At 56.4% G+C, this 115343-nt stretch carries 100 protein-coding genes and 2 pseudogenes (1 of these 102 running past the window's edge); 44 read left to right on the forward strand and 58 right to left on the reverse strand.

All coding sequences use genetic code 11. The annotated features are described in order from the left end of the window. The 3 genes and pseudogenes from GRPL_RS26355 to pdhR all read right to left on the reverse strand — a co-directional run. Window positions 1–659 (reverse strand): annotated as a pseudogene (locus GRPL_RS26355) (biotin/lipoyl-containing protein); the annotation flags it as partial. A gap of 14 nt (window positions 660–673) precedes the next feature. Then, entirely contained in the window at window positions 674–3337 is a 2664-nt protein-coding gene (gene aceE / locus GRPL_RS24930) for a pyruvate dehydrogenase (acetyl-transferring), homodimeric type (protein ID WP_032689465.1), read from the reverse strand. A 241-nt stretch (window positions 3338–3578) separates the two neighbouring features. Next, window positions 3579–4358, reverse strand: a complete 780-nt coding sequence (gene pdhR, locus GRPL_RS24925; RefSeq protein WP_004857919.1) for a pyruvate dehydrogenase complex transcriptional repressor PdhR — start codon at window positions 4356–4358, stop codon at window positions 3579–3581. Window positions 4359–5001: 643 nt separating this feature from the next. Here pdhR and aroP point away from each other — a divergent pair. From aroP to GRPL_RS24910, 3 genes are all read left to right on the forward strand, one after another. After that, window positions 5002–6375 carry an aromatic amino acid transporter AroP gene (aroP, locus tag GRPL_RS24920; RefSeq protein ID WP_162180053.1) on the forward strand — a complete coding sequence of 458 codons (1374 nt, stop codon included), beginning with the start codon at window positions 5002–5004 and terminating at the stop codon, window positions 6373–6375. 172 nt (window positions 6376–6547) lie between these two features. Beyond that, window positions 6548–7954, forward strand: coding sequence for a glycoside-pentoside-hexuronide (GPH):cation symporter (locus GRPL_RS24915; RefSeq protein ID WP_032698149.1), 1407 nt, complete (start codon window positions 6548–6550; stop codon window positions 7952–7954). After that, complete coding sequence (locus GRPL_RS24910) at window positions 7954–8904, forward strand: glycoside hydrolase family 43 protein (protein ID WP_032689467.1); 951 nt, start codon at window positions 7954–7956, stop codon at window positions 8902–8904. Before GRPL_RS24915 ends, GRPL_RS24910 begins: the two co-directional genes overlap by 1 nt. 30 nt (window positions 8905–8934) lie before the next feature. On the opposite strand, the gene ampE is transcribed toward GRPL_RS24910, so the two are convergent. Both ampE and ampD read right to left on the reverse strand, forming a co-directional pair. Then, window positions 8935–9789 carry a beta-lactamase regulator AmpE gene (gene ampE, locus GRPL_RS24905; RefSeq protein WP_032698150.1) on the reverse strand — a complete coding sequence of 285 codons (855 nt, stop codon included), beginning with the start codon at window positions 9787–9789 and terminating at the stop codon, window positions 8935–8937. Further along, on the reverse strand, window positions 9786–10349 hold the full coding sequence (ampD, locus tag GRPL_RS24900) for a 1,6-anhydro-N-acetylmuramyl-L-alanine amidase AmpD (RefSeq protein ID WP_032698151.1): 564 nt from the start codon (window positions 10347–10349) through the stop codon (window positions 9786–9788). Before ampD ends, ampE begins: the two co-directional genes overlap by 4 nt. 233 nt (window positions 10350–10582) lie before the next feature. Here ampD and nadC point away from each other — a divergent pair, with 233 nt between their 5' ends. The 4 genes from nadC to hofC all read left to right on the forward strand — a co-directional run bounded on the left by nadC (window position 10583) and on the right by hofC (window position 14679). Continuing rightward, on the forward strand, window positions 10583–11476 hold the full coding sequence (gene nadC, locus GRPL_RS24895; RefSeq protein WP_004857908.1) for a carboxylating nicotinate-nucleotide diphosphorylase: 894 nt from the start codon (window positions 10583–10585) through the stop codon (window positions 11474–11476). A gap of 180 nt (window positions 11477–11656) precedes the next feature. After that, window positions 11657–12088 (forward strand): prepilin peptidase-dependent pilin, encoded by a 432-nt coding sequence (gene ppdD, locus GRPL_RS24890; protein ID WP_032698152.1) that lies wholly within the window; start codon window positions 11657–11659, stop codon window positions 12086–12088. A gap of 10 nt (window positions 12089–12098) precedes the next feature. Next, complete coding sequence (gspE, locus tag GRPL_RS24885) at window positions 12099–13484, forward strand: type II secretion system protein GspE (RefSeq protein WP_032689471.1); 1386 nt, start codon at window positions 12099–12101, stop codon at window positions 13482–13484. Further along, window positions 13474–14679: a protein transport protein HofC gene (gene hofC, locus GRPL_RS24880; RefSeq protein ID WP_032698154.1), complete on the forward strand. Its 1206-nt coding sequence runs from the start codon at window positions 13474–13476 to the stop codon at window positions 14677–14679. The genes gspE and hofC overlap by 11 nt, the downstream gene beginning before the upstream one ends. Window positions 14680–14710: 31 nt before the next feature. On the opposite strand, the gene GRPL_RS24875 is transcribed toward hofC, so the two are convergent. Then, window positions 14711–15754, reverse strand: coding sequence for a GMP reductase (locus tag GRPL_RS24875; RefSeq protein WP_032689473.1), 1044 nt, complete (start codon window positions 15752–15754; stop codon window positions 14711–14713). 345 nt (window positions 15755–16099) lie between these two features. Between GRPL_RS24875 and coaE the strand changes: the two genes are divergently transcribed. Genes coaE through yacG form a run of 3 tightly spaced genes read left to right on the forward strand, consistent with a single transcriptional unit; the run spans window position 16100 to window position 17670 of the window. Continuing rightward, window positions 16100–16720, forward strand: a complete 621-nt coding sequence (coaE, locus tag GRPL_RS24870) for a dephospho-CoA kinase (protein WP_032698157.1) — start codon at window positions 16100–16102, stop codon at window positions 16718–16720. Further along, a complete protein-coding gene (gene zapD / locus GRPL_RS24865) occupies window positions 16720–17463 on the forward strand; it encodes a cell division protein ZapD (protein WP_032698158.1) in 744 nt (247 codons plus the stop codon). The genes coaE and zapD overlap by 1 nt, the downstream gene beginning before the upstream one ends. A 9-nt stretch (window positions 17464–17472) precedes the next feature. Further along, the gene (gene yacG / locus GRPL_RS24860) at window positions 17473–17670 is read left to right on the forward strand and encodes a DNA gyrase inhibitor YacG (RefSeq protein ID WP_032689477.1); all 198 of its coding nucleotides are present in this window, start codon (window positions 17473–17475) and stop codon (window positions 17668–17670) included. Between the two features lie 47 nt (window positions 17671–17717). Here the strand turns inward: yacG and mutT are convergent, their stop codons facing one another. The 23 genes from mutT to leuO form a co-directional block, all read right to left on the reverse strand. After that, window positions 17718–18113: an 8-oxo-dGTP diphosphatase MutT gene (mutT, locus tag GRPL_RS24855; protein ID WP_032689478.1), complete on the reverse strand. Its 396-nt coding sequence runs from the start codon at window positions 18111–18113 to the stop codon at window positions 17718–17720. Window positions 18114–18171: 58 nt separating this feature from the next. Further along, window positions 18172–20877 carry a preprotein translocase subunit SecA gene (gene secA, locus GRPL_RS24850; protein WP_032689479.1) on the reverse strand — a complete coding sequence of 902 codons (2706 nt, stop codon included), beginning with the start codon at window positions 20875–20877 and terminating at the stop codon, window positions 18172–18174. A 59-nt stretch (window positions 20878–20936) separates the two neighbouring features. Further along, a complete protein-coding gene (secM, locus tag GRPL_RS24845; RefSeq protein WP_032698160.1) occupies window positions 20937–21431 on the reverse strand; it encodes a secA translation cis-regulator SecM in 495 nt (164 codons plus the stop codon). A gap of 252 nt (window positions 21432–21683) precedes the next feature. Next, on the reverse strand, window positions 21684–22601 hold the full coding sequence (lpxC, locus tag GRPL_RS24840; protein WP_004857886.1) for a UDP-3-O-acyl-N-acetylglucosamine deacetylase: 918 nt from the start codon (window positions 22599–22601) through the stop codon (window positions 21684–21686). A gap of 100 nt (window positions 22602–22701) precedes the next feature. Continuing rightward, window positions 22702–23853: a cell division protein FtsZ gene (gene ftsZ / locus GRPL_RS24835; RefSeq protein WP_004857884.1), complete on the reverse strand. Its 1152-nt coding sequence runs from the start codon at window positions 23851–23853 to the stop codon at window positions 22702–22704. Window positions 23854–23915: 62 nt separating this feature from the next. Then, a complete protein-coding gene (gene ftsA / locus GRPL_RS24830) occupies window positions 23916–25178 on the reverse strand; it encodes a cell division protein FtsA (protein WP_004857881.1) in 1263 nt (420 codons plus the stop codon). After that, entirely contained in the window at window positions 25175–26008 is an 834-nt protein-coding gene (gene ftsQ, locus GRPL_RS24825; RefSeq protein WP_004857878.1) for a cell division protein FtsQ, read from the reverse strand. Before ftsQ ends, ftsA begins: the two co-directional genes overlap by 4 nt. A 1-nt stretch (window position 26009) precedes the next feature. Next, complete coding sequence (locus GRPL_RS24820) at window positions 26010–26930, reverse strand: D-alanine--D-alanine ligase (protein ID WP_032698162.1); 921 nt, start codon at window positions 26928–26930, stop codon at window positions 26010–26012. Further along, window positions 26923–28398 (reverse strand): UDP-N-acetylmuramate--L-alanine ligase, encoded by a 1476-nt coding sequence (murC, locus tag GRPL_RS24815; protein ID WP_032689482.1) that lies wholly within the window; start codon window positions 28396–28398, stop codon window positions 26923–26925. Before murC ends, GRPL_RS24820 begins: the two co-directional genes overlap by 8 nt. Window positions 28399–28445: 47 nt before the next feature. Next, window positions 28446–29516, reverse strand: a complete 1071-nt coding sequence (gene murG / locus GRPL_RS24810) for an undecaprenyldiphospho-muramoylpentapeptide beta-N-acetylglucosaminyltransferase (RefSeq protein WP_032689483.1) — start codon at window positions 29514–29516, stop codon at window positions 28446–28448. Further along, window positions 29513–30772, reverse strand: coding sequence for a cell division protein FtsW (ftsW, locus tag GRPL_RS24805; RefSeq protein WP_032698163.1), 1260 nt, complete (start codon window positions 30770–30772; stop codon window positions 29513–29515). Before ftsW ends, murG begins: the two co-directional genes overlap by 4 nt. Continuing rightward, on the reverse strand, window positions 30772–32088 hold the full coding sequence (gene murD / locus GRPL_RS24800) for a UDP-N-acetylmuramoyl-L-alanine--D-glutamate ligase (RefSeq protein ID WP_032698164.1): 1317 nt from the start codon (window positions 32086–32088) through the stop codon (window positions 30772–30774). Before murD ends, ftsW begins: the two co-directional genes overlap by 1 nt. 2 nt (window positions 32089–32090) lie before the next feature. Then, window positions 32091–33173 (reverse strand): phospho-N-acetylmuramoyl-pentapeptide-transferase, encoded by a 1083-nt coding sequence (mraY, locus tag GRPL_RS24795; RefSeq protein ID WP_004857865.1) that lies wholly within the window; start codon window positions 33171–33173, stop codon window positions 32091–32093. Continuing rightward, a complete protein-coding gene (murF, locus tag GRPL_RS24790) occupies window positions 33167–34525 on the reverse strand; it encodes a UDP-N-acetylmuramoyl-tripeptide--D-alanyl-D-alanine ligase (protein WP_032689485.1) in 1359 nt (452 codons plus the stop codon). The genes mraY and murF overlap by 7 nt, the downstream gene beginning before the upstream one ends. Continuing rightward, window positions 34522–36009, reverse strand: a complete 1488-nt coding sequence (gene murE, locus GRPL_RS24785) for a UDP-N-acetylmuramoyl-L-alanyl-D-glutamate--2,6-diaminopimelate ligase (protein WP_072010658.1) — start codon at window positions 36007–36009, stop codon at window positions 34522–34524. The genes murF and murE overlap by 4 nt, the downstream gene beginning before the upstream one ends. After that, window positions 35996–37762, reverse strand: a complete 1767-nt coding sequence (locus tag GRPL_RS24780) for a peptidoglycan glycosyltransferase FtsI (RefSeq protein WP_032689487.1) — start codon at window positions 37760–37762, stop codon at window positions 35996–35998. Before GRPL_RS24780 ends, murE begins: the two co-directional genes overlap by 14 nt. A 15-nt stretch (window positions 37763–37777) precedes the next feature. After that, window positions 37778–38143 (reverse strand): cell division protein FtsL, encoded by a 366-nt coding sequence (gene ftsL / locus GRPL_RS24775; protein ID WP_004857854.1) that lies wholly within the window; start codon window positions 38141–38143, stop codon window positions 37778–37780. Then, window positions 38140–39081: a 16S rRNA (cytosine(1402)-N(4))-methyltransferase RsmH gene (rsmH, locus tag GRPL_RS24770; protein WP_004857852.1), complete on the reverse strand. Its 942-nt coding sequence runs from the start codon at window positions 39079–39081 to the stop codon at window positions 38140–38142. Before rsmH ends, ftsL begins: the two co-directional genes overlap by 4 nt. 1 nt (window position 39082) lies before the next feature. Beyond that, window positions 39083–39541 (reverse strand): division/cell wall cluster transcriptional repressor MraZ, encoded by a 459-nt coding sequence (mraZ, locus tag GRPL_RS24765; RefSeq protein ID WP_004857850.1) that lies wholly within the window; start codon window positions 39539–39541, stop codon window positions 39083–39085. A gap of 660 nt (window positions 39542–40201) precedes the next feature. Continuing rightward, a complete protein-coding gene (gene cra / locus GRPL_RS24760) occupies window positions 40202–41206 on the reverse strand; it encodes a catabolite repressor/activator (RefSeq protein WP_032689488.1) in 1005 nt (334 codons plus the stop codon). Between the two features lie 180 nt (window positions 41207–41386). After that, window positions 41387–41878, reverse strand: a complete 492-nt coding sequence (gene ilvN / locus GRPL_RS24755; protein WP_004857843.1) for an acetolactate synthase small subunit — start codon at window positions 41876–41878, stop codon at window positions 41387–41389. 2 nt (window positions 41879–41880) lie between these two features. Then, the gene (gene ilvI / locus GRPL_RS24750) at window positions 41881–43605 is read right to left on the reverse strand and encodes an acetolactate synthase 3 large subunit (RefSeq protein ID WP_032689489.1); all 1725 of its coding nucleotides are present in this window, start codon (window positions 43603–43605) and stop codon (window positions 41881–41883) included. 394 nt (window positions 43606–43999) lie between these two features. Continuing rightward, window positions 44000–44968 carry a transcriptional regulator LeuO gene (gene leuO, locus GRPL_RS24745; RefSeq protein WP_099973374.1) on the reverse strand — a complete coding sequence of 323 codons (969 nt, stop codon included), beginning with the start codon at window positions 44966–44968 and terminating at the stop codon, window positions 44000–44002. Between the two features lie 605 nt (window positions 44969–45573). Here leuO and leuL point away from each other — a divergent pair. The 6 genes from leuL to aroD all read left to right on the forward strand — a co-directional run bounded on the left by leuL (window position 45574) and on the right by aroD (window position 51305). Beyond that, the gene (gene leuL / locus GRPL_RS27660) at window positions 45574–45660 is read left to right on the forward strand and encodes a leu operon leader peptide (protein ID WP_049267590.1); all 87 of its coding nucleotides are present in this window, start codon (window positions 45574–45576) and stop codon (window positions 45658–45660) included. A 96-nt stretch (window positions 45661–45756) separates the two neighbouring features. After that, entirely contained in the window at window positions 45757–47328 is a 1572-nt protein-coding gene (gene leuA, locus GRPL_RS24740) for a 2-isopropylmalate synthase (protein ID WP_032697254.1), read from the forward strand. Continuing rightward, complete coding sequence (gene leuB / locus GRPL_RS24735) at window positions 47328–48419, forward strand: 3-isopropylmalate dehydrogenase (protein ID WP_032689491.1); 1092 nt, start codon at window positions 47328–47330, stop codon at window positions 48417–48419. Before leuA ends, leuB begins: the two co-directional genes overlap by 1 nt. A 2-nt stretch (window positions 48420–48421) precedes the next feature. Further along, a complete protein-coding gene (gene leuC / locus GRPL_RS24730) occupies window positions 48422–49822 on the forward strand; it encodes a 3-isopropylmalate dehydratase large subunit (RefSeq protein WP_032689492.1) in 1401 nt (466 codons plus the stop codon). 10 nt (window positions 49823–49832) lie between these two features. Beyond that, on the forward strand, window positions 49833–50438 hold the full coding sequence (gene leuD / locus GRPL_RS24725) for a 3-isopropylmalate dehydratase small subunit (protein ID WP_032689493.1): 606 nt from the start codon (window positions 49833–49835) through the stop codon (window positions 50436–50438). Between the two features lie 111 nt (window positions 50439–50549). Further along, window positions 50550–51305: a type I 3-dehydroquinate dehydratase gene (aroD, locus tag GRPL_RS24720; RefSeq protein WP_032689494.1), complete on the forward strand. Its 756-nt coding sequence runs from the start codon at window positions 50550–50552 to the stop codon at window positions 51303–51305. 40 nt (window positions 51306–51345) lie between these two features. Here aroD and GRPL_RS24715 read toward each other — a convergent pair whose 3' ends face one another. After that, window positions 51346–52530 carry a sugar efflux transporter gene (locus GRPL_RS24715; protein WP_032698168.1) on the reverse strand — a complete coding sequence of 395 codons (1185 nt, stop codon included), beginning with the start codon at window positions 52528–52530 and terminating at the stop codon, window positions 51346–51348. 188 nt (window positions 52531–52718) lie between these two features. Next, on the reverse strand, window positions 52719–52871 hold the full coding sequence (sgrT, locus tag GRPL_RS26365; protein ID WP_004857824.1) for a glucose uptake inhibitor SgrT: 153 nt from the start codon (window positions 52869–52871) through the stop codon (window positions 52719–52721). A gap of 87 nt (window positions 52872–52958) precedes the next feature. On the opposite strand from sgrT, the gene sgrR reads away from it, so the two are divergent. The 4 genes from sgrR (at window position 52959) to thiQ (ending at window position 58182) form a co-directional block, all read left to right on the forward strand. Beyond that, window positions 52959–54614, forward strand: coding sequence for an HTH-type transcriptional regulator SgrR (gene sgrR / locus GRPL_RS24710; protein ID WP_032689496.1), 1656 nt, complete (start codon window positions 52959–52961; stop codon window positions 54612–54614). 313 nt (window positions 54615–54927) lie between these two features. Further along, the gene (thiB, locus tag GRPL_RS24705; RefSeq protein ID WP_032697251.1) at window positions 54928–55911 is read left to right on the forward strand and encodes a thiamine ABC transporter substrate binding subunit; all 984 of its coding nucleotides are present in this window, start codon (window positions 54928–54930) and stop codon (window positions 55909–55911) included. Next, the gene (gene thiP / locus GRPL_RS24700) at window positions 55887–57497 is read left to right on the forward strand and encodes a thiamine/thiamine pyrophosphate ABC transporter permease ThiP (protein WP_032698170.1); all 1611 of its coding nucleotides are present in this window, start codon (window positions 55887–55889) and stop codon (window positions 57495–57497) included. The genes thiB and thiP overlap by 25 nt, the downstream gene beginning before the upstream one ends. Next, window positions 57481–58182: a thiamine ABC transporter ATP-binding protein ThiQ gene (thiQ, locus tag GRPL_RS24695; protein WP_032698171.1), complete on the forward strand. Its 702-nt coding sequence runs from the start codon at window positions 57481–57483 to the stop codon at window positions 58180–58182. The genes thiP and thiQ overlap by 17 nt, the downstream gene beginning before the upstream one ends. Here thiQ and GRPL_RS24690 read toward each other — a convergent pair. After that, on the reverse strand, window positions 58169–58933 hold the full coding sequence (locus tag GRPL_RS24690; protein ID WP_032689573.1) for a DedA family protein: 765 nt from the start codon (window positions 58931–58933) through the stop codon (window positions 58169–58171). The two genes, thiQ and GRPL_RS24690, sit on opposite strands and share 14 nt — an antisense overlap. A 128-nt stretch (window positions 58934–59061) precedes the next feature. Then, window positions 59062–59907, reverse strand: coding sequence for an arabinose operon transcriptional regulator AraC (gene araC / locus GRPL_RS24685; RefSeq protein ID WP_004857813.1), 846 nt, complete (start codon window positions 59905–59907; stop codon window positions 59062–59064). A gap of 337 nt (window positions 59908–60244) precedes the next feature. On the opposite strand from araC, the gene araB reads away from it, so the two are divergent. From araB to rluA, 6 genes are all read left to right on the forward strand, one after another. Continuing rightward, window positions 60245–61954: a ribulokinase gene (gene araB, locus GRPL_RS24680; RefSeq protein ID WP_032698173.1), complete on the forward strand. Its 1710-nt coding sequence runs from the start codon at window positions 60245–60247 to the stop codon at window positions 61952–61954. Window positions 61955–61964: 10 nt separating this feature from the next. Beyond that, window positions 61965–63467, forward strand: coding sequence for an L-arabinose isomerase (gene araA, locus GRPL_RS24675; RefSeq protein ID WP_032697249.1), 1503 nt, complete (start codon window positions 61965–61967; stop codon window positions 63465–63467). 99 nt (window positions 63468–63566) lie between these two features. Next, the gene (gene araD, locus GRPL_RS24670) at window positions 63567–64262 is read left to right on the forward strand and encodes an L-ribulose-5-phosphate 4-epimerase (protein WP_032698174.1); all 696 of its coding nucleotides are present in this window, start codon (window positions 63567–63569) and stop codon (window positions 64260–64262) included. A 181-nt stretch (window positions 64263–64443) separates the two neighbouring features. Further along, window positions 64444–66801, forward strand: coding sequence for a DNA polymerase II (gene polB / locus GRPL_RS24665; protein ID WP_032689503.1), 2358 nt, complete (start codon window positions 64444–64446; stop codon window positions 66799–66801). A gap of 188 nt (window positions 66802–66989) precedes the next feature. Then, the gene (gene rapA / locus GRPL_RS24660) at window positions 66990–69896 is read left to right on the forward strand and encodes an RNA polymerase-associated protein RapA (protein ID WP_032698175.1); all 2907 of its coding nucleotides are present in this window, start codon (window positions 66990–66992) and stop codon (window positions 69894–69896) included. Window positions 69897–69908: 12 nt separating this feature from the next. Continuing rightward, a complete protein-coding gene (rluA, locus tag GRPL_RS24655; RefSeq protein WP_032689506.1) occupies window positions 69909–70568 on the forward strand; it encodes a bifunctional tRNA pseudouridine(32) synthase/23S rRNA pseudouridine(746) synthase RluA in 660 nt (219 codons plus the stop codon). A gap of 118 nt (window positions 70569–70686) precedes the next feature. Here rluA and citX read toward each other — a convergent pair whose 3' ends face one another. Both citX and GRPL_RS24645 read right to left on the reverse strand, forming a co-directional pair. Continuing rightward, entirely contained in the window at window positions 70687–71217 is a 531-nt protein-coding gene (gene citX / locus GRPL_RS24650; protein WP_032697244.1) for a citrate lyase holo-[acyl-carrier protein] synthase, read from the reverse strand. 170 nt (window positions 71218–71387) lie between these two features. Further along, window positions 71388–72752, reverse strand: coding sequence for a 2-hydroxycarboxylate transporter family protein (locus GRPL_RS24645; protein WP_032689508.1), 1365 nt, complete (start codon window positions 72750–72752; stop codon window positions 71388–71390). A 451-nt stretch (window positions 72753–73203) separates the two neighbouring features. Here GRPL_RS24645 and GRPL_RS24640 point away from each other — a divergent pair, with 451 nt between their 5' ends. Then, window positions 73204–74829, forward strand: a complete 1626-nt coding sequence (locus GRPL_RS24640; RefSeq protein ID WP_032698178.1) for an ATP-binding protein — start codon at window positions 73204–73206, stop codon at window positions 74827–74829. Beyond that, the gene (locus tag GRPL_RS24635) at window positions 74819–75517 is read left to right on the forward strand and encodes a response regulator (RefSeq protein WP_032689511.1); all 699 of its coding nucleotides are present in this window, start codon (window positions 74819–74821) and stop codon (window positions 75515–75517) included. Before GRPL_RS24640 ends, GRPL_RS24635 begins: the two co-directional genes overlap by 11 nt. Window positions 75518–75547: 30 nt before the next feature. Here GRPL_RS24635 and djlA read toward each other — a convergent pair whose 3' ends face one another. Continuing rightward, window positions 75548–76375 (reverse strand): co-chaperone DjlA, encoded by an 828-nt coding sequence (gene djlA / locus GRPL_RS24630; RefSeq protein ID WP_032698180.1) that lies wholly within the window; start codon window positions 76373–76375, stop codon window positions 75548–75550. Between the two features lie 244 nt (window positions 76376–76619). Here djlA and lptD point away from each other — a divergent pair, with 244 nt between their 5' ends. From lptD to apaH, 6 genes are all read left to right on the forward strand, one after another. Then, window positions 76620–78965 (forward strand): LPS assembly protein LptD, encoded by a 2346-nt coding sequence (gene lptD / locus GRPL_RS24625; protein WP_015585172.1) that lies wholly within the window; start codon window positions 76620–76622, stop codon window positions 78963–78965. 54 nt (window positions 78966–79019) lie between these two features. Next, window positions 79020–80306, forward strand: a complete 1287-nt coding sequence (gene surA / locus GRPL_RS24620; protein ID WP_032698181.1) for a peptidylprolyl isomerase SurA — start codon at window positions 79020–79022, stop codon at window positions 80304–80306. 119 nt (window positions 80307–80425) lie between these two features. Further along, the gene (gene pdxA / locus GRPL_RS24615) at window positions 80426–81415 is read left to right on the forward strand and encodes a 4-hydroxythreonine-4-phosphate dehydrogenase PdxA (RefSeq protein ID WP_015585173.1); all 990 of its coding nucleotides are present in this window, start codon (window positions 80426–80428) and stop codon (window positions 81413–81415) included. Further along, window positions 81412–82233, forward strand: a complete 822-nt coding sequence (rsmA, locus tag GRPL_RS24610) for a 16S rRNA (adenine(1518)-N(6)/adenine(1519)-N(6))-dimethyltransferase RsmA (RefSeq protein WP_004857784.1) — start codon at window positions 81412–81414, stop codon at window positions 82231–82233. The genes pdxA and rsmA overlap by 4 nt, the downstream gene beginning before the upstream one ends. 2 nt (window positions 82234–82235) lie before the next feature. After that, a complete protein-coding gene (gene apaG, locus GRPL_RS24605; RefSeq protein WP_004857782.1) occupies window positions 82236–82613 on the forward strand; it encodes a Co2+/Mg2+ efflux protein ApaG in 378 nt (125 codons plus the stop codon). 4 nt (window positions 82614–82617) lie between these two features. Continuing rightward, window positions 82618–83466 carry a bis(5'-nucleosyl)-tetraphosphatase (symmetrical) ApaH gene (apaH, locus tag GRPL_RS24600; protein WP_032689513.1) on the forward strand — a complete coding sequence of 283 codons (849 nt, stop codon included), beginning with the start codon at window positions 82618–82620 and terminating at the stop codon, window positions 83464–83466. Window positions 83467–83548: 82 nt separating this feature from the next. Here the strand turns inward: apaH and folA are convergent, their stop codons facing one another. The 6 genes from folA to GRPL_RS24570 all read right to left on the reverse strand — a co-directional run bounded on the left by folA (window position 83549) and on the right by GRPL_RS24570 (window position 90240). Then, window positions 83549–84028: a type 3 dihydrofolate reductase gene (gene folA / locus GRPL_RS24595; RefSeq protein ID WP_004857778.1), complete on the reverse strand. Its 480-nt coding sequence runs from the start codon at window positions 84026–84028 to the stop codon at window positions 83549–83551. Window positions 84029–84225: 197 nt separating this feature from the next. Continuing rightward, the gene (gene kefC / locus GRPL_RS24590; protein ID WP_032689514.1) at window positions 84226–86091 is read right to left on the reverse strand and encodes a glutathione-regulated potassium-efflux system protein KefC; all 1866 of its coding nucleotides are present in this window, start codon (window positions 86089–86091) and stop codon (window positions 84226–84228) included. Then, window positions 86084–86614, reverse strand: a complete 531-nt coding sequence (gene kefF, locus GRPL_RS24585; protein ID WP_032697241.1) for a glutathione-regulated potassium-efflux system oxidoreductase KefF — start codon at window positions 86612–86614, stop codon at window positions 86084–86086. The genes kefC and kefF overlap by 8 nt, the downstream gene beginning before the upstream one ends. A gap of 95 nt (window positions 86615–86709) precedes the next feature. Further along, a complete protein-coding gene (locus GRPL_RS24580) occupies window positions 86710–88014 on the reverse strand; it encodes an MFS transporter (RefSeq protein WP_032689516.1) in 1305 nt (434 codons plus the stop codon). A 72-nt stretch (window positions 88015–88086) separates the two neighbouring features. After that, window positions 88087–89037, reverse strand: coding sequence for a 2-hydroxyacid dehydrogenase (locus tag GRPL_RS24575; protein WP_080718618.1), 951 nt, complete (start codon window positions 89035–89037; stop codon window positions 88087–88089). 210 nt (window positions 89038–89247) lie between these two features. Beyond that, on the reverse strand, window positions 89248–90240 hold the full coding sequence (locus tag GRPL_RS24570) for a LacI family DNA-binding transcriptional regulator (protein WP_032689518.1): 993 nt from the start codon (window positions 90238–90240) through the stop codon (window positions 89248–89250). A gap of 287 nt (window positions 90241–90527) precedes the next feature. On the opposite strand from GRPL_RS24570, the gene idnO reads away from it, so the two are divergent. From idnO to GRPL_RS24555, 3 genes are read left to right on the forward strand one after another with little or no spacing between them, the layout of a single operon-like run. Then, on the forward strand, window positions 90528–91292 hold the full coding sequence (gene idnO / locus GRPL_RS24565; RefSeq protein ID WP_032689519.1) for a gluconate 5-dehydrogenase: 765 nt from the start codon (window positions 90528–90530) through the stop codon (window positions 91290–91292). 14 nt (window positions 91293–91306) lie between these two features. Next, on the forward strand, window positions 91307–91837 hold the full coding sequence (locus GRPL_RS24560) for a gluconokinase (RefSeq protein ID WP_032698183.1): 531 nt from the start codon (window positions 91307–91309) through the stop codon (window positions 91835–91837). Continuing rightward, complete coding sequence (locus GRPL_RS24555; RefSeq protein WP_032698185.1) at window positions 91834–92301, forward strand: NanQ anomerase/TabA/YiaL family protein; 468 nt, start codon at window positions 91834–91836, stop codon at window positions 92299–92301. The genes GRPL_RS24560 and GRPL_RS24555 overlap by 4 nt, the downstream gene beginning before the upstream one ends. Before the next feature lie 53 nt (window positions 92302–92354). On the opposite strand, the gene GRPL_RS24550 is transcribed toward GRPL_RS24555, so the two are convergent. From GRPL_RS24550 to GRPL_RS24530, 5 genes are all read right to left on the reverse strand, one after another. Continuing rightward, window positions 92355–92588: a YgdI/YgdR family lipoprotein gene (locus tag GRPL_RS24550; protein WP_032689522.1), complete on the reverse strand. Its 234-nt coding sequence runs from the start codon at window positions 92586–92588 to the stop codon at window positions 92355–92357. A gap of 170 nt (window positions 92589–92758) precedes the next feature. Then, a complete protein-coding gene (gene carB, locus GRPL_RS24545) occupies window positions 92759–95983 on the reverse strand; it encodes a carbamoyl-phosphate synthase large subunit (protein WP_032698186.1) in 3225 nt (1074 codons plus the stop codon). 16 nt (window positions 95984–95999) lie between these two features. Beyond that, entirely contained in the window at window positions 96000–97148 is a 1149-nt protein-coding gene (gene carA, locus GRPL_RS24540; protein WP_032689524.1) for a glutamine-hydrolyzing carbamoyl-phosphate synthase small subunit, read from the reverse strand. Between the two features lie 458 nt (window positions 97149–97606). Beyond that, window positions 97607–98428, reverse strand: coding sequence for a 4-hydroxy-tetrahydrodipicolinate reductase (dapB, locus tag GRPL_RS24535; RefSeq protein WP_032698187.1), 822 nt, complete (start codon window positions 98426–98428; stop codon window positions 97607–97609). 144 nt (window positions 98429–98572) lie between these two features. Then, entirely contained in the window at window positions 98573–99604 is a 1032-nt protein-coding gene (locus tag GRPL_RS24530) for a LacI family DNA-binding transcriptional regulator (RefSeq protein WP_032689526.1), read from the reverse strand. 189 nt (window positions 99605–99793) lie between these two features. Between GRPL_RS24530 and GRPL_RS24525 the strand changes: the two genes are divergently transcribed. From GRPL_RS24525 to GRPL_RS24505, 5 genes are read left to right on the forward strand one after another with little or no spacing between them, the layout of a single operon-like run. Next, on the forward strand, window positions 99794–101539 hold the full coding sequence (locus GRPL_RS24525; RefSeq protein WP_032698188.1) for a class I mannose-6-phosphate isomerase: 1746 nt from the start codon (window positions 99794–99796) through the stop codon (window positions 101537–101539). Window positions 101540–101543: 4 nt separating this feature from the next. Beyond that, on the forward strand, window positions 101544–101972 hold the full coding sequence (locus GRPL_RS24520) for a PTS sugar transporter subunit IIA (protein ID WP_032698190.1): 429 nt from the start codon (window positions 101544–101546) through the stop codon (window positions 101970–101972). 11 nt (window positions 101973–101983) lie between these two features. Beyond that, entirely contained in the window at window positions 101984–102478 is a 495-nt protein-coding gene (locus GRPL_RS24515) for a PTS sugar transporter subunit IIB (RefSeq protein ID WP_032698192.1), read from the forward strand. 10 nt (window positions 102479–102488) lie between these two features. Next, window positions 102489–103286 (forward strand): PTS mannose/fructose/sorbose/N-acetylgalactosamine transporter subunit IIC, encoded by a 798-nt coding sequence (locus GRPL_RS24510; RefSeq protein ID WP_004857742.1) that lies wholly within the window; start codon window positions 102489–102491, stop codon window positions 103284–103286. Further along, entirely contained in the window at window positions 103286–104104 is an 819-nt protein-coding gene (locus GRPL_RS24505) for a PTS system mannose/fructose/sorbose family transporter subunit IID (RefSeq protein WP_032697237.1), read from the forward strand. Before GRPL_RS24510 ends, GRPL_RS24505 begins: the two co-directional genes overlap by 1 nt. Before the next feature lie 115 nt (window positions 104105–104219). Here GRPL_RS24505 and GRPL_RS24500 read toward each other — a convergent pair whose 3' ends face one another. The 3 genes from GRPL_RS24500 to GRPL_RS24490 all read right to left on the reverse strand — a co-directional run bounded on the left by GRPL_RS24500 (window position 104220) and on the right by GRPL_RS24490 (window position 106305). After that, window positions 104220–105002 carry a glucose-6-phosphate isomerase family protein gene (locus tag GRPL_RS24500; RefSeq protein ID WP_032689534.1) on the reverse strand — a complete coding sequence of 261 codons (783 nt, stop codon included), beginning with the start codon at window positions 105000–105002 and terminating at the stop codon, window positions 104220–104222. Next, the gene (locus GRPL_RS24495) at window positions 104989–105558 is read right to left on the reverse strand and encodes a glucose-6-phosphate isomerase family protein (protein ID WP_032689535.1); all 570 of its coding nucleotides are present in this window, start codon (window positions 105556–105558) and stop codon (window positions 104989–104991) included. Before GRPL_RS24495 ends, GRPL_RS24500 begins: the two co-directional genes overlap by 14 nt. A 117-nt stretch (window positions 105559–105675) precedes the next feature. After that, window positions 105676–106305, reverse strand: a complete 630-nt coding sequence (locus GRPL_RS24490) for a serine-tRNA(Ala) deacylase AlaX (protein ID WP_032689536.1) — start codon at window positions 106303–106305, stop codon at window positions 105676–105678. Between the two features lie 94 nt (window positions 106306–106399). Between GRPL_RS24490 and GRPL_RS24485 the strand changes: the two genes are divergently transcribed. Beyond that, on the forward strand, window positions 106400–107347 hold the full coding sequence (locus GRPL_RS24485; RefSeq protein WP_032697302.1) for a LysR family transcriptional regulator: 948 nt from the start codon (window positions 106400–106402) through the stop codon (window positions 107345–107347). Here GRPL_RS24485 and rihC read toward each other — a convergent pair. From rihC to GRPL_RS28180, 7 genes and pseudogenes are all read right to left on the reverse strand, one after another. After that, window positions 107308–108222, reverse strand: coding sequence for a ribonucleoside hydrolase RihC (rihC, locus tag GRPL_RS24480; RefSeq protein ID WP_032689537.1), 915 nt, complete (start codon window positions 108220–108222; stop codon window positions 107308–107310). The genes GRPL_RS24485 and rihC overlap by 40 nt on opposite strands. A 66-nt stretch (window positions 108223–108288) precedes the next feature. Beyond that, window positions 108289–109239 carry a 4-hydroxy-3-methylbut-2-enyl diphosphate reductase gene (gene ispH, locus GRPL_RS24475; protein ID WP_032689538.1) on the reverse strand — a complete coding sequence of 317 codons (951 nt, stop codon included), beginning with the start codon at window positions 109237–109239 and terminating at the stop codon, window positions 108289–108291. A 1-nt stretch (window position 109240) separates the two neighbouring features. After that, complete coding sequence (gene fkpB / locus GRPL_RS24470; RefSeq protein WP_032689539.1) at window positions 109241–109690, reverse strand: FKBP-type peptidyl-prolyl cis-trans isomerase; 450 nt, start codon at window positions 109688–109690, stop codon at window positions 109241–109243. Window positions 109691–109808: 118 nt separating this feature from the next. Continuing rightward, the gene (lspA, locus tag GRPL_RS24465; RefSeq protein ID WP_032689540.1) at window positions 109809–110309 is read right to left on the reverse strand and encodes a signal peptidase II; all 501 of its coding nucleotides are present in this window, start codon (window positions 110307–110309) and stop codon (window positions 109809–109811) included. Next, window positions 110309–113125 (reverse strand): isoleucine--tRNA ligase, encoded by a 2817-nt coding sequence (gene ileS, locus GRPL_RS24460; protein ID WP_032697301.1) that lies wholly within the window; start codon window positions 113123–113125, stop codon window positions 110309–110311. The genes lspA and ileS overlap by 1 nt, the downstream gene beginning before the upstream one ends. A gap of 44 nt (window positions 113126–113169) precedes the next feature. Then, complete coding sequence (ribF, locus tag GRPL_RS24455) at window positions 113170–114108, reverse strand: bifunctional riboflavin kinase/FAD synthetase (protein WP_004857719.1); 939 nt, start codon at window positions 114106–114108, stop codon at window positions 113170–113172. A gap of 7 nt (window positions 114109–114115) precedes the next feature. Further along, window positions 114116–114319 (reverse strand): annotated as a pseudogene (locus GRPL_RS28180) (DUF2575 domain-containing protein); the annotation flags it as partial. Between the two features lie 119 nt (window positions 114320–114438). Here GRPL_RS28180 and rpsT point away from each other — a divergent pair. Beyond that, the gene (rpsT, locus tag GRPL_RS24450) at window positions 114439–114702 is read left to right on the forward strand and encodes a 30S ribosomal protein S20 (RefSeq protein WP_003018940.1); all 264 of its coding nucleotides are present in this window, start codon (window positions 114439–114441) and stop codon (window positions 114700–114702) included. Between the two features lie 62 nt (window positions 114703–114764). On the opposite strand, the gene nhaR is transcribed toward rpsT, so the two are convergent. Then, on the reverse strand, window positions 114765–115343 hold the 3' portion of the coding sequence (nhaR, locus tag GRPL_RS24445; protein ID WP_032689541.1) for a transcriptional activator NhaR. Its footprint extends 321 nt past the window's final position; the window shows 579 of its 900 coding nt (coding positions 322–900); its start codon lies off the right edge, out of view; the stop codon is at window positions 114765–114767.

The following is a 115343-nucleotide window of genomic DNA, read 5'->3' on the forward strand; positions in this document are numbered from 1 at the left end:
CGACTTCATCACCGCCGATGTCCGGTACGTGAACGTCTTTCGCGCCAGCTGCTGCCGCCGGTGCCGCGGCAGCGGCCGGAGCGGCTGCCTGTGCCGGGGCCGCAGCAGGTGCTGCACCAGCCACTTCGAAGACCATGATCAGCGAGCCGGTAGACACTTTGTCGCCGGTGTTGATTTTGATCTCTTTCACGGTACCCGCGAACGGCGCCGGAACTTCCATAGAGGCTTTATCGCCTTCTACGGTGATCAGGGACTGTTCAGCCGCAACGGTATCGCCCACTTTAACCTATGATCTCAGTGACTTCAACTTCGTCGCCGCCGATATCCGGTACGTGAACGTCTTTTGCCGCCGCTGCAGCAGGTGCTGCTGCCGGGGCCGCTTCTTTCTTCTCTTCTGCCTTGGCAGGTGCAGCATCAGCTGCACCGTCGGCGGAATCGAAAATCATGATCAGTTTGCCGGTCTCAGTTTTGTCGCCGACAGAGACTTTGATCTCTTTTACGACGCCAGCCTGCGGAGACGGGACTTCCATAGAAGCTTTATCGCCTTCTACAGTGATCAGCGACTGTTCGGCTTCAACTTTATCGCCTACTTTGACCAGGATCTCGGTGATTTCAACTTCATCAGCCCCGATGTCCGGTACATTGATTTCGATAGCCATTATTCTTTTACCTCTTACGCCAGACGCGGGTTAACTTTTTCTGCATCGATGTTGAATTTGATGATGGCATCTGCCACCACTTTCTTATCGATTTCGCCACGTTTAGCCAGTTCGCCCAGTGCCGCTACCACCACATAAGAAGCATCAACTTCGAAGTGGTGACGCAGGTTCTCACGGCTGTCGGAACGTCCGAAGCCATCAGTACCCAGCACGCGGTAGTCGTCAGCCGGTACATAAGTACGGACCTGCTCGGCGAACAGTTTCATATAGTCGGTTGATGCTACAGCCGGAGCGTCGTTCATCACCTGAGCGATGTACGGAACGCGCGGAGTTTCCAGCGGGTGCAGCATGTTCCAGCGCTCACAGTCCTGACCATCACGGGCCAGTTCGGTGAAGGAGGTGACGGAGTACACGTCAGAGCCCACGCCGTAGTCTTTCGCCAGGATCTGCGCTGCTTCACGAACGTGACGCAGGATAGAACCGGAGCCCAGCAGCTGAACTTTACCTTTGCTACCTTCAACGGTTTCGAGTTTATAGATACCTTTACGGATACCTTCCTCGGCACCTGCTGGCATCGCCGGCATGTGGTAGTTTTCGTTCAGCGTGGTGATGTAGTAGTAAACGTTCTCTTGTTTCTCACCGTACATACGCTCCAGACCATCGTGCATGATGACTGCAACTTCGTACGCGTAAGACGGATCGTAAGAGATACAGTTCGGAATAGTCAGAGACTGAATATGGCTGTGGCCATCTTCGTGCTGCAGACCTTCACCGTTCAGCGTGGTACGACCGGAAGTCCCGCCGACCAGGAAGCCGCGAGCCTGCTGATCGCCAGCCTGCCAGCACAGGTCGCCGATACGCTGGAACCCGAACATGGAGTAGTAGATGTAGAACGGGATCATCGGCAGGTTGTTGGTGCTGTAAGACGTTGCCGCCGCCAGCCAGGATGCGCCTGCGCCCAGTTCGTTGATCCCTTCCTGCAGGATCTGACCTTTTTCGTCTTCTTTGTAGTAAGCAACCTGCTCACGGTCCTGCGGGGTGTACTGCTGGCCGTTCGGGCTGTAGATACCAATCTGACGGAACAGGCCTTCCATACCAAAGGTACGCGCTTCATCGGCGATGATCGGCACGAGGCGGTCTTTGATGGACTTGTTCTTCAGCATCACGTTCAGGGCACGAACGAACGCGATAGTGGTAGAAATTTCTTTGTTCTGCTCTTCCAGCAGCGGAGCAAAATCTTCCAGGGTCGGCAGCTCCAGCTTCTCATCGAAGTTCGGCTGACGGCTCGGCAGATAGCCGTGCAGTTTCTGACGCTGAGCGTGCAGATAGGTATGCTCTTCGGAGCCTTCCGGGAAGGTCACGTACGGCAGTTTTTCGATATCCGCATCGGCAACCGGAACATTGAAACGATCGCGAACATAGCGAACGCCGTCCATGTTCATTTTCTTCACCTGGTGAGCGATGTTTTTACCTTCAGCGGTATCGCCCATGCCATACCCTTTAATGGTATGTGCCAGGATAACGGTCGCTTTGCCTTTGGTCTCCTGCGCTTTTTTCAGTGCAGCAAAGACTTTCTTCGGATCGTGACCACCGCGGTTCAGAGCCCAGATCTGCTCGTCAGTCCAGTCGGCAACCAGCGCGGCGGTTTCCGGATATTTACCGAAGAAGTGCTCGCGAACGTACGCGCCATCTTTGGATTTGAAGGTCTGGTAGTCACCGTCAACGGTTTCGTTCATCAGCTGAATCAGCTTACCGCTGGTGTCTTTACGCAGCAGCTCATCCCAACGACCGCCCCAGATAACCTTGATAACGTTCCAGCCGGCACCGGCGAAGATACCTTCCAGCTCGTTAATGATTTTGCCGTTACCGGTGACCGGGCCGTCCAGACGCTGCAGGTTGCAGTTGATGACGAAGACCAGGTTATCCAGTTTTTCACGGGTCGCGATGGTGATAGCGCCTTTAGATTCCGGCTCGTCCATCTCGCCGTCGCCCAGGAAGGCATAAACGGTTTGTTTAGAGGTGTCTTTCAGACCGCGGTGTTCCAGATACTTGAGGAATTTCGCCTGATAGATAGCGCCGATTGGGCCCAGACCCATGGAGACGGTCGGGAACTGCCAGAATTCCGGCATCAGTTTCGGGTGCGGATAAGAGGACAGACCGTTACCGTGAACTTCCTGACGGAAGTTGTTCATCTGCTCTTCGGTCAGACGGCCTTCGAGGAACGCACGTGCGTATACGCCCGGAGAAATGTGGCCCTGGAAGTAAACCAGGTCGCCGCCATCCTGCTCGTTGCGCGCACGGAAGAAGTGGTTAAAGCACACTTCATAGAACGTTGCGGAGGACTGGAAGGAAGCCATGTGGCCACCCAGTTCCAGATCTTTTTTCGATGCGCGCAGAACGGTCATGATGGCGTTCCAACGAATCGCAGAACGAATTCGACGTTCCAGATCCAGATTCCCCGGATATTCCGGTTCGTCTTCAACGGCAATAGTGTTGACGTAACTGCCTGTAGATGTGCCAGCAGCAACCTTCACCCCGCCTTTGCGGGCTTCAGAAAGGAGTTGGTCAATCAGATACTGAGCACGCTCAACACCTTCTTCACGGATGACCGATTCGATCGCCTGTAGCCAGTCGCGAGTTTCGATCGGATCCACGTCATTTGGTAAACGTTCTGACATGGGGGGTATTCCTTATCTATCTAATCGTTGATTAATCTGGAACCTGTCCCATTGCACTCTTTGTTCTTCATACTTCCGGCTGTATCTTTGTTGGCTGCGCTTCCTCATCCCTGTCACATAGTTCACTATGCTCCAGGGAATTCGCGCGCTTGCCGCCGCGATACATCCAAAATTATTTTGAACAACTAAAAGTGCAATAAGACAGGTTCTGCGTTTAGTTGCCGCGCTCTAAAAATGGCGCTTAAGAACCGGAGTTCTCATCTTTCCGTTGCTGTAAACGACGCAGTGAGCGTTCTCGACGACTCTCCTCACGGCTACGATCCAGCAAAATTTCTTCAATGAACGCCAGGTGTCGATGCGACGCTTCACGCGCCTGCTCCGGCTCTCCGGCGATTATCGCCTCGAAAATACGAGTGCGATGATTGCTGACCTGCGGAAGCATCTCCCGACGGGCATACAACAATTCAAAGTTCTGACGAACGTTTTGCGCGAGCATCGGCTCCATGCAGCGTAGCAGATGGAGCAGCACGACATTGTGCGCCGCTTCGGTGACGGCAATTTGATACTGGACGACGGCGTCAGATTCGGCGTCAAGGTCGCCAGACTGCTGAGCCCGTTCGATAGCCTGATGCAGCTCGCGAATACGTTCGCGGTCAGCATCATTGCTGCGTAGCGCCGCGTAATAAGCCGCGATGCCTTCCAGCGCGTGGCGGGTTTCCAGCAGATCAAATTGGGATTCAGGGTGATCGGACAGTAGCTCGACCAGCGGGTCGCTGAAGCTCTGCCACAGGCTGCTCTGTACAAAAGTTCCACCGCCCTGGCGACGAAGCAACAAGCCCTTGGCTTCGAGGCGTTGAATCGCCTCACGCAGCGAGGGGCGGGAAACGTCGAACTGTTTGGCCAGTTCGCGTTCAGGCGGGAGTTTTTCACCGGGGCGTAAGGTCCCCTCAAGGATTAAAAACTCAAGCTGCTGCTCTATCACATCAGATAGTTTTGGTTGGCGGATTTTGCTGTAGGCCATATTCCCTGTCTCTGCCATTAGCCCGTAGTCAATTGGTCTTACCAATTCGCAGTTCGTAGCGGTAAAGTAACAAAGTATTCACCTTCTGTCCATACAGGTTTTGATTGAAATCAGGAAACCACGCACATTTTAACAACCTTACAGAAATAACATTTCAGAATTGTAACTTCACACAAATGATGTGTTTACCCCATAAGAGGTAGCGTTAACGTTTATGAAACGAAAAATTAGGCTATCTGAACCGATTCAACTCAGCAAAACTCAATTAATTATTCATAAATAGTGAATATCCAGCCACCTCAGGCGAATTGCTTTCACCGGCCTGCTATTTACAAATGGTTTCTTTTTGCTCGCTTCGTCATCATCCCTTCATAAAGCAGGTGCATTCACTCGCGCTTATCACTATTCTCGGTGAGACGAAAGGCCTTTTGGTGTTTTTATGTTTCGCCTTCCGTAAAGAAATCAATACGAAAACGGAATTTCGCAATTACACCACACAACAATATGTAAGCTGAATCAATCAGGACAGAGCTGACCAAAACGCCCGTGAATTTAGATAGCTATGCTATCTGGCAGGGACAGACAACGAAGCAGTAGCCTGAAGGACGACGCGTATAAACATAATAACCACACACGAGGTTTCATGATGGAAGGTCAACAGCATGGCGATCGGCTCAAGCGCGGCCTGAAAAACCGCCATATTCAGCTTATTGCTCTGGGCGGCGCTATCGGCACCGGCCTGTTTCTGGGCAGTGCATCCGTTATTCAGTCCGCCGGCCCCGGGATTATTCTGGGCTATGCGATCGCCGGTTTTATCGCCTTCCTGATCATGCGTCAGCTGGGTGAGATGGTCGTAGAAGAGCCGGTGGCAGGTTCATTCAGTCATTTTGCGTATAAATACTGGGGCGGTTTTGCCGGCTTTGCTTCCGGTTGGAACTACTGGGTACTGTACGTTCTGGTGGCCATGGCCGAGTTGACCGCCGTCGGGAAATATATTCAGTTCTGGTGGCCCGAAATCCCAACCTGGGTGTCCGCTGCGGTGTTCTTTATTGCCATCAATGCTATTAACCTGACCAACGTGAAAGTGTTTGGTGAAATGGAGTTCTGGTTCGCCATTATTAAAGTGGTGGCCGTTGTGGCGATGATTCTGTTTGGCGGCTGGCTGCTGTTCAGCGGCAACGGCGGCCCGCAGGCAACCGTACGCAACCTGTGGGACCAGGGCGGGTTCCTGCCGCATGGCTTCACCGGGCTGGTGATGATGATGGCGATTATCATGTTCTCATTTGGTGGTCTGGAGCTGGTCGGGATCACGGCTGCTGAAGCGGATAATCCGGAACAGAGCATCCCAAAAGCCACCAACCAGGTTATCTACCGTATCCTGATTTTCTATGTGGGCTCGCTGGCCGTTCTGCTTTCACTGCTGCCGTGGACGCGCGTCACCGCAGACACCAGTCCGTTCGTGCTGATCTTCCACGAGCTGGGTGATACCTTTGTGGCCAACGCCCTGAACGTCGTGGTACTGACCGCTGCACTGTCCGTGTATAACAGCTGCGTATACTGCAACAGCCGCATGTTGTTCGGTCTGGCCCAGCAGGGGAACGCCCCGAAAGCGCTGATGAGCGTTGATAAGCGCGGCGTGCCGGTCAATACCATTCTGGTCTCTGCCGTGGTCACCGCGCTGTGCGTCCTGATTAACTACTTCGCACCGGAGTCGGCCTTTGGCCTGCTCATGGCGCTGGTGGTCTCCGCGCTGGTGATTAACTGGGCGATGATTAGCCTGGCGCATATGAAGTTCCGTCGCGCTAAGCAGCAGCAGGGTGTGGTTTCACGCTTCCCGGCGCTGTTTTACCCGGTCGGCAACTGGGTCTGCCTGCTGTTCATGGTGGCGGTGCTGGTGATTATGCTGATGACGCCGGGCATGGCGATTTCCGTTTACCTGATCCCGGTATGGATTGCGATTCTGGGTATCGGCTATCTGTTTAAACAGAAAAGCGCCAGCGCACTAAAAGCACAATAATACATCTCCCTATTCTGTGCCCGTCCCGTCATGGCGGGCACAGAGCATTGTTATCTGGTTCACACTTTCCCTTCCACAGTCGTTTTATCCATATCGTCGACCTGATACTGCAACGCATTTATCGGTGATTGCGCAAATAATTCTCTCCATACCGCAACGGGGAGATCTCCAGATGGCAGGCAATAAACTTTCAGTGAGAGAAAAGATTGGCTATGGGATGGGCGATGCCGGATGCAACATCATATTTGGCGCCATCATGCTGTTTGTTAACTACTTTTACACCGATATTTTTGGCCTCGCGCCAGCGTTAGTGGGCGTTTTGCTACTCTCCGTACGCGTCATCGATGCTGTGACCGACCCGATCATGGGCGCCATGGCCGATCGTACGCGCAGTAAATATGGCCGCTTCCGTCCGTGGCTACTGTGGATGGCCTTCCCCTACGCGCTGTTCAGCGTCCTGATGTTCACCACGCCGGAATGGACCTATCACAGCAAAGTTATCTATGCCTTCGTCACCTACTTCCTGCTCTCGCTGACCTATACCGCGATTAACATTCCCTACTGCTCGTTAGGCAGCGTGATTACTAACGATCCGCAGGAGCGCGTCGCCTGCCAGTCGTATCGTTTTGTTATGGTCGGTATTGCCACGCTGCTGCTGTCGCTGACGCTGCTGCCGATGGCCGACTGGTTCGGTGGCGCTGATAAAGCCAAAGGTTATCAGATGGCGATAACCGTACTGGCTGCAATTGGTATGTGTATGTTTTTATTCTGCTTTTCCACCGTCCGTGAACGTGTGCGCCCGGCTGTGCAGACTCATGATGAACTGAAGCAAGACTTTAAGGACGTCTGGAAAAACGATCAGTGGGTTCGCATCCTGCTGTTAACGCTGTGCAACGTCTGCCCCGGGTTTATCCGCATGGCCGCCACCATGTACTACGTGACCTGGGTCATGCAGCAAAGCACCCACTTTGCGACGCTGTTTATCAGCCTCGGCGTCGTCGGGATGATGATCGGCAGTATGCTGGCAAAAGTGCTGACCGATCGCTGGTGTAAGCTGCAGGTCTTCTTCTGGACCAATATCGCCCTGGCGATTTTCTCCTGCGCGTTCTACTTCTTCGACCCACATGCCACCATGATGATTATGGTGCTCTACTTCCTGCTCAACATCCTGCATCAGATCCCGTCGCCGCTGCACTGGTCCCTGATGGCTGACGTCGATGATTACGGCGAGTGGAAAACCGGCAAACGCATCACCGGGATCAGCTTCTCCGGTAATCTTTTCTTCCTGAAAGTCGGGCTGGCGGTAGCGGGCGCGATGGTCGGTTTCCTGCTCTCCTGGTACGGTTACGATGCCGGTGCTAAAGAGCAGAGCGCCTCGGCGGTAAACGGTATCGTGCTGCTGTTCAGCATCATTCCAGGTATTGGCTACCTGATTACCGCAGGCGTCGTGCGGATGCTGAAGGTCAACCGCGAGTTTATGTGCCAAATCCAGGCGGACCTGGAAAAACGTCGCGCTAACTATGAGGAACTCAATACCTGGCAGGATCTCAAAACCAGTGAACACATAAGGAAAGCTTGATGAGCAACTGGCCTAATCCGTTTATTGAACAACGCGCGGACCCCTATATTCTGCGCCATCAGGATCACTACTATTTTATCGCCTCGGTCCCGGAATATGACCGGCTGGAGATTCGTCGCGCGGCGACGCTGGAAGGCCTGCGCGAAGCGCCGCCGGTGGTGGTCTGGCGTAAACCGGAGAGCGGCCCGATGAGCCAGCTCATCTGGGCACCGGAACTGCATGAAATTGACGGGAAATGGTATATCTATTTTGCCGCCGCTCACACCCACGACCTGGACCAACTCGGGATGTTCCAGCACCGGATGTTTGTCCTCGAATGTGCCGACAGCGACCCGCTCAGCGGCCAGTGGGTTGAAAAAGGTCAGGTAAAAACGCCCTTCGATACCTTTGCGCTGGATGCCACCACCTTTCAGCATCAGGGCAGGCGGTGGTATCTGTGGGCGCAGAAAGCTCCACATATTGCAGGCAATTCCAACCTCTATCTGGCGGAGCTGGCAAACCCGTGGACGCTAAAAGGTGAGCCTGTAATGCTGAGCAAACCGGAGTTTGACTGGGAATGTCGCGGTTTTCGGGTCAATGAAGGCCCGGCGGTTCTGGTTCACGGGGAGCAGCTGTTTGTCAGCTATTCCGCCAGCGCGACCGATGAAAACTACTGCATGGGACTCTTGTGGATAGACCTGCTGGCCGACCCGCTGCGCCCGGAGAACTGGCATAAATCGCCGGAGCCCGTATTTCGCACCAGCGATGAGAATCATCAGTATGGCCCCGGCCACAACGGTTTTACGCAAACGCCGGAAGGGGAAGATGTGCTGGTCTACCATGCGCGGAACTATACCGGGATTGAAGGCGATCCGCTGTACGATCCGAATCGCCATACGCGGCTCAAGCGGGTTCGCTGGCAAGAAAACGGGATGCCTGACTTCGGCATCCCGCCTGCCGATACGTATTGATCCCCTCCCCCGCCCGGCGGCGGGCGGGGCTTAAATCAAGGTACCGTAAATGGTGAGTAGCGCCATGATAACGACCACCACCAGCGACGTTTTTTTGGCCATTGAGACCGCCGCTTTAGGCGTCTCGACCTTATCCACATGCGGTTCGCGCGCCAGCGAAAACTGAGCCAGTCGGGTCAGAACCTGGTACTGCGACGAGTGACGATCGCCCAAAGAAGCAAACCAGGCCGGCAACGCCCTTTCACCGTGCCCCACCAGCGCATAGACCACGCCGACCAGACGCACCGGCAGCCAGTCTACCACGTGCAGAATGGCATCAATCCCCGACTGTAGGCGATGGCGCGGCGTCTGATAACGTGCCAGCCACGTCTGCCAGGCGCGCAGCATACAGTAGCCAATCAGCGTAATGGGCCCCCATGGCCCGCCAACCACAAACCAGAACAGCGGAGCCAGGTAGTAGCGGTAGTTAATCCACAGCAGGGCATTTTGCAGTTCGCTCAGAAACTCGCGGTCGTCACAGCCTGGCGGCACGCCGTGAATCAGCGTCAGCTCGCTGGCCATTGCGTCGCAGGCATGACGATCGTTGCGTGATGCGGCTTTCAGATACGCATGATAGTGCAGCCGTACCCTGCCCGCGCCAATACACAGCAGGCCGAGCAAGATCCAGAAGACCAGCAGCGGGACGTTAAACAGCACCCCGTGCAGCACGCGCTGAATAAGATAGACCACCGCCATGGCCAGCGCCGTCATCAACAGGGTCGCAGGGAGTGAAAAGTGTTTTACCCGGCGAAACAGCACTTCCAGGCGGTGATCGAGCTGCCAGTGCTCACCCAGCTTAAACAGCCGCTCAGCGATGAGAACCAGCAGCGTAGTAAACAACGTCATGGCATCTCCTTTTCTGACGAAGCGGCCAGCAGGCCGCGAAATTTTGCCCAGTCAAAAGCCGGACCGGGATCCGTTTTTCGGACTGGCGCAATATCGCTGTGGCCAGTCATATGGTGTGCGATGGCCGGGTACAAAGCGATTAGCTGCCGCGTCACCGCCACCAGCTGCTGGTACTGCGCATCGGTATAGGCCAGCGTGTCGGTTCCTTCCAGCTCAATGCCGATAGAGAAATCATTGCAGCGTTCACGCCCGTGATAGCTGGATACCCCCGCGTGCCACGCGCGCTTATCAAAGGGAACATACTGCACAATTTCGCCATCGCGACGAATAAGACAATGCGCTGAAACGCGCAGGTGCGCGATTTCCGCAAAGAAAGGATGAGCGTTGGGATCGAGCGTTCCGGTGAATAAAGCATCGATCCACGGGCCGCCAAATTCCCCCGGCGGCAGACTAATATTATGCACCACCAGTAAGGAAGGGGCTTCATCATCCGGGCGGCAATCATGGTGCGGCGAAGGAACCCGACGCGCATCCACCAGCCATCCCCCATTCAACTGCATGCGGAATCTCCTTTCGCTAACTCATGCTCCCGGGCCGCCCGTGGCCCAAAGGATGCTGATTATCATACACAAAATCGTTCAGCCTGCAGCCCAGCGACCCACAAATCATCGCTGAAAAGCAGAGACATAGCCGATACAGCGGTGCCCCGAAGCGCGAAGTCTGTATGGTGTAGAAACGCTGTTCAGGTTAGCATGTTTCCCACTGCTGAATCTTATCTATCTGGAGCTTTATCATGTCGCCTCGTCGCTACAATCCCGACCGCCGCCGTGACGCGCTGCTGGAACGCATTAACCTGGATATCACCGATGCCGTCGCCCAATCCCTGCGGGAAGATCTGGGTGGCGAGGTCAATGCCAACAACGATATTAGCGCCCAATTATTGCCGGAAGACGCACGCTCACATGCGGTCATTATTACGCGCGAAGACGGCGTATTTTGCGGTAAGCGCTGGGTGGAAGAGGTCTTCATTCAACTGGCTGGCGACGATGTCAGCATCACCTGGCACGTTGAAGATGGCGATCTCATCAAAGCGGACCAGCCGCTGTTTGAGCTGGAGGGGCCTTCCCGGCTGCTGCTGACCGGTGAACGTACTGCGCTGAATTTCGTGCAGACCCTGTCCGGGGTCTCCAGCGAAGTACATCGCTACGTGGAACTGCTGGCAGGAACCAAAACCCAGCTGCTCGACACGCGTAAAACGCTGCCAGGCCTGCGCACCGCACTGAAATATGCCGTACTGTGCGGCGGCGGCGCCAACCACCGTCTGGGTTTATTCGACGCCTTCCTGATTAAAGAAAACCACATTATTGCCTCAGGCTCAGTGCGTCAGGCGGTGGAAAAAGCTTTCTGGCTGCACCCGGACGTTCCGGTGGAAGTGGAAGTGGAATCGCTTGATGAACTGGACGAAGCGCTTAAAGCCGGCGCGGATATCATTATGCTCGATAATTTCACCACCGACCTGATGCGTGAAGCAGTGAAGCGGACCAACGGCAAGGCGGCGCTGGAAGTGTCCGGCAACGTCACGTTTAAAACCATCCGCGAATTTGCCGAAACCGGCGTTGATTACATCTCCGTGGGCGCCCTGACCAAGCACGTACACGCCCTGGACCTCTCCATGCGTTTTCGCTGATCGCCCGCCCCGGGGCCGACAATGCGTCGGGGCGTTCTTTTGCGAGACAGCAAGCATCTCTGACTCTCCTGCGTGCAAGAACACCAGAAAATCTGGAAGGTCGTTTCCCACCTCTTCATTTGCCATTCGCCGCTGCCCCTCAAGCGCGTCACAGTGCTTCCTTAACCACAAGGAGCATATATGGACAGACAACGCGGATTTACCCTGATCGAGCTGATGGTGGTCATCAGCATTATCGCCATTCTGAGCGCTATCGGCATTCCGGCTTATCAGAACTACCTGCGCAAAGCGGCCCTGACCGACATGCTGCAAACCTTTGTCCCGTACCGCACGGCCATTGAACTATGCGCGCTCGAACACGGCGGGCTGACAAACTGTGACGCCGGCGCCAACGGCATCCCTTCTCCAGCGACCACGCGCTACGTCGCCACCATGAGCGTCGCGAGAGGTATTGTCACGCTGAACGGACAAGAAAGCCTGAACGGACTGAGCGTCACCCTGACGCCGTCCTGGGACAACGCAAGCGGTATCACCGGCTGGCAGCGCATCTGCAACATAGCCAGCAACAGTGCACTCCAGCAGGCCTGTGAAGATGTGTTCCGCATAAACTGAGGCCGCCACGATGAAAACCGATCGCTTAATCTCCCTTTGCCAGCGCCATCAGGCGCTGCTGTTGAACAGCGATGAGCAAACCATCGCTATCGCGGTTGTCGATGCTCCTACGCCTGAACTGATGGAGGCGCTGCGTTTCGCTACGCAGAAACGAATCGATATCGAATGCTGGAGCCAGGAGCAGATGCATAAGCGTCAGCAGGCGGCAGCCCACGACTCGCCCCCTGCCCACAGCGATACCGCGACCGATGTTATCGGGCAGGTCCAGCAGATCCTTGAGCAAGCGCTACGCCAGCGGGCTTCCGATATTCATTTTGAACCCGAAGAAAATCACCTGCGCATTCGCCTGCGTGTGGATGGCGTGCTCCATGCACTTTCACCCCTTCCTCCTGAACGCGCAGCCCCGGTTGCCGCGCGGCTCAAAGTGCTCGGCAACCTGGACATCGCCGAGCATCGCCTGCCACAGGATGGCCAGTTTACCCTGTCCCTTGCCGGTCGACCGGTCTCTTTCCGTATTGCCACGCTTCCCTGTCGCCACGGGGAGAAAATCGTGCTGCGTTTACTGCATCAGGTCGAGCAGGCACTCGAGCTGGGGGCGCTGGGACTTTCGTCAGACCAGCTTAATGCGTTTCGCTCGGCCCTCGACCAGCCGCAGGGACTGCTGCTGGTTACCGGCCCAACCGGTAGCGGTAAAACCGTTACCCTTTATAGCGCGCTGCAAACCAGAAACCACGATGCGGTCAATATTTGTAGCGTGGAAGATCCGCTGGAGATGCCGATAGCCGGAATGAACCAGACACAAATCAACCCCCGCGCCGGGCTGACCTTTCAAAGCGTTTTGCGCGCGCTGTTACGCCAGGATCCTGACATTGTGATGGTCGGGGAAATTCGCGATGCGGAGACCGCAGAGATTGCGATTAAAGCGGCGCAAACCGGGCATCTGGTCCTCTCGACGCTGCACACCAACTCCACCAGTGAAACCCTCACCCGCCTACAGCAAATGGGCGTTGCCGGCTGGATGCTCTCTTCTGCACTGTCTCTGGTTATCGCTCAACGCCTGGTGCGTAAACTGTGCGTACACTGCCGCCGTGAAACCGGGAAGACGATGGATATACCGCGCCGCCTGTGGCCCCGACCTCTCCCGCGCTGGCAGGCCGTAGGCTGTCAGCATTGCTATCACGGCTACTATGGTCGCCAGGCACTATTTGAGCTATTGCCGGTGAATGCCCCGCTACGTCAAGCGATTGCCCGTGGCCTGAGCGCTCTGGAAATCGAATCTCTGGCACGCGAAGCGGGAATGATGACGTTGTTTGAAAGCGGCTGTCTGGCGGTCGAGCAAGGGCTGACCAACCTTGAAGAAATCATCCGCGTACTGGGGATCCCTCATGACCGCTAACCGTCTCTGGCGCTGGCAAGGCGTGGATATGCAGGGCCAATTTTGTCAGGGGACACAGTGGAACCCTGGCCGACTGGAAGTATTCCAGGCGCTTCAGCATGAACGCATTATTCCACTGGCCATTCGCCGCTGTGCGATCAAAAACACGCTCTGGCATCCGCGCTATGGCAGTCAGGTTGTTCGCCAACTGGCGGTGCTCCTTCAGGCCGGGCTTTCTTTAGCTGAAGGACTCGAGCTGCTGGCGCAGCAGCAACCGAGCGCGCAATGGCAGGCGCTGTTGCGCACACTGGCTCAGGATCTGGCGCAAGGGGTCTCGCTTTCTGCCGCGCTGGAAAAGTGGCCTCAGGCTTTTGCACCGCTTAGTCTGGCGATGATTCGTACCGGCGAACTCACCGGTAAACTGGATTTTTGTTGTCTTCAGCTGGCGCGTCAGCAGCAGGAACAGCAGCAGCTGGCGGACAAAGTGAAAAAAGCGGTGCGCTACCCGGCCGTTATTCTGGGCCTGGCCCTGATGGTGGTGGTGGCGATGCTGTGCTTCGTCCTGCCAGAGTTTGCGGCGATTTACCAAACCTTCAACACACCGCTACCGCTGCTGACGCGCCTGGTTATTCACGCCAGCGAGAGCCTTAGCTATGGCTGGCCAATGCTGATCCTGCCGATTGTGCTACCCGTAGTCCTTAACCTGATAGCCCGTCGCCGCCCGCACTGGCTGCTACAGCGACAAAAAATGCTTCACGCGCTTCCGGTGGTGGGAAAACTAAAACGCGGACAGCGGCTTAGCCAGATCTTTACCGTGCTCGCACTCACCCAGAGTGTAGGTATTAGCTTTCTGCAAGGTCTGGAAAGCGTCGAGGATACGCTGAACTGCCCGCTATGGCGCCAGCGGATCCAGCAGGCGCATCTGCACATTAGCCACGGAGTCCCCATCTGGCAGGCTCTTGAACGAAGCGGCGGTTTTACCACGCTATGCCTGCAGTTGATCCGTACCGGTGAAGCATCCGGATCGCTGGATACGATGCTGGAAAATCTCGCCCGTCATCATAGCGAGCAGACGCATTATCAGGCTGAAAACCTGGCAACGTTACTGGAGCCGGCCCTGCTGTTGATAACCGGAACAATTGTCGGTGTGCTGGTGGTGGCGATGTATTTACCCATCTTTCATCTGGGTGACGCCATTAGCGGAATGGGTGGATAAGTGCTGGCGCGAAACGCGCCAGCATCTGACATTACAGGCTGTTGAACACGCGGTTCTCTTGTTCCTGCACGCGAATGAAGGTCGTGCGCTTGGTCAGCTCTTTCAGGCGAGAGGCACCCACATAGGTGCAGGCAGAACGCAGGCCACCGAGGATATCACGAGCCGTGTTCTCTACCGGTCCACGCAGCGGCAACTTAACGGTTTTGCCTTCCGCAGCGCGATACTGCGCAACGCCGCCAACGTGGCGCGTCATGGCGGATTCGGAGCTCATGCCGTAGAACAGCATGAATTTCTCGCCGTTTTCTTCAACGACGGTACCACCGCTCTCTTCATGGCCGGCCAGCATTCCCCCCAGCATGACAAAATCTGCACCGCCGCCGAAGGCTTTCGCCACGTCACCAGGCATCGTGCAACCGCCGTCGCTGACGATCTGGCCACCCAGGCCATGCGCCGCGTCAGCACACTCGATAACGGCAGACAGCTGCGGATAACCGACGCCGGTCTTCACGCGAGTGGTACATACGGAACCCGGGCCGATGCCCACTTTCACAATATCAGCACCGGACAGAATCAGCTCTTCGCACATTTCGCCCGTAACAACGTTACCCGCAATAATGGTTTTCTGCGGCCAGGCGGCACGCGCTTTAGCGACGAACTGAACAAAATGTTCAGAATAACCATTCGCCACATCGATGCAGACGAAGCTAAGCTGCGGATTCTGAGAAAGGATCTGCTGGGTTTTTTCGAAATCGACATCCGAGGTCCCGGTGGACACCATGACGTATTTCAGCACCTCTGCGGACACCGACTGGACAAACTCCTGCCATTGTTCAACGGTATAGTGCTTGTGAACTGCGGTCAGAATACCGAAAGAGGCCAGCGCTTTCGCCATGCCAAACGTCCCGACGGTATCCATGTTAGCGGCAATGATCGGCACGCCAGACCAGGACAGGCCAGAATGTTTAAAAGTGAATTCACGTTCCAGCTGAACATCAGAACGGCTTTTGAGGGTAGAGCGTTTTGGGCGGATAAGAACGTCTTTAAAACCAAGCTTCAGATCTTCTTCGATACGCATGTACGAATTCCTGGGGTTAATTGCATTATTGTGAGAGCACAACTCCAGTGACGTTATCATACGCACGAATCATGGCTGCGCAAGACTGCGATTTTCACTTTTTTTACGCTACAATCGTATAAATTTACCTGGTGAACAGTGAATGGCGCGCTCGCAATAATTGACGCCCGGCGTATCATTTTTAACCACTTGATTTATATATACAAAACAATCCAGTATATACTGTGATGGCCTTTTATTGGCCTGTAGCCACCTTGATGGATAGCGTTCGCCGGGTCGTGGTGCTTATCAAAACGGGCGCCTCTGAAGAGTAATGTGTATATGGTCAGTTCAGGATCGGAGCGTATGAGGTATACGGTAGCGTTAACAGGCGGCATTGGCAGTGGCAAAAGTACCGTGGCCGATGCATTTTCCCGGCTTGGGATTAACGTTATTGACGCTGACATTATCGCCCGCCAGGTTGTAGAACCCGGAACCACCGCGCTTCAGGCCATCGCCACTCACTTTGGTTCACAGATGCTCAATGATGACGGCACGTTGAACCGCCGCGCTCTGCGTGAAAAAATCTTTGCTCACCCTGAGGATAAAACCTGGCTTAACGGGCTATTGCATCCGCTCATTCAGCAGGAAACTCGCCGGCAGATGCTGGCCGCGAGCTCCCCTTATCTTCTCTGGGTCGTCCCCTTACTGGTAGAAAACCGGCTGGCCGCGAATGCCGATCGCGTGCTGGTCGTTGATGTTCCAAAAGAGACGCAGATCGCGCGTACGATGCTTCGCGATCGGGTCAGTCGTGAACATGCAGAACATATTCTTGCCGCCCAGGCGACGCGCGAACAGCGCCTTGCCGTTGCGGATGATGTCATTGAAAACATGGGCCCTCCGGATGCCGTCGCATCGGATGTTGCCCGCCTGCACGAAAAGTATCTAATGCTGGCATCGCAGGCCGCCTCACAGGAAAAATCGTAATGCACACCCCCGTTCTGTTTGAACATCCACTCAACGAGAAAATGCGCACCTGGCTGCGTATTGAATTTTTGACTCAGCAATTGTCCGTTCATCCGACAATCGCCAGCTACGCCGATGCACTCCATTTTTTCCGCAACGCGGGCGATCTTTTAGATGTACTGGAACGTGGAGAGGTCAGGACGGACCTGCTAAAAGAGCTGGAGCGCCAGCAGCGGAAATTACAGTCATGGGTAGACATTCCCGGCGTCGATGGCGAACGTATTGACGCCTTGCGTCAGCAGTTGAAGCAGTGCGGCGCCACGCTGATGTCCGCGCCGCGCATCGGACAATTCCTGCGTGAAGACCGTTTGATTGCGCTGGTACGCCAGCGTCTGAGCATTCCCGGCGGCTGCTGCAGCTTTGATTTGCCCACGCTGCATATCTGGCTGCACATGCCGCAGGCATACCGTGACGAACAGGTCGGAGTCTGGATAGCCAGCCTTGCTCCGCTGACGCAATCTCTGGTGCTTATCCTCGATCTGATTCGTAATGCCGCCCCATTCCGTAAGCAGACCAGTCTCAACGGCTTTTATCAGGACAATGGCGAAGATGCCGACCTGCTACGTCTGCGGCTGGGTATTGCCAGCCAGCTCTATCCTCAAATCTCCGGCCATAAGAGCCGTTTCGCTATCCGCTTCCTGCCGCTGGATAGCGAGCTCGGGGTCGTACCTGAGCGTTTTGATTTTGAACTGGCCTGTTGTTAAGGAGAAATAATGTCAGAAGAGACGATCGTCAATTGCCCCACCTGCGGTAAATCCGTGGTCTGGAACGCACAGAGCCTGTACCGGCCCTTTTGCTCTAAACGCTGCCAGCTGATTGATCTGGGTGAATGGGCTGCAGAAGAAAAACGCATTCCCAGCGCGAGCGATCTGTCCGATAGCGATGGCTGGAGCGAGGAACAGCAACCGTGACCGATTTCCGGACAAGGCAACATCACGCCTTGTCCGGGAACGCTGATTCAGGAAGCCGCCTGCACTAATTTGGTAATAATGGGTTCATTCGCCGGCGGAAACGCCTCAGGGACTAATGCCCGTTGCGCAATCCACTGCCCGGGCTGCCCCTCTTTCCCCCACGGCTCGCCGGACCACTCTTCCACCAGCCAGAACCACAGGGTAATGTGGCGGTCCGGGAACTGATACTCCAGCTTATCAAACAGGCGGGATGAGCTTACCGTAATCCCCACCTCTTCCTGCAGTTCACGCACCAGCGCCTGTTCCGCAGATTCTCCGGCTTCAATTTTACCGCCGGGAAACTCGAGTTTATTGGCCATATGGGCATCGGCGGCTCGCTGGGTGATAAAGATCTCCCCTTGCGGATTGCGGATAATACCCACGGAAATTTGCAGTTGTTTCATCGTGATCATTCCATAAAAAAGGCGCAGATATCTGCGCCTTTATTTTCATGCTCTGAGCTTAGTTCAGACGGCCGTGGCACTGCTTATATTTTTTACCGGAACCACACGGGCAAGGATCGTTACGCCCCACTTTCCGCTCGCCGGTTTCCTCAGCCAGCGCAGCCGCGGCGGCAGTATCGTCATCCTGATGGCTAAGCTGTTGCATCTGCGCCAGACGTTCGGCTTCCTCGCGGCGCTGTTGCTCCATTGCCTCAACCTCTTCCGGCATCCGCACCTGAACCTTACTCAGTGTGCTGATCACTTCATACTTCAGTGATTCCAGCATCGCGGCAAACATGGAGAAGGACTCACGCTTGTACTCCTGCTTCGGATCTTTCTGCGCATAGCCGCGCAGATGAATACCCTGACGCAGGTAATCCATCGCCGCGAGATGCTCTTTCCACAGGGAGTCCAGAGTCTGCAGCATCACGCCCTTCTCGAAATGACGCATCATTTCGGCGCCAACAACTTCTTCTTTACGCTGATAGGTCTCAATTGCGCTCTGCAGAATACGCTCGCGCAGTGTCTCTTCATGCAGCTCCGGTTCTTTGTCCAGCCACTCTTTCAGCGGCAGCTCGAGGTCGAAGTCATTTTTCAGACGTTCCTGCAGACCTTCAACATCCCACATCTCTTCCAGAGACTGCGGCGGGATATGGGCATCGATGGTCGCTTTGAACACATCTTCGCGGATGCTGTTAATGGTTTCGCTGACATCAGAAACGTCCAGCAATTCGTTACGCTGACTGTAGATTGCGCGACGCTGATCGTTAGCAACATCATCATATTCCAGCAGCTGCTTACGAATATCAAAGTTGCGGCTTTCGACTTTACGCTGTGCGTTAGCGATGGCCTTGGTGACCCACGGGTGCTCAATCGCTTCGCCTGGTTTCATCCCCAGCTTGCGCATCATGCCGGAGACACGGTCGGAGGCAAAGATACGCATCAGGGCATCTTCCATCGACAGGTAGAAGCGAGAAGAACCGGCATCACCCTGACGACCAGAACGGCCGCGCAGCTGGTTATCGATACGACGGGATTCATGACGCTCGGTACCAATAATGTGCAGACCGCCCGCCGCCAGAACGGCATCGTGACGAACCTGCCAGTCGGCTTTAATCTGCGCGATTTGCTCCGGTGTCGGATCTTCCAGCGCAGCGACTTCGGCTTGCCAGCTCCCGCCGAGCATAATATCCGTACCACGACCAGCCATGTTGGTGGCGATGGTCACCGCTGACGGGTAACCCGCCTGGGCAACGATATCCGCTTCGCTGGCGTGGAACTTCGCGTTCAGCACGTTGTGCTTGATACCGGCCTTGGTCAGTTCATGGGAAACCACTTCCGATTTTTCAATCGAAATAGTACCGACCAGAACCGGCTGACCTGCGGCAGTGCGCTCTTTGATATCTTCGATGATCGCCTGAATTTTTTCCGCTTCGGTCATATAGACCAGATCCGCCATATCTTTACGGATCATCGGGCGGTTAGTCGGCACCACTACGGTATCCAGCTTGTAGATAGAGCTGAACTCGAAGGCTTCGGTATCTGCCGTACCGGTCATCCCCGCCAGCTTCTCATACAGACGGAAATAGTTCTGGAAGGTGATGGAGGCCAGCGTCTGGTTTTCATTCTGGATATCCACGCCTTCTTTCGCTTCAACGGCCTGGTGGAGACCATCAGACCAGCGACGCCCCTGCATCGTACGACCGGTATGCTCGTCGACGATGATCACTTCGCCATCTTTGACGATATAGTCAACGTCACGGGTGAACAGCACGTGCGCGCGCAGCGCCGCCGTCACGTGATGCATCAGCATAATATTGGACGGCGAATACAGCGATTCGCCTTCGTCCATGATCCCTTCCTGCACCAGCAGCTCTTCGATCAGCACCAGACCGCGTTCGGTCAGGTTAACCTGGCGCGCTTTTTCATCAACGGAGAAGTGGCCTTCACCGGTAAAGGTGTCGGAATCTTCTTTATCCTGACGAACCAGGTGCGGGATGATTTTGTTCACGCGCTTGTACATTTCCGAGCTGTCTTCTGCCGGACCGGAAATGATCAGCGGGGTACGCGCTTCATCGATCAGAATCGAGTCCACCTCATCCACCAGCGCATAGTGCAGTTTACGCTGAACGCGCTCTTCCGGGCTGAACGCCATATTGTCGCGCAGGTAGTCAAAGCCGTATTCGTTGTTGGTACCGTAGGTAATATCCGCACCGTACGCTTCACGTTTGGCTGGCGCCGGTAAACCGGACATGTTGATCCCGACGGTCATACCGAGGAATTCAAACAGCGGACGGTTGTTTTCAGCATCACGCTGTGCCAGATAGTCGTTGACGGTAACCACGTGAACGCCTTTACCGGACAATGCATTCAGGTAGGCCGGCAGCGTTGCGGTCAACGTTTTACCTTCACCGGTACGCATTTCCGCGATGCAACGCTGGTTAAGCACCATACCGCCCAGCAGCTGGACGTCGAAGTGGCGCATACCAAATACACGTTTACTGGCTTCACGAACCACGGCAAAGGCTTCCGGGATCAGGCTCTCCAGGCTTTCGCCCTTTTCAAGGCGGGCACGAAACTCAGCGGTTTTACCTTTCAGCTCGTCATCGGAGAGCTTTTCCATCTCCGGTTCCATGGCATTGATGAGGCCAACGGTTTTGCGCATACGGCGCAGGGTACGATCGTTACGACTACCGAAAACTTTAGTTAATAATTTGATTAGCATAATAAAATCTCAAACGCCCCGCGATGCGGAGTCACAAAAAAGAATCATCCGTTTTTAGTTCAGCTGAGACGTTGAGGTCCTGCGCGAATCCCTGCCACCTGGCTAAGCCAGGCCGAGACAGAAAATGCAGAATGGGACGGGGTGTAAGCCGCCTGGCGAACGATCACCGGCGGTTTGCTCTCCTGCGTCAGCAGTGCGCTGAGCGTGTCAAGTAAAGCCAGATGCTGCGCCTGGAATGGCGAAGGCTCTTCGGCAACCGGCAGCGCTTGCGGCGCCATCGCAAATGAGAGATGACGAATAACCGTGCGGATCGCATGCTGATGCCAGTAATCGACGGTAAAATTCGGTCGACGGCTGGCGTCAAGCAGCGCCAGCTGGGAGAAATTGACTTTATTCGGGCTGTGGTTGCTGGCCGTGGTTTTCGTCGGCGAGGCCGTTTCGTGGCTATTGCTCAGCGCAGGCAGGCCAAAGCTAGCCGCGACCATCCCCAACAGGAGATGCGGCCAGAAATACCGTCTGCCAAACTGTCGCCAGCGCGTCAGCAATCCACTCACGTACGTTACCTTTAGTTGAAGCAACCCCAGGAAATATTTTTTGCGCCCAAATACTACCATTAATACTGCACGACAGCAGCAGGAATGACGGTTGCGACAAGGCAAAAACGTTCAATAAATCAGCGAACGAACAATGAACAGCGCCGCAGAATCAGGGCAGAACCAGCAGGGGAAGGCAAAAAAAGAAAAAAGACTGGCTCCCTGGTCGGAGAGAGTACCAGGTTACCAGTCTGTTTTACTGAATGGTCAGGCTTATGCCATAACCATTGACGGTGCGCGGAATGCCAGCGGCAGTTCTGCTTCGTCTTCGAAAGTCACGTACTCCCAGGCTTCCTGTTTTGCCAGAACAGCCTGCAGCAGTTTGTTATTCAACGCGTGACCTGATTTGAACGCCGTGAATGCACCGATGATATTGTGACCACACATAAACAGGTCACCGATCGCATCCAGCATTTTGTGGCGCACAAACTCATCTTCAAAGCGAAGACCGTCTTCGTTCAATACGCGATAATCGTCAACAACGATGGCACAATCGAAGCTGCCGCCCAGGCACAGGCCGCGGGACTGCAGATATTCGATATCACGCATAAAACCAAAAGTACGAGCGCGACTAATCTGGCGCATAAATGCATCAGCAGAGAAGTTCATCGCATAGCGCTGGCTGCTTGCATCAATCGCCGGGTGGTTAAAATCGATGGTAAAATCCAACGAAAAACCATTATACGGTTTGAATTCAGCCCATTTGTCGCCATCTTCGACCCGAACGGTCTCTTTGATGCGTACAAATTTCTTGGCACAGTTCAGTTCATCGATGCCGGCGTCCAGCAGCAGATAAACGAACGGAGCAGCGCTACCATCCATAATTGGAATTTCCGGCGCATCGACTTCAACAACGATGTTGTCAATGCCGAGGCCTGCCAGTGCGGCATTCAAGTGCTCGACAGTCGAAATCCGCACGTCATGCTCGTTCACCAGGCAAGTACAGAGCATGGTATCACGCACAGATTTGGCATCAGCCGGAAAATCAACCGGTGGATTCAAGTCGGTGCGACGATAGATGACCCCGGTATTTGCCGGCGCAGGGCGCAACGTCAGGGTGACTTTCTTGCCGGTATGCAAACCGACGCCAGTCGCCTGAACGATACGTTTAAGAGTCCTTTGTTTGATCATCGTATAATCTCGCCAAGTTACCTATCCAACCGAAGTGTACAATACATTCGGGTGGGCAGTTTAGCACAAAGAGCGCTGATGCCCAACTTCCAGCCAATTCTTAATCAGCTTGCTTACGCAGGAACGCTGGGATATCCAGATAATCCGGCTCTTTCGCAGTTTGCGGTGTATTGTCGTTCACCACCTTGGCAACCGGTTTCTGCTCTTGAGTTAACGGAGCCATACCGTGCTGCTGGTAGCGATCCATGACCGGCTGCTGAACCTGTTTGTTGGTCACCAGGGTAATTTCCGGACGCTTGTCCATACCGATACCGGTGGCCACAACGGTAACACGCAGTTCGTCGTTCATATCCGGGTCAAGGGAAGTACCGATAACCACGGTCGCATTATCCGAAGCGAAAGCACGGATAGTGTTACCCACGGTTTCGAACTCATCCAGACGCAGGTCGAAGCCGGCCGTAATGTTGACCAGAACGCCGCGCGCGCCGGAGAGATCGATATCTTCCAGCAGCGGAGAAGAGATAGCCATTTCAGCCGCTTCTTCCGCACGGTCTTCACCGCTCGCCACGCCGGAGCCCATCATCGCATAGCCCATTTCGGACATTACGGTACGCACATCCGCAAAGTCGACGTTCATCAGACCCGGACGGGTAATCAGTTCGGCGATACCCTGCACTGCGCCTTTCAGCACGTCGTTTGCTGCGCCGAAAGCGTCCAGCAGAGAGATGCCGCGGCCGAGAACCTTCAGCAGCTTGTCGTTCGGAATGGTGATCAGCGAATCCACATGCTTGGACAGCTCAGTGATCCCCTGCTCGGCGAACGCCATGCGCTTTTTGCCTTCAAAATTAAACGGCTTAGTGACCACCGCAACGGTCAGGATGCCCAGGTCCTTCGCCACTTCAGCGACGACTGGCGCTGCACCGGTACCGGTGCCGCCACCCATACCTGCCGCGATAAACACCATGTCTGCACCATCAAGAGCAGCACGCAGCGCTTCACGGTCTTCATCAGCCGCATTGCGACCGACTTCCGGGTTTGCACCGGCACCCAGACCTTTGGTAATACCGCTACCGATCTGAATTGTCTGGCCAACAGCCGTTTTACGCAGTGCCTGCGCATCGGTGTTCACCGCAAAGAATTCAACACCTTCGATGCGCTCGCGCACCATGTGCTCGACGGCATTGCCACCGCCGCCACCGACGCCGATGACTTTAATCACCGCGTCGTTGGTCAGTTCCATAGGTTCAAACATAGTTTCTCTCCGTTTTGTGCCTGTCGCCTGAGAACGCTAATTTTCTGCGTTCTCTTAAAAAATTAAAACTCTTTTCGCAGCCAGCTATTAAGTCGCTTAATCCACGAGCCAACTGATGCAGTTACGCGTTTTTCTACTTCTGCTTCACCACTGAGATGAGATTCCTTCCCGTAGTGCAGCAACCCAACCGCCGTCGAATAATACGGCTCCTGGGCATAATCCGTTAAACCGGTAATATTCAGCGGTGCGCCAATACGAACCTGCGTATGGAACACGCGCTGAGCACAGGCGGCAAGACCTTCGATTTGCGCGGCGCCGCCCGTTAAAACAATCCCTGCCGCCAGATGGTGTTTCACCCCTTGCTGGCGCAGCTGCTCTTGCAGTTGCAGAATCTCTTCATTCACCAGGTTGAGCAGCTCGGTATAACGCGGCTCAATCACCTCTGCCAGCGTCTGGCGCTGCAGACTGCGCGGCGGACGCCCGCCCACGCTCGGTACTTCGACGTTTTCGTCTTTACCGACAATAGAACCCAGCGCACAACCGTGGCGAACTTTAATCGCTTCGGCATCGCTCGGCGGCGTTCCGAAAGCGTAAGCGATGTCGCTGGTGACCACGTTGCCCGCGTACGGGATCACTTTGGTATGGCGCAGCGCACCGCCGGTATACACGGCGATATCCATTGTACCACCGCCGATGTCCACGACGCAGACACCCAGCTCACGTTCATCTTCCGTCAACACGGAATAACTGGCCGCTAAACCGGCGAAAATGAGTTGGTCCACTTTCAGGCCGCAACGTTCCACCGCTTTAACAATATTTTTCGCCATATCGTTATGGCAGGTAATCAGATGGACTTTTGCCTGCATACGTACGCCAGACAGACCCACCGGGTTTTTAATCCCTTCCTGGTAGTCGATAGCGTATTCCTGCGGGATAACGTGCAGGACACGATGCTCATCGCGTACGCGGACCGATTTCGCGGTATGCACCACGTTCTCAACGTCGTCCAACGTGACTTCTTCTTCTGAAATCGGCACCATGCCAATTTCATTTTGACAGCTAATATGTTTACCTGAAAGCGCCAGATACACTGACGAAATCTGGCAATCCGCCATCAGTTCGGCCTGATCAATGGCGCGCTGAACGCATTTCACCACGGATTCCAGGTCGTTAACCCCGCCTTTATCCATACCACGCGATGGGCAACTGCCCACGCCAATGATATTGACCACGCCGTCGGGCAGAACTTCCCCTACTAAAGCGGCAACCTTCGCGGTGCCAATCTCCAGTCCAACTACCAGTTTTCTGTCCGTCGCCTTGATCATTGTTGTTCTGCCTGTGCCTGATTCTGTTGTTGATTAGTTTCCTCTGCGGGAGCAGGTACCCAACCCACCGCCGCGCCCGAGTCATAACGCAAATCAACGTAGCTTATCCGTTTGCCGTCGGTCTGCGCTTGCTGCTGTAGAACCGGGTAGAGTTCCATAAAGCGCTGAAGCCGTTTCATGGTATCGCCTCGGCCAAGGTTGAGCTTAATATCGTTATTCAGCGTCAACTGCCAGGAACGACGTGCGGTCATCGCCGCCACTTTCAACGTGAACTTATCCTTTGCCAGTACCTGCCCCATGTCGCGGTACCCCTGCAACACTTCGTTCTCACTGCCTTCCGGGCCGTACAACATCGGTAAATTCTGCTTATTGGTCCGATCCGCCGGGACGCTGAAGGAATTGCCTTCTACATCGACCATATGTTGATCATTCCAACGCGCAATCGGCACATATTCAACCAGATGAATCTTCAATTCGTCCGGCCACTGCTTTCTGACGCTCGCCTGCTTAATCCACGGCAGACGCTCAATCTGACTCTGGATGATATTGACATCCTGGGTCATAAAGGTCCCCGGGGAACCCAGCGCCAGAATCGCCTGGCGGATATCATCATTACGCGTGTAGTGACGCTCACCGGTAACAACCATCCTGGACAGAGGCAAACGCTGTGCATCCTCCATCCAGCCCAGAACCATCCACCCGCTGACCAACACGGTACATAGCACCGTCAGCAGGAAGACAATCCCGGCCAGACGAGTTCCATTACTCCGACGCGAAGAAGAGGCTTCCTCTTCTTCGTGGTTCCGCGTATTCAGCGCAGCCTGCGACATATCACCCCGCCAGGTCCAGAATTCGAACAACAAGCTGCGAGAAGCTCATCCCGGCCTGACGCGCCGCCATCGGCACCAGGCTGTGGCTGGTCATGCCAGGGGATGTATTTGCTTCCAGCAAATAAAACTGGCCATCGCTGTCCAGCATCACGTCAATACGTCCCCAACCTTTACAACCGAGAACATTCCAGGCTTTAACGACCAGGGCCTGAATTTCTGACTCGCGGGCAGGATCTTCACAACCAGGGCAGAAATATTGCGTCTCATCAGAGAGATACTTCGCCTCATAATCATAGAAGGTTCCAGGCACCTGGATACGAATTGACGGTAAAATTTCTTCACCGACGATAGCGACGGTGAATTCAGGCCCACTAAGCCATTTCTCAATCAGAACATCTTCATCATGCTGAAAAGCCAGCGTCAATGCATTATGTAATGCACAACTTTCGCTGACTTTCGACATGCCGACGCTAGAACCTTCGCAAGCCGGTTTAACAATCAGTGGCAGACCCAGTGCGGCAATCTGCTGTTCCACTTCAGCAGACAGGCCGGCATTGAACTGCGCACGCGTCAGCGCAACCCATGGAGCGACCGGTAATCCCGCGCCCTGCCACAACAATTTGCTGCGAACTTTATCCATGGAGATCGCCGACGCCATCACGCCGCTGCCGGTGTAAGGCAACTGAATCAGCTCCAGCAGCCCCTGCAAGGTCCCATCTTCCCCACCGCGACCATGCAACGCAATAAACGCTTTCTTAAAGCCCAGCGCTTTCAGCTGGGTAACATCCACGTCGCGCGGATCGACAGGGTGCGCATCCACGCCAGCTTCACGCAGACCTGCCAGTACCGCAGTCCCTGAATTGAGCGACACTTCGCGCTCAGCAGAGGTACCGCCGAAAAGAACCGCGATTTTATCAGCCATGGCGCTCCTCCTCCGTTTTTTGCGGCACGAGTTTGATTTCAGCCAGGTGGCGGGCGATTTTTCCAATGTTTCCCGCGCCCTGCACCAGGATCAGGTCATTGCCGGTCAGCACCGATGCCAGCATCTGCGCTGCCTGTGCCGGATCGGAAAGCAGAATCGGATCTACCTTGCCGCGACCGCGAATCGTACGGCACAGCGAACGGCTGTCGGCGCCAGGAATCGGCGCTTCACCGGCGGAATAAACGTCCAGCATCAGCAGCGCATCAACCTGCGTCAGCACGTTAGCGAAATCGTCATACAGATCGCGCGTACGGGTGAAGCGGTGTGGCTGGAATAACATCACCAGATTTTTATCCGGCCAGCCGGCGCGCGCCGCTTTGATCGTGGCATCCACTTCTGTCGGGTGATGACCATAGTCATCGATCAGCATCGCGCTGCCGCTTTTGCCATTAACCTCTGCCAGCGGATATTCACCGAGAAAATCAAAGCGACGGCCGGTTCCCTGGAAACTTTCCAGCGCCCGCAGGATCGCGCTGTCATCAATGCCCTCTTCCGTCGCGACCGCAACCGCCGCCGCCGCGTTCAGCGCGTTATGACGACCGGGCGCATTCAGGGTCACCTGCAGCACCTCTTTATCCTGACGAACCAGGCGGAAGTGGCCCTGGGCGCCAACCTGACGGTAATCCTCTACGCGCACGTCGGCATCTTCGCTAAAACCGTAGGTGGTTATCTGACGGCCAACGCGCGGCAGCAGTTCACGAATCACCGGATCATCGACGCACATCACCGCGCGGCCATAGAACGGCAGGTTGTGCAGAAAGTTAATAAAGGTCTGCTTCAGATTCTCAAAGTCGCCATGATAGGTATCCATGTGATCGGCTTCGATATTGGTCACAATGGCGACCATCGGCTGCAAATGCAGGAACGATGCATCGCTCTCATCCGCTTCCGCAATCAGATAGCGGCTATGCCCGAGGCGGGCGTGAACGCCTGCCGCTTTGACCAGTCCACCGTTGACGAAGGTGGGATCAAGACCTGCTTCCGCATAAATACTGGAGACCATCGCCGTGGTCGTGGTCTTGCCGTGGGTGCCGGCAATCGCGATGCCATGACGAAAACGCATCAGCTCCGCCAGCATTTCCGCGCGACGAATGACCGGAATACGCGCTTCATGCGCGGCAACAATCTCCGGGTTTTCCGCAGAGATTGCGCTGGAAACGACGACCACGCTCGCATCGCGAACGTTTTCCGGGCGATGATTGAAATAGATCGTGGCGCCAAGTTGCGACAGCTGCTGCGTTACCGGATTCGGCGCCAGGTCGGAACCGCTAATCTGGTAGCCTTCGTTAGCCAGAACTTCGGCAATACCGCCCATACCGGCACCACCGATGCCAACAAAGTGAATATGCCGGACGCGACGCATCTCGGGCACTATGGAACGCAGTTTCGCCAGATCTTGTGTATTCATTCTTTACGCCATCAACTTCTTTATACGGGCGGTGAGATTCACCGCGATTAGCGCGCCAGTGCTGCAGCGCTCACTTCTTCTGCTACCCGTTCGGTAGCATCCGGAATCGAGGCTCTACGCGCTCGTTCCGCCATATCCAGCAGCGTTTCCCGATCCCAGCCAGCCAGCGTCTGCACGACGGCATCGACGGTGAACTGAGGCTGTTCGAGAATTTTCGCTGCACCCGCTTTCTCCAGCGGCAGTGCATTCCAGTACTGCTGACGATCCTTGTGCTGAAACGGCACAAACAACGCCGGTAAACCTGCTGCGGCAATTTCACTTACCGTCAGGGCACCGGAACGACACACAACAACATCGGCCCAGGCATACGCCGCCGCCATGTCATCAATAAATTCAGTCACTTTATGCTGCGGCTGCCCGGCATCCGCATAGGCCTGCTGCACCGTCTGCTGGCCGCCTTTCCCGCTTTGATGCCAGATAGTGACCGCCGCGCCCAGTTTCCCCGCCACCTGCGGCATCGTCTGGTTCAGCACGCGAGCCCCCTGCGAGCCCCCCACCACCAGCACGCGAATCGCCCCCTGGCGCCCGACCAGACGCTGTTCCGGTAACGGCAGCGCAAGCACATCAGTACGCACCGGGTTGCCCACCACGTCAGCATGCGGAAACGCACCTGGGAACGCCTGCAGCACCTTCTTCGCGATCTTTGCCAGCCATTTGTTTGTCAGGCCCGCAATGCCATTCTGTTCATGCAGCACCACCGGGATACCCAGCGACCAGGCCGCCAGACCGCCAGGGCCGGAAACGTAACCACCCATCCCCAGCACAACATCCGGCTGGAAACGCTTCATGATCGCCCGCGCCTGACGCCAGGCGTTGAAGATCCGCACCGGTGCTAACAGCAGCGCTTTCAGCCCTTTACCGCGCAGGCCGGATATACGGATAAAATCAATTTCAATGCCGTGCTTCGGCACTAAATCCGCTTCCATACGATCGGCGGTACCGAGCCAGCGAACCTGCCAGCCCAGATCCATTAAATGGTGCGCGACCGCCAGCCCCGGGAACACATGTCCACCGGTACCGCCCGCCATCACCATTAGCCGCTTTTCCTGACCGCTCATCGAACACCCCGTGTAAACGCCTGGGCTTTTTCCAGACGCGTTTCATAATCAATTCGCAACAGCAACATGATGGCCGTCGACATAATCAGCAAACTGGAACCGCCGTAACTGATAAGCGGCAGCGTCAGGCCTTTCGTGGGCAGCATGCCCGCCGCCGCCCCGACGTTAACCAGCGCCTGGAAGCTAAACCAGATTCCAATGGCGCAGGCCAGGAAGCCGGAAAAGCGATGATCAATCTCCAGCGCCTTACGCCCAATCGACATGGCGCGAAAGGCGACGAAGAATACCATTAATAGGGCCAGTACCACACCGATATAACCGAGTTCTTCGCCGATAATGGCGAAGATGAAATCGGTATGCGCTTCCGGTAAATACTCCAGTTTCTGTACCGAGTTGCCTAAGCCCTGCCCCCACATTTCGCCGCGGCCGAAAGCCATCAGCGACTGAGTCAGCTGGTAACCGCTGCCAAACGGGTCGTCCCACGGGTTCCAGAAAGACGTTACGCGGCGAATACGGTACGGTTCGGCAAGTATCAGCAGCACCACCGCCGAGATCCCCATGCCGATAATGGCAATGAACTGCCACAGCTTGGCACCGCCGAGAAACAGCATCGCCAGGGTGGTGACGAACAACACCACTACCGTACCGAGGTCCGGCTGCGCCAGCAGCAGAATGGCCAGCACGAAAATCACGCCCATCGGCTTTAAGAAGCCGCGCAGGTTATTCCGGACCTCATCGCCTTTACGCACCAGGTAGTTGGCGATGTAGCAAAACAGCGACAGCTTGGTAAATTCCGCAGGCTGAATACGCAGCGGACCCAATGCAATCCAGCGCGATGCCCCGTTTACCGAGCTACCGACAACCAGGACGATCAGCAACATGACGATCGAGGCAATCAACATTGCCGTACTGTGCCGCTGCCAGAACTCCATCGGCAGACGCAGCGTCACGAGAGCCAGGCCCAGCGCCAGAAGAATGTATAACCCGTCGCGCTTGGCGAACAGAAAAGGATCGTTGGCCAACCGCTGCCCTACCGGCATGGAAGCCGAGGTCACCATAATGAAACCTACGGCGGCCAGGCCAAGCGTCAACCACAACAGCATCCGGTCATACATAACCAGGCTATCGTTATCTTTCTGCCGCGAGCCCATCACCCAGCCTTTCAACGCCGCAAACAGCCAGGCGAAGATAAACATCCCCGGCAGGCGCGGCAGTCTCCACTGAGGCATTTTCAGGCGCGGGAGGGATAAACGCATCAACCTAACTCCTTCGCCAGGCGGGCAAAGACATCGCCCCGTTGTTCGAAACTCTTAAACTGATCGAGGCTGGCACAGGCTGGCGATAACAGCACCATATCGCCCGACTTTAGCAGCGGGGCAATCTGGCGCATCGCCTCTTCCATCGTCCCGGTTTGCGTCGCCACTTCCGGGCGCAGTGCCGCCAGCTGCTCGCCATCGCGACCGAAGCAGTACAGGCAGATATTGTCGCCTGCCAGATAACGCTTCAGCGGCGTGAAATCAGCGGATTTCCCATCGCCACCCAGCAGCAGATACAGGGTACCGTCCAGATGCAGCCCGTTCAGCGCCGCTTCGGTACTGCCGACGTTGGTGGCTTTGGAATCGTTGATCCAACGCACGCCGTTATGATCCAGCACCAGCTGGAAACGATGCGCCAGACCGGTAAAGGTGGTCAGCGCCTTGAGACTGCTGGCCCGCGGCAGACCGGCAGCATCAGCCAGAGCCAATGCAGCCAGCGCGTTGCTGTAGTTGTGTTGCCCGGTGATGTGCATCTCTTTGACGTTCAGGATCTTCTCACCTTTCACTCGCAGCCAGGTTTCTCCCTGCTGGCGGTTAAGGTGATAGTCGCCGACATCAACGCCGAAGCTGATGCAGCGCTCATCGGCGCCGCGTACCGGCATCGTCAGCCCATCATCGGCATTCACAATGCAGGTTTTCGCATTTTCATACACCCGCAGTTTGGCCGCACGATACTGCTGCAGACCCAGCGGGTAACGGTCCATATGATCCTCGGTCACGTTGAGGATCGTTGCGGCCACCGCCCGCAGACTGGAGGTGGTTTCCAGCTGGAAGCTGGAGAGCTCCAGAACGTACAGTTCGCGGTCCGCATCGAGTAACATCAGCGCCGGCAGGCCGATATTGCCGCCAACGCCGACATTCATGCCGGCCGCTTTTGCCATCTCGCCTACCAGCGTCGTCACGGTGCTTTTCCCGTTCGAACCGGTAATAGCGATAATCGGTGCCTGCGCTTCGCGGCAGAACAGCTCAATGTCACCGACGATTTCCACGCCAGCATCCGCCGCTGCGCTCAGCGCAGGATGCGCCAGCGCGATACCAGGGCTTGCCACAATCAGATCCGCTGCCAGCAGCCAGTCTTCATTCAGGCCCCCCACGTAGCGTTCTACCTCTTCCGGTAGCTTCTCCAGCCCGGAAGGCGCGACGCGGGTATCCATCACGCGCGGCGTCACGCCGCGCGCTATGAAAAAGTCCACGCATGACAGCCCGGTCATTCCCAGGCCAATAATGACGACTTTTTTACCCTGATAATCTGCCATGATTAACGTACCTTCAGCGTCGCCAGGCCAATCAGCACCAGCATCAGCGAAATAATCCAGAAGCGCACGATAACGCGCGGCTCCGGCCAGCCCTTCAGTTCATAGTGGTGGTGAATCGGCGCCATACGGAAGATGCGCTGACCGCGCAGCTTGAAGGAACCGACCTGCAAAATAACCGACAGAGTCTCCACCACGAATACGCCACCCATAATCACCAGCAGGAACTCCTGACGCAGCAGCACGGCAATGATGCCCAGCGCGCCGCCGAGGGCCAGGGAACCGACATCGCCCATAAAGACCTGTGCCGGGTAGGTGTTGAACCACAGAAAACCGAGACCCGCGCCCACGATCGCCGTACAGACGATGACCAGTTCCCCGGCGTGGCGCAGATAAGGGATATGCAGATAGTTGGCAAAGTTCATGTTGCCCGTTGCCCACGCCACCAGCGCGAAGCCCGCCGCCACAAATACGGTCGGCATAATCGCCAGGCCATCAAGACCATCGGTCAGGTTGACCGCATTGCCGGTACCGACAATCACGAAGTAGGCCAGCAGAATGTACAACAGCCCCAGCTGAGGCATGATGTCTTTAAAGAACGGTACAACCAGCTGGGTCGCTGGCGTATCTTTACCGGCCATATACAGCGCAAACGCAACGCCCAGCGCAATCACCGACATCCAGAAGTACTTCCAGCGGGCGATCAACCCTTTGGTGTCTTTACGCACGACCTTACGGTAGTCATCGACGAAACCGATAATGCCGTAGCCTATCAGCACGGTCAGAACACACCATACGTAGGGGTTGGACGGATAGGCCCACAGCAGGACAGAGACCACAATGGCGGTCAGGATCATGATCCCGCCCATGGTTGGGGTGCCTTTCTTGCTGAAGTGCGATTCCGGGCCGTCGCTACGAACGACCTGACCGAAGGAGAGTTTTTGCAGACGGGCGATCATGCGCGGGCCCATCCACAAAGAGATGAACAGCGCGGTCAGCAGGCTGACGATGGCGCGAAACGTCAGATAGGAAAAGACGTTAAAGCCGGAATAATATTTGACCAGATGTTCGGCCAGCCATACTAACATGTTCCATTCTCCTGTAATGCGCGTACTACCTCTTCCATGGCGGCACTACGTGAACCCTTCACTAAAATGGTGATGATCTTGTGTTCCGCCGTCAGCTCACGGAGCCGAGCCACCAGCGATGCTTTATCGCTGAGATGCTCGCCCACGCCGCTGGCGCGGCTAATCTCTGCACTCAGCACGCCGGTGCTGAGTACGCGGTCAAGCCCTGCCGCTTTTGCCGCTTCGCCAACCTGACGATGGCACGCTGCGCTTTCCGTACCCAGCTCGGCCATATCGCCGACGACCAGCACCCGGTAGCCCGGCATCTCGGACAACACCTGCACCGCGGCGGTCATTGAACCGACGTTGGCATTGTAGGAATCATCAAGCAGCAGCTGATTTTCGGCGAGCGTAATGGGGAACAGCCGTCCCGGCACCGCTTTCAGCTGCGCCAGACCGGCTTTCACCGCATTTAAGTCGGCGCCCACCGCCATAGCCAACGAGGCAGCCGCCAGCGCGTTAGCGATATTGTGGCGACCCGGCAGCGGCAGCAGAACATCCACGTTCCCCATCGGGGTTTGCAGCGTAAATTCTGTCCCGTGGCTGGTAACATGAATCTGGGTAGCCGCAAAATCGCTGTTGGCCGCATTCGGCGAGAAACGCCATACCTTGCGTGCGCCAATCACGCTTTGCCAGTTCAGCCAGTCGTTATTGTCCGCATTCAGGATGGCAATGCCGTTTTCCGGCAGGCCGGTAAAGATTTCGCCCTTCGCTTTCGCGACGCCCGCGAGGGAACCGAAGCCTTCAAGGTGAGCGGCAGCCAGATTGTTGACCAGGGCGGCTTCCGGGCGCGTCAGGCTGACGGTCCAGGCAATTTCGCCCTGGTGGTTCGCCCCAAGCTCGATAACCGCATACTGGTGCTCTTTGGTCAGACGCAGCAGCGTCATCGGCACGCCGATATCGTTATTCAGGTTGCCGGCGGTATAGAGCGTATTGCCGCACTGGCCGAGAATCGCTGCGGTCATCTCTTTGACCGAGGTTTTCCCGGAAGAACCGGTCAGCGCCACAACGCGGGTCGGCACCTGTTGGCGAACCCACGCCGCCAGCTCGCCAAAGGCCAGGCGGGTATCTTTCACCACTACCTGAGGTAAATCACACTCCAGCTGACGGCTGACCAGCAGCGCGCCGGCGCCGGCTTGTTTCGCCTGCTCCGCGAAATCGTGAGCATCAAAACGCTCGCCCTTTAAGGCAACGAACAGGCAGCCTGCCGTGATCTTACGGGTATCCGACGTGACCTCATCGATGGCCAGATCGCGACCCTGCAGTTCGCCACGCGTCACGTCGGCGAGCTGGCTTAACATCAAGCGAATCATGCTACCGCTCCCAGCAGACGGGCGACGGTGACGCGATCGGAGTAGTCAAGACGGCGATTGCCAACAATCTGGTAATCCTCATGACCTTTGCCCGCGACCAGTACGACATCCCCCTCGGCAGCCTGCATCACGGCGTTCGTCACCGCTTCAGCCCGGCCTTCTTTGACCTTCGCATGTCCGGCATCAACCATACCAGCGAGGATATCGTTGATGATGGCGCGCGGTTCTTCGGTACGCGGGTTGTCATCGGTCACGACAACAATATCGGCAAATTCTTCGGCGATGGCGCCCATCAGCGGGCGTTTGCCCTTATCGCGGTCACCGCCGCAGCCGAAGACGCACCACAGCTTGCCGTTACAATGCAGACGTGCCGCCTGTAACGCTTTTTCCAGCGCATCCGGAGTATGGGCATAATCCACCACCACGGTCGGTTTGCCCGGCGCGCTGAACACTTCCATACGGCCGCAGACCGGCTGCAGTCGAGCCGCGGTTTTCAGCAGCTCAGCCAGCGGATAGCCCAGCGCCAGCAGTGTGGCTAGCGCCAGCAGCAGGTTGCTAACGTTAAAGGCGCCCATCAGACGGCTTTCAACTTCGCCCTTGCCCCAGCTGGAATCAAACTGAATGGTTGCCCCGCTATCGTGGTAGTTCACCGCCGTAGTCTTCAGCCAGCGGCCGTGACAGTTCGGGTTAATGTGATCTTCCATCGAGACGGCAACCGCGTCCGGCAGCTTCGCCAGCCAGCGGCGGCCCACTTCATCATCGGCGTTGACGATAGCCTGTCCGCAATGATGGGTGGAATAAAGCAGCCATTTTGCCGCTTCGTAATGTTCCATATCACCGTGATAATCCAGGTGATCGCGGCTCAGGTTAGTAAAGACCGAGGCGGCAAATTGCAGCGCCGCTACGCGGTGCTGAACCAGACCGTGGGAAGAGACTTCCATGGCCGCGAAGGTAGCGCCCTGCCCTGCCAGGCCAGAAAGCACGTGCTGGACATCGACTGCAGAACCGGTGGTATTTTCCGTCGGAATAACCTTGTCCAGCAGACCGTTGCCGACCGTTCCCATCACCGCACTGGTTTCACCAAGCAAGTTGGCCCACTGCGCCAGCAGTTGCGTGGTCGTGGTTTTACCGTTGGTACCGGTGACGCCAATCAGGCGCATTTGCCCGGAAGGCTGATGGTAAAAACGCCCGGCCAGCGCGGATAAGCGCTCGTTGAGCTGGCTGAGATAAATGACCGGCACGCCGTGCATTTCACGGATTTCGCCGTCAGCAGCCTCATCTTTGGCCTCTGCAATAATGGCAGCAACACCTTGCGCTATCGCCTGCGGGATATAACGACGCCCGTCCGCCTGATGACCTAATACCGCGACAAAGAGATCGCCGGAAGCAGCCACCCGGCTGTCCAGCGTCATCTCTCGCAGAATTCGCTCCGGCGCATTTGGCACCCACGGAGCGAGAAGGTCGCGCAAATTACGATCTGCCACCTGTTCCCTCGCCTTGATTAATCACAAATTCACTTTTTTCGCCCGTTGCCAACGCATCCGGCTCGATGTTCATGGTGCGCAGTACGCCGCCCATGATGGCACCGAAGACCGGAGCGGAAACGGCGCCGCCGTAGTATTTACCCGCCTGCGGGTCGTTGATCACCACCACCAGCGCAAAACGCGGGTGGCTGGCGGGCGCAACGCCTGCGGTGTAAGCAATATATTTGTTGATGTAGCGGCCATCTGGCCCCACTTTCTTCGCCGTACCGGTTTTGATCGCAATGCGGTAGCCTTTAATGGCCGCCTTCACGCCGCCACCGCCGGGCAGCGCCACGCTTTCCATCATATGCACGACGGTACGAACGAGAGGTTCCGGGAACACGCGCTCACCGGGAACCGGTGGATCAACTTTGGTAATCGACAGCGGGCGATAGATGCCATAGCTGCCGATCGTGGCATAGACTCGCGCTAACTGTAACGGCGTTACCATTAGCCCGTAGCCGAAAGAAAAGGTGGCCCTCTCTATGTCAGACCACCGTTGTTTTTGAGGATATAAGCCACTGCGTTCTCCGACCAACCCCAAATTGGTCGCTTTTCCCAGCCCAAAACGTGAGTAAGTATCTACTAACGCTGAGGACGGCATCGCTAACGCCAGTTTGGAGACACCGACGTTACTCGACTTCTGTAATACCCCGGTCAGGGTCAATTCGCTATAGCGCGCCACGTCTTTGATCTCGTGGCCGTTAATACGGTAAGGAATGGTATTCAGCACGGTATTTTCGTTCACAATGCCGCGCTGCAGCGCCGTCATCACCACCATTGGTTTGACCGTCGAACCCGGTTCAAACACGTCGGTGATTGCGCGGTTACGCATGATGTCTTTCGCCGTACCGGAGAAATTATTCGGGTTATAGGAGGGGCTGTTCGCCATCGCCAGCACTTCGCCAGTGCTGACATCGACCAGGACCGCACTCCCCGATTCCGCTTTGTTAAACGCCACGGCATTATTCAGTTCGCGGTAAACCAACGCCTGCAGGCGTTCATCGATACTCAACGCCAGATTGTGCGCGGCCTGGCTGTCGGTAGAGGAGATATCTTCAATAACGCGGCCATAGCGGTCTTTACGCACGATACGTTCGCCGGGTTGGCCGGTCAGCCATTTATCAAAGCTCTTCTCGACCCCTTCAATCCCCTGGCTATCCACGTTCGTGAAGCCAATGAGGTGAGCGGTAACTTCACCTGACGGGTAGTAACGGCGCGACTCTTCGCGCATGTGTATCCCTGGCAGCTTCAGCTTCTTGATGTAATCCGCCATATCAGGGTTGACCTGACGAGCCAGATAGATAAAACGCATTCTCGGGTTGGTGTTGATGCGCGATGCCAGCTGATCCAGCGGCATGTTTAACGCATCGGCCAATGCCTTCCAGCGGTTATCGAGGGTCACACCGCCGGCATCATGCAGCTCTTTCGGATCCGCCCAGATAGCCTTCACCGGCACACTCACCGCCAGCGGGCGGCCGGAGCGGTCAGTAATCATTCCGCGGGCGGTGGAGACTTCCTGCACGCGTAAAGAACGCATATCACCCTGACGAACCAGCATGTCCGGGCTGATCACCTGTAGCCAGGCCACGCGGCCCAGCAGGAAACACAGCGCGATTAAAATACACCCGCACAGCAACGCAAAACGCCAGCTAATAAAGCTGGCCTGTTCTTCCTGACGTTTTGGTTTTAGCGTTTTCGGCGCTGCTTTCATGCGTCGCAATAATCCTTATTTTTGTACAACGATATTTTCTTGTGATGGATCGACGTGTTGCATCTGCAACTTCTCGGTCGCGATCCGCTCAACCCGACTATGATCGCCGAGCGCGTTCTCTTCGAGGATCAGGTTTCGCCATTCAATATCCAGCGCGTCACGTTCCAGAACCAGTTGTTCACGCTGCGCGGTTAACAGACGGGTATGGTGAGCCGTCGTCACCACGGTAATCGCCGTAATGATGATGCAAATGAACAGGCAGAGTGGCAGCTTCCCAAACCGCAGAAGATCGTCCCCGATGACGCCAGGCAAGGCATGGCGCTCGTTGCTTCCTAACGATCCTTTAACTTTGCTTAAGGCTTCTGTCACTCTGCCGATCATGCGTTCGTCCTCTCTGCAATGCGCAGAACTGAACTACGGGCCCGTGGATTCTCTGCCACCTCTTCTTCGCCCGGCATCAACTTGCCTAGTGCTCGCAACTCACGGCCACCCAGTTTTTTGAGCTGCTCTTCGGTCATCGGTAACCCGGCCGGAACCTGCGGACCGCGGCTTTGCTCACGCATGAAGCGCTTCACAATACGGTCTTCCAGCGAGTGGAAACTGATGATCGAAAGCCGCCCGCCCGGGGCCAGCACGCTGAGCGAGCTTTTTAGCGCCTGCTCTATCTCCTCCAGTTCACTGTTCACCCAGATGCGCACCGCCTGGAAGGTACGGGTCGCGGGATGTTTGAATTTGTCCTTCACCGGCGTCGCCGCCGTCACCACTTCCGCCAGCTCTTTCGTGCGGGTCATGGGCTCGATACGGTTACGCTCGACGATGGCGCGCGCAATACGCTTACCGAAGCGCTCTTCGCCGAAGGTTTTAATCACCCAGGCGATATCCGCTTCGTCCGCCGTCTGAAGCCACTCGGCGGCAGACTGGCCGCGTGTGGGGTCCATACGCATATCCAGCGGACCATCGCGCATAAACGAGAAGCCACGCTCTGCGTCATCAAGCTGAGGTGAAGAGACACCAAGATCGAGAAGAATACCGTCGATCTTGCCAGTTAGTCCGCGCTCACTAACATAATCAGCCAGCGCAGAGAAAGGTCCATGTACGATGGAAAAGCGAGGGTCATCGATGGTCTTCGCCACGGCGATAGCCTGCGGATCGCGATCGATAGCCAGCAAGCGTCCTTCCGCTCCCAGTTGGGAAAGGATCAGGCGCGAGTGTCCACCGCGACCAAAGGTCCCATCAATGTAGATACCATCCGGACGAATATTCAGGCCGTTAACCGCTTCATCCAGAAGTACCGTAGTGTGTTTAAAATTTTCCATCATGTTATAGAGACAAATCCTGCAGACGCTCCGACAACGCGTCGGTAGACGACTGCTCAGCGTCGATATCTTCCTTGACCCGTTGATACCAGGTCGTTTCATCCCACAGTTCAAACTTATTGAACTGTCCGACCAGCATCACTTCTTTTGTCAGCCCGGCATGCTGCCGTAACACCGGCGCAATCAGGAGACGCCCGGCATTATCCATCTGACATTCGCTGGCATGACCCAAAAGCAGACGCTGGACGCGCCGCTCAACGGGATTCATGCTCGATAAACGCGACAATTTTTGCTCGATGATTTCCCATTCAGGCAAGGGGTAAAGCAGCAGGCACGGGTGATGAATGTCAATGGTACAAACCAGTTGACCGGAAGCGTCTTCGATCAGCCCGTCGCGGTAACGCGTCGGTACGGCCAGACGGCCTTTGCTGTCGAGATTGACTAACGTTGCCCCACGGAACATGCCAGCCTCACCCCTTTTCGCCACTTTAACCCACAAATTCCCACCAGAAGGAGTTTACGGAGCGGAGGAAAAGCTTGTCAAGCCAGCACGAATACCAACGAAGCTCAAAAACCCATTATTTGCAGCCGATATTAGGCCTGATGAAATAATCATCAACAAACGAGGCAAATTAACGCTATGAATACGTGTAAGAAAACAACCAACAAATTCGTAACAGTTAAAAGCAACAAAATATCTTCGGTGGGAAAATATAAAGTGTCAGTTTGCGACGCGAGCGGCATTTTAGGCGATTATGATGTCCGTTAACAGTGCCTGTTATCGTCAGAGAAGCACTCTTGTCGCGGGGTGCAGGGAGATGGCCGGGTGATGAGCCGTAAAATGAGTGTTAATTCAGCGATTAACTTAATGAATGTAACAAAATAATACAAATAAAGACTGATTTAACTTTTTTTATAGCTAACGGGCGCCGGAAAGCGGCGACTCCAGAATAAAACAAAATAATGCGTAAAGAAGTTTAGGGATTTGTCTGAAAGCGATTCAAATTTACTTTTTTATGGTAATTTGTACGGATTATCGCCAGACGACTTTCGTCTGGCGAGTCGTGCCACTCTTTTCCGGCTTTTTAACACACGCCGATGCGGCGATCGAAAGCCTGGCGCATCAGCGACGGTTCAAACTTCCCCGGCGATACAAATTACGACGGATACGGCTTAACCCCGGTTTTGGCTTACGCGGCTCATCAAGGCTGGCGAGGACAATTTCCAGCACGCGTTCCGCCACATCGCGGTGGCGCTGGGCCACGGCCAGTACCGGACACTGCAGGAAATCGAGCAGCTCATTGTCGCCGAAGGTCGCAATAGCCAGTTCGGACGGCAGCTTCCCTTCCCGACGCAGCGTCACATCCATCACCCCCTGCAACAGCGGAAATGAGGTTGTGAACAGCGCCTGCGGCATTGGATGCGTTTCCAGCCATTTCTCAAACAGCTGCCCTGCCGCTTCGCGTTCAAAGCTGTTGGCGTACAGATACTGCACTTCACGCGGATCATCATGCCACGCGGTACGGAAGCCCTGTTCACGCAGGAAACTGACCGACAGCTCCGGTAGCGCGCCAAGATACAGGACGTTTTCCCCCGGGAATTTGCGCAGTTCGGCGGCCAGCATTTCGGCATCATCCTGATCGGCGCCAACAACGCTGGTGAAGTGCTCGCGATCGAGCGCGCGATCCAGGGCGACAATCGGGAAAGGATCGTTGGCCCAGCGCTGATAGAACGGGTGCTCAGGAGGTAATGACGTCGAGACGATAATGGCATCCACCTGGCGCTGTAGCAGATGCTCAATGCAGCGCATCTCGTTGTCAGGCTGATCTTCCGAACAGGCGATCAGCAGCTGATAGCCGCGCTGGCGCGCCTGACGCTCAAGATAGTTAGCAATACGGGTATAGCTGGTATTTTCCAGATCGGGAATCACCAGACCAATAGAACGCGTGCGTCCTGCACGCAAGCCAGCAGCGACCGCATTCGGATGGTAGTTGTGCTCACGAACGACGGCCATCACCTTTTCGACCGTTTTGTCGCTGACGCGGTACTGTTTCGCTTTACCGTTAATCACATAGCTAGCGGTGGTACGCGAGACACCGGCCAGCCGGGCGATTTCATCCAGTTTCACAATTGCCCCTTGGGTAATGAGTACAGAACATAACCTTTCTTCAGCTATGGATTCATTTTCATAACATCTAAACGCAGAATAGTTAGCGCAGCAACCGGTTTTGTCTACAGTTCCCACCGATTTCGCAAAAAAATAACCCGACAGATTGTGTCGGGCTATTTTTACGTCAGTTTCAGGGACTCAGCGCATGATTTTATCGCCGCGCGAGAGTCCTACCACACCGGAGCGTGCCACTTCGACAATCCGCGCAACGTCGCGTAACGAAGCAATAAAGGCGTCCAGTTTATCGCTGGTCCCGACCAGCTGGACGGTATACAGTGACGGCGTGACATCGATGATTTGCCCGCGGAAAATCTCCGTATTGCGCTTCACCTCTTCACGGCCAAAACCGCTCGCCTGGACTTTCACCAGCATGATTTCACGCTCAACGTGCGAATTCTGCCCCAGCTCGCTGACACGCAGGACATCCACCAGCTTGTGCAGCTGTTTTTCAATTTGCTCGATCGCTTTCTCATCGCCAACGGTCTGGATAGTCATTCTCGAAAGCGTCGGATCGTCGGTGGGGGCCACCGTCAGGCTTTCAATGTTATACCCGCGCTGGGCGAAAAGGCCGATGACGCGTGATAAGGCGCCTGATTCGTTTTCCAGTAATACAGATAATATCCGGCGCATAATCAGGTTCTCTCCGTTTTGCTCAACCACATCTCATCCATGCCGCCGCCGCGGATCTGCATGGGATACACATGCTCGCTGCCGTCCACCGTCACATCAACGAACACCAGACGATGATTACGCACCTGTTCCAGCGCTTCGGCCAGCTTAGACTCCAGCTCCTGCGGTTCGCTGATGCGAATCCCTACGTGCCCATAGGCTTCCGCAAGCCGGACGAAATCTGGTAGCGACTCCATATAAGATTGTGAATGGCGACCGGAATAGATCATATCCTGCCACTGCTTCACCATCCCGAGGTAGCGGTTGTTCAGATTCAACACCAGCACCGGCAGCTCATACTGCAGCGCAGTGGAAAGCTCCTGAATATTCATCTGGATACTGCCATCGCCGGTCACGCAAACGACCGTTTCTTCCGGCAAGGCCATCTTCACGCCGAGAGCAGCAGGCAAACCGAAGCCCATCGTGCCGAGACCACCTGAGTTAATCCAACGTCTTGGCTTGTCGAAAGGATAGTAAAGGGCGGCAAACATCTGGTGCTGACCCACATCGGAGGTGACGTAGGCATCGCCGTTGGTCAGGCGCCAGATAGTCTCGATGACGGCCTGCGGTTTGATCTTGCCGCTTTGCGTATCGTATTGCAGGCAGTGGCGCGCGCGCCACTGCTCGATCTGTTGCCACCAGTCGCGGATCTCATCCAGCGGCTGCTGCGCTTCTTCCTGCTCCAGCAGTTCAAGCATTTGATCCAGTACCTGACGCGCATCGCCGACGATCGGCACATCCGCCGGCACCGTTTTCGAAATAGAGGTCGGATCGATATCGATATGCAGCACCGTCGCATTCGGGCAGTACTTCGCCAGATTGTTGGTTGTGCGATCGTCAAAACGCACGCCGACGGCAAAGATGACATCGGAGTGATGCATCGTCATGTTGGCTTCATACGTCCCATGCATCCCCAGCATACCTAACGCCTGGGAATGGGTGGCCGGAAACGCACCGAGCCCCATCAGCGATGACGCAACCGGCAGATTCAGTTTTTCTACCAGGGTGCGCAGCTGTTCTTCACATCCAGCGTTAATCGCCCCGCCGCCGACGTAGACCACCGGATGTTTTGCCGCTACCAGCGTCTGCAGAGCGCGTTTAATTTGCCCTTTATGACCACTGGTCGTCGGATTGTAAGAACGCATGCTGACGGTATCCGGCCACGCGTACGGCAACTTGTTCGCCGGATTAAGGATATCTTTTGGTAAATCAACAACCACCGGACCCGGACGCCCGCTGGCAGCCAGCCAGAACGCTTTTTTCAGCACGCCGGGAATATCTTCCGTCTGCTTGACCAGAAAACTGTGTTTCACCACCGGCCGGGAGATACCGACCATATCGCACTCCTGGAAGGCGTCATAACCAATCAGGGAAGTCGCGACCTGCCCGGAGAGAATCACCAGCGGAACAGAATCCATGTATGCCGTTGCAATACCGGTAATGGCATTGGTCGCGCCCGGACCCGAAGTCACCAGCACAACCCCTACTTCCCCGGTCGCTCGGGCAAGGCCGTCCGCCATATGCACCGCCGCCTGCTCGTGGCGCACCAGAATATGGTCGATACCCCCCAGGGTATGTAATGCATCATAGATATCGAGGACCGCGCCTCCGGGGTAACCGAATACTTGCTTGACGCCCTGATCGACAAGCGATTGGACGACCATCTCGGCTCCTGACAACATCTCCATGGTTTGCCTCCAGGCTTATTGTTTCTAACGACAGCAGAATTCAATTTCCGCGCGTTCGCACAATGCCAGGAATCGGCTCCTGGCCATTGAGGTGAATGGACTGCGTGCTCTTACCATAACTGCTCGCCAACGGGCAGGCAATTAGCGACCTCAGGCGTATGTGAGCCACCAAAAGAATAAAAGATAAGAATTTGATATGAAACGTGGTTGAAAGCTTCATAAATAAGATGCGAGCGCTGAAATTACTCGGACAAATTGTCTGATGACAGAAATTCATCCATTTTTCACTTGCTGCACGCGCAGGCGGAGAGCGGCAAACAGGATAAAATTCTATATTTTGTGGTTTTGATCACATAAAGCGAGAGCGACCGCTCCCGCTCAGGCACAGCTATATTTAGCGCTGGCAAATTCGCACCAGCAGATCTTGCATCCACTGATGACCTTTATCTCTTCCGGCAGCCTCATGCCAGGAAAGAAAACAGGTACGGTTATTCACTTTTAGCGATAGTGGCAATAATTGCAGGTTCAGCTTTTCTGCATACTCACTCGCCAGCCAGCGCGGGGCAATGGCCACCATATGGGTTTGTGATACCACATTAAGTACGCTGACCATCGCATTCCCTTGATACGCAATTTGCGTCTGCTTATTGACAGAGCTGTACCAGGGCAGGCTAAACGAAGCATAGCGATCCAAAGCCACAACCGCATGTTCTTCGCGATAAATATCTGCTTCCGTTACCGGTCCGGAAATACGCGGGTGTTTACAGCTGGCGACTAATATCATTTCATCTTTAAACAACGGCACACAGGCAAACTCGGGGCGGCGAAACTCCTCATAGCCAACCACAAACTCTATTTCCTGATAACGTAATTGATGTTCGGTGTTTTGATTAAGTGATGCTTTAAAAATTAAATGAATATTCGGTGCAACTTCGTTAACTTTGTTAAATATAACCGAAGTAAGATAGTTATCTAACGGGCTACAAATGCATAGATTAAAAATGCGCTCGCTGCTTATCGGTTCAAAATCGGACCCCGGTAACTCATTTTGCACCAGCTGCAGCGCCTGGCGTATTGAGCCAAATAGCTGAAATGCACGCGCCGTCGGCTGGATCCCCCGCCCATAACGCACGAACAGCTCATCGTTAAACATCACTTTCAATCGTGCTACGGCATTGCTCACCGCGGGCTGAGACATCCCCAGCGAATGCGCCGCCCGCGTAATATTTTGTTCCTGCATTACCGCATCAAAAACGGTAAGCAGATTAAGATCGACCGTTCTAAGCTGAGGTTTGGTGACCTCCTCACCGGAGGGGAGTGTCCTCTCAGAGTTTTCAATTATCATATCCAGCTCCACCATCACGTTTAATTCCCTTTTAAAAATGCGGCAATCAATAGAGGAAATATCATTTACCATACATATGTCATTTACAAAAGAGCAGGCGCGCATTTTAGGAATTTATCAAAATTATAAGTGAAGCCAGATCCGCTAAATTATCGGGAAAATTCCTAACTCACTTAAACCCTATCCGTTACTTGATAATGTAAAGTGTACTCATAATTAGAAAAAACAAACAACACCCACCGCAATTAACTTTAATTTAAGTATGATTAACACATTATTTCGCCGTCTGTTTTAAATGAATACTCTGTTATCATTGATGATTCACATGCTCTCAAGACAAAATGTTCATAAAATCAATAAATCTGGCGACTTCATTTCGATATACACTCCCACTTATTCACGTTTTTCCCCTCCCGGATGAAACAGAATAGCGGTGGCCCGTTTACTTTCATTCCTGACAACTTCACCTCCTGATACTATCGTCGGCAAAAATGCGCGATCGCCAGCACAATTAGCTAATACCTCCCGACAGCAAACAGATGTTTTTCTTTATCAGGGGTTGACATCAAAACGCGTATCCAGTAACTCTAAAAGCATATCGATTTCATCTGGAGCATGACGCAATGATTCGCACCACTCGTTTCACCGGCCTACTACTACTAAACGCATCCACTATGCGCGGTAGGCTGTTGGGCGACGTTCAGCGTTAAGTCATCTTCCAGCAAGACTATAAAACCCGCGCCATTGCGCGGGTTTTTTTATGCTCGTCAGCAAGGCGCCCAGGACACCGATTAAGGATCTAAACCATGAGCCAGCAAGTCATTATTTTCGATACGACCTTACGTGACGGGGAGCAAGCGTTACAGGCCAGCCTGAGCGTGAAAGAGAAGCTGCAGATTGCGATGGCCCTGGAGCGGATGGGCGTTGATGTGATGGAAGTCGGCTTCCCGGTCTCATCTCCTGGCGACTTCGAGTCCGTACAAACCATCGCGCGTACCATCAAAAACAGCCGCGTCTGCGCCCTGGCCCGCTGCGTCGAGAAAGACATTGATGTGGCGGCAGAATCCTTAAAAGTCGCTGAAGCGTTCCGCATTCACACTTTTATCGCCACCTCGCCGATGCACATCGCCACCAAGCTGCGTAGCACCCTGGATGAGGTCATCGAGCGCGCAATCTATATGATTAAACGCGCACGAAATTATACCGACGACGTCGAATTCTCCTGTGAAGATGCGGGCCGTACGCCGATCGCCGATCTGGCGCGCGTGGTAGAAGCCGCCATCAACGCCGGCGCCACGACGATTAATATCCCGGACACCGTCGGCTACACCATGCCGTTCGAGTTCTCTAACATCATTACCGGCCTGTACGATCGCGTCCCTAATATCGACAAAGCCATCATCTCCGTGCACACCCATGACGACTTAGGTCTGGCCGTCGGCAACGCCATCGCTGCGGTCCACGCCGGCGCGCGTCAGGTCGAAGGCGCCATGAACGGCATCGGTGAGCGCGCGGGCAACTGTTCGCTGGAAGAAGTGATTATGGCCATCAAGGTGCGCAAAGACATTATGAATGTCCGCACCGGCATTAATCACAATGAAATCTGGCGTACCAGCCAGACGGTCAGCCAGATTTGCAACATGCCGATCCCGGCGAACAAAGCCATCGTCGGCACCGGCGCCTTCGCCCACTCCTCCGGTATCCACCAGGACGGCGTGCTGAAGAACCGCGAAAACTACGAAATCATGACCCCGGAATCCATCGGTCTGAATCAGGTGCAGCTGAACCTGACTTCCCGCTCCGGCCGTGCGGCAGTGAAACACCGTATGGAAGAGATGGGCTACAAAGATACCGACTACAATATGGATCACCTCTACGACGCATTCCTGAAGCTGGCAGACAAAAAAGGCCAGGTCTTTGATTACGATCTGGAAGCGCTGGCGTTCATCAACAAACAGCAGGAAGAGCCGGAGCATTTCCGCCTGGATTACTTCAGCGTGCAGTCAGGCTCCAGCGATATCGCCACGGCCTCGGTAAAACTGGTCTGCGGTGAAGAGACCAAAGCGGAAGCCGCTAACGGCAACGGCCCGGTCGACGCTATTTATCAGGCAATCAACCGTATCACCGGCTATGACGTTGAGCTGGTCAAATATGACCTGAACGCCAAAGGTCAGGGCAAAGACGCGCTGGGTCAGGTAGATATCGTCGTGACCTACAACGGTCGTCGCTTCCACGGCGTTGGTCTGGCGACGGATATCGTTGAATCCTCCGCGAAAGCCATGGTTCACGTGCTGAACAATATCTGGCGCGCAGCAGAAGTCGAAAAAGAATTGCAACGCAAAGCTCAAAATAACGAGAACAAGAAGGAAACCGTGTAATGTCGAAGAATTACCATATTGCTGTTTTGCCAGGTGATGGCATTGGCCCGGAAGTCATGAACCAGGCGATGAAAGTACTGGAAGCCGTTCGTCACCGTTTTGATATGCGCATTACCACCAGTCAGTATGACGTCGGCGGCATCGCTATCGACCGTCAGGGCACCCCGCTGCCGCAGGCAACCGTAGAAGGCTGTGAGCAGGCCGATGCGATTCTGTTCGGCTCCGTAGGCGGCCCGAAATGGGAACATCTGCCGCCGGCCGGTCAGCCGGAGCGCGGCGCGCTGCTGCCGTTGCGTAAACATTTCAAACTGTTCAGCAACCTGCGTCCGGCGAAGCTGTACCAGGGGCTGGAAGAGTTTTGCCCGCTGCGCGCGGATATCGCGGCAAACGGCTTCGACATTCTGTGCGTCCGCGAATTAACCGGCGGCATCTACTTCGGCCAGCCGAAAGGCCGCGAAGGCAGCGGTCAACACGAAAAAGCGTTTGATACCGAGGTCTATCATCGCTTTGAAATCGAGCGCATCGCGCATATCGCGTTTCAGTCCGCGCGCAAACGTCGTAATAAAGTGACTTCTATCGATAAAGCGAACGTTCTGCAGTCATCCATTCTGTGGCGCGAAGTAGTCAGCGAAGTCGCCAAAGAATACCCGGACGTTGAGCTGGCGCATATGTACATCGACAACGCCACCATGCAGCTGATTAAAGACCCGTCCCAGTTCGACGTTCTGCTGTGCTCCAACCTGTTCGGCGACATCCTGTCTGACGAATGCGCCATGATCACGGGTTCAATGGGCATGCTGCCGTCGGCCAGCCTCAATGAACAAGGTTTTGGTCTGTATGAACCGGCAGGTGGCTCAGCCCCGGATATCGCTGGTAAAAATATCGCTAACCCTATCGCGCAGATCCTCTCTCTGGCGCTGCTGCTGCGCTACAGCCTGGATGCCGATAACGCGGCAACCGCGATTGAAAATGCGATCAACCGTGCATTAGAAGAAGGCGTGCGTACCGGCGATTTAGCGCGGGGAACGGCAGCGGTCAGTACCGATGAAATGGGCGATATCATTGCCCGCTATGTCGCTGAAGGGGTGTAATCATGGCGAAGACCTTATACGAAAAGTTGTTTGATGCGCATGTCGTTTATGAGGCGCAAAACGAAACCCCGCTGCTGTATATCGATCGTCATCTGGTGCATGAAGTGACCTCACCACAGGCCTTTGACGGCCTGCGCGCGCACAACCGTCAGGTTCGTCAGCCGGGGAAAACCTTCGCTACCATGGACCATAACGTTTCCACTCAGACGAAAGATATCAACGCGTCCGGTGAAATGGCGCGCATTCAGATGCAGGAGCTGATCAAAAACTGCAAAGAGTTCGGCGTTGAGCTGTACGATCTGAACCACCCGTATCAGGGTATCGTCCACGTGATGGGGCCGGAACAGGGCGTCACCCTGCCGGGGATGACCATCGTCTGCGGCGATTCCCACACCGCCACTCACGGCGCGTTTGGCGCGCTGGCTTTCGGTATCGGCACCTCTGAAGTTGAGCACGTCCTGGCGACTCAGACCCTGAAGCAGGGCCGTGCCAAAACCATGAAGATTGAAGTTAATGGCAAAGCGGCGCCGGGCATCACCGCCAAAGATATCGTGCTGGCCATCATTGGCAAAACCGGTAGCGCCGGCGGCACCGGCCACGTGGTGGAGTTCTGCGGTGAAGCCATTCGCGATCTGAGCATGGAAGGTCGTATGACGCTGTGCAATATGGCCATCGAAATGGGTGCGAAAGCCGGTCTGGTCGCGCCGGATGAAACCACGTTTAACTATGTGAAGGGTCGTTTGCATGCGCCAAAAGGCCAGGACTTCGACGCTGCCGTTGAATACTGGAAAACCCTGAAAACCGACGCTGACGCCACCTTTGATACCGTCGTGACCCTGCAGGCTGAAGAGATTGCCCCGCAGGTTACCTGGGGCACCAACCCCGGCCAGGTCATCTCCGTCACCGAGATGATTCCCGACCCGGCCTCTTTTGCCGATCCGGTCGAGCGGGCGAGCGCGGAAAAAGCGCTGGCCTATATGGGCCTGAAGCCGGGTATCCCGTTAACCGACGTAGCGATCGATAAAGTGTTCATCGGCTCCTGTACCAACTCGCGTATTGAAGATTTGCGTGCCGCGGCCGAAGTCGCTAAAGGCCGTAAGGTCGCGCCGGGCGTACAGGCATTAGTGGTCCCGGGTTCTGGCCCGGTGAAAGCTCAGGCGGAAGCCGAAGGACTGGATAAGATCTTTATCGAAGCCGGTTTTGAATGGCGCCTGCCGGGCTGCTCCATGTGCCTGGCCATGAACAACGATCGCCTGAATCCCGGCGAGCGCTGCGCATCAACCAGCAACCGTAACTTTGAAGGCCGTCAGGGCCGCGGCGGACGTACCCACTTAGTCAGCCCGGCTATGGCCGCAGCGGCAGCCGTGACCGGCCATTTCGCCGATATCCGCGACATCAAATAAGGAGACCATCATGGCAGAGAAATTTACCCAACATACGGGCCTGGTGGTTCCGCTGGATGCCGCAAACGTCGATACCGATGCGATCATTCCTAAGCAGTTCCTGCAGAAAGTGACGCGCACCGGTTTTGGCGCGCATCTGTTCAACGACTGGCGTTTTCTTGACGATCGGGGACAACAGCCCAACCCGGAATTCGTCCTGAACTTCCCGGAGTATAAAGGCGCATCGATCCTGCTGGCGCGGGAAAACTTCGGCTGCGGCTCCTCCCGTGAGCATGCGCCGTGGGCATTAACCGATTACGGTTTTAAAGTGGTTATCGCCCCCAGCTTCGCCGATATCTTTTACGGTAACAGCTTTAACAACCAGCTGCTGCCGGTGACGCTGAGCGATGAACAGGTCGACGAGATGTTCAAGCTGGTCCAGGCGAACCCCGGTATGACGTTCGAAGTGGATCTGGAATCCGAATTGGTGAAAGCGGGTGACAAAACCTACAGCTTTAAAATTGATGCCTTCCGCCGCCACTGTATGCTCAACGGACTTGATAGCATCGGCCTGACGCTGCAGCACGAAGAGGCGATTTCAGCCTACGAAAACAAACTGCCGGCCTTTATGAACTAACCACGCCGTTGATACCCGAGCCCGGTCCTGTGACCGGGCATTTTTTTAGCTTTTTTCGCGCGGATGATGACCCGAAATACGCCCGCCCGGCCCTGACCGATGGACCCTCACATGACGACAGCTGTCACCATTAAAAATATCACCTTTCAGGAAGGCGCTACGTTAATCTGCGTGCCGCTCATCGGCCAGACGCTCGATGAGCTGAAAGCCCATGCCCTTACGCTGGCGGAGGCCGGGGCCGATCTTATCGAATGGCGCGTCGACCACTTTATCCGCGTCCATGACCAGCAGCAGGTCCTGCTGGCGCTGACGGAGATTCGCCGGCTGCTCACCGATATACCGCTGCTGTTCACGTTCCGTAGCCACAAAGAGGGGGGTGCAACGGAGCTCGGCGATGACGCGTACTTCGCCCTCAACCGCCTGGCCGTCGCCAGCGGGCTGGTGGACATCATTGATATTGAGCTCTTCAATGATGAAGCGCCGATCCGGGCGTTGATCGCCGAAGCTCATACTGCCGGGGTGAAAGTGATTATGAGCAATCATGATTTCCAAAAAACACCGCCGCAGGAAGAGATCATCGCCCGGCTACGCCGCATGCAGGAGCTGGGCGCCGATCTGCCGAAAATAGCGGTCATGCCTCAGTCGCCACAAGATGTGCTGACATTACTGTCCGCCACGCTGGTCATGAAAGAGCAGTACGCCACTCGCCCGTTAATCACGATGTCGATGGGCAAACTGGGCGGCGTCAGCCGGGTCACCGGGCGCCTGTTCGGCTCAGCGATGACGTTTGGCAGCGTGGGCCAGGCGTCGGCGCCCGGACAAATTGCCGTGCGTCAGCTGCGGGAAATGATGAATATTCTGTCCTGAAAGCACGCCGCATCACAGCAGTCTGCGGTGCGGCGTCTGGCTAAATATCTTTGACTTTGCTGGTCAAAAACAGCGTCAGCAGCGAGATGGCGGCAATGACCCAGTACACGCTGGCGTGGCCGTAGTTTTGCGACAACGCTCCCTGCAGCACGCCGGCGAGAATCACCCCGGTGGAAATACTGTTGGTAAACAGCGTCGTGGCCGCCCCGGCCCGCCCCGGCATCAGATCCTGGAACCACAGCATGCCAATCCCGGCGACAATACCGATAAAAATGGCGTTAAACAGCTGCAGCGCCAGCAGCGCGCTACGATCGTGAAACACGATCAGACCAAGATAAAACAGCACGCCGGCAGCCACCGCAGCGACCATCATTTTACGTTTACCCCAGCGCTTGACGTAATACCCCGCCAGGATCATCGCCGGGATCTCCAGCCCGGCCGCCGTCCCCATCAGGATCCCGGCCAGACTATCCGGCAAGCCAAGATCGCTACTGATCCACAGCGGCATATCGATGATATACATGGTGTTGCAGGTCCACATCAGCGTCGACGCGATAAACAGCATACGCACGTTTTTATCTTGCCAGCCGCCGGCCTGCGCTACGACGCCCGCCGCTTCCGTGGGCTGTTCCACCCGGGCAACCGACGGCAGCTTAACGGCAATTAACGCCAGGCTAATCACGAAAATACCGGCCGCAATCGCGAACATGGTGGTAAAGCCATAGTTCAGCGCCAGCATGAAGGCCAGCGGCGGCCCGATCACCCACGCCAGCGACAGCTGGGCACGCATGACCGAGCTGAACATCACCACTTCCCGCGCCGAACTATCGGCATATTCCCGCGCCAGGGCGAACAATTGAGGCATCGCGGCATTGGCAATCGACGCCAGCATCACCCCGCAGGTGATCAATGTTAAGTAGTGACGGTTAAACGCAAACAGCAGCGCGTTGCCCACCGCCATCAGACAGCAGAACATGATCAACCGCCGACGATCCCCCCGGCTATCGGAACGTTTCGCCAGCGCCAGACTCACCAGAATACCGGCGATCGCGTTCACGGTATAAAACAGGCCGACCCAGAAAGGCTGTGCGCCCACCTCGCGGCTGAGGAACAAGCTGAGGGTTGGCGCCTGCAGCGCGCCCGCAATACCCATCATAAAAGCGACCAGCATAAACGCCGCGTATACACCGTTAAGCCGCCGTCCCATCGTCATCAACCAGAGCATGTCATGTCCTTAAAGCACGCGAAGAAAACGAAAAAAGCCAGCAGAAGTCATCTGCTGGCGGGTGATTTTATACTCTATCTATTTCAAGTGACAGGCTGGCGACCGAAACGTTATGGCTCAGTCAACTGGCCTGGGTCTGAAAGAGGATAAGTACACACCAATACTCAGTCACACATGATGTGGGCAAGTCAATGATCAGAGGTCTGTGACGTAACTCCCCACTGCATCAGCTCGCCAAGAATCTTCTGCTGTCTCCCTGCCATCAGGCGGGCCAGCCATGACGCGTCCTGCGTCGCAGAAAAGTAGCGTTGGTAGAACTGTTTCGCGGTAGACCTCATCATATTCACCTCCTCGCTTCATCGGAATGCATTATTGGCCTAATATAGGGATTAATAAATTGCTGAGTTTTCATCAGGAGTTCCTCTTTTATGTCTTCTGCTCGTCTGCAACAACAGTTCATCCGCTTATGGCAGTGCTGCGAAGGTAAATCGCAGGAGACAACCCTTAACGAACTGGCGGAGATGCTCTGCTGCTCGCGCCGCCATATGCGTACGCTGTTGAATATGATGGAAGAACGCGGCTGGTTAACCTGGGAAGCGGAAGCCGGGCGCGGCAAACGTTCAAAGCTGGCTTTCCTGTATACCGGCCTGGCGCTGCAGCAGCAGCGGGCCGAGGATCTGCTGGAACAGGATCGTATCGATCAGCTGGTCCAGCTGGTGGGCGATAAGGCCGCGGTTCGTCAGATGCTGGTCTCGCATCTGGGCCGCAGCTTCCGTCAGGGGCGGCATATTCTGCGCGTTCTCTACTACCGGCCGATGAAAAACCTGCTCCCCGGCAGCGCGCTGCGCCGCTCGGAAAACCATATCGCCAGGCAGATCTTTAGCGCCCTGACGCGGGTAAATGAGGAAAACGGGGAACTGGAAGCCGATATTGCGCACCACTGGCAGCAGCTTACGCCCACCCACTGGCGTTTTTTTCTCCGCCCCGGCATTCATTTTCACCACGGGAGAGAGCTGGAGATGGAGGATGTCATTGCTTCGTTGCAGCGCAGCAACAATCTGCCGCTCTACTCACATATTGAACGTATTGCCTCCCCCACCGCCTGGACGCTGGATATACATCTGACGCAACCCGATCGCTGGCTACCGTGGCTGCTCGGCCAGGTGTCGGCCGTCGTCTTGCCGCGTGAATGGCAGTCGATGGAGAATTTCTCGGCAATGCCGGTAGGTACCGGGCCTTATGCGGTGGTGCGCAACAATCAAAACCAGCTGAAGATCCATGCTTTTGACGATTATTTCGGTTACCGGGCGTTAATTGATGAAGTTAACGTCTGGGTCCTGCCAGAGATTAGCGAAGAGCCCAACGGCGGCCTGACGCTACAGGGGACCACGCAAAGTGAGAAAGCGGTTGAGAGCCGGCTGGAGGAAGGGTGCTACTATTTGCTGTTTGATGCCCGCACTCCCCTCGGCAGCAATCTCGCGGTTCGCCAGTGGCTCAGCTATCTGCTACAGCCCGCCAATCTGCTGTATCACGCCGGTGAACAGTACCAGGGCAACTGGTTCCCGGCCTATGGTCTGCTGCCCCGCTGGCACCACGCTCGCAGTCATGCCTGTGAAAAACCGCCGGGGCTGGAGTCTGTCACCCTCACCTACTATCGGGATCACGTCGAACACCGCGTGATGGGCGGGATCATGGCAACACTGCTGGCGGAGCATCAGGTCAAGCTGGAGATTCAGGAGCTGGAATACGAAGAGTGGCACCGTGGCGAGGTGGTCAGCGATATCTGGCTAAACAGCGCCAACTTTACCCTACCGATTGATTTTTCTCTGTTTGCCTTACTGTATGAGGTCCCGCTGATACGACATTGTATTCCTGTCGACTGGGAGCAGGATGCCCGTCGCTGGCACGCAGGCGAGCTCAACCCGGCGACCTGGAGCCAGCAACTGCTGGCCAATCAAACCATCGTGCCGCTGATCCACCACTGGCTGATGATCCAGGGGCAGCGCAGTATGCGTGGCGTAAGAATGAATACGCTCGGCTGGTTTGATTTCAAATCCGCATGGTTTGCGCCGCCGGATCCCTGATAGCCCTCCCGGCAGGCGCTGAAGCGCTTTCCGTCAGTTCACAAAATCATTACACTATCGCCGTTCTCAACGGGGTGCTGATATACGTACATAATCTCATTCGGGTTGCATCAAGACGGCAAGCAAGTGAATCCCCAGCAGCATAGAAAACTATGTGACTGGGGTGAACACGCGATGCTAACGCAGAGGCAGCGCGAAGGATGAAGTGTATAGGCTGAGAAAATACCCGTCGAACCTGATCCGGATAACGCCGGCGAAGGGATTTGAGGCCTACTCAAAATCCTTTGCCCCCCCTTTGTTTATGAGGTGCAAAGTGTTGAAAAAATTACTCCCGCTGCTGGCGCTGGTCGCCGCTCCCGCGTTTGCTAAACCTGTACTCACCGTCTACACCTATGACTCCTTTTCGGCAGACTGGGGCCCTGGACCGGTAGTGAAAAAAGCCTTTGAAGCCGACTGCAACTGTGAACTGAAGTTCGTGGCGCTGGAAGATGGCGTTTCGTTGCTTAATCGTCTGCGGATGGAAGGTAAGAATAGCAAAGCCGATGTGGTACTCGGCCTGGATAACAACCTGCTGGAAGCGGCTACGCAGAGCAAATTGTTCGCCAAAAGCCAGGTACCGGCCAGCGCGGTCACGGTCCCGGGCGGCTGGGATAACGACACTTTTGTGCCGTTTGATTACGGCTATTTCGCCTTTGTCTACGACAAAAACAAGCTGAAAAACCCGCCGAAAAGCCTGAAAGAGCTGGTGGAAAGCGATCAAAAATGGCGCGTGATCTACGAAGATCCCCGCACCAGCACCCCGGGTCTGGGGCTGCTGCTGTGGATGCAAAAAGTGTATGGCAAGCAGTCGCCGGAAGCCTGGCAAAAACTGGCGGCGAAAACCGTCACCGTCACCAAAGGCTGGAGCGAGGCCTACGGTCTGTTCCTTAAAGGGGAAAGCGACCTGGTTCTTAGCTACACCACATCGCCGGCCTACCACATCATTGAAGAGAAAAAAGACCAGTACGCGGCCGCCAGTTTCGCCGAAGGCCACTATCTGCAGGTTGAAGTCGCCGCGCGCACCGCCGCCAGCAAACAACCGGAGCTGGCGGAGAAATTCCTCAAGTTTATGGTATCTCCGGCGTTCCAGAATGCCATCCCGACCGGCAACTGGATGTATCCGGTCACCCAGGTTGCGCTACCCGCGGGCTTTGAGACATTACCGAAACCGCAAACCACGCTGGAATATACCCCGCAGCAGGTCGCCGCAGAACGTCAAAACTGGATTAATGCATGGCAACGCGCCGTCAGCCGCTAAATATCGGCTGGCTGGCGCCGGGTCTGACGGCCGCTGCGCTGCTGGTCGCCGTCGCACTGGCCGCATTCCTCGCGCTCTGGGGCAGTGCGCCGGAGGCGTCGTGGCGTTCGATTTTCAGCGACAGCTATCTGTGGCACGTTATCCGTTTCTCTTTCTGGCAGGCGTTTCTCTCCGCGCTCTTCTCCGTCGTACCGGCGATTTTTCTCGCCCGCGCCCTCTATCGTCGTCGCTTCCCGGGGCGTACGCTGCTGCTGCGCCTGTGCGCCATGACGCTGATTCTGCCGGTACTGGTGGCCGTCTTTGGTATTCTCAGCGTCTATGGCCGTCAGGGCTGGCTGGCGACACTGTTTAACGTCGTCGGCTGGCAGTGGGATTTCTCGCCGTATGGACTGCAAGGCATCCTGCTGGCGCACGTTTTTTTCAATATGCCGATGGCAACCCGGCTGCTGCTGCAGGCGCTGGAGAATATCCCCGGAGAGCAGCGCCAGATCGCCGCCCAGCTGGGCATGCGCGGCTACCACTTTTTCCGTCTGGTGGAGTGGCCCTGGCTACGGCGGCAAATTCCCCCGGTCGCGGCACTGATCTTTATGCTCTGCTTCGCCAGCTTTGCCACCGTGCTGTCGCTCGGCGGCGGCCCACGGGCCACAACGATTGAGCTGGCAATCTACCAGGCGCTGAACTTTGATTATGACCCGGCCCGTGCGGCGATGCTGGCGCTGATCCAGATGGTCTGCTGTCTTGGGCTGGTGCTTCTCGCCCAGCGCCTGAGCAAGGCCGTTGCTATCGGCACCACGCAAGTTCACGGCTGGCGCGATCCGGACGATCGCCTGCACAGTCGCCTGAGCGATACCGCGCTGATCGTTCTCACGCTACTGTTACTGCTGCCCCCGCTGCTGGCGGTCGTGGTCGACGGTCTGAATAACAACCTGCTCAGCGTCCTGGCGCAGCCCGCATTGTGGCAGGCATTCTGCACTTCGTTACGCATCGCGGTTTCCGCCGGTCTGCTCAGCGTCATGTTAACGATGATGCTGCTGTGGAGCAGCCGTGAATTGCGTCTTCGTAAGCGACCGCTGGCGGGCCAGACGCTGGAACTCAGCGGTATGCTGATCCTTGCAATGCCGGGAATCGTGCTGGCGACCGGCTTCTTTTTATTGCTCAATAACAGTATTGGACTGCCGGCATCCGCCGACGGGATTGTGATCTTCACCAATGCGCTGATGGCTATCCCCTATGCCCTGAAGGTGCTGGAAAACCCGATGCGCGATATTGCCGTCCGCTACGGTATGCTCTGTCACTCTCTGGGCATGAGCGGTTTTACCCGCTTGAGGGTTATCGAGCTGCGCGCATTAAAGCGTCCGCTGGCCCAGGCGCTGGCGTTTGCCTGCGTCCTGTCCATCGGCGATTTCGGCGCCGTGGCGCTGTTCGGTAACGAACAATTCCGTACGCTGCCGTTCTATCTGTACCAGCAAATTGGCTCTTATCGTAGCCAGGATGGCGCCGTCACTGCCCTGCTGCTGCTACTGCTGTGCTTTTTACTCTTTACCGTGATTGAGAGACTTCCGGGACGTGATGTTAAAACTGAATGATGTGACCTGGCTTTACCAGCATCTGCCGATGCGCTTCACGCTCTCCGTCCAGCAGGGTGAACGCCTCGCCGTGCTCGGCCCCAGCGGCGCGGGCAAAAGCACGCTGCTCAATCTGATCGCCGGCTTTCTCCCCCCGGTGAGCGGCACGATTCTGATTAACGACCAGCCTCATACCACTACGCCGCCGGCCCGGCGTCCGGTATCGATGCTGTTTCAGGAAAACAATCTCTTTCATCATCTTACCGTCCGCCAGAATATCGCTCTCGGGATGCATCCGGGGCTGAAGCTTAACCCGGTGCAGACCGCCAGCCTGCAGACGATAGCCGGACAAATGAGCATCGATTCACTGCTGGACAGATTACCGGGCGAGCTCTCCGGCGGACAGCGCCAACGCGTGGCGCTGGCGCGCTGTCTGGTCCGGGAACAGCCGGTCCTGCTGCTGGACGAGCCTTTTTCTGCACTCGACCCCGCACTGCGCCAGGAGATGCTGACGCTGGTGAGCGATGTCTGTCAGCGTCAGCATCTGACGCTGCTGATGGTGTCACATAGCGTGGAAGATGCCGCCCGCATCGCGCCGCGCTCGCTGGTGGTGGCCGACGGGCGGATAGCCTGGGACGGCGCGACCGAAACGTTGCTCAGCGGCAACAGCAGCGCCTCTCACCTGTTAGGTATTAGCGCGCGATAACCTTGTGCAGAATATCGAGATAGACAGGCATCAGAGGATGGCGAATCACCAGGGTTAGCGCTGCGCCGGCGAGAACCACCGTCACCGGCGTCAGCCACAGCAGACGCGAGCGAGGTAAGAGCCGCGTCAGGCGATCGCGCATTTTCGCGCTGCGCCACAAGCGCCAGCACAGCCAGCCCGCCAGCCAAACCAGCAGCGCGGCAGCCAACAGCAGCCACTTGAAGCTGCCGCTGTGCTCATTGGTGGGAATATCAATCGCCGCGCCGGCCAGAATACCCGGCAAGAAGTACAGCGGCGGCCACAGCAGGCAACCAATAATATTGGGCAGAATAAACTTCGCCAGCGGGAGATCGAGCATGCCGGCGACCATCGGCACCAGCGGCCGCGTCGGGCCAACAAAGCGGCCGATAAGAATCGTGATCATGCTGTGTTGATGCAACGCATGTTCCGTTTTATCCAACAGCGCCTTGTTTTTCTTCATAAAAGACCAGCGATGGAGCGGTTTTTTAAACCGCCAGCCGAGCCAGAAAGAGATCCAGTCGCCGAGTAAACACCCGATAATCCCCGCCAGCCACGCCTGCCAGAAATTGACGTCTCCGCTGCCAATCAGCGCCCCCAGCCCGGCCATCATCACCGTTCCCGGTAATATCAGCCCCACCAGCGCCAGTGATTCAAGGAAGGCGACCAGCATCACGGCTATCAGGGAATAGACCGTAGACTGGGTGATAAAATGTTCCAGCAATGCTTGCATAATGTGCCCGGTATCAAAACGAAGCACGGATTCTCCGGAGCCGTCGCGCCTTCGTCAAGTCATCAATTGTCTGGATAGTTTACTGGTTGTGACAATTATCCGGCGCAACATTTCATTTTCTTTACGTTTTATTCACACCCGGCACGGAATTCACTGGGGCTGGCCCCGGTGCATTTCTTAAACACCCGCGAAAAGTAGAGCTGGTCTTCAAACCCGACGTTGCGCCCTACCGTGGCGATGGGCATACGCGTGGTGCTGAGCAGCAGCTTCGCCTGGCTGATGCGCTGATCTTCCCGCCACCCCAGCACGCTGATCCCCAGCTGCTGGCGGAACAGATGAGACAGGCGCGAAGGCGACAGGCAGACATGCTGGGCGACGCTGGCGATATCGAAATGGCTATCCGCGAGGTGATCGCTGATGTACTGGCAGGCATCGCGCACGCGATTGTCCAGCGGCGGATGCAGAGACTCATTAATCGCCTCCATGCGCCTTAACAGCAGCTGCTCGAGCAAATTGATCGCCAGCAGCTCCGAATAGCGTCCGGCCCCCTGACCCGCCTCAACGATCTGGCCAAACAGCTCGCAAAAACGCGCCTGCCACTGCTCATCAGGACGGAAAAAGCCGGTCTGGGCGAATATCGTCGGCCAGTTCAGCCATTCATGCCAGTAGGCGCGCGGCCGGAAGTAGACCCACTGGTGATACCATTCACGGGCATCGGGATGGCGGCCATAGTGATGAATTTCACCCGGCGGAAAGAGCAAAATATCCCCCGGACGGCAGATAAACTGCTCATCGTGATTGTTAATCACCCCTTCACCGCGCACCGTCAGGTTCAGAATATATCCCTTCATCCCGAGCGGACGGTCAATAAAGAAATCCAGATAGCCATCGGCATCAATCGGCGTCAGCCCCGTCACCAGATGGGCATTAAACGAGTAGCCCGGCAGCAGCGGATCGTTTTGTGTTTCAGCCATAGGCTCAGCTCTCCTGGATATATTATGGAAACCAATTGTCCATATTCAACATTGTACTGCTAACGCGGGTTGCCGTACTGGGACGGCGGTTGAAATTTCGATCAAAACCCGCCTCGTCACAGCAAAAATCGATGATAGCGCACAATGAAAGCACTTTTATCGCATAACAGAAGTGTCTATAAATACGGCAGAAAAGTCCACATTGAATATTTGCACGGCGTCACACTTTGCGATGCAATAGCAAAATAGTCCATAAGATTAGCGAATACGGCCTGACGGTTTTTGGCGTGAATATCTACTGTTTCACCATGAATGGTTTTCTGCATGGAGTAACAGCATGGCAATTGCGATTGGCCTCGATTTTGGTAGTGATTCCGTACGCGCACTGGCAGTGGAATGCGCCACCGGCGAGGAGCTGGCCACCAGCGTAGAGTGGTATCCGCGCTGGCAGGAGGGGCTGTTTTGCGATGGCCCGAATAACCGGTTTCGCCACCATCCGCGCGACTACATTGAATCGATGGAAGCCGCGCTGAAAAGTGTGTTGGCATTGTTAAGCGCCGAACAGCGTGCCGGGGTCGTGGGTATCGGCGTCGATAGCACCGGCTCAACGCCGGCGCCGATCGATGCCGACGGCAACGTGCTGGCGCTGCGCGAAGAGTTTGCCGATAACCCCAACGCCATGTTCGTGCTGTGGAAGGACCACACGGCGGTCGAAGAGGCGGAAGCCATTACTCGCCTGTGCCATCAGCCGGGTAAAGAGGACTACTCCCGCTACATTGGCGGCATCTACTCCAGCGAGTGGTTCTGGGCCAAAATACTCCACGTCACCCGTCAGGACAGCGCCGTCGCCGAGGCAGCCGCTTCGTGGATTGAGCTGTGCGACTGGATTCCCGCCCTGCTTTCCGGCACCACCCGCCCGCAGGATATTCGTCGCGGCCGCTGCAGCGCCGGCCATAAATCACTGTGGCACGAAAGCTGGGGCGGACTGCCGCCGGCCAGCTTCTTCGATGAACTCGATCCGATTATCAACCGGTACCTGAGCTGGCCGCTGTTTAGCGACACCTGGACCGCCGATGTACCGGTCGGCACCCTCTGCGCCGAATGGGCGCAGCGCCTGGGCCTGCCGGAAACCGTCATTCTGTCCGGCGGCGCCTTCGACTGCCATATGGGCGCAGTCGGCGCCGGCGCGCAGCCTAACGCCCTGGTCAAAGTCATCGGCACCTCCACCTGCGACATTCTGATCGCCGATAAACAGAGCGTGGGCAATCGCACGGTCAAGGGGATCTGCGGCCAGGTCGATGGCAGCGTCGTCCCTGACTTTATTGGTATGGAGGCCGGACAATCCGCCTTTGGCGATATCTACGCCTGGTTTGGCCGTATTCTCGGCTGGCCGCTGGAACAGCTGGCACAGCAGCATCCGGAGCTGAAAACACAGATTGCTGCCCAGCAAAAACAGCTGCTGCCATCGCTGACCGAAGCCTGGGCCAAAAACCCGTCGCTGGAACATCTGCCGGTGGTTCTGGACTGGTTTAACGGCCGTCGCACCCCCAATGCCAACCAGCGCCTGAAAGGGGTCATTACCGATCTGAATCTCGCCACCGATGCGCCGGCGCTCTTTGGCGGTCTGGTGGCGGCCACCGCCTTCGGCGCACGCGCCATTATGGAGTGCTTCACCGAACAGGGTATCCCGGTTAACAACGTGATGGCGCTGGGCGGTATTGCGCGGAAAAACCCGGTCATTATGCAGGCCTGCTGTGACGTGCTGAACCGGCCGCTGCAAATCGTCGCCTCCGATCAGTGCTGCGCGCTCGGCGCGGCTATCTTCGCTGCCGTCGCCGCAGGCGTACACCAGGATATCCCGACCGCCCAGCACAGCATGGCAAGCGAGGTCGAAAGCACCCTGCAGCCGCGTCCTGCCCAGGCTCAACGCTTTGAACAACTTTATCAGCGCTACCAGCAGTGGTCGGTCAGCGCCGAGCAACAGTATCTCCCTTCGGCTGCGAAGGCGGACAAAGCCCCGCTTTCTCAGGCAGCTCTCACCCATTAAGGACACCAAAATGACGATTTTTGATAACTACGAAGTATGGTTCGTGATTGGCAGCCAGCATTTGTATGGCCCGGAAACGCTGCGTCAGGTCACGAAGCATGCCGAGCATGTGGTGAACAGCCTGAATGCGGAAGCAAAGCTGCCGTGCAAGCTGGTGTTAAAGCCGCTGGGCACCACGCCGGATGAGATTACCCATATCTGCCGCGACGCTAACTATGATGATAAATGTGCCGGCATGATGGTGTGGCTGCATACCTTCTCTCCGGCCAAAATGTGGATTAACGGCCTGACTATCCTCAATAAGCCGCTGCTACAGTTCCACACGCAATACAACGCGTCGCTGCCGTGGGACAGTATCGATATGGACTTTATGAACCTGAACCAGACCGCGCACGGCGGCCGCGAGTTCGGCTTCATCGGCGCGCGCATGCGCCAGCAGCACAGCGTAGTCACCGGCCACTGGCAGGACCAGAGCGCCCATCAGCGCATCGGCTCCTGGATGCGCCAGGCGGTTTCTAAGCAGGATACCCGTCATCTGAAAGTCTGCCGCTTCGGCGACAACATGCGTGAAGTCGCGGTCACCGATGGCGATAAAGTTGCCGCCCAGATCAAATTCGGTTTTTCGGTCAATACCTGGGCGGTGGGCGATCTGGTTCAGGTGGTCAACAGCATCAGCGAGGGGGAGATCAGCGCGCTGGTTGATGAGTATGAAAGCAGCTATCGCCTGACCCCGGCGGCGCAAATCCACGGTGATAAGCGGCAGAATGTGCTCGATGCCGCGCGCATTGAGCTGGGGATGAAACGCTTCCTTGAACAGGGCGGTTTCCATGCTTTCACCACCACCTTTGAAGATTTGCACGGCCTGAAGCAGCTCCCGGGCCTCGCCGTACAGCGTCTGATGCAGCAGGGCTATGGCTTTGCCGGCGAAGGCGACTGGAAAACCGCCGCCCTGCTTCGCATCATGAAGGTGATGTCAACCGGTCTGCAGGGCGGCACCTCCTTTATGGAGGACTACACCTACCACTTCGATAACGGCAACGATCTGGTGCTGGGCTCGCATATGCTGGAAGTGTGCCCGACTATCGCCACGGCAGACAAACCGATCCTCGACGTTCAGCCGCTGGGCATCGGCGGTAAAGCCGATCCGGCGCGCCTGATCTTCAATACGCAGACCGGCCCGGCCCTCGTCGCCAGCCTGATCGATCTTGGCGATCGTTTCCGCCTGCTGGTTAACACCGTAGAAACGGTACCGACGCCGCACGATCTGCCGAAGCTGCCGGTTGCCAACGCGCTGTGGAAAGCCCAGCCGGATCTGCGCACCGCGTCTGAAGCCTGGATCATCGCCGGTGGCGCGCATCACACCGTCTTTAGCCACGCGCTGACGCTCGATGATATGCGTCAGTTTGCCGAGCTACAGGATATCGAACTGGCGGTAATCGATAACGAAACCCGTCTGCCGTCCTTTAAAGACGCGCTGCGCTGGAACGAAGTTTATTACGCTGCAAAACGTTAACCACGGCAGCTAATTGCCCGGCGGCACTTCGTTTGCCGGGCCTACAAACTGCGGTTTGGTAGGCCGGGTCAGGGAAGCGCCATCGGCAAGGAGAACGCAATGCTCGAAGCCTTAAAGCAGCAGGTGCTTGACGCTAACCTGGCCCTGCCGAAACACAATCTCGTTACCCTCACCTGGGGCAACGTTAGCGCCGTCGATCGCGAGCACGGCGTGCTGGTGATTAAGCCATCGGGCGTCGACTACAGCGCGATGGGCGCCGACGATATGGTGGTGGTGAGTCTTGAAAGCGGCGAAGTGGTCGAAGGGAAAAAGAAACCCTCTTCAGATACACCGACCCATCGCCTGCTCTACCAGGCCTTCCCGTCATTGGGCGGGATTGTCCATACCCATTCGCGCCACGCCACCATCTGGGCGCAGGCCGGGCAAGCGATTCCGGCGACCGGTACCACCCATGCTGATTATTTCTATGGCCCGGTGCCCTGCACCCGCCTGATGACCGATGAGGAAATCAACGGCGAATATGAGTGGGAAACCGGGCGCGTTATCGTCGAAACGTTCCGCGAACAGGGCATTGATCCGGCGCAGATGCCCGGCGTGCTGGTGCATTCGCACGGCCCCTTCGCCTGGGGGAAAAACGCCGAAGATGCGGTACATAACGCTATCGTGCTGGAAGAGATCGCCTATATGGGGATTTTCTGCCGCCAGCTGGCGCCGCAGCTGCCCGCGATGCAGCAAACGCTGCTGGACAAGCACTACCTGCGCAAACACGGGGCCAAAGCCTACTACGGCCAGTAAGCCTCGCCTCGCCGGTCGCGCTGCGCTTACCGGGGTAACCTCATTCTACCCCGTAGCCCGGATAAGGCGTCCCGCGCCGCCATCCGGGATTTCCCCGGTCGCGCCATACCTGTATAAAACCCCAGCATTATCAGTTGAACCAGGCTATAATCAGGCCTGGTTTATTTGATGAGAGCACGGCGTGACCCAGCCACGAGAAGGTTTCTTACTGACCCGTCACTGGCGGGATACCCCGCAGGGCACCGAACTGTCCTTCTGGCTGGCGACAGACGACGGCCCGCTTCAGATCACCCTCCCGCCGCAGGAGTCGGTGGCGTTTATTCCCGAGGCGCAACGCGCCCAGGCAGAACGCCTGCTACAGGGCGAAAACGGCCAACGCCTTGCCCCGCTCAGCTTAAAAGACTTCCACCGTCAGCCGGTTTTTGGCCTCTATTGCCGCGCGCATCGTCAGCTGATGCGTCTGGAAAAGAAGCTGCGTGAAAACGGCATCACCGTCTATGAAGCCGATATCCGCCCGCCGGAACGCTACCTGATGGAGCGCTTTATTACCGCTCCGGTTTGGGTCGAAGGCGACGCGCGCGGGGCGCAGTTGGTCAACGCCCGCATGAAGCCCAACCCGCACTACCGGCCGCCGCTGAAGTGGGTGTCGCTGGATATTGAAACCAGCCGCCACGGCGAGCTGTACTGTATCGGGCTGGAAGGCTGCGGGCAACGGGTGGTCTACATGCTCGGGCCGGAACCGGCGACCTCTCCCGCCGTCGATTTCCAGCTGGAGTACGTCTCCAGCCGCCCGCAGCTGCTGGAAAAACTCAACGCCTGGTTTGCCGAACACGACCCGGATGTCCTGATCGGCTGGAACGTTATCCAGTTCGACCTGCGGGTCCTGCAAAAGCATGCCGAACGCTATCGCATTCCGCTGATGCTCGGCCGTGGGAATACGGAACTGGAGTGGCGCGAACACGGCTTTAAGCAGGGCGTCTTCTTTGCCCAGGCCAACGGCCGGCTGATTATTGACGGTATCGAAGCATTGAAATCGGCCTTCTGGAACTTCTCCTCTTTTTCCCTTGAGGCGGTAGCGCGTGAGCTGCTCGGCGAGGGGAAAGCGATAGATAATCCCTGGGATCGAATGGACGAAATCGACCGCCGCTTCAACGAAGATAAACCGGCGCTGGCGACCTATAATCTGCAGGACTGCGAGCTGGTCACGCGTATCTTCCATAAAACGGAGATCATGCCGTTTCTGCTCGAGCGGGCCACGGTCAACGGCCTGCCCGCCGACCGCCACGGTGGTTCCGTTGCCGCCTTCAGCCATCTCTATTTTCCACGCATGCACCGGCTGGGTTACGTCGCCCCTAACCTGGGCGAAGTGCCGCCGCAGGCCAGTCCCGGCGGTTACGTTATGGACTCGCGCCCCGGTCTCTATGATTCGGTGCTGGTTCTGGATTATAAAAGCCTCTACCCTTCGATTATCCGCACCTTTTTGATCGACCCGGTCGGGCTTATCGAAGGGATGGCGCAGCCGGACAATGCGCACAGCACCGAGGGTTTTCTCGGCGCCCGTTTCTCGCGGCAGAGCCATTGTCTGCCGGGGATTGTCGGGCAAATCTGGCACGGCCGCGATGATGCCAAACGGCACCAGAATAAACCCCTTTCTCAGGCGCTGAAGATCATTATGAACGCCTTCTATGGCGTGCTCGGCACCAGCGCCTGTCGTTTTTTCGATCCCCGTCTGGCCTCTTCTATCACCATGCGCGGGCATGCGATTATGCGCCAGACCAAAGCGCTGATTGAGTCGCAGGGCTATGACGTTATCTACGGCGATACCGACTCCACCTTCGTCTGGCTTAAACGTCCTCATCGCGAAGAAGAGGCGACGCAAATCGGCCGCTCGCTGGTCGCTTTCGTCAACGACTGGTGGGCCGCTGAGCTGAGTAAAGACCAGCTCACCAGCACTCTCGAGCTGGAGTTTGAAACCCACTTCAGCCGCTTTTTAATGCCGACCATTCGCGGCGCCGATACCGGCAGTAAGAAACGCTACGCCGGAATGATTCAGGAGGGAGAGGCGCAGCGAATGGTCTTCAAAGGACTGGAGACGGTGCGCACCGACTGGACGCCGCTGGCCCAACAGTTCCAGCAGGAGCTGTATCTGCGCATTTTCCGCCACCAGCCCTATCGCGACTATATTCTGGAAACCATTGCTAAGCTGATGAGCGGTGAGCTCGACGATCGTTTGATCTACCGTAAGCGCCTGCGCCGCCCGCTGGCCGAATACCAGCGCAACGTGCCGCCGCATGTCCGCGCCGCACGGCTGGCCGATGAGCAAAACGTCAGGCTGGGCAGGCCGCAGCAGTACCAGCAGCGCGGCAGCATTCAGTATGTCTGGACCACCAGCGGCCCGGAGCCGGTGGATTATCAGCTGTCGCCGCTCGATTATGAGCACTATTTGTCAAAGCAACTTCAGCCGGTCGCGGAAGGAATACTTCCCTTTGTCGACGATGATTTTGCTACAATAGTAACAGGGCAACTGGGGCTATTTTGATTTCCTCGCCATTTCAATTTCCAGCCACCATATCTGCAAATTGAAGGGCGACGAGGACGTGACGAACGCGCTGCCATCCAGTAATATAGCGCCCTTTCCATTCCTGGACCCAATCTTGATCTCTCTCTGGCTTGCCTGGAGAAGATTAACTATTGCCTGCAATTTAAGAACACAAGAGCTGAACATATATGCCTTTTACACTTGGTCAACGCTGGATTAGCGACACAGAGAGCGAACTGGGATTAGGGACGGTAGTTGCGCTGGATGCGCGCATGGTGACCTTGCTTTTCCCCGCCATCGGCGAAAACCGTCTGTACGCGCGCAATGATTCCCCGATCACCCGCGTGATGTTTAACCCGGGTGATACCATCACCAGCCATGAAGGCTGGCAGCTCCAGGTTGACGAAGTTAATGAAGAAAACGGCCTGCTGGCCTACACCGGTACCCGTCTCGATACCGAAGAAACCAACGTCACGCTGCGCGAAGTGCTGCTCGACAGCAAACTGGTGTTCAGCAAACCGCAGGACCGCCTGTTCGCCGGTCAGATCGACAGGATGGACCGTTTTGCGCTGCGCTACCGCGCCCGCAAATACCAGAGCGAGCAGTATCGGATGCCGTGGAGCGGCCTGCGCGGACAGCGCACCAGCCTGATTCCCCACCAGCTGCATATCGCCCATGATGTCGGCCGTCGCCACGCGCCGCGCGTCCTGCTGGCCGATGAAGTCGGTCTGGGTAAAACCATCGAAGCCGGGATGATTCTGCATCAGCAGCTGCTTGCCGGCGCCGCCGAACGCGTGCTGATCATCGTCCCGGAAACCCTGCAGCATCAGTGGCTGGTCGAGATGCTGCGCCGCTTCAACCTGCGTTTCTCGCTGTTTGACGATGAGCGTTATGCCGAAGCCCAGCACGATGCCTATAACCCGTTCGAGACCGAACAGCTGGTGATCTGCTCGCTGGATTTCGTGCGCCGCAGCAAGCAGCGCCTGGAACACCTGTGCGATGCCGAATGGGACCTGATGATCGTCGATGAAGCGCACCACCTGGTGTGGAGCGAAGAGGCGCCGAGCCGCGAATATCAGGCAATCGAGCAGCTGGCCGAACGTGTGCCGGGCGTGCTGCTGCTGACCGCGACGCCGGAACAGCTGGGTATGGAAAGCCACTTCGCCCGTCTGCGCCTGCTGGATCCCAACCGCTTCCACGATTTCGAGCAGTTCGTTGAAGAACAACAGAATTACCGCCCGGTGGCCGATGCCGTCGCCCTGCTGCTGGCTGGCAACAAGCTGAGCGATACCGAGCTGAACACCCTCGGCGATCTGATCGGCGAGCAGGATATCGAACCGCTGCTGCAGGCCGCTAACAGCGATCGCGACGACGCCCAGGCCGCTCGCCAGGAGCTGGTCTCGATGCTGATGGATCGCCACGGCACCAGCCGCGTGCTGTTCCGTAATACCCGTAACGGCGTCAAAGGCTTCCCGAAACGCGAGCTGCACACTATTCGTCTGCCGCTGCCCACCCAGTATCAGACGGCGATTAAAGTCTCCGGCATTATGGGGGCGCGTAAAACCGCGGAAGAGCGCGCGCGCGACATGCTCTACCCGGAGCAGATTTATCAGGAATTTGAAGGTGATACCGGTACATGGTGGAACTTCGACCCGCGCGTTGAGTGGCTGATGGGCTATCTCACCAGCCACCGCTCGCAGAAAGTGCTGGTGATCTGTGCGAAAGCGGCCACCGCCCTTCAGCTGGAGCAGGTTCTGCGCGAGCGCGAAGGGATCCGCGCAGCGGTCTTCCATGAAGGTATGTCCATCATTGAGCGCGACCGTGCCGCCGCATGGTTCGCCGAAGAAGATACCGGCGCCCAGGTGCTGCTGTGTTCTGAAATTGGCTCCGAAGGCCGTAACTTCCAGTTTGCCAGCAACCTGGTGATGTTCGATCTGCCGTTCAACCCGGATCTGCTGGAGCAGCGTATTGGCCGTCTCGACCGTATCGGTCAGGCGCACGATATTCAGATCCACGTTCCGTATCTGGAAAGAACCGCGCAGTCCGTACTGGTTCGCTGGTACCACGAAGGGCTTGATGCGTTTGAACATACCTGCCCGACCGGTCGCACCGTGTACGACAGCGTGCACAACGAACTGATTAATTATCTTGCCGCACCGGAAACCAGCGAAGGCTTCGATGAGCTGATCAAAGCCTGCCGCCAGCAGCACGATGCGCTGAAAGCACAGCTGGAACAGGGGCGCGATCGCCTGCTGGAGATTCACTCCAACGGCGGCGAACAGGCGCAGAAGCTGGCCGAAAGCATTGAAGAGCAGGATGACGATACCAACCTGATCGCCTTTGCCATGAACCTGTTTGATATTGTCGGCATCAACCAGGACGATCGCGGCGAAAACCTGATCGTGCTGACGCCATCCGACCATATGCTGGTTCCGGACTTCCCGGGTCTGCCGGAAGACGGCTGCACCATCACCTTTGAACGTGATGTCGCGCTGTCCCGCGAAGATGCGCAGTTCGTCACCTGGGAGCACCCGCTGATTATCAACGGTCTGGACCTGATCCTTTCCGGCGATACCGGCAGCAGCACTATCTCACTGCTGAAGAACAAAGCGCTGCCGGTCGGTACACTGCTGCTGGAGCTGATTTACGTGGTGGAAGCTCAGGCGCCGAAGCAGCTGCAGCTTAACCGCTTCCTGCCGGCGACGCCGGTGCGCATGCTACTGGATAAAAACGGCAATAACCTCGCCAGTCAGGTGGAGTTTGAAAGCTTCAACCGCCAGCTGAGCGCCGTCAACCGCCATACCGGCAGCAAACTGGTCAACGCGGTGCAACAGGACGTGCATGCGATCCTCCAGCTCGGCGAGGCGCAGGTTGCCAAAGCCGCGCAGGCGCTGATCGACGCGGCCCGCGATGAAGCCAACGACAAGCTGTCGGCGGAACTCTCTCGTCTGGAAGCATTAAAAGCGGTTAACCCGAACATCCGCGACGATGAACTTGCTGCGATTGAGAGCAACCGTCAGCAGGTGATGGACGCGCTGGCGCAGGCGGGCTGGCGTCTCGATGCGCTGCGCTTAATCGTGGTCACCCACCAGTAACGGAACGCGAATATGGCGATGGAAAACTACAATCCGCCACAGGATCCCTGGCTGGTTATCCTCTATCAGGATGAGCACATCATGGTGGTCAACAAGCCGAGCGGCTTGTTGTCCGTCCCGGGGAGACTGGAGGAGCATAAAGACAGCGTGATGACGCGCGTTCAGCGCGACTTCCCGCAGGCCGAGTCGGTGCACCGCCTCGACATGGCCACCAGCGGCGTGATTGTGGTGGCACTGACCAAAGCGGCGGAACGCGAGCTGAAGCGTCAGTTTCGCGAGCGTGAGCCGAAGAAGCAGTACGTCGCCCGCGTGTGGGGACATCCGGAAAAAGCGGAAGGGCTGGTGGATTTACCGCTCATCTGCGACTGGCCGAACCGGCCAAAGCAGAAGGTGTGTTACGAAACCGGCAAAGCGGCACAAACTGAGTATCACGTGCTGGAGTATGCGGACGATAACAGCGCCCGCGTGCGCCTGAAGCCGATTACCGGTCGTTCTCATCAGCTGCGCGTGCATATGCTGGCGCTGGGCCATCCGATTCTTGGCGATCGCTTTTATGCGACGCCAGAGGCGCTGGCGATGGCGCCGCGGCTGCTGCTGCACGCCGAAACGCTGACCATTACCCATCCGGCCTTCGGCAACGCGATGACCTTTCGCGCGCCCGTCGATTTCTGAATCCCGGTATTCCCGGCGCAGCCTAACCCGTAAGCCCTGGAAGCCGCGTGCGACCGGGATATGGCCCCGGATGATGCCTTAGCGGCTTATCCGGGCGACATATTCACGATTTCATCCGTTAATCGCGGGCAAACCACCCATCGATCATCTGCTCAACGCGAGCGACAACCTCTTCGGCATCATGGCGATGCAGGCTCTCACAGGTCTGAGCGGCGTCATCGCACAGCAGGCAACGACGAGTGCCTTCATCCTGTACCTGGCGCCCTTGTTGCGGACAAATCACCTCGATATTCCATAAGCGGCCAAGCGGATGCGTCTGCAGCAGCTCCGTGCATAGCGCATTGACTTCGCTGGCAGGATGCTCAACGCACCACAGCGCCTCCGGCCCGGTTGGCAACCACAGCACCTGACGGTCCAGCGTTTTCCAGCGGCGTTTCCACAGCAGCTGGTCGCAGGCCTGCAGCGCCACGCCCATCATATTGCGATAGCGGATGCTGTCTTTTACCACGCCCGGCGTCACCAGCGTCAGCGCAATGACCGGTTGTTGATAATGGCCGAGCCACTCGGCCTGGCGGGCTGCACGCTGCGCTTTCGTCGCCAGCTCGGTTTCTACGCTGGCGCCCGCACGGGCGGGAGTATCCACAGACATTAATTCCTCTCCTTCACTTGATAAAATGACGGCGGCAAAGCCGCCGCCGCGATAGCGGATTACGCTGCTGATTGTATCGCTAAACGAACAGAATTTAGGACACAGGACAAAGAAATTTTCTTCGTCCTGTGGAGGAAAATTGCAGATTTTCCTGTTAGCGCAGAGCTAAATCATGCAAGGAAATGACTGAGGAACAGCAGACCCAATGAAACATTAATCGCGCCGCCGATACGGGTGGCGATTTGGGCGAACGGCATCAGGCTCATGCGGTTGCCGGAGGTCAGAATTGCCACATCGCCGGTGCCTCCCTGACCACTCTGGCAGCAGGAGACAATCGCCACATCAATCGGGTGCATACCAATCTTTTTACCCACCAGGAACCCGGTCGCCACCAACGCGGAGACGGTACTGACGATCACCAGCAGATTCGTTATCGTAAAGGCGTTCACCAGCTCCTGCCACGGCGTAATGGCGACGCCCACGGCAAACAGAATCGGGTAGGTCACCGCGGTGCGGAAGAATTTGTAGACCATCTGCGACCCTTCCTGCAGGCGCGGCGAGACGCCGTTAACCAGCTTGAGCAGTACCGCCAGAAACAGCATACCCACCGGCGCCGGTAAACCGGTCATTTTCTGTCCCAGCATTCCCAGCATATACAGCAGCACCGCCAGAAGAGCGCCGGATGCCAGCGTCGTCACGTCGGCCTTGCCGCCGGATGTCTCAACGTCGTCTGCACGATGCGTTTCATTGCTGCGGTTCGGCATCAGCTGGCCTTCACCGGTCAGGTGCGGGAAGCGCTTGCCCAGTTGGTTCAGGCAACCGGCAATCACTATTGCCGTCAGGCTGCCCAGCATCACCATCGGTAACACGCGGCCTAATGCCACCCCCTGATCCATATGCATCAGGGCGGCATAGCCGATTGACAATGGAATCGCCCCCTCTCCTACGCCACCGGCCATAATCGGCAGCACGATAAAGAAGAACACCTGAAACGGCTCCATCCCCAGAGCCGTACCGACGCCGATGCCCACCAGCATGCCAACGATTTCACCGCACAGCATCGGGAAGAAGATACGCAGAAAGCCCTGAATCAGGGTCGTACGGTTCATGCTCATAATGCTGCCGACGATAATGCAGCAGATATAGAGATAAAGAATATTGGTCGATTTGTAGAATTTGGTCGTGGATTCCACCACCACGTCCGGCAGCAGGCCGTAATGTACCAGCGCGGAAGGGATAAAGGTGGCGCAGATCGCGGCCGCGCCCAGTTTACCGAGGATCGGCAGACGCTTGCCAAACTCACCGCAGGCAAAACCGAAAAAGGCCAGCGTCGCGACCATGACCACGATATCGCTCGGCAACTTTCCGCCCAGACAGTCGAGGGCGATCAATCCACCGGCCAGCAGGAACAAAGGCAGCGGGATAATCCCGACTTTCATATTATCCATCACGTGCCACCAGCGTTGTTTCAAGGTGGCTTTCGGGGTGTCGATGGGATCGAGGGTCGCAGAGAATGCATTGTCAGTGGTGCTCATAGGTTTGGCCCTTTCGTTATTATTCATTTTTGAGATTAGGGGGCCTGATGCAGACTTAATGTGAGGCGTGACGAATTAGAAATGAAGTTTTAATGGTCATTATGGTTTTTATGGTTTCTATTCCAGGGCGTGATATCTCTCTGATTTATTAGCGTGGTTTTTATGGTTTTTATCGCCAGGCCCGTGCGGAATTGGACAAAGAGCGGATCGGCAACGCCTCGCCACCGCTGACCACAGCGGGCTCCGGCGGATTGAGTGATCGCCGGCTTGCTCGTCCGCCGGGCGATCTGGCGGAATGGGCGGCCTGCCGCGGCGTCTTGATAAATCATCGTCAGTAGATGATTCTGGTTTCTCATCGCCTGCGGTAACGCTCACCACGTTCCCGCCTAACCCATGTCGGCACCAGGACAATGTGACAGTTCCGGCGCCGTAGAGACGTTGCACACGACTTATGAAGGTTTCCTTTCAATTTAAGCTGTTTATTTCGCTGGTCGCCTTTTTCTCCGTATTATTCGCGCTGCTGGGCGTCTATTACTACATCGATGCCAGCCATCAGCTGTATCAGGAAATGAGTACCCGCGCCAAAATACAGGCTGAAGAGATCGCGCTGATGCCGGATTTACGCCAGCAGGTTATCGAGGAAGACCCGCAGTCGCTAACGTCATTTATGCAAAAAATCGCCGCCCGCAGCGACGCGAGCTTTATTGTCATTGGCAATGCGCAGGGCGTACATCTGTTTCATTCCGTCCACCCGGAGTGGGTCGGTACCCGGCTGGTGGGCGGTGATAACCAGGCGGTGCTGGAAGGGAAAAGTATCACCACTATCCGTAAAGGAGGGCTCGGGGTGTCGCTGCGCAGCAAGGCGCCGATCTTCGACCCCTCCGGCCGGGTTGTGGGCATCGTCTCCGTGGGCTACCTGACCAGTTATCTCGATAGCATCACGCTGACAAAGGTCATTAATATCTTCATCGCCGCCGTGCTGCTGCTGATCGCGCTGTTTATTTTTTCCTGGTATTTTACCCGCAGCATTAAAAAACAGATTTTTTCGCTGGAACCGCGAGAAATCGGCCTGCTGGTGCGTCAACAAAAGGCGATGATGGAATCAATCTATGAGGGGGTTATCGTTATCGATCGCCACCGGCGTATCGAGGTGATCAACCACGCCGCGCGCAGCCTGCTGGGACTGAGCCAGCCCGCGCGTCTGCTACGCGGTCAATCGATCGATAGCGTCATCGCCCCGCAGCCCTTTTTCGCCAGCGGTGAAATGCTGGAAAACGACACTCACGATGAGCTGTGTCGCTTCAACCAGCTGACCGTACTCGCCAGCCGGGTGCGTATCATGCTGGAGGAGTCGCTGCAGGGCTGGGTGATTACTTTCCGCGATCGTGATGAAATCAACTCCCTCAGCGCCCAGCTAAGCCAGGTTAAACGCTATGTTGATAACCTGCGCATCATGCGCCATGAACAGCTGAACCGAATGACCACCCTCTCCGGCCTGCTGCATATGGGTCACTATGACGAAGCGATTCGCTATATTCAGGCGCAGTCAGAACACGCGCAGGAGCTGCTGGACTTTATCTCTTCCCGTTTCAGCTCGCCAACGCTCTGCGGCCTGCTGCTGGGTAAGGCGGCCCGCGCCCGTGAAAAAGGGGTGGCGCTCAGCTTTGACCCCGCCTGTCAGCTCGACCGGCCGCTGCCTTCATTAATTGAATCGGAGCTGATTTCGATTATCGGCAACCTGCTGGATAACGCGATTGAAGCCACCCAGCGCGCCGAGCTGCCGCACGAACCGGTGGAAGTGCTGATTCAACTGAATGCCCGCGAGCTGATTATTGAAGTTGCCGACCGCGGCATCGGCATTGACCCGGCTATCCGCGATCATATCTTTGAACGCGGCATTACCACCAAAACCCGTGGCGATCACGGTATCGGCCTGTATCTTATTGAACATTATGTGACACAGGCTGGCGGCACCATTGAAGTCGCCGATAACTCACCGCGCGGCGCGATCTTTACCCTGTTTATCCCCGCCGACGGCCCTGTTCATTCCCGACACGAGGCGAACTATGCATCATGATCTGGTCGATGTGTTGATCATCGAAGATGAAAGCGAACTGGCGAGGCTGCATGCCGAGCTGATTCAGAAGCATCCGCGTATGCGGCTGACAGGCATGGCCGCCTCCCTCTCCCAGGCGCGGCAGATGCTCAATAGCCAACCGCCGCAGCTGATACTGCTCGATAACTATTTACCTGACGGTAAAGGGGTCACATTGATGACCGACCCGATTCTGGCAGAGGCCAACTGTTCGGTGATTTTTATTACCGCCGCCAGCGATATGGAAACCTGTAGCCAGGCGATTCGCAACGGCGCCTTCGACTACATTCTTAAACCCGTCTCCTGGAAGCGCCTGAGCCAGTCGCTGGAGCGTTTTGTGCAGTTTTACGATCAGCAGCGAGAATGGAAAATCGTCGATCAACAAAACGTTGATTCGCTGTACCAGCTGCAGGCGAAGAACTATCGCGCCGATAGCGGCAGTAAAGGGATCGAGGAGAAGACGCTGGCGCTGGTGCAGAATCTGTTCAACGGCCGGGAAGAACACAGTTTTTCCGTGGATGAGGTGGTGAACGATGCCGGGTTAAGTAAAACCACCGCCCGCCGTTACCTGGAACACTGTGTGGAAATCGGTTATCTCGAAGTCGAGATGTTGTACGGAAAGATTGGTCACCCGCGACGGATGTACCGACGCGCTCAGCGCGCATCATGAGGCCTCTCCCGCCAGGGAGAGGCCTGCGGCTCAGAACCCGCGCTGCTCTTTGATCAGCTCCCAGGCCTTCTGAATATCCTGTGCTTTCTGCTTCGCCATCTCCATCATTTCCGGCGGCAACCCTTTTGCCACCAGCTTATCCGGATGGTGCTCACTCATCAGCTTGCGATAGGCGCGCTTCACCGTCGCGGCATCATCGGTAGGCTTCACCCCCAGCACGTTGCATGCATCTTCCAGCGTGGGTCCGCGCTGCGCCTGCTGCCAGCCGGCATTTCCACCGCCCTGGCCGTAAGAGCCTTGCTGAGAACCGCCGCCAAACTGAGCGCCGCCCTGCATCATTCGCAGGAACTGCTCGAACTGCGCGCGGGAAATCCCCAGCTCATCGGCAATCACAAACAAAACTTCACGTTCATTAGGATGTAATTCGCCATCGGCGAAGGCCGTCTGCAGCTGAATTTCCAGAAACATCCGAATCAAATCGAAGCGCCCGAAACAGACGCTGCGCAGCTGGCGCATTTTTTCACGCAGCGGATAATCATCGGATTTCCCCACGCGAAAGGCCTGCTGTGCCGCCGTACGCGACTCGCCATGCAAATTCATGCGATCCATCAGGATGCTGGCGACATGAATATCGGCTTCGGTGACGCGACCTTTGGATTTGGTTAAATGGCCCATCACCTCAAAGGTGGTGGAGAAAAACAGCGCCTGCCGCTCCTGCTGATTGGCAAACACATTGATACGGCGGCTTCGCGCCCGGTCAAATATATGGCCGACCAGCAGGCCCAGCACCAGTCCCCAAAAGCCTGCGCCCATCATCAGCGCGACCGCAACCCCAATTATTTTTCCCAAATACTGCATAGACTCCCCAATCTTTACGCCGCCAGTTAAGCTATATATGACCGCACGTTACAAAGCGCTGACGCTTAGGTCAATTGTGGGACATAGCCTATATTTTGCTTTATCATACTCGTCATTCTACACGGTGCCTAACGCTCGGGATTCAAACCGGCAGGATTAACACTAGCGCGATGAAGATGAGTACGTTAGGCTCTGACCGTTTGCAAGCCGCTGCCACAAGATGACGGAACAACAAATACAACGTATGAAAAAACGTATTCCCAGCCTCCTGGCCACCATGATCGCCAGCGCCTTGTATAGCCAACAAGGCCTCGCCGCCGATCTCGCCACGCAATGTATGCTTGGCGTACCAAGCTATAATCGTCCCCTCGTTGAAGGTCAAACTAACGAGCTGCCGGTGACGATCAACGCCGATCATGCGAAGGGCAATTATCCTGATAATGCCGTATTTACCGGTAATGTTGATATTAACCAGGGTAATAGCCGTCTCCAGGCGGATGAAGTCCAGCTTCATCAGCAGCAGGCTGCTGGCCAGCCGCAACCCGTTCGCACGGTTGACGCGCTCGGCAACGTTCACTATGACGATAATCAGGTTATCCTGAAAGGCCCGAAAGGCTGGTCAAACCTGAACACCAAAGATACGAATATCTGGCAGGGCGATTACCAGATGGTTGGTCGCCAGGGCCGCGGTACCGCCGACCTGATGAAACAGCGCGGCGAAAATCGCTATACCATTCTGGAAAACGGCAGCTTTACCTCCTGTCTGCCGGGTTCTGACACCTGGAGCGTGGTTGGTAGCGAAGTGATCCACGACCGCGAAGAGCAGGTCGCAGAAATCTGGAACGCCCGTTTCAAACTCGGTTCGGTCCCTGTTTTTTATAGCCCCTACCTGCAGCTGCCGGTGGGCGACAAACGTCGTTCAGGCTTCCTGATTCCTAACGCCAAATACAGCACCAAAAATGGCGTAGAGTTTTCACTGCCGTACTACTGGAATATCGCGCCAAACTTCGACGCCACCCTGACGCCGCACTACATGAGCAAGCGTGGCGGCGTGATGTGGGAAAACGAATTCCGCTATCTGACCAAAGCGGGCGCGGGTCTGTTCGAATTTGACTACCTGCCGTCCGATAAAGTCTACCAGGACGATCACTCCAGCGACAGCAACAGCCGCCGCTGGTTGTTCTACTGGAATCATTCGGGTGTCATTGACCAGGTATGGCGTCTTAACGCCGACTACACCAAAGTCAGCGATCCGGACTACTTTAACGATTTCAGCTCGAAATACGGCTCCAGTACCGACGGCTACGCCACGCAGAAATTCAGCGCGGGCTACGTCAACCAGAACTTCGACGCCACCGTGTCAACGAAACAGTTCCAGGTCTTCAACCGTGAGTCGAGCAACTCCTACGCCGCTCAACCGCAGCTGGACGTGAACTATTACCAGAACGATGTCGGTCCGTTCGATACCCATCTCTATGGTCAGGCGGTGCACTTCGTCAACACCAACGGCAACATGCCGGAAGCCACGCGCGTTCACTTCGAGCCGACGATCAACCTGCCGCTGTCTAACGGCTGGGGCAGTATTAATACCGAAGCCAAACTGCTGGCGACCCACTACCAGCAAAGCAACCTCGACAATTACAATTCCACCAATAATGCGGACTTAAAAGAGTCTGTTAACCGCGTCATGCCGCAGTTTAAAGTCGACGGTAAAATGGTCTTCGAGCGCGATCTGCAGGAGGGGTTCACCCAAACCCTGGAGCCGCGCATGCAGTATCTGTATATCCCGTATCGCGATCAGAGCCAAATCGGTTCCTATGACTCCACGCTGCTGCAGTCAGACTACAGCGGCCTGTTCCGCGACCGTACCTACAGCGGCCTGGACCGTATTGCTTCCGCGAACCAGCTCACTACCGGCGTGACCTCGCGCGTATATGATTCCGCCGCCGTTGAACGTTTTAATATTTCCGTTGGTCAAATCTATTATTTCACCGAGTCCCGGACCGGTGATGACAACATCAACTGGGAGAACAACGACACAACAGGTTCACTGGTATGGGCCGGCGATACTTACTGGCGCATCGCTGATAACTGGGGTTTACGCGGGGGAATTCAGTACGATACGCGTCTGGATAACGTCGCTACCGGTAACGGCACCGTGGAATACCGTCGCGATGAAAACCGTTTAATACAGCTTAACTATCGTTATGCCAGCCCGGAATACATTCAGGCCACGCTGCCGTCGTACTCCACCGCTGAGCAGTACAAAAATGGTATTTCTCAGGTGGGCATGACCGCCAGCTGGCCGGTTGTCGATCGCTGGTCGGTGGTCGGTGCATACTACTTTGACACCAATACCAGAAAGAGCGCCGACCAGATGTTAGGGGTCCAGTATAACTCCTGCTGCTACGCGATTCGTCTCGGCTATGAACGCAAGATCAACGGCTGGGATAGTAACGGCAACGGCGAGAGCAAATACGATAATACCTTTGGCATCAACATTGAGCTACGTGGCCTGAGCTCCAACTACGGTCTCGGCACTCAGCAGATGCTGCGTTCGAACATTTTACCGTACCAGAACTCCCTGTGATGTGGCTGGTTTAAAACGTAATCCGCATTTGCGGTTAATTGAAATGGAAAAAGTATGAAGAACTGGAAAACGCTGCTTCTCGGTATCGCCATGATCGCGAATACCAGTTTCGCTGCCCCACAGGTTGTCGATAAAGTAGCGGCTGTCGTCAATAATGGCGTTGTTCTTGAAAGCGACGTCGATGGCTTATTGCAATCGGTTAAGCTCAATGCTGGCCAGGCCGGTCAACAGCTGCCGGATGACGCGACCTTACGTCATCAGATCCTCGAAAGACTGATCATGGACCAGATCGTTCTGCAGATGGGCCAGAAGATGGGCATGAAAATCACTGACGATCAGGTCGATCAGGCGATTGCCAACATCGCGAAACAGAACAACATGACCATGGATCAGATGCGCAGCCGTCTGGCCTATGACGGTCTCAACTACAACACCTACCGTAACCAGATTCGTAAAGAGATGCTGATTGCGGAAGTGCGCAACAACGAAGTCCGTCGTCGCATTACCGTGCTGCCGCAGGAAGTCGAATCTCTGGCAAAACAGATTGGCGATCAGAACGATGCCAGCACCGAGCTGAATCTTAGCCACATCCTGATTCCGCTGACAGAAAACCCGACCTCCGACGACGTAGCGAAAGCGCAGGAACAGGCTAACGCGATCGTTGAGCAGGCGCGCAGCGGCGCTGACTTCGGCAAACTGGCTATCACCTACTCTGCCGACCAGCAGGCGCTGAAAGGCGGCCAGATGGGCTGGGGTCGTATTCAGGAACTCCCGGGGATCTTCGCCCAGGCGCTGAGCACCGCGAAGAAAGGTGATATTGTCGGCCCGATTCGCTCTGGCGTCGGCTTCCATATCCTGAAAGTGAACGATATGCGCGGCGGCAGCAAGAACATCTCCGTCACCGAAGTTCACGCGCGTCACATTTTGTTGAAGCCATCTCCGATCATGAATGACGATCAGGCGCGGGCTAAGCTGGAGCAGATCGCCGCGGATATTAAGAGCGGAAAAACCACCTTCGCTAAAGCAGCAAAAGAGTTCTCTGAAGATCCGGGTTCCGCAAACCAGGGCGGAGATTTAGGCTGGGCAACGCCTGATATCTTCGATCCGGCGTTCCGCGATGCGCTGATGCGTCTGAACAAAGGCCAGACCAGCGCGCCGGTTCACTCCTCCTTCGGCTGGCACCTGATTCAACTGATGGACAGCCGTCAGGTAGACAGAACCGACGCCGCGCAGAAAGACCGCGCGTACCGGATGCTGATGAACCGTAAGTTCTCTGAAGAAGTGGCAACCTGGATGCAGGAACAACGCGCCAGCGCTTACGTCAAAATTCTGAGCAACTAATATCACGGCCTCATACACAACGGCACTCAGGGTGTATTGAGGCGGCAAGCCGTCGAGCCCGGATAACTCACGATGTGAGCGGACCCGACGGCGTTGCCAACAGAAAGACGTCCTGAAGGATGAAGTGTATGAATCGAGTTGTTATCACTCCCGGTGAACCCGCCGGTATCGGCCCCGACCTTGTTGTACAGCTTGCGCAGCGCGACTGGCCGGTAGAGCTGGTGATTTGCGCCGACGGCGCCCTGTTATCCGACCGAGCTCAACAGCTCGGTCTTCCTTTATCTCTCCTGCCCTACGATCCTTCTCTTCCCGCAGCGGCACAACGCGCTGGCACTCTGACGCTCCTCCCGGTCGCGCTGAACGCCCCCGTCGAACCCGGCGTGCTGAACGTGCGCAACGGAAGCTATGTGGTTGAGACGTTGGCTCGCGCCTGCGACGGCTGCCTGAGCGGCGAATTTGCGGCGTTGATTACCGGGCCGGTCCATAAGGGCAATATCAACGACGCGGGGATCGCTTTTACCGGCCATACCGAGTTCTTTGAAGAGCGCGCCCACGCCAGCAAAGTGGTCATGATGCTGGCGACGGAAGAACTGCGCGTCGCCCTGGCAACCACTCATCTGCCGCTGAAAGCGATCAGCGACGCGATCACCCCGGATTTGCTCCGTGAAGTGATAACGATTCTGGACCACGATCTGCGCCATAAATTCGGTATCGCCCGGCCGCACGTGCTGGTCTGCGGTCTGAACCCCCACGCCGGCGAAGGTGGACATATGGGGACGGAAGAGATCGATACGATTATTCCCGTGCTGGAAGAGATGCGCGCCCGGGGGATGAATCTGAGCGGCCCGCTGCCGGCAGATACCCTTTTCCAGCCCAAATATCTCGACAATGCCGATGCGGTACTCGCGATGTACCACGATCAGGGCCTTCCCGTGCTAAAATACCAGGGCTTTGGCCGTGGCGTGAACATTACGCTCGGTTTACCTTTTATTCGCACCTCTGTTGACCACGGTACCGCGCTTGAACTGGCGGGCCAGGGAAAAGCGGATGTCGGCAGTTTTATCACGGCGCTTAATCTCGCCATCAAAATGATTGTTAATACGCAATGAATAATCGAGTCCATCAGGGCCACTTAGCCCGTAAACGCTTCGGGCAAAACTTCCTCAACGATCAGTTCGTGATCGACAGCATTGTCTCGGCCATTAACCCCCAGAAAGGGCAGGCAATTGTCGAGATCGGTCCGGGCCTGGCGGCGCTGACCGAGCCGGTCGGTGAACGCCTGGACGCACTTACCGTTATCGAGCTGGATCGCGATCTGGCCGCTCGTCTGCAGACGCATCCGTTCCTCGGGCCGAAGCTGACCATTTATCAGCAAGATGCCATGACCATGAACTTCGGCGAGCTGTCGCAGACTATGGGTCAGCCGCTGCGCGTGTTCGGCAACCTGCCGTACAACATCTCGACGCCGCTGATGTTCCATCTGTTCAGCTATACTGATGCCATCGCCGACATGCACTTTATGCTGCAAAAAGAGGTCGTCAATCGCCTGGTTGCCGGACCGAACAGCAAGGCGTATGGTCGACTGAGCGTTATGGCGCAGTATTACTGCCAGATTATCCCGGTACTCGAAGTGCCGCCGGGCGCCTTTACGCCGCCGCCTAAAGTGGATTCCGCCGTTGTGCGTCTGGTGCCTTACCGCACGCTGCCGCACCCGGTGAAAGAGGTTCGCGTGCTGAGCCGAATCACTACCGAGGCCTTCAACCAGCGTCGTAAAACGATTCGTAACAGCCTCGGCAACCTGTTCAGCGTTGAGGTACTGACCGAGCTGGGCATCGACCCGGCAAAACGTGCAGAGAATATTTCCGTGGCGCAATACTGTCAGCTGGCTAACTGGCTATCTGACAACTCGCCCACCAAGGAGAGCTAACCATGATTAATTCGCCTCGAGTTTGCGTGCAGGTGCAAAGCGTCTATATCGAATCGCAGTCTTCCCCGGAAGAAGAGCGCTACGTTTTCGCTTATACCGTCACGATTCGCAATCTGGGGCGGACTCAGGTTCAGCTTCTTGGCCGCTACTGGCTTATCACCAACGGCCACGGTCGTGAGACTGAAGTGCAGGGTGAAGGGGTTGTCGGCGAACAGCCGCATATTCCCGCAGGCGGTGAATTCCAGTATACCAGCGGAGCCGTCATTGAAACGCCGCTGGGCACCATGCAGGGACATTATGAAATGATCGATGTGAACGGCGCGCCGTTCTCGATCGATATCCCTGTTTTCCGTCTCGCAGTACCAACGCTCATTCACTAAAACAATGTCTACATACCTTATTGGCGACGTTCACGGTTGCTACGATGAACTGCTCGCATTATTAAAGCAGGTGGAGTTTACCCCAGGGAACGATACGCTGTGGCTCACGGGCGATTTAGTCGCACGCGGCCCGGGTTCGCTGGAGGTTTTGCGCTACGTTAAATCTCTTGGCGATAATGTGCGTCTTGTCCTCGGCAATCACGATCTGCACCTGCTGGCCGTCTTCGCCGGCATCAGCCGCAACAAACCCAAAGATCGCCTGAAATCGCTGCTCGAAGCCCCGGATGCCGACGAGCTGCTCAACTGGCTGCGCCGTCAGCCGCTGATGCAGATTGATGAAGAGAAAAAGCTGGTGATGGCCCATGCGGGTATCACGCCGCAATGGGATCTGGAAACGGCAAAACAGTGCGCGCGCGATGTTGAAGCCGTGCTTGCCAGCGACTCCTATCCGTTCTTCCTCGACGCGATGTATGGCGATATGCCGAATAACTGGAGCCCTGAGCTGAGCGGTCTCGCCCGCCTGCGCTTTATCTCCAATGCCTTTACCCGTATGCGCTACTGTTTCCCGAACGGGCAGCTGGATATGTATGCCAAAGAAGCGCCGGAAAACGCCCCTGCGCCGTTAAAACCGTGGTTTGCCATTCCCGGCCCGGTGAGCAACGAGTACAGCATTGTGTTTGGTCATTGGGCTTCGCTGGAAGGCCGCGGTACGCCGGAGGGAATATACGCCCTCGATACCGGCTGCTGCTGGGGCGGGGATCTCACCTGCCTGCGCTGGGAAGACAAGCAGTACTTTACTCAGCCCTCAAACCGGCAGAAAGAGCCGGACGAAGGCGAGGCGGTCGCCTCCTGAAAAAAATCCCGGATAACGGTAAGCGCTATCCGGGATATCATCATGTTGCCCCGGCCAACGCTACGCGCTGCCCGGAATGCCATCAGCGACGTTCGAGAATCTCGAAGCAGTAGCTATGCGAGTTCTGCGCATCGGCATCGTGAAATTCGCTGAATACCGACTCCCACTGGTCCGGATCGTAGTCCGGGAAATGGGTATCCCCTTCCACTTCGGCATCAATGTGCGTCAGATAAAGCTTCCGGGCCTTCGGCAGGAACTGCTCATAGACACGACCGCCGCCGATCACCATTATCTCTTCAACGTCGCCGCAGGCGGCGATCGCTTCATCAACCGACTTCACCCACTGCACGCGATCGTCGGTGCCCGGCTGGCTGCTGATAACGATATTCTTACGCCCCGGCAGCGGGCGACCAATAGACTCCCAGGTCAGACGCCCCATCACCACCGGCTTGTTTAAGGTATTACGTTTAAACCAGGCGAGATCGGCAGGCAGGTCCCATGGCATGGCGTTTTCCATACCAATGACGCGATCTACCGCTAACGCCGCAATCAGACTGATCATTGAAAATTTCCCGAATGCAAAAAATTGCCGCCACTATACGTAAAGCGTAATACTTCGTCGACTGCGCGGAGAGTAAAGAATAAGAAAATTTTCGGATTTGCAGGCGGGCCCACGTAAGCTACGTGAGCCGCCTGCTGAGGATCTAAATTGAAAACAAAATGTTAACTGTAAACAAAACGTAACGGTAGCCTCACGACTCAGGCAGAAGGTTTACTCTCCGGTTCATCGGCAATATCTCCGGTGTGTCTCCCCTCTTCCGTTCCCTGCCAGCCATGCCGCTGAACCAACGACAGATGATTGCGATCCTCGTTAATAATGGTGGTCAGCATGTCGCTGGTGCGTTTAAAGACCGCCAGGCGGGAAGCCGCGTCGTTTTCCGCCATCGCCACCATCTCCTCCACCATTTTCTGGTTGAAGCGACGAAACAGGTCGGCGCGCTCGCGCGCTTCATAAGCGCCGAGGCCCAGAGCCTCAAGCGCCGTTCGCCCGGATTTCAGCGCCGCCTCGAAGGTTTCACGCTCCGGGGCCTCCACGCCGGCCTGACGCAGCTGGATATAGTGATCCACATCGCGGGCGCGGGAGATAATCTGCAGATGCGGGAAATGCTCTTTTGCCAGCTCAACCAGCTGCAGACTGACCTGCGGATCGTCAATCGCATTGATCAGCACCTCGGCTTTTGCCGCCCCCGCAGACTCCAGCATATCCACGCGCGTGGCATCGCCGTAAAACACTTTCATATCAAATTTACGCAGCGTATCCACGTGGTCAGGATCGTGATCGAGGATCACCATCTTCACCCCGCCGGAGAGCAGCACACGACCGGCGATCTGCCCGTAACGGCCGAAGCCGGCGATAATCACCCGCGGCTGCTCTTCATCAATCTCATCCGCTTCGCGTTCCTGGCCGCCGGATGATTTCTCCAGACGGGTCAACAACACCAGCAGGATCGGCGTTGCCGCCATTGACAGCGCCACCGCCAGCGTCAACGCTTTCGCCCAGTCGCTATCCAGTACGTCGGCCATCTGCGCCGCGCCGAAGACCACAAAGGCAAACTCACTCCCCTGCCCCAGCAGAACCGCAAACCAGCGGCGCTGGGCGCGCGGCACCCCGAGCGGCTTCGCAATCAGCCACAGCATCGCGCCTTTAATGATCAGGAAGCCGACCAGTAAAACCAGAATGCGCAGCGGATGGCTCATCAGGGTACCGAAATCAATCGACATCCCGACGCCAATGAAGAACAGCCCCAGCAGCAGCCCCTTAAACGGCTCGATGTCGCTTTCCAGCGCGTGGCGATATTCCGAGCTCGCCAGCAACACGCCGGCGAGGAAGGCCCCCATCGCCATCGACAGTCCAACCTCCTCCAGCAACAGGCCAAAGCCGAAGACCAGGAACAGGGCTACGGCGCTGAACACTTCGCGCAGACCGGAACGGGCCACGAAGCGCAGTACCGGACGGGTCACATAGCGGCCGAGCGCCACCACCAGGACCAGCGCGCCAGCCACCTTAAGCGCGGACAGGGCAAATGCCGCCAGCGTCGTGGAGCCACCGCTGGCGGCCAGCAGCGGGATCATCGCCACCAGCGGGATCGCCGCGATATCCTGAAACAGCAGGACGGCAAATGCGCTCCGCCCCAGCTGTGAGACCGTCAGATTACGTTCGTTCATCGCCTGCATGGCGATCGCCGTCGACGACAGCGCCAGCGTCATGCCGATTAGCTCCGCCACCTGCCAGCGCATCCCCAGCAACATGCAGAACAGGCCAATCAGCGCGCCGCACACCACCATCTGCAAGGCGCCGCCGCCAAACACCGACGCGCGCAGCTTCCACAGGCGCTGCGGGTCGAGTTCCAGACCAATGACAAACAGCATCAGGACCACGCCGATTTCGGCAAAGTGCAAAATCGCCTCGGCGTCGGTCACCAGCCTCAGCCCCCACGGCCCGATAATACAGCCGGCAATCAGATAGCCGAGCACCGACCCCAAACCAAGGCGCACGGCGATCGGCACAATCAGCGCGGCGGATCCCAGATAAATCAGCGCCTGTATCAACGTATGGCTATCCATGATGCGTCTCCTGCCATTCGATCAGGCGTTGTCGGTAGCGGCGCGCCTGCGCCTGAAGGGTTTCATCGTCGCAGATAAACGTGCAGTGCATGGCGAAAGGTGGCAGCCACTTCATTCCACAGTACAGACCGGTCGCCTGGAGCGGTTGGGAAAGCACATCAAACCCGGGAAATGCGCCGATATCAAAGTGGCTCTCGCCGCCGCCGGTGGTCACCGCCCACAACAGCGATTTACCGCGCAGGGCGATGCCGTTATGCCCGTAGGCCCAGCCGTGCGACAGCACTTTATCCATCCACAGTTTCATTAGCGGCGGCACACTGTACCACTGCATCGGATGCTGCCAGATAATCAGCTCGGCTCGCGCCAGCGCCGCCTGTTCGGCGGCGACGTCGATATTAAAATCGGGGTAAAGTTGATAGAGGGAGCGTATTTCTACGCCATCCAGCGTCCTTGCCTGCTCAAGCATCCGCTTATTCGCATGCGAGTGATGCGGATAGGGATGGGCATAAATTATCAGAATCATTGATTAGCCTGCGTTAACTCTCGTTGTAATCAGCAAGAGTGTAGTCAGTTAATCGAAGTGCTTACAATCACAACCTGCTTTTATCTCAATACCCTTCAGGCATTTCGCGGCTGCTTGCTGACGACGGCAGCGGGCTCGCCGATCTCAAGATCGCAGCGTTTCGGCAGCAGGAAGGTCATAGTCCCGGCGATGATGAGCGATCCTGCCAGCGCGCAGACCGCCACGTTCTGGCCATACAGATAGATCATCACCCCAACCAGATAAGGACCGCAGAAGCCGCCGAGATTGCCCAGGCCGTTAATCACACCCCGTGCGCTACCGGCGACTTCCGCGGCCGCGATACGCCCCGGCATCGACCAGAACGGGCTGGTCGCCGACTTAAGGAAGAAACCGCAAATCACCAGCGCAATATAGGCCGCCACAACGTGCTCACGCAGTACCACCGAGGCCACCAGCGCCGCAGCGAAGCTGTAGAGCGAGAAGCGTACCCACAGGCGACGTTTGCCGCTGCGATCGCTGAACAGCGAAATCACATAAATGCCCGCCAGCGTGGCCACAAACGGCAGCACCGCCAGGAAGCCGACGCTGGCCATACTGCCGCCGGTCAGGCCCTTCAGAATAGTCGGCAGCCACAGGGTGTAACCGTAATCGCCGGTCTGATAAAAGAAGTTAAGGATAACCAGTTTCATCAGCCCGCTATTGCGGAAAACATCTTTGACCGGTGCGTTGCTGACCGCATCTTCCGCCAGCTTTGCCGCCCGCTCTGCGGCCAGCGTGGTAACCAGATAGTGGCGCTCTGCCTCCGGCAGCCAGCGCGCCTCTTCCGGACGGTCGCTGATCATAAACCACCACACCGCCAGCACCACCACGGACAGCAGGCCTTCGATAATAAACAGCCAGCGCCAGTCGAGCGCGGCAATAATCGCCCCGGAGACCGGTGCGGTCAGCATGCCGCCCAGCGGAGCAAACATCATGACGAAGGCATTGGCCCGCCCCAGCTCTTTTTCCGGGAACCAGTTGCTGACCATCGTCAGCACCACCGGTAGCATCCCGCCTTCGGATACGCCGAGAATAAAGCGCAGCACCAGCAATTGATATTCATGGGTCACAAAACCAGTGGCAATCGACACCACCGCCCAAGCCATCAGCGACCACGCAATAAAGCGTTTACCGCTGCCATTTACCGCAATACGCCCGCCGGGTATTTGCAGAAATAAATAACCAATAAAAAATATTCCGCTGGCCACACCGGCCATTTGACTGGTAATACCTAAATCAGCTTCCATGCCACCGGGCAAAGCAAAACTAATATTCACCCGATCCATAAACGAAATAATACAGGCAATCAACACCGGCGTGATAATACGCAGCCAGCGGGTGCTGGGAATTTTATCATTCATATTTCGTACTCTCTATGCAGAGGTTATTGTTGTCATTAAATTAGAGCCGGGCACAGAAATAAGAGATGAACATTAATTAATGGCATTCGGCAATACGTTACCGGAGAAATAAGCGGTGACGTTTGCAAAAACCACTTCGCTCATTTTCTGTCGGGTTTCATGGGTGGCGCTGGCCACGTGCGGTTGCAACACCACATTATCCAGCGCGATCAATGCTGCCGGGACATGAGGCTCATCTTCAAAAACGTCGAGGGCAGCGCCGGCGATAACACCGTTTTGTAACGCCTGAATCAACGCCTTTTCATCCACCAGCGAACCGCGAGCGATATTAATCAGCCACGCATGTTTCGGCATGACGTTGAAGACTGAGAAATCGATCAGCCCGCGGTTTGCTTCACCGCCGGAGGCGGCAAGCACCAGAAAATCACTCTCATGGGCCAGGGTATGCAGATCGGCGCACCACTGGTAATCCAGCCCCGGAACCGGTTTACGGTCATGGTAAAGCACCTGCATATCGAAACCGCGGGCGCGGCGGGCAATCGCCTGACCAATATTGCCCATCCCCAGCAGGCCGATACGTTTACCGCTCACCTGGGTGGCCAGCGGCATGCCCCCCTTCTCCCAGCGGCCATCTCGTACAAAACGATCGCCCTGACACAGATTGCGGGAACCGGCCAGCAGCAGCCCCATTGCCAGGTCCGCCACGTCGTTAGTCAACACGCCGGAAGTGATGGAAACCTGAATCTGCCGGGAGCGAACATACTCTAAATCCACCGCATCGGTGCCCACGCCGAAAATGGCAATCAGACCCACGTGCGGCAGCAGTTCGAGGACGCTGTTCTGCACTCCGATATCCCCTCGGGTGACAACGGCTGCAATATTCTCTCCCTGCTCACGCAGAAAACCGATGGGATCCTCCTGCTCGTACAGACGCAGCAGCGGGAAGTCGGCCGCCAGCTGTTCCTGCAAGGCATCAATAACGGGGGCCACTAAGAGGATGGCGCGGGTAATAGTACTCTTCATCAGATCACCTGTTTGACGGTTCATTACGACGGTAGCCACTATCAAACGGTTTTTTAGCCGAACGTTTTGCGATCTGCATCACGCTGAATCGTGTTAAAAATTGCTGTTACGGTGTCCGTGATCGCTAAGACAAAAACCCGGTTTTACGCGGGGACAAGCGACGAAGCGTTAACGTTCTGCTAACAGGGCTGCGCCGCCGTTCAGGCAGGATTAAATGGTTTCGCCCATCGACAGGCGATAGTGCAGATCGACTTTCTCTATGGTTGGCAGTCCTTTGATTTTCTTAATTAAAATCTCAGTGGCCACCTTACCCATTTCATAACGTGGGGTCAGAACGCTTGCCAGCCGCGGGGTGACGATCTGGCCAATCTCCAGACCATGAAAACCGGCGATCGCCAGCTCCTGCGGCACCGCGATACCCGATGCAAGGCACTCCTGTAACACGCCCACCGCCAGGTCATCATTAGTGCAGAGAATCCCGTCCATAGCGGCGTACATCTGCCGCGCCAGATTCATCATGCCGGTGCCAATCGACACCGACGACACCTTATTGGGGGCAATGCGCCCCGTCGGCAGTCCGGCATTCTCCATCGCCTGACAATAGCCGGCGTAGCGCTGCTCATCGCGGACATCGGACATCGACCCAAAATAGATAATGTGCCGCTTGCCGCTCGCCAGCAGCATCGTGGTCATGTCAAAACCGGCTTTGAAGTTGTCAAACCCGACGTTGATTCGCCCCGGGTTCTCCGCCAGTCCCATCACCTCCGCGATCGGGATTTTCGCCGCATTGAGGTATTTGTCCGCCCGCAGCGTATGGAGCGACTCAGTCAGCAGCAAGCCTTTGACATGAAAGGCCAGTACGGCGGCAATCTGCTCCTCTTCACGCTGGCGGTCGTAATCGTAATTGACCACCAGCGTCTGATAGCCATGAGCCGCGGTCACCGACTCGATGCCGGCCAGCAGGTCGGCGAAGATTTGATTATGAAAAGAGGGAATCAGCACGCCGATGCGCGGGACGGCGACGCTGGTCATCGCCGGATTGTCGGGATCGGGCTCGTAACCAATTTCCGCAATCACGCTGGCGATACGCTCCGCCGTCTCCGGTTTTACTTTATCCGGCGTACGTAAATAGCGGCTGACGGTCATTTTGGTTACGCCAGCCAGCGCTGCAATATCATTGAGCGTAATGCGTTGTGCTTTCATCTATCGACCCGTCAAATACATCCACTGCATCAGGCCATTATGCCTGCCGCTGAAGAAAAAGAGAATCGAACCCTTCCCCCGTTAACCCCTTGAGCAGCGGTAATTTCCACGCGGCTTCACGTTTAACGTAACCCCTTTTCGTAACACTATTTTGAGTGATCTCCATCACAGATTTAAGCGGCGAAAATCCGTGATATAGAGCACAGGTTGTTGCGGTTTGTTTTTTGCCAGTCAGGAATTAAAACGCCCAGCATCATTTATATTCAGCCGTTAATCAGGATATCAAGATGAAAGATCTTTTCAGCTTACAAGGCAAACGTATTTTAATTACTGGCGCAGGACAAGGCATTGGTTTTGTCATGGCGCAAGGCCTTGCACAATATGGCGCAGAAATTATTATCAACGATATTTCAGCGTCCCGGGCAGATGATGCGGTGATGAAATTACGTGATGAAGGTGCGATTGCCCATTCGGCCGTATTTAATGTGACCGATGCCGATGCGGTCGAAAATGCGATTGCTAAAATCGAAGAAGAAACCGGCGCTATTGATGTGTTATTCAATAATGCGGGTATTCAGCGACGCCATCCGTTTACCGAATTTCCGGTCCAGGAGTGGAATGATGTTATTTCCGTTAACCAGACCGCGGTATTTCTGGTTTCGCAGGCCGTGGCTAAACGCATGGTCAGCCGTCAGCGCGGAAAAATCGTCAATATCTGTTCCATGCAGAGCGAGCTGGGACGCGACACCATTACGCCTTATGCCGCCGCCAAAGGGGCGGTCAAAATGCTGACCCGCGGCATGTGCGTCGAGCTGGCGCGCTATAACATTCAGGTCAACGGCATCGCACCGGGCTACTTTAAAACCGCCATGACCCAGGCACTGGTGGACGATCGCGCCTTTACCGACTGGTTGTGCAAACGCACGCCTGCCAACCGCTGGGGCGATCCGCAAGAGCTGGTCGGTGCGGCGGTGTTCCTCTCCTCCAGAGCATCCGATTTCGTCAATGGTCATCTGTTGTTTGTCGACGGCGGCATGCTGGTTGCCGTCTGATTAAGGAGCGCATTATGGCAGGGCAATGCATTATTTTGATGGGCGTCTCAGGCACCGGGAAAACCACCGTCGGGCAGGCGCTGGCCCAGGCGCTTGGCGCGAAGTTCATCGATGGCGACGATCTGCATCCACGGCAGAATATTGTCAAAATGGCCGCCAGCCAGCCGCTCGATGATGACGATCGCCGGCCCTGGCTGGAGCGGATTGCCGACGTGATTTTCAGCCTGGAGCAAAAGAATGAATCCGGCGTGCTGGTCTGCTCGGCGCTGAAAAAACGCTATCGCGACCGTCTGCGTGAAGGCAGCGACAACCTGCGTTTTCTGTGGCTGACCGGCGACTATGAGTGCATTCTGCAGCGGATGCAGCAGCGTAAAGGCCACTTTATGCCGGAAGCGCTGCTGCGCAGCCAGTTTGCCGCCCTGGAGACACCGGACGCCAGCGAGCGCGATATCATCGCCGTTGATATCGCCCCCGACGTGGCGACTATCGTCGCGCAATCCATCACCTTACTTGACCCTCACCCACTACAGGGAGTCCCGGCATGATTATCGATACCCTCAACGCTGGCGCAAAAAACGCGTTCTATCCGCCGGTGATCCGCAAAGCTTTACAGGCCGTCGCCCAGCAGGATCCGCACTCCCTACCGCCGGGAAAATATACCGTCGATGGAGACAATCTGTTTTTCACCGTGGTCGAAGGCCAGACGCGGCCACTGGCGGAACAACGCCCGGAGTACCATCGTCAGTATATTGATATTCATATTGTCCTGGCAGGGGTGGAGATTATCGGCGCCGGCAATAAAGGCCTGGCGATCGTCCCGGACGGCCCGTTTAAAGAGGCGCACGATATTGGCTTTTGTGAAAAGATCGGCAGCGAAACGCTGATTCATCTGCATCCGGAAGAGCTGGCCATTTTGTTTCCGGGCGAACTGCACCGTCCGATGGGCGCGATGGATGCCGGCGCGCCGCTGCGCAAAATTATCGTTAAGATAGATAACGCTCTGCTGTAGCTGTCCCGCCGTACTCAGCCCCACGAGATCCTTCGCGGGGCCCCGGATAACCGTTAGTTATCCAGTTCGTCCATCGACTTCACCTGATCGCGATTGATCTGTTCAGTCCGGCCGGTTTCCGCATTTTTGTATGACACCATACCGGTGTCATCATCCACCTGCGGCTTACCATCAGTGACGATCGTTTTACCGTCGGTCGTTTTCAGCGACTGGTTCGATGAACAGCCCGCCACAAACACCATTGCCGTCGCCGCCAGCGCGGATGCCATCAGAATTTTGTTCCGCATTGTATCCTCCTGTCTTTCCGTCAATTGATATCGTTATGATGCTAACTATAGTTAGCCTCACCAGACGGGCAGTGAAAAGCAGAACTCTCCGAAGATGGCGCGGATAAAAAAAAGGCCGACGATTTCTCGTCAGCCCTTGTTGTTCCGCGACCCGGTATTAACGAGGCGGCTTACTTTTTAATTTGCGCGTGCATTTCCTGAACCGAGGTCACTTTCTCGATGGCGTTAGCGTTGAGCGCCATCGCCGTGGCGAAACCGCCGTTCAGGGTGGTGTCGTAATGCACTTTGTACTGCAGGGCGCTGCGGCGAATCAGCTTGGAGTCTTCAATCGCCTGACGACCTTCGGTGGTGTTGATGATGTAGGTGTATTCGCCATTCTTGATACGGTCCTGAATGTGCGGACGACCTTCATGCACCTTGTTCACCAGACGTGGGTTGATCCCCGCCTCACCCAGCACAATCGCGGTACCGTGAGTCGCATCCAGTTCGAAGCCGAACTTCAGCAGTTTCGCCGCCAGGTCAACAACACGCTCTTTGTCGCCTTCGCGAACGGAGAGCAGCGCGCGCCCCTGTTTTTTCATCGTGGAGCTGCTGCCGAGCTGCGCTTTAGCGAACGCTTCGGCAAAAGTACGGCCCACGCCCATCACTTCCCCGGTAGAGCGCATTTCTGGCCCTAACAGCGGGTCAACGCCCGGGAATTTGTTGAACGGCAGCACCACTTCTTTCACCGAGTAGTACGGCGGGATAATTTCTCTGGTTACGCCCTGCTGTGCCAGAGTCTGGCCAGCCATCACGCGCGCCGCGACTTTGGCCAGCGGGACGCCGGTGGCTTTCGAGACGAACGGGACGGTACGCGCCGCACGCGGGTTCACTTCAATCAGGTACACTTCATTGTTTTTCACCGCGAACTGGACGTTCATCAGGCCACGGACCTGCAGTTCAAAGGCCAGCTTCTGTACCTGCTCACGCATCACATCCTGAATTTCCTTGCTCAGGGTGTAGGCCGGCAGAGAACATGCGGAGTCACCGGAGTGCACGCCCGCCTGTTCGATGTGCTCCATGATGCCACCAATCAGCACCATTTCGCCGTCGCAGATAGCATCAACGTCGACCTCGACCGCATCGTCAAGGAAGCGATCCAGCAGAACCGGTGCGTCGTTCGAGACGCTGACCGCGGTCTGGAAGTAGCGCTTCAGGTCGGCTTCGTCGTAGACGATTTCCATCGCCCGCCCGCCCAGGACGTAGGACGGGCGCACCACCAGCGGGTAGCCAATCTCTTTCGCCTTCTCAACGGCCATCTCAATGGTCGTTACGGTCGCGTTCGCCGGCTGTTTCAGCTTCAGACGGTCAACCGCCTGCTGGAAACGTTCACGGTCTTCGGCACGGTCAATCGCATCCGGGCTGGTACCGATAACCGGTACGCCAGCCGCTTCCAGCGCACGCGCCAGTTTCAGCGGCGTCTGGCCGCCGTACTGGACGATAACGCCCTTCGGCTTCTCGATGCGGACGATTTCCAGCACGTCTTCCAGCGTCACCGGCTCAAAGTACAGACGGTCGGAGGTGTCGTAGTCGGTAGAGACGGTTTCCGGGTTACAGTTAACCATAATGGTCTCGTAACCGTCTTCGCGCAGCGCCAGCGAAGCATGTACGCAGCAGTAGTCAAATTCGATACCCTGGCCGATACGGTTCGGGCCGCCGCCGAGGACCATGATTTTATCGCGGTCAACGGACGGGTTCGCTTCACACTCGTCTTCATAGGTGGAGTACATATAGGCGGTATCGGTGGCGAATTCCGCCGCGCAGGTATCTACACGCTTGTAGACCGGGTGCAGGTTGTACTGGTCGCGCAGCTTGCGGATTTCGCCTTCACGAACGCCCGCCAGTTTGGCCAGACGCGCGTCGGCAAAGCCTTTGCGCTTCAGCTGGCGCAGGAAGTCAGGCGTCAGACCGGTGATGCCGAGGTCAGCCACTTTCTCTTCCAGACGGACCAGCTCTTCAATTTGTACCAGGAACCAGCGGTCGATGTTGGTCAGGTTGAAGACGCCGTCCACGGACAGCCCCGCGCGGAACGCATCGGCGATGTACCAGATACGCTCGGCGCCGGCATCTTTCAGCTCACGGCGAATTTTGGTCAGCGCTTCCGGGTCGTCGAGACTGACTTTCGGGTCGAAACCGGTAGCCCCCACTTCCAGGCCGCGCAGCGCTTTCTGCAGGGATTCCTGCTGGGTGCGGCCAATCGCCATCACTTCGCCCACGGATTTCATCTGAGTAGTCAGACGGTCGTTAGCGCCAACGAATTTTTCGAAGTTGAAGCGGGGAATCTTGGTCACGACATAGTCGATGGACGGTTCGAACGAGGCCGGCGTACGGCCACCGGTGATGTCGTTCATCAGCTCATCGAGGGTGTAGCCGACCGCCAGCTTGGCCGCCACTTTAGCAATCGGGAAACCGGTCGCTTTCGATGCCAGCGCGGAGGAGCGTGATACGCGCGGGTTCATTTCGATAACAATCAGACGGCCGTCTTTCGGGTTAACGGAGAACTGAACGTTAGAGCCCCCGGTTTCCACGCCAATTTCACGCAGCACCGCCATCGATGCATTACGCATCACCTGGTATTCTTTATCGGTCAGGGTTTGCGCCGGCGCGACGGTAATGGAATCGCCGGTGTGGATCCCCATGGCGTCGAAGTTTTCGATCGAGCAGACGATGATGCAGTTATCGTTCTTATCACGCACCACTTCCATTTCGTACTCTTTCCAGCCGATCAGCGATTCATCAATCAGCAGTTCGTTGGTCGGAGAGAGGTCCAGCCCGCGGGCACAAATTTCTTCGAACTCTTCACGGTTGTAAGCGATACCGCCGCCGGTGCCGCCCATGGTGAAAGACGGACGGATGATGCATGGGTAGCCCACGTCTGCGGCCACCGCCAGCGCTTCTTCCATGGTGTGCGCAATGCCGGAACGCGCGGTATCCAGACCGATTTTCTTCATTGCCACATCGAAGCGACGGCGGTCTTCCGCTTTATCAATCGCGTCAGCGGTAGCGCCGATCATGGTGACGCCGAATTCGGCCAGCACGCCCTGACGTTCCAGCTCCAGCGCGCAGTTCAGCGCCGTCTGACCGCCCATGGTCGGCAGTACCGCATCCGGACGCTCTTTTTCGATAATTTTGCGCACGACTTCCCAGTGAATCGGCTCAATATAGGTCGCATCGGCCATTTCCGGGTCGGTCATGATGGTGGCCGGGTTGGAGTTCACCAGAATGACACGGTAACCTTCTTCGCGCAGGGCCTTACAGGCCTGAGCGCCAGAGTAGTCAAATTCGCAAGCCTGGCCGATAACGATCGGGCCAGCGCCAAGAATCAGGATGCTTTTTATGTCTGTACGTTTTGGCATGGCTCTTTTCTCCTGATTATTTCGCGGACTGGCGGTACTGCTCAATTAATGCAATAAAATGGTCGAACAACGGCGCGGCATCGTGCGGGCCTGGGCTCGCTTCCGGGTGGCCCTGGAAGCTAAACGCCGGTTTGTCAGTGCGGTGGATGCCCTGCAGCGTCCCGTCGAACAGCGACTTGTGGGTCACGCGCAGGTTAGCCGGCATGGAGGCTTCGTCGACCGCAAAACCGTGGTTCTGGGCGGTAATCATCACCACATTATTATCGATATCTTTAACCGGGTGGTTGCCGCCGTGGTGGCCGAACTTCATCTTAACGGTCTTCGCACCGCTCGCCAGCGCCAGCAGCTGATGGCCGAGGCAGATGCCGAATACCGGAATATCGGTCTCGAGGAATTTCTCAATCGCGGTAATGGCGTAATCGCACGGCGCCGGGTCGCCAGGGCCGTTGGACAGGAAGATACCGTCCGGATTCATCTTCAGCACCTCTTCGGCGGAGGTTTTCGCCGGCACCACCGTCAGGCGGCAGCCGCGGTCAACCAGCATGCGCAGAATGTTGCGTTTAGCGCCAAAATCGTAGGCCACAACGTGGAACGGCAGCTCGCTTTCCGCCTTCGCTTCCGGCAGGTCGCCCGCCAGCGTCCAGCTGCCTTGCGTCCAGCTGTAGGTTTCTGAAGTGGTGACTTCTTTCGCCAGGTCCATGCCGTTCAGGCCAGGGAACGCTTTGGCTTTTTCCAGCGCCAGCTGCGCATCCAGGTTATCACCCACGATGATGCAGCCGTTCTGTGCGCCTTTTTCACGCAGCAAACGCGTCAGCTTACGGGTATCGATATCGGCAATCGCCACGATGTTATGGCGTTTGAGGTAAGAAGAGAGGTCTTCGGTATTGCGGAAGTTGCTGGCAATCAGCGGCAGGTCGCGAATGACCAGACCCTGCGCATGTACCTGAGAAGATTCTTCATCGCTGTCGTTGGTGCCGACATTACCAATATGGGGATAAGTAAGAGTGACAATTTGGCGGGAATAGGAAGGATCAGTGAGGATTTCTTGATAACCGGTCATTGAAGTATTGAAAACGACTTCCCCAACCGCCGTGCCCGTTGCCCCGATGGCCCGACCGTGAAACTGGGTTCCGTCTTCCAGAACCAATAGCGCTGACTTAATCAAAACACCCTCCAGAGAATATTCACTCACTTTATTTGCATATTAATGCATGTGCATGACATGAATCAATGCAAATTTGCTTACCTATGGATTTCTGGCAAACGGCGGCATTCTGGAGAGATGTCGGGTAAAAGTCAACTTAAAGCCGATATTTTTTATCTCTTTTTACGTCACTGACCTCTCAGCACTGCGTTAGCAGGCAAAAAGATCAACAAACTATGCAGAGAAAACGCTTGCGGACCAGGAAGATTGCAAAACAGCGCGCGCAGGAACAAAAAAGTAGACCAGATGGTCAAAATTTACAATAACACAACAAAAAATGGAGGGATAATTTAAGATTATAGCTATTTCATCAATTTTAATTGATGAAATGATGAAAAATAAAAAGGGCAATAAAATATTGCCCTTTGCAATCAATTACATATTGAATGCAATAACCACATCACGATGGGTAATAAAACTTATAAAGTATTGAGATCAAGCACATCACGCATGTCGAAAAGGCCTGATTTCTTATCTTTTAACCACAATGCAGAACGAACGGCACCATTAGCAAAAGTCATCCGACTGGATGCCTTGTGGCTGATTTCAATACGCTCACCAATATCGGCAAACATGGCGGTATGCTCGCCGACGATATCTCCGGCGCGCACGGTGGCAAAGCCAATGGTCCCCGGGACCCGTTCGCCGGTATGGCCTTCACGGCTGTAGACCGCGCAATCCTTCAGATCTTTGTTCAGTGCGCCTGCAATCGCCTCGCCCATCGCCAGCGCGGTGCCTGACGGTGCGTCCACTTTGTGACGGTGGTGCGCTTCAATAATTTCGATATCGGTGTAGTCGCCCATCACCTTCGCCGCTTTTTCCAGCAGCTTTAACAGGACGTTGACGCCAACGCTGAAGTTGGCCGCGAAAACGATCGCAATCTCCTGCGCCGCATCGCGAATGGCCTGTTTCCCGGCCTCATCAAAACCGGTGGTACCAATCACCATCCCTTTGCCGTGTTCGCGACAGAAAGCAAGGTGCTTTAACGTCCCTTCCGGGCGGGTGAAATCGATCAGCACATCAAAATCATCTTTGACCGCCGCAAGACTGCTTTGCACCGTGACACCGGCTTTACCGGCACCGGCCAGCTCACCGGCATCGCTGCCAAGGAGGGAAGAACCTTCACGCTCCAGCGCCGCGCCCAGCGCCACGCCGTCCATCTGCTGTACGGCCTGAATTAACTGGCGTCCCATCCGGCCGCCCGCGCCTGCGATGGCCACGCGGATTTGTGCATCATGCATAGCTATTCTCTTTTGTTAACTTAACGTAAATTGTTTCCAGATTAACCAGCCCGTCGATGAGCCGCTACTGTAAAACACCGATAATTAGAAATTTATGACAAACGGCGTTCGATATCAGTAAAAACTATACGCCGGCGTCGTTTCTCACTCGCCCGGAGCGTTAACCCTGTGCCGAAAACCACAGGATTCGCGGACCACCAGCGCCGGCGGCAAAATAATGCGTTTCGGCGGTTCATCATTGCCCTGAATGCGGCTATACAGCAGTTCGCCAGCTTTGCGGCCAATCTCCTTCGCCGCCACCGAAACGGTCGTCAACGCCGGCTGAACCAGCGCGGCTTCGGTAATATCGTCAAATCCCACCAGCGCAAAATCACGGCCCGGCTCACGCCCGGTTTTACGCAGCGCCTGCATCACGCCCAGCGCGACAATGTCCTGGTAACAAACTGCGGCCGTGATTTGCGGATAGCGGGTCAGCAGCGCTTCGGCCACTTTCGCGCCGTCGATCTGGCTGGCCTGGGCCGTGACGATCCACTCCGGCCGCGGCGAGAGCCCGCTCTCGAGGAGCGTACTGGTGAATCCGCCAATACGCTGTGCCCGAGTACCAGAACTCAGGCTGCCGCCGATAAAGGCAATCTGTCGGTGGCCCATTTTCAGCAAGTGCGCCGTGGCCATCTGCGTGCCGAGAAAGTTATCGGTACCGACAAAATCAAAATCCGGATCGCTGAGCGGGCGCACCACCATAATGGCGGGAATATTGCGTCTTTTCAGCGCATCAAAAAATGAGGCCGGCGTTTCCCGCGCCGCGCACAGCACCATGCCGCAGGCGCTATTGCGCATCAGCGAGTCGACAAACTTTTGCTGCCGCTCGCCTGACTCTTCGCTGTTTGCCAGGAATAACAGCAAATCATGCCGCTCCATTTCATGGCTTAAGCCTGCCGTCATCTCACCGTAAAACGGGTTGGTGATGTCATGCAGCAGCAGTCCAACCTGGTTGCTGCTGCGATTACGCAGATTGGCGGCGGTCTGATTGTAGACATAGCCAGTTTCATCCAGCGCCTTCAGCACTCGTTCGCGCGTAGCTTGCGAAATCCGCCCGCGGTTACGCAATACCATCGAAACGGTGGCCGTAGATACTCCTGCCCGTTCAGCCACCTGTGCCAGCGTCACTGTTGTCATGATCTCTCCCGTTCGTTTACCGAAGGTTAATCGAATAACCTAAAAATTGCATTTTTCCTTGTGACAGGACTCACAATAACGCCCATTTTGTCGCTTTACTTGCGCATTATGGCGGGTTAATCGCGTTAACCACACTATCAAAATAAGGTTAATCGATTAATCTTTATTTAGCCAATACGGAGACAGATAATGCAAACGACCTATGATAAATTCCCTGAAGTGACGGTTCAGGGTTATGACGACCAGGCCTGGCAGGGCTGGGAATCCCTCTCTGCGACGCTTCGCCTCAGGGCTTCAGCCGCCTCCAGAACCGTGCTGGTTGTGGACTGCTATCCCGGCGTCCGGCTTGACGAACTGGAGCAGCGACTGCTGCCGTCGCTGAACGCTACGCGGGTGCTGAACGTCGAATCCGCCCGCCGCGATGAACAGGCGCTCCACGATTTGCTGGCGCGTAACCTGACCGACGACCGTGTTTTTGGGGTCCTCTCCTGTCATCATCTGGAAGAGTTTTTTAACGCCGACAAGTTACATCAGCTGCGCCAGCAGGTCGATGCCGTGACCGAAGGCCTCATCGTTATTTATGGTCCCGGCGCCGCGCTCGTTCATCCGGGCGATGTGCTGGTCTATGCCGATATGCCGCGCTGGGAAATTCAGCAGCGCATGCGCCATGACGGCCTCGGGAACTGGGGGGCGGACAACCAGGACGAGGACATCCTCCGTCGCTATAAGCGCGCCTTTTTTATCGAATGGCGCGTCTTCGATCGCCACAAAACGCCGCTGCTCAAACGCGCCGACTATCTGCTCGATACCACGCAAAAAGAGGCGCCGACGCTGGTCAGCGGCGAAGCGCTGCGCGCCGCCCTCCAGCAAACCACCACCCGTCCGTTCCGCGTCGCCCCGTTCTTCGATCCCGGCATCTGGGGCGGCCAGTGGATGAAACAGCAATTCGATCTCGATCCCGCCGCGCCCAATTACGCATGGTGTTTTGATTGCGTGCCCGAGGAAAACAGCCTGTTACTGCGCTTTGGTCAGGTGCGGATCGAGATCCCCTCACAAAACCTGGTTTTACTTCATCCTCGCGCGCTGCTTGGCGAGAAGGTTCACGCCCGGTTTGGCGCTGAATTTCCCATCCGCTTTGATTTTCTCGACACCATCGGCGGCCAGAACCTGAGCTTCCAGGTTCATCCCGTCACCGAGTACATCCAGCAGCAGTTTGGTATGCACTACACCCAGGATGAAAGTTATTACATTCTCGAAGCGGAACCGCAGGCGGTGGTCTATCTGGGAACCAAAACCGGAACCGAACCGCAGGCGATGCTGGACGATCTTAAGGCCGCGGCCCGCGGGGAAAAAACCTTCGACGATGCCCGCTTTGTTAACCAGATCCCGGCCCGTAAGCACGATCACTTCCTGATCCCTGCCGGCACGGTTCACTGCTCGGGCAGCGGCACGATGGTCCTCGAAATCAGCGCCACGCCGTACATTTTTACCTTCAAGCTGTGGGACTGGGGACGTTTAGGTTTAGATGGCCTGCCGCGCCCCGTCCATCTGGAGCACGGTGAGCAGGTTATCGACTGGCAGCGTGACACCCGCTGGGTTGCCGACAACCTGGTAAACCAGGTCGAACCAGTGGCCGAAGGCGAAGGCTGGCGTGAAGAACGGACCGGGATGCACGAGCGTGAATTTATCGAAACCCGCCGCCACTGGTTCACCGCGCCGGTGACTCATCATACTCAGGGCGGGGTGAACGTTCTCAACCTGGTCGAAGGTGATGAGGCCATCGTTGACAGCCCGAGCGGCGCCTTCGCGCCTTTCGTCGTCCACTATGCCGAGACCTTTATTATTCCCGCCGCAGTGGGCGAGTATCGTATTTCACCGTCGGGCAAAGGCACAGGACAGCCGCTCGCCACCATTAAAGCCTGGGTAAGAGGATAAGCGCATGATCAACGTAATAGTTGCCACCCACGGCCCGCTGGCGAACGCCCTGCTTGCAAGCGGCCGCATGGTTTACGGCGAATTACCACATGTTTTCGCCGTGACGCTCGACGAGCAGGCTGGCATTGAAGGCTTCAGACAGGATTTCGCCCGCACGCTGGCCAGCGCCGGGCAAAACGCCGATGGCGTGCTGGTGCTGTGCGATATGCAAAGCGGTACGCCGTGGAACATCGCCTGCCAGCACGCGTTTTCCACTCAGACGATCCCCCCGGTCGCCGTCGTGGCGGGGGTCAATTTCCCGATGCTGCTGCAAAGCGACGAGATTCACCATTTAACGGATGTGCACGATGCTGCCGCACAGCTGCTGGCGTTAACCGTACCGACACTGGTCATGGCCGCCCCGACGATATCCGTTCAGTCCGATGATTTTTAAAGGAAACCGCTATGAGTATCTCTTTTGTACGTATCGACGACCGCGTTATTCATGGGCAGCTCGTGACACGCTGGGCCAAAGAGCTGCCCTGCGATGGTATCGTCGCCATTGACGACGCCGTCGCGGCCGATCCGCTGCTCTCATCAGTGATGAAAGGCGCGGTCCAGGACACCAAAGTCTGGCTGTTCGATACCGCGACAGCTATCGAAAAATTGCCCAAAGTGATCGCCAGCGATAAGCGTTACTTCGTGATCGGCAAATCCCCCGTTACGCTCCAGCGCATCGAAGAAGCCGGTATCAGCCTGAAAAATGCCAACGGCAAAATTAACGTTGGTCCAATGAGCGCCCGCGCCGATACCCGAACCATTGGCCCGAATCAATCGGTCAACGCGGAGGAGATAGCCGCCTTTGACTGGCTGGCGCAGCACGGACATCTTGTTGAGTTCCGCCTGGTCCCGGATGCCGGCTGTTACAGCTGGCAGGACGCCCGGCAGAAGCTGAAATAAGGAGCGGATGATGATTATCGAAGCGACATTGATAGGCTTTCTTTGCTATCTGGGCGCCCTCAGTAGCCCCTGGCTTTTAGGGCTGACCGGCGGCTGGTATCTGATCACCCGGCCGCTGGTTTCCGGCATGCTGGTCGGGCTTATTCTCGGCGATGTGAAAACCGGCATTATGATCGGCGTGGCGGTCCAGGCCGTCTATATCGCCATGGTGACACCGGGTGGGTCGATGCCGGCCGACCTTAACTTTGTCGCTTACCCGGCCATCGCCCTCGGGATCCTGTCAGGAAAAGGGCCGGAAGTGGCGGTAGCGCTGGCGGCCACCATCGGTATCGCCGGGACCATTCTGTTTAACGCCATGATGGTGCTGAACTCTTTCTGGAACCATCGGGCCGATGTTGCGCTGGATCGTGGCGACGAACGCGGAATTTATCTCAACAGCGCCATCTGGCCCCAGGCCACGAACTTCGTTTTACGCTTCGTACCGACTTTTATCGCCGTCTATTTCGGTGCGCAGTACATCAGTAGTTTTATGGACAGTTTGCCCAAAATCATTCTGTCGACGATGAATGTGCTGGGCGGCATTCTGCCTGCGGTGGGGATCGCTATCCTGCTCAAACAGATCATTAAAAACTACACCATGCTGATCTATTTTCTCGTCGGTTTCGTCTGCATCGTCTTTTTAAAGCTCAATATGGTCGCGCTGGTGATCGTGGGCTCGCTGCTGGCGCTAATCCATTACAACTACAAACCGGAGCCGCAGCAGAGCACTGGCGCAAAACCGGTCGTCGATGATGAGGATGAATTCTGATGGAAGAACGTACCCTGACCCGCAAAGACCTGCGCCGCTGCTGGCGCGCGTGGATGATGCACAACCTTTCCTCAATGAGCTTTGAACGCCTGGAATCCTTCGGCTTTTGCCTGAGCATGCTGCCGGTGGCGAAAAAACTCTATCCCGATGCCGCCCAGCGCACCGAAATGCTGCGCCGTCACGCATCGTTCTATAACACCGAGCCGCAGATCGGCGCGATCGTCAACGGTATGGCGCTGGGGCTGGAGGAGAAAAAAGCCAACGGCGAACCGATCGATGGTGAAACGATCAACACCCTGAAAGTCGGCCTGATGGGGCCGATCGCCGGGATCGGTGATTCAATGATCCCCGGCATGCTTATCCCGATTTTGCTGAGTATCGGTATGGCGCTGGCGGCCGGCGGCAGCATTCTCGGGCCGCTGTTCTATACCGTCGCCTGGCTGGGCATCATTATTCCCGGCTCGTGGTTTCTGTTTCTCAAAGGTTACAAAATGGGTTCCGGATCGGTAGAGATGCTGGTCAGCAGTCAGTCTACTCGCCTGCGTGAAGCCTTATCGCTACTGGGTGTTTTCGTCATGGGCGGCGTTGCGGCAAGCTACGTTAAACTCGCAACCGGGCTGGAATTCGTCACCAAAGACGGGGTCAATATTCACGTTCAGCAGATGCTGGATGGCATCTTCCCGCAGCTGCTGCCGCTGGTGGTGGTGCTGGGGACGTGGTATTTGATGGCCAAACGCGGGGTTTCACCGGTAAAAGCGATGGTGCTGCTGCTGGTACTGGCCGCACTCGGCGTGGTGAGCGGTCTGTTTGCCGGCTGATATCGGATGGTGTTGTGAAAACGCCCCGCTCGCGTCGCGCAGAGCGGGGCGAACGCAGCGGATCGCGTGAAGATCCGCCCAACGTCAAAAAAACCGGGGCTATGCCCCGGTTGTGCTATGGATGGAAATTCCGCCATAGTTCCGCCGTCTTATCCGGACGGGAGATAAACTGGAAGCGGGCAGGATCGTCAATAAACTGCTGATAAACTGGCGCGGAGGTAATGCCAAACTCCGTATACTGCCGGGGGGTAATAGCCTGCAACCGCCCGGGAATATAGTGCGAATTATGCAACCAGATAATCTGTTCATCCTGCAGCAGCGGATACCAGGCCAGCCCTTTTCGGGCGCGCACGGCATCATATTCAAAACCGTACTCGCGATCGCACCATGCGCCAAAAGTTAAGGGTTCATCCTGGCTCGCCGAAATGGTGGCATGCCCCCAGCCGGGCGGTACCAGTACCTTTTCTCCCGGCCCGGCGATGACCGCAAAGCAGCGTCCGGGGTCGTCCTCCACGTACTCTTGCATGTAGATAATGGCTTTCCCCTGCCAGATTTCATACAGCTCCGGCGGCGACCAGCCGCTGTGCTGGCTGATGCGATGGACATGTCCCTGACTGCGAATCGGTTCTTCCCCCAGTCGCCCGGCGGCATAGGTCACCACGCCAAACAGCAGCATCCGTTTTTTCAGCTCTTCACGATCCTGCATCCGCGCCACATCCATGGCGATGGCATACACCTCCTCCGGCCCTTCACAGTGGGGATCGCGCAGAGAAGCGCGAATCTGATCGAGACGACGGATTTCCGGCATCGGTCCGGTGACATCATTGCCGTAGCTAAAACCCAGCGGCCGCTGATGAATCGCCATATCCAGCCCGTAACAACCGTCAGATTTCGCCATTCTGCACCGCCTTGACCTGGAGAGTCCGATTCTCTTCAAAGACCCGCAGCGCAAAGCCGTTTGCCAGCGCAGCGTAATCGTGTCCCGCCACGCCGGGCCAGACCGCCAGCGCGGAAAGCGTATCGCCACCGGTATTAATCAACCGGTGCGCGGTAAACCCCGGAATAATATGTACTGACCCGGCAAAAACCTGCTCAAAGCGCGCTTGTCCTTGCTCATCTTGCAGCAGCAGTAAACCACTCCCGCGCAGACCAAAGTAGACTTCGCCTTGTTCACGACGGGCATGGAAATGCCCGCGGGTCATAAAATACTCGTTGCCCACCTTCCCGGGATAAAGATGGGTGACGCCGGTATACAGCGCCCCTTCCGCTGAAGAGGTATCAAGCATTTCCACATCATAAACGACCAGCTCGCCCACCATTCCCTGACGCGCGCGCTCATCGGCGAATACCCGCGCAAGATCCGCAATGCGCGTTGATTTACGTAACAACGGGCCATCGGCAAGTGCGCCGCTGGCCCAGACCACCTGCGGTGGCTGAATAAAGGAAGGATTCATATTTGTCTCCGGCCCGAGGAGAACAACAGGATCAGATTAGCAGATTAATCGATTAACCTCAGAGGGGCCGGGTGACTTTGTAACTGATATCACACAAAAGTTCGGCAGCGTCGCCGCTCACTCCAGCGTATAACTTACGATCAGCTGGCCTTTTTTGATTTTCACCTGGGTGATCGTCACCACACCCAGCTCAGACAGGCTGGCAACATGCGTTCCGCCGCAGGGATAGGCCGGTAATGGACCAAACCTGACCTGCCGCAGCCCATCCTCATAAGCCAGATGCCGCGGCAGATTTTCCGCTTGCCAGCCCGCGATCGTCGCCAGAAGCGCGCTGGCCTCCGGCACGATGGCGGGCGCGGTGGCGGTGAAAGTTATCCGCCCTTCTCCAGGCCAGTGGTGCGCTTTGATGGGATGCCAGCCGGCGCCTTCGCCCGCCAGGCCGATCAGATGTCCCGCAGAGTGCAGCCGCGAATGCAGACGCCGGGCAGCGTCATCCACCCGAATCGTCACCTCTCCAGGCGGCAGCGGTTGTGCGACAATGTGCATGACGCTGTCGCCTCGCGCCACCACGCCTTCAACGGCAATACCGTCAATCCAGCCGCGGTCGGCCGGTTGCCCGCCGCCCTGCGGGTGAAACAGGGTCTGGTCCAGCTCAATGGCATAGCGGCCGTCGGCTTCGGCCAGGCAGCTCAGTACCCGCGCGCGGCCTTCGGTCGCATCGCTGGTGTAATAAAGACGTTCAGTCATGGGGTTGTCCTCTTCTCTGTCAGGACAGTATATTGATATTACGCATGGCGATAATCCCGTCATCCATCAATGCACTTTTGCTTCATGGGCACAAATGAATCTCAATTTACTCCCCGACCTTGCCCTGTTCGTGCAAATTGTCGACCAGGGCAGTTTTTCTGCCGTCGCCCGCCTTTCCGGGGCAACGCCTTCGGCGGTCAGTCGCAGCGTCTCGCGACTGGAACACGAACTGGGCTGTAAGCTGCTGCACCGCAGCACGCGTAAATTACGCCTGAGTGATGCCGGCAAAACGGTGTATGCGCACGCGCAGGAGATGCTGGAATCGGCGCGCCTGGCGATGGACTCCGCCAGCAGTACGCAGGAGGTGGCGCAGGGAAAACTGACCCTCAGCGTGCCAAAAGCCGTCGGGCGTTTTGTGATTCACCCGTTGATGACGGAATTTCTCACCCGCTACCCCGGCGTGGACGTCTGTCTGCGGCTTGAGGACCGCTATCTGGATCTGATTGATGATGGTATTGATCTGGCGCTGCGTATTACCCACAGCCCCTCTCCCGGGCTACACGGCAAGCCGCTGATGCCGGTGACCCACGTGATCTGCGCCACAGCGGACTATTTGCTGCAGCACGGCACGCCGCAAACGCCGGCAGAGCTGCGCGCCCACAGCTGCATCAGCCTCGGCGAAACGCCGGCCGACTCACGCTGGAAATTCCGACGGGCGGGTAAAACGGAAACTATCCAGACTCACGGACGCTACGCCGCCAACCATACTGCCGTACGCCTTGATGCGGTGAAGCAGCATTTAGGTATCGGCAGCCTGCCGCTGTTTACCGCTCGCGACGCGCTGGCCCGGGGCGATATCGTGCAGGTTCTGGCAGAATGGGAGTTTATCAGTAGCTATAGCGGACAGCTGTGGCTGCTGTGGTCGGGCAATAAACATATGCCCGCCAGAATGCGGGCCATGATTGATTATCTGAGCGAGAAAATTGACGGTCGCCAGGCCGCTTACGGCGCCAGGGCCAACACTTCCGCCACCCAGCGCTGAAAACCGCCCACATCCAGCTCCAGCGCAACGCGAGCGTTCGCCGGCTGCCCGAGTCGCCCTTCGATATCGACGACGGTGGTACCGGATGTCCAGGTCCCCTGCGTTTCCACCGCCACAAAGCACGGTTGTAGGGTAAACAGCTCGGGGCGCACCAGCCAGGCAATGGCGCACAGGTCATGCATACGTAGCCCGCTGCTCATGCTGCCGCTGCGATAATGGCTGAACAGCGCGTGGAGCATCTTTCCGGTGTTGTTCAGCGCGGGCAGCGTGGCGAGGTACTCCGGCGTCAGCATCGCCCTGTTCGTCACGTCGAGACCGCACATCACGATCTCCAGACCGCTGCGAAATACGCTGGCCGCGGCTTCCGGGTCGATAGCAATATTGAACTCCGCATTGGGCGTGAAGTTACCGCGCCCGGCAGAACCGCCCATGATCACCAGCCGGCGAATATTAAAGCGACATTCCGGATACTGCGTCAGGAGCAGCGCAATATTGGTCAACGGACCAATCGCTACCAGCGTAATGGGCTCCTGAGCATGCATCAGCGCGTCGCGAATGGCCTGAAAGGCCGGTTTCGGCAATGGCTGGCAGTCATGCTCGACAAAATCATACCCTTCCATACCGGACTCACCATGCACGGAGGCCGCATCGCGCAGCGGGCGCAAAAGCGGCATCGACGCCCCTTGAGCCAGCGGAACCTTCGCCTGCCAGAAATGCAGTAGCTGCAGGGCATTACGGGTGGTTTTTTCCACCGACACGTTCCCCGCCACCGTCGTCATCAGCTGCAGATCGAGCTCGGGGGCAAACAGCGCAGCGGCGATCGCCGCCGCGTCGTCAATGCCGGGATCGGTATCAAGAATGATCGGTAAGCGCATCGTTTCTCCCAAAAAAAATGCCAGACGTTAAGTCTGGCATCTTCTCACATTCGCTGGCGAAAGAACTTAGTCTACTTCACGGACATCAACCCGCAGCTCTTTCGGTACTTCGAAAACGATATTCTCTTCACGCCCTTCCAGCGGGACGGCTTCTCCACCGCCCAGCGCCTGCAGACGCGCAATCACGTTCTGCACCAGAATATCCGGGGCCGATGCGCCTGCGGTCACGCCAACGCACGCGGCCTCTTTGACCCACGCTTCCTGAATATCCGTCGCGTCGTCAATCAGATAGGCTGCTTTCCCCATCCGCTGAGCGAGCTCCGCCAGACGGTTGGAGTTAGAGGAGTTTTTCGACCCCACCACCAGCACGACATCGGCCTGTTCCGCCAGCGCACGCACCGCTTCCTGACGGTTGGTGGTTGCGTAACAGATATCGTCTTTGCGCGGCCCGACGATTTTTGGGAAGCGTTCGCGCAGCGCGTCGATCACATCCGAAGTGTCATCTACCGAGAGGGTGGTCTGCGTCATAAACGACAGCCGGGCGTCGTTTTTCACCTCCAGCTTCCAGACGTCATCGGGCGATTCTACCAGATACATTCCCCCTTCCGGGTTGCTGTACTGGCCCATCGTCCCTTCGACTTCCGGGTGACCGGCATGGCCAATCAGGATCGACTCTTCGCCACGACGACTGGCGCGGGCAACTTCCATATGCACTTTGGTCACCAGCGGACAGGTCGCGTCAAAGACCGTCAGATCGCGGTTTTTCGCTTCATTACGCACCGCCTGAGACACGCCGTGCGCGGAGAAAATCAGGATCGCGCCATCAGGCACTTCGCTAATCTGTTCGATAAAAATGGCGCCGCGCTTGCGCAGGCTATCGACCACATAGCGGTTATGCACCACTTCATGACGCACATAGATCGGCGCGCCGTAGAGCGTCAGCGCGTTTTCGACAATGCTGATAGCGCGGTCAACGCCGGCGCAGAAGCCGCGCGGGTTAGCCAACAGGATCTGCATTTCACTCCTCCAGCGCCGGATCGATTTCCAGCACTTCAATATCAAAATGGACGGTGCGCCCGGCCAGCGGGTGGTTGAAATCCACGGTGATCGAATCGCCGTTCACTTCACGAATCACGCCGGGCATTTCGCTGCCATCCATTGCGGTAAAGAGCATAATCGCGCCAATTTCCGGCTCGCCCGCATCGATAAATTCACGACGGGAAAAATACTGGATAAGATCCGGGCTTGGCACGCCAAACGCGGCATCGGGCTCCAGCGAAAATACCTTTTTCTCACCCTCTTTCAGACCCAGAAGCTGTTGTTCAAGACCTTCAGACAGGGAGGTGTCGCCAAGGCGAAACAGGGCAGGTTTGCCGTTATTGCGGGTGGATTCAGCCGTTGAGCCATCATCCAGTTTCAGCGTGAAGTGAACGAGGATCGCGCTGTTGCTCTGTACGGATTTAGACATGCAAATTGCTCGCTTGTTTTGGCCCGCCTGTTTGCCCGGTGACGCTACGCTTACCGGGCCTACGGAAGGGCGCAAATTCTGTAGGCCGGGTAAGCGCAGCGCCACCCGACATTTACATTTACACCGGCTCTTTCGCCGAAGGTTTTGGCAGGAAGCCTTCCAGCACAATCAGCGCCGCGCCGATACAAATTGCGGTATCGGCGAGGTTGAAGGTAGCGAAATGCCAGTCTCCGACGTAGAAATCAATCATATCGACGACAAAACCATGCCATAGCCGATCAAACAAATTCCCCAACGCGCCGCCAATAATCAGCGCGTAGGCAATGTTGTTCAGCTTTTGCGTGGCTTTTGAGCGATACATCAATACCGCCAGAATCACGCAGATACCAATGGCAATGCCGGCAAAGAACCAGCGCTGCCAGCCGCCGCTATCGGCAAGGAAACTAAAAGCCGCGCCATAGTTACGCGCATAATGCAGATTAAGCGACGGGAACAGCGATACCGTATCCCCCAGAGCAAAGTTCTGGAGGATCAGGAATTTACTGCCCAGGTCAATAATCAGCACGGCTACAACGACCCAAAGCCAGCGTAGCCCCGTTGAACAGACAGATTTACTCATCAGGCAAACTTACGTTTTTCGCCGTCACCGGCGACGTTGCTGACACAGCGACCGCAGATTTCCGCGTGTTCCGCCACCTTGCCGACATCGCTGGTATAGTGCCAGCAGCGTGGGCATTTCTCGCCTTCGGCTTTACTCAGCACGACTTTCAGACCTTTCAGCAGTTCACTCTGCCAGGCATCCGCCGGCGCCTGTGCATAATCGGCAACCGTCGCCCCGGAGGTCAACAGGACAAATCGTAATTCGCTGCCCAGCGCGTTCAGCTTCGCGGCCAGATCGGCATCGGCATACAGCGTGACCGCCGCTTCCAGAGAACCGCCCACCAGCTTGTCGGCACGCGCCTGCTCGATGACCTTGTTGACTTCGCCACGTACCTGCAGCAGGTCGTCCCAGAAGTCGTCGTTCATCGCTTCGTCATCGGCCAGGCCGAACAGACCTTCATACCACTCACCGGTGAAGACGTATTTCTCGCGGGAACCCGGCAGGTAGCCCCAGATTTCGTCTGCGGTGAAGGACATGATCGGCGCCATCCAGCGAACCAGCGCTTCCACAATATGGAACAGCGCGGTCTGGCAGCTGCGACGCGCCACGCTGTCCGCTTTCGCGGTGTACTGGCGATCTTTGATGATGTCGAGATAGAACGAGCCCATTTCGATGGAGCAGAAGCGCATCAGGCGCTGCACCACTTCGTGGAAATCATACGATTCGTAGGCCTTCAGGATATCTTCCTGCGCCGCTTGCGCGCAGCCTACCGCCCACCGATCGAGCACCACCATCTCTTCCGGTTTCACCATATCTTTGACCGGATCGAAACCGTTAAGGTTCGCCAGCAGGAAGCGTGCGGTGTTACGGATACGACGATAGCTGTCGGCAGCACGTTTAAGGATCTCGTCAGAGACCGCCATTTCGCCGGTGTAATCGGTAGACGCGACCCACAGACGCAGGATATCCGCGCCCAGTTTATTCATCACATCCTGCGGAGAGACGGTGTTACCGATGGATTTGGACATTTTACGTCCCTGACCATCTACGGTGAAACCGTGCGTCAGCACCTGGCGGTACGGCGCTTTGCCCTTCATCGCCGTGGAGATCATCAGCGAGGACATGAACCAGCCGCGATGCTGGTCAGAACCTTCCAGGTACATATCGGCGGCGTGACCGGAGAATTCAGGGCGTACGTCAACGACGGAGGAGTGGGTAGATCCGGAGTCGAACCACACGTCCAGGGTATCCGGCACTTTCTCGTAGTTGTCCGCGTCAGCGCCCAGGATGTCGCGGGAATCGAGATCCCACCACGCCTGAATGCCGTCAACTTCAACGCGCTTCGCCACTTCTTCCATCAGTTCCAGGGTGTTCGGGTGCAGTTCCTGCGTCTCTTTGTGCACAAACAGAGACATCGGCACGCCCCAGGTACGCTGACGGGAGATACACCAGTCAGGACGGTTAGCGACCATGGATTCGATACGCGCCTGGCCCCAGTCCGGGATCCACTGCACGCCTTTGATCTCTTTCAGCGACTGCGCGCGCAGACCTTTCTGATCCATGCTGACGAACCACTGCGGGGTCGCACGGAAGATGATCGGCGACTTGTGACGCCAGCAGCACGGATAGCTGTGCTGCATTTTCTCAACGTGCAGCAGCGCACCGCTTTCGCGCAGCATTTCGACGATGATGTCGTTGGCTTTAAAGACGTTAATACCGTCCAGCGCCGGATAGGTCCCCGGCAGGTAGGAACCGTCCGGGCCGACCGGGTTGGCAATTTCCAGGCCGTATTTCTGGCTGATGGTGTAGTCGTCCGGACCGTGGCCGCCGGCGGTATGGACCGCACCGGTACCCGCATCCAGAGTGACGTGATCGCCGAGGATGGCCGGTACGTCGAAGTCGAGGAACGGATGCTTAAAGCGCATCAGTTCCAGTTCATCACCTTTCACCGCCGCCAGGATGGTGTAATCCGCAATACCCGCGCGTTTCATCACGCTTTCAACCAGATCTTTCGCCAGGATCAGCGCCTGGTCTGCGACCTGCACCAACGCATAGTCGAATTCCGGCGACAGGGAGATGGCGCGGTTGGCTGGCAGGGTCCACGGGGTGGTGGTCCAGATGACCAGTGATACCGGGCCGGTGACATCGGCAACGCCGAATTTCGCCAGCACCGCGGCTTTGTCTACCGCGTGGAACGCTACGTCGATAGAAGGAGACGTTTTGTCGTAATACTCGACTTCCGCTTCAGCCAGCGCAGAACGGCAGTCGACACACCAGTGCACCGGCTTCGCGCCTTTGTGCAGGTGGCCGTTACCGATGATTTTACCCAGCGCACGGATAATGTTGGCTTCGGTTTTGAAGTCCATGGTCAGGTACGGACGCGACCAGTCGCCCAGCACCCCCAGGCGGATAAAGTCTTTACGCTGGCCGTCGATCTGCTCAGCGGCATATTCGCGGCACTTGGCGCGGAATTCAGCAGCGGTGAATTTCTCACCCGGCTTGCCATATTCCTGCTCCACTTTCAGCTCGATCGGCAGACCGTGGCAGTCCCAACCTGGAACGTAAGGCGAGTCATAGCCCGTCAGTCCTTTGGACTTAACGATAATGTCTTTCAGAATCTTGTTAACCGAGTGACCAATATGAATGCTGCCATTCGCATAAGGAGGGCCATCATGCAGAATGAAGGTTTTTTTGCCTTTTTTCGCTGCACGGATGATGCCGTACAGGTCATCATCGGTCCAACGCGCCAGCATTCCCGGTTCGCGCTTGGCGAGATCGCCACGCATCGGGAACCCTGTTTCCGGCAAATTCAGGGTGGATTTATAGTCACTCATCAGATTCTCGGTTCCGTATTTCGGTTTGATAAACACCAACAGGCTTATGCCTGCCTGGCCAGCCCAAAGAACTCGCGGGCCGTTAACTCATCACGTGCAATTTGCGCTTTCAGCTCATCAAGCGACGCAAATCGCTGCTCGTTACGTATTTTTTTACGCAGTATTACATCTATATGGCGACCATAAAGGTCCATTACAACGTCCAGCAAATGCACTTCCAGCTGCTGGCGAACGCCAGCAACCGTTGGACGGGTGCCAATGTTGGCGACGCCCACCAGCGGTTTGTCGCCCAGTCCTGTCACTTCCACCGCATAGACCCCTTTTACCGGGGAAACCTGACGACGTAGCGGTAAGTTCGCCGTCGGAAAACCAATAGTGCGCCCCAGCTCATCGCCGTGGACCACGCGTCCGGAGATCGTAAAGGGATGGCCCAGCAGGTTTTCCGCCTGCACAAGGTCGTCATCCGCTAGCGCCTGGCGCACCGCCGTGCTGCTGATACGTACACCGCCCTCGCAGAAAGTTTGGGTGCTGGTTACGTCAAAACCGTATTCCGCCCCGGCTTTCTGTAATAACAAGAAATCCCCCTGGCGACCAGCGCCAAAGCGGAAATCATCACCCACAGCAAGGAACTGCACGCCTAAACGGCGCACCAGCAGTTCGCTGATAAAATCCTGGGCGGTCAGGGCGGCGAAGCGGCGGTCAAAGCGCACGCACAGCACATAGTCGACGCCGCTTTCAGCCAGATAGCTCAGCTTTTCCCGCAGACGCGTTAAACGGGCTGGCGCCTTATCGGCGGCAAACAGCTCCAGCGGCTGTGGTTCGAAAATCATCACCACCACCGGTAAACCACGCTGGCGGCCCTCGGCGCGCAAACGCTGCAGCAGCGCCTGGTGCCCGCGATGTACACCGTCAAAATTACCAATGGTCAGCACGCACCCGTGCGGTGCCTGACTGAGATTATGTATGCCGCGTATCAGCTTCATGTCTGGCTCAAAACAGTGAAAATCGTCCGAGTATACCTTGTACAACTGACGACGTTAACCAGCGATTGCACCTCTTAACCGAAAGATCCCGGGAATTCATCAACTCAGCGCGGGAATGCGGCAAAAACTACCCGGGCCCAGCGATTTTTATGGTGGAAAGGCTGTATTCGCCAGCAACAAGCTGGTAGAATCTTGCGCCATCACTACGTAATAAAGCGTCGTTGTTTTAAGCGGCGCTTATTTGCACAAATCCATTGACAAAAGAAGGCTAAACGGGCATATTCCTCGGCCTTTGAATTGTCCATATAGAACACATTTGGGAGTTGGACCTTGGCTAATATCAAATCAGCTAAGAAGCGCGCCGTTCAGTCTGAAAAGGCCCGCAAGCACAACGCTAGCCGTCGCTCTATGATGCGTACTTTCATCAAGAAAGTATACGCAGCTATCGAAGCTGGCGACAAAGCTACTGCACTGAAAGCATTTAACGAAATGCAACCGATCGTGGACCGTCAGGCTGCTAAAGGTCTGATCCACAAAAACAAAGCTGCGCGTCATAAAGCAAACCTGACCGCTCAGATCAACAAACTGGCTTAATCGCCTGCTTGTTATCGCTTTGTAAAAAAACCCGCGAAAGCGGGTTTTTTTATGCCTGTCAGTTACGCCTGCGGCGTCGTGAAGAGTGACGAATAGTCGCGATTGCAAATCCGTTGCACCGCCGGATGCTGAATCATTCTTTCGGCAAAAATGGCGTGATACTCCTCCATCACATTCTCCATCCGTCCGATCTCAATAATCGTCTCATCCTGATAGAAGTCATGCGCGTAAAGCGTCGGCGCGACAAAAATCGCATTATGCGCCGCACCGAACGCCTTCATCAGCGCCGCATCATCAAACTCACCAAGAATCTCGACCTTCAGCCCCTGCGAGTTGAACCAGTTCAGAAGCTTGCGTCCCAGCATCGAGCGCCGGCCGGGGATCAGCAGACGACGCTCCTCCAGACAGGCAGGGAACGGTTTTTCCGGCGGCGGGTTCATACACCAGAAGCTCACGCTGCACTCGCCGATACGCACAGAGAACAGCCCTTCCTGCTGGGTGGAATCGATGGGGCAGTCTGAGATGATCATATCGAGCTTGTGCTGGCTGAGCTGCTCAAGCAGCATTTCGTGGGTCGACTCAAAGCAACGCAAATGAATCTGTTCATTATCCACTACCGCCGCATCCAGCACCCCGCTCAC

Origin of the sequence: Klebsiella planticola ATCC 33531 (genome assembly GCF_000735435.1) — a bacterium.
Classification (GTDB): domain Bacteria; phylum Pseudomonadota; class Gammaproteobacteria; order Enterobacterales; family Enterobacteriaceae; genus Klebsiella; species Klebsiella planticola.

Excerpts from the sequence above, each read along its gene's own strand:
- aceE (WP_032689465.1), bottom strand. The coding sequence starts at position 3,337 with ATGTCAGAACGTTTACCAAATGACGTGGATCCGATCGAAACTCGCGAC.
- pdhR (WP_004857919.1), bottom strand. The coding sequence starts at position 4,358 with ATGGCCTACAGCAAAATCCGCCAACCAAAACTATCTGATGTGATAGAG.
- aroP (WP_162180053.1), top strand. The coding sequence starts at position 5,002 with ATGATGGAAGGTCAACAGCATGGCGATCGGCTCAAGCGCGGCCTGAAA.
- GRPL_RS24915 (WP_032698149.1), top strand. The coding sequence starts at position 6,548 with ATGGCAGGCAATAAACTTTCAGTGAGAGAAAAGATTGGCTATGGGATG.
- GRPL_RS24910 (WP_032689467.1), top strand. The coding sequence starts at position 7,954 with ATGAGCAACTGGCCTAATCCGTTTATTGAACAACGCGCGGACCCCTAT.
- ampE (WP_032698150.1), bottom strand. The coding sequence starts at position 9,789 with ATGACGTTGTTTACTACGCTGCTGGTTCTCATCGCTGAGCGGCTGTTT.
- ampD (WP_032698151.1), bottom strand. The coding sequence starts at position 10,349 with ATGCAGTTGAATGGGGGATGGCTGGTGGATGCGCGTCGGGTTCCTTCG.
- nadC (WP_004857908.1), top strand. The coding sequence starts at position 10,583 with ATGTCGCCTCGTCGCTACAATCCCGACCGCCGCCGTGACGCGCTGCTG.
- ppdD (WP_032698152.1), top strand. The coding sequence starts at position 11,657 with ATGGACAGACAACGCGGATTTACCCTGATCGAGCTGATGGTGGTCATC.
- gspE (WP_032689471.1), top strand. The coding sequence starts at position 12,099 with ATGAAAACCGATCGCTTAATCTCCCTTTGCCAGCGCCATCAGGCGCTG.
- hofC (WP_032698154.1), top strand. The coding sequence starts at position 13,474 with ATGACCGCTAACCGTCTCTGGCGCTGGCAAGGCGTGGATATGCAGGGC.
- GRPL_RS24875 (WP_032689473.1), bottom strand. The coding sequence starts at position 15,754 with ATGCGTATCGAAGAAGATCTGAAGCTTGGTTTTAAAGACGTTCTTATC.
- coaE (WP_032698157.1), top strand. The coding sequence starts at position 16,100 with ATGAGGTATACGGTAGCGTTAACAGGCGGCATTGGCAGTGGCAAAAGT.
- zapD (WP_032698158.1), top strand. The coding sequence starts at position 16,720 with ATGCACACCCCCGTTCTGTTTGAACATCCACTCAACGAGAAAATGCGC.
- yacG (WP_032689477.1), top strand. The coding sequence starts at position 17,473 with ATGTCAGAAGAGACGATCGTCAATTGCCCCACCTGCGGTAAATCCGTG.
- mutT (WP_032689478.1), bottom strand. The coding sequence starts at position 18,113 with ATGAAACAACTGCAAATTTCCGTGGGTATTATCCGCAATCCGCAAGGG.
- secA (WP_032689479.1), bottom strand. The coding sequence starts at position 20,877 with ATGCTAATCAAATTATTAACTAAAGTTTTCGGTAGTCGTAACGATCGT.
- lpxC (WP_004857886.1), bottom strand. The coding sequence starts at position 22,601 with ATGATCAAACAAAGGACTCTTAAACGTATCGTTCAGGCGACTGGCGTC.
- ftsZ (WP_004857884.1), bottom strand. The coding sequence starts at position 23,853 with ATGTTTGAACCTATGGAACTGACCAACGACGCGGTGATTAAAGTCATC.
- ftsA (WP_004857881.1), bottom strand. The coding sequence starts at position 25,178 with ATGATCAAGGCGACGGACAGAAAACTGGTAGTTGGACTGGAGATTGGC.
- ftsQ (WP_004857878.1), bottom strand. The coding sequence starts at position 26,008 with ATGTCGCAGGCTGCGCTGAATACGCGGAACCACGAAGAAGAGGAAGCC.
- GRPL_RS24820 (WP_032698162.1), bottom strand. The coding sequence starts at position 26,930 with ATGGCTGATAAAATCGCGGTTCTTTTCGGCGGTACCTCTGCTGAGCGC.
- murC (WP_032689482.1), bottom strand. The coding sequence starts at position 28,398 with ATGAATACACAAGATCTGGCGAAACTGCGTTCCATAGTGCCCGAGATG.
- murG (WP_032689483.1), bottom strand. The coding sequence starts at position 29,516 with ATGAGCGGTCAGGAAAAGCGGCTAATGGTGATGGCGGGCGGTACCGGT.
- ftsW (WP_032698163.1), bottom strand. The coding sequence starts at position 30,772 with ATGCGTTTATCCCTCCCGCGCCTGAAAATGCCTCAGTGGAGACTGCCG.
- murD (WP_032698164.1), bottom strand. The coding sequence starts at position 32,088 with ATGGCAGATTATCAGGGTAAAAAAGTCGTCATTATTGGCCTGGGAATG.
- mraY (WP_004857865.1), bottom strand. The coding sequence starts at position 33,173 with ATGTTAGTATGGCTGGCCGAACATCTGGTCAAATATTATTCCGGCTTT.
- murF (WP_032689485.1), bottom strand. The coding sequence starts at position 34,525 with ATGATTCGCTTGATGTTAAGCCAGCTCGCCGACGTGACGCGTGGCGAA.
- GRPL_RS24780 (WP_032689487.1), bottom strand. The coding sequence starts at position 37,762 with ATGAAAGCAGCGCCGAAAACGCTAAAACCAAAACGTCAGGAAGAACAG.
- ftsL (WP_004857854.1), bottom strand. The coding sequence starts at position 38,143 with ATGATCGGCAGAGTGACAGAAGCCTTAAGCAAAGTTAAAGGATCGTTA.
- rsmH (WP_004857852.1), bottom strand. The coding sequence starts at position 39,081 with ATGATGGAAAATTTTAAACACACTACGGTACTTCTGGATGAAGCGGTT.
- mraZ (WP_004857850.1), bottom strand. The coding sequence starts at position 39,541 with ATGTTCCGTGGGGCAACGTTAGTCAATCTCGACAGCAAAGGCCGTCTG.
- ilvN (WP_004857843.1), bottom strand. The coding sequence starts at position 41,878 with ATGCGCCGGATATTATCTGTATTACTGGAAAACGAATCAGGCGCCTTA.
- ilvI (WP_032689489.1), bottom strand. The coding sequence starts at position 43,605 with ATGGAGATGTTGTCAGGAGCCGAGATGGTCGTCCAATCGCTTGTCGAT.
- leuL (WP_049267590.1), top strand. The coding sequence starts at position 45,574 with ATGATTCGCACCACTCGTTTCACCGGCCTACTACTACTAAACGCATCC.
- leuA (WP_032697254.1), top strand. The coding sequence starts at position 45,757 with ATGAGCCAGCAAGTCATTATTTTCGATACGACCTTACGTGACGGGGAG.
- leuB (WP_032689491.1), top strand. The coding sequence starts at position 47,328 with ATGTCGAAGAATTACCATATTGCTGTTTTGCCAGGTGATGGCATTGGC.
- leuC (WP_032689492.1), top strand. The coding sequence starts at position 48,422 with ATGGCGAAGACCTTATACGAAAAGTTGTTTGATGCGCATGTCGTTTAT.
- leuD (WP_032689493.1), top strand. The coding sequence starts at position 49,833 with ATGGCAGAGAAATTTACCCAACATACGGGCCTGGTGGTTCCGCTGGAT.
- aroD (WP_032689494.1), top strand. The coding sequence starts at position 50,550 with ATGACGACAGCTGTCACCATTAAAAATATCACCTTTCAGGAAGGCGCT.
- GRPL_RS24715 (WP_032698168.1), bottom strand. The coding sequence starts at position 52,530 with ATGCTCTGGTTGATGACGATGGGACGGCGGCTTAACGGTGTATACGCG.
- sgrT (WP_004857824.1), bottom strand. The coding sequence starts at position 52,871 with ATGATGAGGTCTACCGCGAAACAGTTCTACCAACGCTACTTTTCTGCG.
- sgrR (WP_032689496.1), top strand. The coding sequence starts at position 52,959 with ATGTCTTCTGCTCGTCTGCAACAACAGTTCATCCGCTTATGGCAGTGC.
- thiP (WP_032698170.1), top strand. The coding sequence starts at position 55,887 with ATGGCAACGCGCCGTCAGCCGCTAAATATCGGCTGGCTGGCGCCGGGT.
- thiQ (WP_032698171.1), top strand. The coding sequence starts at position 57,481 with ATGTTAAAACTGAATGATGTGACCTGGCTTTACCAGCATCTGCCGATG.
- GRPL_RS24690 (WP_032689573.1), bottom strand. The coding sequence starts at position 58,933 with ATGCAAGCATTGCTGGAACATTTTATCACCCAGTCTACGGTCTATTCC.
- araC (WP_004857813.1), bottom strand. The coding sequence starts at position 59,907 with ATGGCTGAAACACAAAACGATCCGCTGCTGCCGGGCTACTCGTTTAAT.
- araB (WP_032698173.1), top strand. The coding sequence starts at position 60,245 with ATGGCAATTGCGATTGGCCTCGATTTTGGTAGTGATTCCGTACGCGCA.
- araA (WP_032697249.1), top strand. The coding sequence starts at position 61,965 with ATGACGATTTTTGATAACTACGAAGTATGGTTCGTGATTGGCAGCCAG.
- araD (WP_032698174.1), top strand. The coding sequence starts at position 63,567 with ATGCTCGAAGCCTTAAAGCAGCAGGTGCTTGACGCTAACCTGGCCCTG.
- rapA (WP_032698175.1), top strand. The coding sequence starts at position 66,990 with ATGCCTTTTACACTTGGTCAACGCTGGATTAGCGACACAGAGAGCGAA.
- rluA (WP_032689506.1), top strand. The coding sequence starts at position 69,909 with ATGGCGATGGAAAACTACAATCCGCCACAGGATCCCTGGCTGGTTATC.
- citX (WP_032697244.1), bottom strand. The coding sequence starts at position 71,217 with ATGTCTGTGGATACTCCCGCCCGTGCGGGCGCCAGCGTAGAAACCGAG.
- GRPL_RS24645 (WP_032689508.1), bottom strand. The coding sequence starts at position 72,752 with ATGAGCACCACTGACAATGCATTCTCTGCGACCCTCGATCCCATCGAC.
- GRPL_RS24640 (WP_032698178.1), top strand. The coding sequence starts at position 73,204 with ATGAAGGTTTCCTTTCAATTTAAGCTGTTTATTTCGCTGGTCGCCTTT.
- GRPL_RS24635 (WP_032689511.1), top strand. The coding sequence starts at position 74,819 with ATGCATCATGATCTGGTCGATGTGTTGATCATCGAAGATGAAAGCGAA.
- djlA (WP_032698180.1), bottom strand. The coding sequence starts at position 76,375 with ATGCAGTATTTGGGAAAAATAATTGGGGTTGCGGTCGCGCTGATGATG.
- lptD (WP_015585172.1), top strand. The coding sequence starts at position 76,620 with ATGAAAAAACGTATTCCCAGCCTCCTGGCCACCATGATCGCCAGCGCC.
- surA (WP_032698181.1), top strand. The coding sequence starts at position 79,020 with ATGAAGAACTGGAAAACGCTGCTTCTCGGTATCGCCATGATCGCGAAT.
- pdxA (WP_015585173.1), top strand. The coding sequence starts at position 80,426 with ATGAAGTGTATGAATCGAGTTGTTATCACTCCCGGTGAACCCGCCGGT.
- rsmA (WP_004857784.1), top strand. The coding sequence starts at position 81,412 with ATGAATAATCGAGTCCATCAGGGCCACTTAGCCCGTAAACGCTTCGGG.
- apaG (WP_004857782.1), top strand. The coding sequence starts at position 82,236 with ATGATTAATTCGCCTCGAGTTTGCGTGCAGGTGCAAAGCGTCTATATC.
- apaH (WP_032689513.1), top strand. The coding sequence starts at position 82,618 with ATGTCTACATACCTTATTGGCGACGTTCACGGTTGCTACGATGAACTG.
- folA (WP_004857778.1), bottom strand. The coding sequence starts at position 84,028 with ATGATCAGTCTGATTGCGGCGTTAGCGGTAGATCGCGTCATTGGTATG.
- kefC (WP_032689514.1), bottom strand. The coding sequence starts at position 86,091 with ATGGATAGCCATACGTTGATACAGGCGCTGATTTATCTGGGATCCGCC.
- kefF (WP_032697241.1), bottom strand. The coding sequence starts at position 86,614 with ATGATTCTGATAATTTATGCCCATCCCTATCCGCATCACTCGCATGCG.
- GRPL_RS24580 (WP_032689516.1), bottom strand. The coding sequence starts at position 88,014 with ATGAATGATAAAATTCCCAGCACCCGCTGGCTGCGTATTATCACGCCG.
- GRPL_RS24575 (WP_080718618.1), bottom strand. The coding sequence starts at position 89,037 with ATGAAGAGTACTATTACCCGCGCCATCCTCTTAGTGGCCCCCGTTATT.
- GRPL_RS24570 (WP_032689518.1), bottom strand. The coding sequence starts at position 90,240 with ATGAAAGCACAACGCATTACGCTCAATGATATTGCAGCGCTGGCTGGC.
- idnO (WP_032689519.1), top strand. The coding sequence starts at position 90,528 with ATGAAAGATCTTTTCAGCTTACAAGGCAAACGTATTTTAATTACTGGC.
- GRPL_RS24560 (WP_032698183.1), top strand. The coding sequence starts at position 91,307 with ATGGCAGGGCAATGCATTATTTTGATGGGCGTCTCAGGCACCGGGAAA.
- GRPL_RS24555 (WP_032698185.1), top strand. The coding sequence starts at position 91,834 with ATGATTATCGATACCCTCAACGCTGGCGCAAAAAACGCGTTCTATCCG.
- GRPL_RS24550 (WP_032689522.1), bottom strand. The coding sequence starts at position 92,588 with ATGCGGAACAAAATTCTGATGGCATCCGCGCTGGCGGCGACGGCAATG.
- carB (WP_032698186.1), bottom strand. The coding sequence starts at position 95,983 with ATGCCAAAACGTACAGACATAAAAAGCATCCTGATTCTTGGCGCTGGC.
- dapB (WP_032698187.1), bottom strand. The coding sequence starts at position 98,428 with ATGCATGATGCACAAATCCGCGTGGCCATCGCAGGCGCGGGCGGCCGG.
- GRPL_RS24530 (WP_032689526.1), bottom strand. The coding sequence starts at position 99,604 with ATGACAACAGTGACGCTGGCACAGGTGGCTGAACGGGCAGGAGTATCT.
- GRPL_RS24525 (WP_032698188.1), top strand. The coding sequence starts at position 99,794 with ATGCAAACGACCTATGATAAATTCCCTGAAGTGACGGTTCAGGGTTAT.
- GRPL_RS24520 (WP_032698190.1), top strand. The coding sequence starts at position 101,544 with ATGATCAACGTAATAGTTGCCACCCACGGCCCGCTGGCGAACGCCCTG.
- GRPL_RS24515 (WP_032698192.1), top strand. The coding sequence starts at position 101,984 with ATGAGTATCTCTTTTGTACGTATCGACGACCGCGTTATTCATGGGCAG.
- GRPL_RS24510 (WP_004857742.1), top strand. The coding sequence starts at position 102,489 with ATGATTATCGAAGCGACATTGATAGGCTTTCTTTGCTATCTGGGCGCC.
- GRPL_RS24505 (WP_032697237.1), top strand. The coding sequence starts at position 103,286 with ATGGAAGAACGTACCCTGACCCGCAAAGACCTGCGCCGCTGCTGGCGC.
- GRPL_RS24500 (WP_032689534.1), bottom strand. The coding sequence starts at position 105,002 with ATGGCGAAATCTGACGGTTGTTACGGGCTGGATATGGCGATTCATCAG.
- GRPL_RS24495 (WP_032689535.1), bottom strand. The coding sequence starts at position 105,558 with ATGAATCCTTCCTTTATTCAGCCACCGCAGGTGGTCTGGGCCAGCGGC.
- GRPL_RS24490 (WP_032689536.1), bottom strand. The coding sequence starts at position 106,305 with ATGACTGAACGTCTTTATTACACCAGCGATGCGACCGAAGGCCGCGCG.
- GRPL_RS24485 (WP_032697302.1), top strand. The coding sequence starts at position 106,400 with ATGAATCTCAATTTACTCCCCGACCTTGCCCTGTTCGTGCAAATTGTC.
- rihC (WP_032689537.1), bottom strand. The coding sequence starts at position 108,222 with ATGCGCTTACCGATCATTCTTGATACCGATCCCGGCATTGACGACGCG.
- ispH (WP_032689538.1), bottom strand. The coding sequence starts at position 109,239 with ATGCAGATCCTGTTGGCTAACCCGCGCGGCTTCTGCGCCGGCGTTGAC.
- fkpB (WP_032689539.1), bottom strand. The coding sequence starts at position 109,690 with ATGTCTAAATCCGTACAGAGCAACAGCGCGATCCTCGTTCACTTCACG.
- lspA (WP_032689540.1), bottom strand. The coding sequence starts at position 110,309 with ATGAGTAAATCTGTCTGTTCAACGGGGCTACGCTGGCTTTGGGTCGTT.
- ileS (WP_032697301.1), bottom strand. The coding sequence starts at position 113,125 with ATGAGTGACTATAAATCCACCCTGAATTTGCCGGAAACAGGGTTCCCG.
- ribF (WP_004857719.1), bottom strand. The coding sequence starts at position 114,108 with ATGAAGCTGATACGCGGCATACATAATCTCAGTCAGGCACCGCACGGG.